Source organism: Taibaiella sp. KBW10 (genome assembly GCF_003852495.1).
In the GTDB taxonomy this organism is placed as follows: Bacteria; Bacteroidota; Bacteroidia; order Chitinophagales; family Chitinophagaceae; genus Edaphocola.
Map to the genome: position 1 here is coordinate 115344 of NZ_QAJI01000005.1, position 115343 is coordinate 230686.

General features: G+C 41.9%; 83 protein-coding genes, 1 tRNA gene and 1 pseudogene (2 of these 85 cut by a window edge). 41 read left to right on the forward strand and 44 right to left on the reverse strand.

All coding sequences use genetic code 11. The features are described 5' to 3' along the window. From DBR32_RS11065 to DBR32_RS11085, 5 genes are all read left to right on the forward strand, one after another. Nucleotides 1-5363, forward strand: partial view of a neuraminidase-like domain-containing protein gene (locus tag DBR32_RS11065; protein ID WP_124636401.1) — the 3' portion only. Its footprint begins 4657 nt before the window's first position; 5363 of the gene's 10020 nt are visible here — the last part of the coding sequence; its start codon lies beyond the left edge, outside the window; its stop codon occupies nt 5361-5363. 14 nt (nt 5364-5377) lie between these two features. Then, nucleotides 5378-12661 carry a SpvB/TcaC N-terminal domain-containing protein gene (locus DBR32_RS11070; protein ID WP_124636402.1) on the forward strand — a complete coding sequence of 2428 codons (7284 nt, stop codon included), beginning with the start codon at nt 5378-5380 and terminating at the stop codon, nt 12659-12661. A 19-nt stretch (nt 12662-12680) separates the two neighbouring features. After that, complete coding sequence (locus tag DBR32_RS11075) at nt 12681-13040, forward strand: hypothetical protein (protein WP_124636403.1); 360 nt, start codon at nt 12681-12683, stop codon at nt 13038-13040. Nucleotides 13041-13621: 581 nt separating this feature from the next. Further along, nucleotides 13622-16021 carry a hypothetical protein gene (locus tag DBR32_RS11080; RefSeq protein ID WP_124636404.1) on the forward strand — a complete coding sequence of 800 codons (2400 nt, stop codon included), beginning with the start codon at nt 13622-13624 and terminating at the stop codon, nt 16019-16021. Further along, the gene (locus DBR32_RS11085; RefSeq protein ID WP_124636405.1) at nt 15948-16664 is read left to right on the forward strand and encodes a hypothetical protein; all 717 of its coding nucleotides are present in this window, start codon (nt 15948-15950) and stop codon (nt 16662-16664) included. Before DBR32_RS11080 ends, DBR32_RS11085 begins: the two co-directional genes overlap by 74 nt. Nucleotides 16665-16725: 61 nt before the next feature. On the opposite strand, the gene DBR32_RS11090 is transcribed toward DBR32_RS11085, so the two are convergent. Both DBR32_RS11090 and DBR32_RS11095 read right to left on the reverse strand, forming a co-directional pair. Continuing rightward, nucleotides 16726-17541: a M15 family metallopeptidase gene (locus DBR32_RS11090; RefSeq protein ID WP_124636406.1), complete on the reverse strand. Its 816-nt coding sequence runs from the start codon at nt 17539-17541 to the stop codon at nt 16726-16728. A 31-nt stretch (nt 17542-17572) separates the two neighbouring features. Beyond that, nucleotides 17573-18475 (reverse strand): hypothetical protein, encoded by a 903-nt coding sequence (locus DBR32_RS11095; RefSeq protein ID WP_124636407.1) that lies wholly within the window; start codon nt 18473-18475, stop codon nt 17573-17575. 147 nt (nt 18476-18622) lie between these two features. Here DBR32_RS11095 and DBR32_RS15855 point away from each other — a divergent pair, with 147 nt between their 5' ends. From DBR32_RS15855 to DBR32_RS11110, 3 genes are all read left to right on the forward strand, one after another. Then, the gene (locus DBR32_RS15855; protein ID WP_370453701.1) at nt 18623-18961 is read left to right on the forward strand and encodes a DUF6660 family protein; all 339 of its coding nucleotides are present in this window, start codon (nt 18623-18625) and stop codon (nt 18959-18961) included. Nucleotides 18962-19129: 168 nt separating this feature from the next. Beyond that, a complete protein-coding gene (locus DBR32_RS11105; RefSeq protein ID WP_124636409.1) occupies nt 19130-23500 on the forward strand; it encodes a CusA/CzcA family heavy metal efflux RND transporter in 4371 nt (1456 codons plus the stop codon). 19 nt (nt 23501-23519) lie between these two features. Beyond that, nucleotides 23520-24827: an efflux RND transporter periplasmic adaptor subunit gene (locus tag DBR32_RS11110; RefSeq protein ID WP_233559722.1), complete on the forward strand. Its 1308-nt coding sequence runs from the start codon at nt 23520-23522 to the stop codon at nt 24825-24827. Nucleotides 24828-24950: 123 nt separating this feature from the next. Here DBR32_RS11110 and DBR32_RS11115 read toward each other — a convergent pair whose 3' ends face one another. The 4 genes from DBR32_RS11115 to DBR32_RS11130 form a co-directional block, all read right to left on the reverse strand. Next, nucleotides 24951-26090, reverse strand: coding sequence for a hypothetical protein (locus DBR32_RS11115; protein WP_124636410.1), 1140 nt, complete (start codon nt 26088-26090; stop codon nt 24951-24953). Between the two features lie 103 nt (nt 26091-26193). Next, a complete protein-coding gene (gene ppsA / locus DBR32_RS11120) occupies nt 26194-28803 on the reverse strand; it encodes a phosphoenolpyruvate synthase (RefSeq protein ID WP_124636411.1) in 2610 nt (869 codons plus the stop codon). 224 nt (nt 28804-29027) lie between these two features. Next, nucleotides 29028-29459 (reverse strand): hypothetical protein, encoded by a 432-nt coding sequence (locus DBR32_RS11125; RefSeq protein WP_124636412.1) that lies wholly within the window; start codon nt 29457-29459, stop codon nt 29028-29030. A 1-nt stretch (nt 29460) separates the two neighbouring features. Further along, the gene (locus tag DBR32_RS11130; protein WP_124636413.1) at nt 29461-29976 is read right to left on the reverse strand and encodes a GNAT family N-acetyltransferase; all 516 of its coding nucleotides are present in this window, start codon (nt 29974-29976) and stop codon (nt 29461-29463) included. 305 nt (nt 29977-30281) lie between these two features. On the opposite strand from DBR32_RS11130, the gene DBR32_RS11135 reads away from it, so the two are divergent. The 11 genes from DBR32_RS11135 (at nt 30282) to DBR32_RS11185 (ending at nt 40419) form a co-directional block, all read left to right on the forward strand. Next, entirely contained in the window at nt 30282-32180 is a 1899-nt protein-coding gene (locus tag DBR32_RS11135) for a histidine kinase (protein ID WP_124636414.1), read from the forward strand. A gap of 4 nt (nt 32181-32184) precedes the next feature. Then, nucleotides 32185-32931, forward strand: a complete 747-nt coding sequence (locus DBR32_RS11140; RefSeq protein WP_124636415.1) for a LytTR family DNA-binding domain-containing protein — start codon at nt 32185-32187, stop codon at nt 32929-32931. A 129-nt stretch (nt 32932-33060) separates the two neighbouring features. Further along, a complete protein-coding gene (locus tag DBR32_RS11145) occupies nt 33061-33447 on the forward strand; it encodes a hypothetical protein (RefSeq protein ID WP_124636416.1) in 387 nt (128 codons plus the stop codon). 77 nt (nt 33448-33524) lie between these two features. Next, complete coding sequence (locus DBR32_RS11150) at nt 33525-34166, forward strand: hypothetical protein (RefSeq protein WP_124636417.1); 642 nt, start codon at nt 33525-33527, stop codon at nt 34164-34166. 64 nt (nt 34167-34230) lie between these two features. After that, on the forward strand, nt 34231-34728 hold the full coding sequence (locus DBR32_RS11155; RefSeq protein WP_124636418.1) for a hypothetical protein: 498 nt from the start codon (nt 34231-34233) through the stop codon (nt 34726-34728). 111 nt (nt 34729-34839) lie between these two features. Then, a complete protein-coding gene (locus DBR32_RS11160; protein ID WP_124636419.1) occupies nt 34840-35976 on the forward strand; it encodes a hypothetical protein in 1137 nt (378 codons plus the stop codon). 103 nt (nt 35977-36079) lie between these two features. After that, nucleotides 36080-38164 carry a hypothetical protein gene (locus DBR32_RS11165; protein ID WP_124636420.1) on the forward strand — a complete coding sequence of 695 codons (2085 nt, stop codon included), beginning with the start codon at nt 36080-36082 and terminating at the stop codon, nt 38162-38164. 40 nt (nt 38165-38204) lie between these two features. Next, on the forward strand, nt 38205-38612 hold the full coding sequence (locus tag DBR32_RS11170; RefSeq protein WP_124636421.1) for a 5-fold beta-flower protein: 408 nt from the start codon (nt 38205-38207) through the stop codon (nt 38610-38612). A gap of 60 nt (nt 38613-38672) precedes the next feature. Next, nucleotides 38673-39077, forward strand: coding sequence for a hypothetical protein (locus DBR32_RS11175; RefSeq protein WP_124636422.1), 405 nt, complete (start codon nt 38673-38675; stop codon nt 39075-39077). Nucleotides 39078-39174: 97 nt separating this feature from the next. Continuing rightward, a complete protein-coding gene (locus DBR32_RS11180; RefSeq protein ID WP_124636423.1) occupies nt 39175-39720 on the forward strand; it encodes a hypothetical protein in 546 nt (181 codons plus the stop codon). Between the two features lie 150 nt (nt 39721-39870). After that, entirely contained in the window at nt 39871-40419 is a 549-nt protein-coding gene (locus DBR32_RS11185) for a hypothetical protein (RefSeq protein WP_124636424.1), read from the forward strand. 149 nt (nt 40420-40568) lie between these two features. Here the strand turns inward: DBR32_RS11185 and DBR32_RS11190 are convergent, their stop codons facing one another. Beyond that, the gene (locus DBR32_RS11190; protein ID WP_124636425.1) at nt 40569-41717 is read right to left on the reverse strand and encodes a WG repeat-containing protein; all 1149 of its coding nucleotides are present in this window, start codon (nt 41715-41717) and stop codon (nt 40569-40571) included. A gap of 204 nt (nt 41718-41921) precedes the next feature. Beyond that, a tRNA-Ser gene (locus DBR32_RS11195) sits at nt 41922-42009 on the reverse strand. 189 nt (nt 42010-42198) lie between these two features. Between DBR32_RS11195 and msrA the strand changes: the two genes are divergently transcribed. The 6 genes from msrA to DBR32_RS11225 all read left to right on the forward strand — a co-directional run bounded on the left by msrA (nt 42199) and on the right by DBR32_RS11225 (nt 50899). Beyond that, nucleotides 42199-42879, forward strand: a complete 681-nt coding sequence (gene msrA, locus DBR32_RS11200) for a peptide-methionine (S)-S-oxide reductase MsrA (RefSeq protein ID WP_124636426.1) — start codon at nt 42199-42201, stop codon at nt 42877-42879. A 179-nt stretch (nt 42880-43058) separates the two neighbouring features. Continuing rightward, complete coding sequence (locus DBR32_RS11205) at nt 43059-45089, forward strand: adenylate/guanylate cyclase domain-containing protein (protein ID WP_124636427.1); 2031 nt, start codon at nt 43059-43061, stop codon at nt 45087-45089. Nucleotides 45090-45096: 7 nt separating this feature from the next. Continuing rightward, nucleotides 45097-47082, forward strand: a complete 1986-nt coding sequence (locus tag DBR32_RS11210; RefSeq protein WP_158605967.1) for an adenylate/guanylate cyclase domain-containing protein — start codon at nt 45097-45099, stop codon at nt 47080-47082. After that, a complete protein-coding gene (locus DBR32_RS11215) occupies nt 47072-49396 on the forward strand; it encodes an adenylate/guanylate cyclase domain-containing protein (protein ID WP_124636429.1) in 2325 nt (774 codons plus the stop codon). The genes DBR32_RS11210 and DBR32_RS11215 overlap by 11 nt, the downstream gene beginning before the upstream one ends. Before the next feature lie 40 nt (nt 49397-49436). Beyond that, entirely contained in the window at nt 49437-50012 is a 576-nt protein-coding gene (locus DBR32_RS11220; protein ID WP_124636430.1) for an HD domain-containing protein, read from the forward strand. A gap of 5 nt (nt 50013-50017) precedes the next feature. Continuing rightward, nucleotides 50018-50899 (forward strand): YitT family protein, encoded by an 882-nt coding sequence (locus tag DBR32_RS11225; protein WP_124636431.1) that lies wholly within the window; start codon nt 50018-50020, stop codon nt 50897-50899. A gap of 434 nt (nt 50900-51333) precedes the next feature. On the opposite strand, the gene DBR32_RS11230 is transcribed toward DBR32_RS11225, so the two are convergent. The 15 genes from DBR32_RS11230 to DBR32_RS11300 all read right to left on the reverse strand — a co-directional run bounded on the left by DBR32_RS11230 (nt 51334) and on the right by DBR32_RS11300 (nt 75403). Next, nucleotides 51334-52380, reverse strand: coding sequence for a T9SS type A sorting domain-containing protein (locus DBR32_RS11230; protein WP_158605968.1), 1047 nt, complete (start codon nt 52378-52380; stop codon nt 51334-51336). A 39-nt stretch (nt 52381-52419) separates the two neighbouring features. Further along, complete coding sequence (locus DBR32_RS11235; RefSeq protein WP_124636433.1) at nt 52420-56874, reverse strand: Ig-like domain-containing protein; 4455 nt, start codon at nt 56872-56874, stop codon at nt 52420-52422. A gap of 644 nt (nt 56875-57518) precedes the next feature. Then, nucleotides 57519-58250 (reverse strand): Crp/Fnr family transcriptional regulator, encoded by a 732-nt coding sequence (locus tag DBR32_RS11240; protein WP_233559723.1) that lies wholly within the window; start codon nt 58248-58250, stop codon nt 57519-57521. Between the two features lie 93 nt (nt 58251-58343). Beyond that, on the reverse strand, nt 58344-60152 hold the full coding sequence (locus tag DBR32_RS11245) for a cbb3-type cytochrome c oxidase subunit I (RefSeq protein WP_124636434.1): 1809 nt from the start codon (nt 60150-60152) through the stop codon (nt 58344-58346). A 62-nt stretch (nt 60153-60214) separates the two neighbouring features. Further along, nucleotides 60215-61282, reverse strand: coding sequence for a cytochrome c oxidase subunit II (locus tag DBR32_RS11250; RefSeq protein WP_124636435.1), 1068 nt, complete (start codon nt 61280-61282; stop codon nt 60215-60217). Nucleotides 61283-61362: 80 nt separating this feature from the next. Then, nucleotides 61363-62580 (reverse strand): quinol:cytochrome C oxidoreductase, encoded by a 1218-nt coding sequence (locus DBR32_RS11255; RefSeq protein WP_124636436.1) that lies wholly within the window; start codon nt 62578-62580, stop codon nt 61363-61365. 44 nt (nt 62581-62624) lie between these two features. Next, nucleotides 62625-63314: a cytochrome c gene (locus tag DBR32_RS11260; RefSeq protein WP_124636437.1), complete on the reverse strand. Its 690-nt coding sequence runs from the start codon at nt 63312-63314 to the stop codon at nt 62625-62627. Between the two features lie 39 nt (nt 63315-63353). After that, nucleotides 63354-63956, reverse strand: coding sequence for a DUF3341 domain-containing protein (locus DBR32_RS11265; RefSeq protein ID WP_233559724.1), 603 nt, complete (start codon nt 63954-63956; stop codon nt 63354-63356). A 37-nt stretch (nt 63957-63993) separates the two neighbouring features. Next, nucleotides 63994-65427 (reverse strand): NrfD/PsrC family molybdoenzyme membrane anchor subunit, encoded by a 1434-nt coding sequence (gene nrfD, locus DBR32_RS11270; RefSeq protein WP_124636438.1) that lies wholly within the window; start codon nt 65425-65427, stop codon nt 63994-63996. A 103-nt stretch (nt 65428-65530) separates the two neighbouring features. Then, nucleotides 65531-68689 carry a TAT-variant-translocated molybdopterin oxidoreductase gene (locus DBR32_RS11275; protein WP_124636439.1) on the reverse strand — a complete coding sequence of 1053 codons (3159 nt, stop codon included), beginning with the start codon at nt 68687-68689 and terminating at the stop codon, nt 65531-65533. A 57-nt stretch (nt 68690-68746) separates the two neighbouring features. Then, the gene (locus DBR32_RS11280) at nt 68747-69988 is read right to left on the reverse strand and encodes a c-type cytochrome (protein WP_124636440.1); all 1242 of its coding nucleotides are present in this window, start codon (nt 69986-69988) and stop codon (nt 68747-68749) included. Between the two features lie 299 nt (nt 69989-70287). Then, nucleotides 70288-71619 (reverse strand): dihydroorotase, encoded by a 1332-nt coding sequence (locus tag DBR32_RS11285; RefSeq protein ID WP_124636441.1) that lies wholly within the window; start codon nt 71617-71619, stop codon nt 70288-70290. 15 nt (nt 71620-71634) lie between these two features. Continuing rightward, nucleotides 71635-72945 (reverse strand): Fic family protein, encoded by a 1311-nt coding sequence (locus DBR32_RS11290; protein ID WP_124636442.1) that lies wholly within the window; start codon nt 72943-72945, stop codon nt 71635-71637. Between the two features lie 88 nt (nt 72946-73033). Further along, a complete protein-coding gene (der, locus tag DBR32_RS11295) occupies nt 73034-74407 on the reverse strand; it encodes a ribosome biogenesis GTPase Der (RefSeq protein ID WP_124636443.1) in 1374 nt (457 codons plus the stop codon). A gap of 141 nt (nt 74408-74548) precedes the next feature. Further along, nucleotides 74549-75403, reverse strand: a complete 855-nt coding sequence (locus DBR32_RS11300; RefSeq protein ID WP_124636444.1) for a choice-of-anchor V domain-containing protein — start codon at nt 75401-75403, stop codon at nt 74549-74551. Between the two features lie 159 nt (nt 75404-75562). Here DBR32_RS11300 and DBR32_RS11305 point away from each other — a divergent pair, with 159 nt between their 5' ends. Further along, nucleotides 75563-77581 carry a peptide-N-glycosidase F-related protein gene (locus tag DBR32_RS11305; protein WP_124636445.1) on the forward strand — a complete coding sequence of 673 codons (2019 nt, stop codon included), beginning with the start codon at nt 75563-75565 and terminating at the stop codon, nt 77579-77581. A gap of 103 nt (nt 77582-77684) precedes the next feature. Here the strand turns inward: DBR32_RS11305 and ung are convergent, their stop codons facing one another. The 5 genes from ung to DBR32_RS11330 form a co-directional block, all read right to left on the reverse strand. Continuing rightward, entirely contained in the window at nt 77685-78359 is a 675-nt protein-coding gene (gene ung / locus DBR32_RS11310) for a uracil-DNA glycosylase (RefSeq protein WP_124636446.1), read from the reverse strand. Nucleotides 78360-78373: 14 nt separating this feature from the next. After that, nucleotides 78374-80101, reverse strand: coding sequence for a single-stranded-DNA-specific exonuclease RecJ (recJ, locus tag DBR32_RS11315; RefSeq protein WP_124636447.1), 1728 nt, complete (start codon nt 80099-80101; stop codon nt 78374-78376). A gap of 55 nt (nt 80102-80156) precedes the next feature. Further along, the gene (locus tag DBR32_RS11320; RefSeq protein ID WP_124636448.1) at nt 80157-81041 is read right to left on the reverse strand and encodes a hypothetical protein; all 885 of its coding nucleotides are present in this window, start codon (nt 81039-81041) and stop codon (nt 80157-80159) included. 68 nt (nt 81042-81109) lie between these two features. Further along, nucleotides 81110-81874: a nucleoside triphosphate pyrophosphohydrolase gene (gene mazG, locus DBR32_RS11325; protein WP_124636449.1), complete on the reverse strand. Its 765-nt coding sequence runs from the start codon at nt 81872-81874 to the stop codon at nt 81110-81112. An 8-nt stretch (nt 81875-81882) separates the two neighbouring features. Then, nucleotides 81883-82335: a hypothetical protein gene (locus DBR32_RS11330; protein ID WP_124636450.1), complete on the reverse strand. Its 453-nt coding sequence runs from the start codon at nt 82333-82335 to the stop codon at nt 81883-81885. A gap of 86 nt (nt 82336-82421) precedes the next feature. Between DBR32_RS11330 and arfB the strand changes: the two genes are divergently transcribed. Continuing rightward, on the forward strand, nt 82422-82817 hold the full coding sequence (gene arfB / locus DBR32_RS11335) for an alternative ribosome rescue aminoacyl-tRNA hydrolase ArfB (RefSeq protein WP_124636451.1): 396 nt from the start codon (nt 82422-82424) through the stop codon (nt 82815-82817). 62 nt (nt 82818-82879) lie between these two features. Here arfB and rocD read toward each other — a convergent pair whose 3' ends face one another. Continuing rightward, nucleotides 82880-84103 (reverse strand): ornithine--oxo-acid transaminase, encoded by a 1224-nt coding sequence (gene rocD / locus DBR32_RS11340; RefSeq protein ID WP_124636852.1) that lies wholly within the window; start codon nt 84101-84103, stop codon nt 82880-82882. A gap of 126 nt (nt 84104-84229) precedes the next feature. Between rocD and DBR32_RS11345 the strand changes: the two genes are divergently transcribed. The 4 genes from DBR32_RS11345 to DBR32_RS11360 all read left to right on the forward strand — a co-directional run bounded on the left by DBR32_RS11345 (nt 84230) and on the right by DBR32_RS11360 (nt 88865). Then, nucleotides 84230-85003: an enoyl-CoA hydratase/isomerase family protein gene (locus tag DBR32_RS11345; protein ID WP_199724466.1), complete on the forward strand. Its 774-nt coding sequence runs from the start codon at nt 84230-84232 to the stop codon at nt 85001-85003. Between the two features lie 139 nt (nt 85004-85142). Further along, the gene (gene infC, locus DBR32_RS11350) at nt 85143-85694 is read left to right on the forward strand and encodes a translation initiation factor IF-3 (protein WP_124636452.1); all 552 of its coding nucleotides are present in this window, start codon (nt 85143-85145) and stop codon (nt 85692-85694) included. 124 nt (nt 85695-85818) lie between these two features. Next, nucleotides 85819-88161 carry an RND family transporter gene (locus DBR32_RS11355; protein ID WP_124636453.1) on the forward strand — a complete coding sequence of 781 codons (2343 nt, stop codon included), beginning with the start codon at nt 85819-85821 and terminating at the stop codon, nt 88159-88161. Between the two features lie 335 nt (nt 88162-88496). After that, the gene (locus tag DBR32_RS11360; RefSeq protein ID WP_124636454.1) at nt 88497-88865 is read left to right on the forward strand and encodes a hypothetical protein; all 369 of its coding nucleotides are present in this window, start codon (nt 88497-88499) and stop codon (nt 88863-88865) included. Between the two features lie 90 nt (nt 88866-88955). Here DBR32_RS11360 and DBR32_RS11365 read toward each other — a convergent pair whose 3' ends face one another. The 4 genes from DBR32_RS11365 to DBR32_RS11380 form a co-directional block, all read right to left on the reverse strand. Beyond that, nucleotides 88956-89720, reverse strand: a complete 765-nt coding sequence (locus DBR32_RS11365) for an exodeoxyribonuclease III (protein WP_124636455.1) — start codon at nt 89718-89720, stop codon at nt 88956-88958. Nucleotides 89721-89727: 7 nt separating this feature from the next. Then, nucleotides 89728-90456: a 2-phosphosulfolactate phosphatase gene (locus DBR32_RS11370; protein ID WP_124636456.1), complete on the reverse strand. Its 729-nt coding sequence runs from the start codon at nt 90454-90456 to the stop codon at nt 89728-89730. A gap of 27 nt (nt 90457-90483) precedes the next feature. After that, nucleotides 90484-91653, reverse strand: coding sequence for a T9SS type A sorting domain-containing protein (locus tag DBR32_RS11375; protein ID WP_158605969.1), 1170 nt, complete (start codon nt 91651-91653; stop codon nt 90484-90486). Nucleotides 91654-91778: 125 nt separating this feature from the next. Beyond that, entirely contained in the window at nt 91779-92789 is a 1011-nt protein-coding gene (locus tag DBR32_RS11380) for an NAD(P)/FAD-dependent oxidoreductase (protein WP_124636458.1), read from the reverse strand. A 275-nt stretch (nt 92790-93064) separates the two neighbouring features. Here DBR32_RS11380 and DBR32_RS11385 point away from each other — a divergent pair, with 275 nt between their 5' ends. The 3 genes from DBR32_RS11385 (at nt 93065) to DBR32_RS11395 (ending at nt 95715) form a co-directional block, all read left to right on the forward strand. Beyond that, nucleotides 93065-94087, forward strand: a complete 1023-nt coding sequence (locus DBR32_RS11385) for a rod shape-determining protein (protein WP_124636459.1) — start codon at nt 93065-93067, stop codon at nt 94085-94087. Between the two features lie 86 nt (nt 94088-94173). Continuing rightward, a complete protein-coding gene (gene mreC, locus DBR32_RS11390) occupies nt 94174-95154 on the forward strand; it encodes a rod shape-determining protein MreC (protein ID WP_124636460.1) in 981 nt (326 codons plus the stop codon). Between the two features lie 9 nt (nt 95155-95163). Continuing rightward, the gene (locus DBR32_RS11395; protein WP_124636461.1) at nt 95164-95715 is read left to right on the forward strand and encodes a rod shape-determining protein MreD; all 552 of its coding nucleotides are present in this window, start codon (nt 95164-95166) and stop codon (nt 95713-95715) included. Between the two features lie 84 nt (nt 95716-95799). On the opposite strand, the gene sucC is transcribed toward DBR32_RS11395, so the two are convergent. From sucC to DBR32_RS11415, 4 genes are all read right to left on the reverse strand, one after another. Continuing rightward, a complete protein-coding gene (gene sucC / locus DBR32_RS11400) occupies nt 95800-97023 on the reverse strand; it encodes an ADP-forming succinate--CoA ligase subunit beta (protein WP_124636462.1) in 1224 nt (407 codons plus the stop codon). 155 nt (nt 97024-97178) lie between these two features. Continuing rightward, nucleotides 97179-97859: a LytTR family DNA-binding domain-containing protein gene (locus tag DBR32_RS11405; RefSeq protein ID WP_124636463.1), complete on the reverse strand. Its 681-nt coding sequence runs from the start codon at nt 97857-97859 to the stop codon at nt 97179-97181. Further along, nucleotides 97856-98902, reverse strand: a complete 1047-nt coding sequence (locus DBR32_RS11410) for a sensor histidine kinase (protein ID WP_124636464.1) — start codon at nt 98900-98902, stop codon at nt 97856-97858. Before DBR32_RS11410 ends, DBR32_RS11405 begins: the two co-directional genes overlap by 4 nt. Nucleotides 98903-99196: 294 nt before the next feature. After that, on the reverse strand, nt 99197-99886 hold the full coding sequence (locus DBR32_RS11415; RefSeq protein ID WP_124636465.1) for a hypothetical protein: 690 nt from the start codon (nt 99884-99886) through the stop codon (nt 99197-99199). Nucleotides 99887-99921: 35 nt separating this feature from the next. On the opposite strand from DBR32_RS11415, the gene DBR32_RS11420 reads away from it, so the two are divergent. Continuing rightward, nucleotides 99922-100590: a DUF1287 domain-containing protein gene (locus tag DBR32_RS11420; RefSeq protein ID WP_124636466.1), complete on the forward strand. Its 669-nt coding sequence runs from the start codon at nt 99922-99924 to the stop codon at nt 100588-100590. An 80-nt stretch (nt 100591-100670) separates the two neighbouring features. On the opposite strand, the gene DBR32_RS11425 is transcribed toward DBR32_RS11420, so the two are convergent. The 3 genes from DBR32_RS11425 to DBR32_RS11435 form a co-directional block, all read right to left on the reverse strand. Then, nucleotides 100671-101486 carry a M48 family metallopeptidase gene (locus DBR32_RS11425; protein ID WP_124636467.1) on the reverse strand — a complete coding sequence of 272 codons (816 nt, stop codon included), beginning with the start codon at nt 101484-101486 and terminating at the stop codon, nt 100671-100673. Between the two features lie 17 nt (nt 101487-101503). After that, nucleotides 101504-102778, reverse strand: coding sequence for a phosphoribosylamine--glycine ligase (gene purD / locus DBR32_RS11430; RefSeq protein WP_124636468.1), 1275 nt, complete (start codon nt 102776-102778; stop codon nt 101504-101506). A 148-nt stretch (nt 102779-102926) separates the two neighbouring features. Further along, entirely contained in the window at nt 102927-103568 is a 642-nt protein-coding gene (locus tag DBR32_RS11435; RefSeq protein ID WP_124636469.1) for a hypothetical protein, read from the reverse strand. A gap of 119 nt (nt 103569-103687) precedes the next feature. On the opposite strand from DBR32_RS11435, the gene DBR32_RS11440 reads away from it, so the two are divergent. The 4 genes from DBR32_RS11440 (at nt 103688) to lolA (ending at nt 109005) form a co-directional block, all read left to right on the forward strand. Continuing rightward, nucleotides 103688-104095, forward strand: a complete 408-nt coding sequence (locus DBR32_RS11440) for a hotdog fold thioesterase (RefSeq protein ID WP_124636470.1) — start codon at nt 103688-103690, stop codon at nt 104093-104095. A gap of 87 nt (nt 104096-104182) precedes the next feature. Then, a complete protein-coding gene (locus DBR32_RS11445) occupies nt 104183-106156 on the forward strand; it encodes a gliding motility-associated C-terminal domain-containing protein (RefSeq protein WP_158605970.1) in 1974 nt (657 codons plus the stop codon). A 190-nt stretch (nt 106157-106346) separates the two neighbouring features. Further along, nucleotides 106347-108284, forward strand: a complete 1938-nt coding sequence (gene dxs, locus DBR32_RS11450) for a 1-deoxy-D-xylulose-5-phosphate synthase (RefSeq protein ID WP_124636472.1) — start codon at nt 106347-106349, stop codon at nt 108282-108284. A 79-nt stretch (nt 108285-108363) separates the two neighbouring features. After that, on the forward strand, nt 108364-109005 hold the full coding sequence (lolA, locus tag DBR32_RS11455) for an outer membrane lipoprotein chaperone LolA (protein WP_124636473.1): 642 nt from the start codon (nt 108364-108366) through the stop codon (nt 109003-109005). Between the two features lie 58 nt (nt 109006-109063). On the opposite strand, the gene DBR32_RS11460 is transcribed toward lolA, so the two are convergent. Beyond that, complete coding sequence (locus DBR32_RS11460; RefSeq protein ID WP_124636474.1) at nt 109064-109618, reverse strand: hypothetical protein; 555 nt, start codon at nt 109616-109618, stop codon at nt 109064-109066. A 155-nt stretch (nt 109619-109773) separates the two neighbouring features. On the opposite strand from DBR32_RS11460, the pseudogene DBR32_RS15860 reads away from it, so the two are divergent. Together DBR32_RS15860 and DBR32_RS11465 are read left to right on the forward strand one after the other, a co-directional pair. Next, a pseudogene (locus DBR32_RS15860) lies at nt 109774-110415 on the forward strand (carboxypeptidase-like regulatory domain-containing protein); the annotation flags it as partial. Nucleotides 110416-110514: 99 nt separating this feature from the next. Then, entirely contained in the window at nt 110515-112161 is a 1647-nt protein-coding gene (locus tag DBR32_RS11465; RefSeq protein WP_370453704.1) for an outer membrane beta-barrel family protein, read from the forward strand. Nucleotides 112162-112233: 72 nt separating this feature from the next. Here DBR32_RS11465 and DBR32_RS11470 read toward each other — a convergent pair whose 3' ends face one another. The 3 genes in view from DBR32_RS11470 to DBR32_RS11480 are tightly spaced (at most 60 nt apart) and all read right to left on the reverse strand, a layout consistent with a single transcriptional unit that may run on beyond the window. After that, complete coding sequence (locus DBR32_RS11470) at nt 112234-113433, reverse strand: aminotransferase class V-fold PLP-dependent enzyme (protein ID WP_124636476.1); 1200 nt, start codon at nt 113431-113433, stop codon at nt 112234-112236. Between the two features lie 43 nt (nt 113434-113476). Then, nucleotides 113477-115198, reverse strand: coding sequence for a hypothetical protein (locus DBR32_RS11475; RefSeq protein ID WP_124636477.1), 1722 nt, complete (start codon nt 115196-115198; stop codon nt 113477-113479). 60 nt (nt 115199-115258) lie between these two features. Next, nucleotides 115259-115343, reverse strand: partial view of a phosphoglycerate dehydrogenase gene (locus tag DBR32_RS11480; RefSeq protein ID WP_124636478.1) — the end only. The gene runs 1103 nt beyond the window's last position; only the last 85 of its 1188 coding nucleotides appear in the window; the start codon falls outside the window, past its right edge; its stop codon occupies nt 115259-115261.

Below are 115343 nucleotides of genomic sequence, written 5' to 3' on the forward strand. Positions count from 1 at the left end.
ACCTCTTAATTGATGTGGAAATGGAATCCTGTATGAAGACTTCCCGTTTAAAACAAGGCATCAGTTCCTTACAGCTCTTCATGGATCGGATCATCTTAAATTTAGAATCCTATTTCAATGGCAGCACCAATACGGCTATCCAAATGAGCGAAGATGCTGCAGTACAATGGCACTCCTGGCGCAAATGGTACCGTATCTGGGAAGCAAACCGCAAGGTATTCCTATATCCCGAAAACTGGATCGAACCGGAATTGAGGGACAAAAAAACGAGTCTGTTTAAAGAACTGGAATCTCATTTATTGCAAGATGAAATCACGGACAATCGTGTAGAAGAAGGGTTCAAAAACTACCTGGAAGGTCTGGATGCGATTGCAAGACTGGAGCCGGTTTCGGCCTATCACCAAACCAGTCATGGAAAAGATATCTTACATGTATTCGCCAGGACGGATAGTGACCCGCAGCGCTATTTCTATCGTACCCGGGAAGATAATGAATGGTCTGAATGGCAGCGTGTAGCAGTTGATATTAAAAGCCAGCATATCGCTCCGGTAATGTGGAATAATAAGCTCTATTTATTCTGGCTCACGTTCCAGAAGAAAAAACTAAATGTAGAAGAAGCCAAACCAAGCATGCGTGGTTACACCGGCCGTAAATGGAGCGAATTGTTAACCTTACCCGGTGCCGTATCGGGCAATGGGTCAAGCCTTGTAAACGATCCGGAAAAGGATAAAAATACGATTTGGAATGTTACGCTCAACTGGAGTCAGTACCAGGATCAGAAATGGTTAAGCCACGACTTATCTAAAGATGTTATGGAGCTTGACCTCAGTAAGATTGAGGTGAATGACAACGCGGTGAACTCCTTAAACACACCGGATGCAGCACAGACGCTACGCAAATTGACCAACAATGGCATGCAATCTATAGATGAATTCTTTAAGAAAAGAATTTTCTTGTATACCCCTTATGACTTTACTGTAGACACTAAAGATGGTGTAATCTTTAATTTGTTGTTTGCACCGGGCTTAAATGAAGTCGCAACGGGTTTGCATACCTTTTTGTGGAAAGGCGACAATAGCCGTGATCCTTATGTATTGAGAGATTCAGACAGAGGTCACCAGACCTTAGCACCTACCGGTACACGATTCAATAATATGAAATTCGTACAGGATACCAGTATGGGTGTGGGCTTGAAAAAAGACACGGCTTATGCTAATAACAGAACAGGCTATTATACACATTCTACGTTTTATTACTGGCCTTCAGGGGTTTCCATGATCAGAACAAACGGTGCTGCAACAATTTTAGGCAAGTCACCGACGCCATTCCGCTTAACTGCTGCTGCGACAACCGGAACTGATACCATGTTTGATCCGATCAAGCAAAGATTCTTCTTCGAAGATGAAGTGAATAGCTTCTTAGTGGAAGATGTTGCCAACAAAACGATGGCACAGGCTACCATAAGCAGTATCAAGGACAAGAGCAAGATCAGCCTGGATGTGGCAAGATTATTTTCGGAAGCACAGCTTTACTCGGGTCAACCACTTATTGCAACAAACGCGACAGCGCTAGGATCAATCCCTAAAGCTACCGCTGTGACCAATCCCAATGGATATAAATTCCAGACTTTTTACCATGCGCAGTCTTCCAAGCTGATTTCTTCTTTAAACAGGGGTGGCATTCCGGAATTACTAACCTTGGCCAACCAGTCTCAGACAGACACAATGAATTTTGCCGGCACTTATCAGCCCAGCAATTTAGTCAATAGTTTGTATCCAAAAAACAACATGCAGTTCGGCTTCAGTGATCCCTATAGCATGTATAACTGGGAACTGTTTTTTCATGCGCCGATGATGATCGCACAGGGACTAAGCAATAACCAACAATTTGCCGAAGCGCAAAAGTGGTATCACTATATCTTTAATCCGACCAGTACCGCAGGGCCCAATACCAATCAGCGTTTCTGGAAGTTCCAGCCTTTCTTTGAAAAGTCGGGTATGGCAGTCCAAACATTAAACGACCTGCTGTTAAGCATTCACAACAATAATGCTGAGGCGGTCGCACAGGTAAAGAAATGGGAGAAAGACCCGTTCAATCCACACTTAATTGCACGCATGAGGATCTTGTCTTACATGAAAAATGTATTGATGAAATACCTGGACAATCTTATCGCCTGGGCAGATAACCTGTTCCAACGCGATACGATAGAATCCATAAATGAGGCGACCCAATTATATGTACTGGCTGCAAACCTTTTAGGTGAGCGTCCAAGACAAATACCGGCCAGGGTAAAACGGAATGATTATACATTCAAAGAATTAAGTGCTTTCGGTTTAGATCAGTTATCGAATGCTATGGTAACAATTGAATCGTTCTTTGCACCAAATGACGCTCCGGGAGTAGCCATTTATAATACGGGATCGCAACAACCTGGTCTTCGTCAGAAAGAAGAAGCACCGGTACATTTACAAACCCTGTATTTCTGCTTGCCGAACAACGATAAATTAATGCAATATTGGGACAACATTGCCGATCGTTTATTTAAGATCCGCAACTGTATGAATATTGATGGTGCTACACGTCAACTGGCGCTGTATGAACCCCCAATAGATCCGGCATTATTGGTGCGCGCCAAAGCCATGGGCTTAAGTATGGAAAGTGTATTGAATGAATTGTACGGCAGTGGCAAACCATTTTACCGTTTCGGGTACATGGTACAGAAAGCCAATGAAATACTCGGAGATGTAAAATCTTTAGGCGGCGCTATTTTGAGCGCTCTTGAGAAAAAAGATGCAGAAGCTTTATCACTCTTGCGTTCGGTACACGAACTGGATTTATTGGATAAGATCAAAGAAATCAAAACCCAGCAAATAGAAGAAGCGACGCGTACATTGGATGGCCTTCGCCTGACAAAGACCAATACACAGATTCGTTACGACTTCTATTCGTCCAGGCCTTTCAAAAATGCCAATGAACAGAAGCATTTGGATAAGATACAATCAGCAATGACGTTCCAGGTAATACAGGGAGCATTGCAGACAACAGCAGGAGTACTTTCTGCAATTCCAACCTTCCATTTACAGGCAATTGCATCAGGTCTCAGTTCAGGAGGACTACAGTGGGCCAATATCATGCAGGCTGCCAGTGCCGCAACCGGTATAAAAGTAGCCGTAGATAATGCCAAAGGATCTATGGCCGTGACAAGCGGTGGCTATGAACGCAGAAGAGATGACTGGCAGTTCCAGGCAAAGACTGCTGCAAAAGAACTCGAAACATTGGAGCAACAGATCTTGGCCGCGGAGATCCGATTGGACATTACCCGCAAGGAATTGCGCAACCATGAAATACAGATCGAAAACAGCACGGCAGTAGATACCTATATGCGCAATAAGTTTACCAATGTAGCCTTGTACAACTGGATGACCACGCAATTGGCCTCCACTTATTTCCAAAGCTATCAACTGGCCTATGAATTGTCCAAGCAAGCCGATACTTGCTTCCAGAGCGAATTGCCGGCAGGTAAATACCCGGCAGGTGGCTTTATCAAGTACGGTTATTGGGATAGTTTGAAAAAAGGACTGCTCAGCGGAGAGAAATTACAACTGGATATCCGCAGAATGGAAACCGCTTATATGGAAGCGAATGAAAGAGAGCTCGAGTTAACGAAACACATTTCTTTAGCTGTTTTCAGCCCCGAGTCGATTATTCAATTGCGCCAAACCGGTACCTGTACCGTATCCATACCCGAAGTATTGTTTGACCTGGATTATCCGGGACACTATATGCGCCGTATTAAATCAGTCAGTCTTTCAGTACCCTGTGTGGCCGGGCCATACACCACCATTAATGCACAACTGACGCAAGAAAGCAGCAAGTTCAGAAAGTCTCCTATTGTTAGTGGTCTTTATGATGCAGACCTGAACTATACACAGGTCAACAACAGCAACAGGATTGCCACCAGCAGTGCACAAAACGATAGTGGTGTGTTTGAATTAAACTTCAGAGATGAACGTTACTTGCCATTCGAAGGGACGGGTGCCATTGCTACATGGACCATCAGCTTCCCGAAAGAATACCGCCAGTTTGACTATAACAGCATTAATGACATCATCCTGCATCTTAAATACACCGCGCGTTATGATGGCGTATTGCAGCAACAAGCACAGGATAACATTAATACGGTATTGTCCACATTAAATGAAGAAAATATCCTGCACCGTTATTTCAGTGCAAAACATGAGTTCAGCAATAATTGGTTTGCCTACGCAAAGAATTTTGAAAGCAATTCTTATGCAAGATTAGTGATGGAATTTGATCGCAGTACCTTCCCGTTCTTCTGCAAGGACAAAAAGATTAGCATTGAAACCATAAATCTAAGCTTAAATGCCAAAGAAGGACTATCCGGAACATACACAGCAAGAGTCACCTATACCGCAAGCTCCGGTTATAAAACCGTCAGCACCTTGCTGAACAGTGCCAATAGTTATACAGGAGCGCTTGATCTGCAAAGCTTCCCGATTGAGGTATTGAAGAATAAGAAACTGATCCAACTCAGCTTGGAAGACAGTTCGGGCAATCCGGTTGATGCCACTGCTCTGTTAGACGATCTGTTTGTGGTGTTTGATTATCGTTTAAACGGTACCGTAACAGCAGCAGGCACAAATGATATAGCTCAGGAAGATATTGTAAATAATGGATTAGCCGGCTGGTGGCATGCTACTGGAAAAGGAAATATAGTCTCAGATTCATCAGGGGAGGTTAGCCTCCTAAAAGATCTGAGTGGCAAAAACAGAGATTTTATTTACTTAGCAGGTAGCAGTACGATGCCAATTTTATTTTCTCCAAATGGCATTCAGACCATTTCATTTTCAAACAATATGTTTTGTAACGGCGCGAACGGAGATACTATTGGAAGAGCAGAATCGTTTACAGCATTTTTCATCGGTAGTTGCGGATTCGGAAGAGGGATAAACTATTTCGGAGGTAATAATAACTTTAATTACTTCAGCCATTACTATAATGATGGAGGATTCTCCATCATTTTACAGCAACCTGCTCCAGAAGAAGGTTACGGCATAACAAACGAATTCTTTACTCGGGATTTCTTGGCTATTTCTTTAGATCAGAATAATACCTCAACCTTAAAGGTATATGACCTTTCAGGAAATGTACATGATAGTTTAAGCATTAGTAAATCTGTTTTGAGGCCTTCTAATATTGGTTTGACTTTAGGAGCCGGAGCAGAATTTGGTTACATAAATGGTCATTTTTATGAACTCTTAGTATATAACCGCACTTTATCTCAAACAGAAATCAAATCGGTGTTAGCTTACCTGAAGTCAAAATACCCTTTTCTTAATTAATTAATCCCGGAACCATGAATCCTAATCAGCAAGAACAACAAAAACAAAATAGCAACGGAAGTCAGGCCTCTAAAGCCTCACCGCTGGAGCAATACAGCGTCCAACCAAAGAAGGATGAAGACAGCAGCCCCTATTATAAAAGTGCTGCACCCAGTATCGCCCTCCCCAAAGGGGGGGGAGCGATCAAAGGGATAGATGAAAAGTTTACCGTTAACGCGGTTAACGGAACTGCATCTGTAGAAATCCCTCTACCCCTCACGGGGGGCAGAGGTGGTTTCACCCCTGCCTTATCCATCAGCTATAATAGTGGTGGTGGCAATAGTGAATTCGGTCTCGGATGGGGTTTAAGCCTGCCGGCCATTCAACGCAAAACAGATAAAAAATTACCCAGATACAATGACGCGCAGGAGAGTGATGTATTCCTGCTCGCAGGAGCAGAAGACCTGATCCCGGAACTCGATGCTTCGGGTCAACGCCTGATCGTAACCGATGGTCTTTATACCATCAGGCGGTACATACCCCGTATTGAAGGGCTTTTCGCCCGCATCGAATACATCTGCAAAGGCAATAATGCCTGGTGGCGCGTCACTACCAAAGATAATATCACCACCTATTATGGCATGCAACAGAGCAGCCGCATTGCCGATCCTTCAGATACTAGCCGCATTTTTAAATGGTTTCCGGATATGGTGGTTGATCATAAAGGAAATGTACAATGCTTTGCCTATGTAACGGAAAACTTTGAACAAGTCCCGCAAAGTATCTATGAAAAAAACCGGCTGAATGGGACGGCCCTTTGTACCAATACCTATCTTAAAAAGGTAGTTTATGGAAACAAGACACCCTATTTTATCGGAGACAACCAGGTATGGCAACCCTCCTTACCGGATACGACATGGTTGTTTGAAAGTATTATGGACTACGGCGACCATGTTGGGGAAAGCTACACCGCAAATCAGCCATGGGCCTGCCGGAAAGACCCTTTCTCCGGCTTTCATGCGGGCTTCGAGATTCGTACCTATCGCAAAGCGGAAAGAGTGCTGATGTTCCACCGTTTTACAGAACTAAATGGAGGAAAGCCCACACTGGTGCGCAGCCTCGAACTCCAGTACCAAAGCGATCTTCGACCCGATGCAGAAACCTTGGAAACAGATTATATCATAAAAGCAACGGCGAAAGGATATCGTTTACAAACGGATGAGACGTACACCAGCAAAGCCCTACCGGCCATGACGATGGAATATAATGCGCTGCAATGGCATACCGATATTCACAAAGTAGCCGCCGAAGATTTCTGCGGAGCGCCGCAAGGACTCAGCGGACCTTATCAGTGGATCGACTTTGAAGGAGAAGGCTTAAGCGGTATATTGACAGAACAGGCTGATGGCTGGTTCTATAAAAACAACCTGGGTGATGCCCGGTTTGACAGCCCCAAACCGATCGCCGAAAAACCTTCCTTTACGGGGTTGGGCAATAGCTTGCAATGGCAGGATCTAGACGGTGACGGACAACGTCAAATCGTGGAACAAGGCCAGGTTAAAGGCTTCTGGCAATTAGATGGCCCGGATGCCCATACGGAATATAAAAATAATTGGGCGCCTTTCTGTCCTTTCGAAAAGGTGATCAATATTGACTGGAACAGTCCTTTTACGAAAATGCTCGACCTCGATGGCGATGGTCGTGCCGACATACTGATTACTGAAGATCGGGCGTGGACCTGGTGGGCCAATGAAGGCAAGAAAGGCTTTGACCGGGGTGGTAGTGCGCTTGTAGATAGCGATGAAGAAAGGGGGCCGGTATTGCTCCTGCGCGATGCGCTACAAAGCATTTTTCTGGCTGACATGAGCGGCGATGGTATGACCGATCTGGTGCGCATTCAAAATGGTGAAGTGTGCTACTGGCCGAATAAAGGTTATGGACAGTTTGGTGCTAAGGTCAGTATGGCTAATGCGCCCTTCTTCGAAACACCCTCTTCTTTCAACCCGCAATACATCAGCCTCGCCGATATCAGTGGTACCGGCGCTGCCGATATTATTTATACCGGCCGGAATGCGTGTATTGCCTACCTCAACCATTCCGGAAATAGCTTTTCAGACGCCATTTATATCAATCCCCTACCGGCTACGGATGCCTATTGCAAACTGGCCGTGCTGGACTTCCTGGGCAATGGCACCGGCTGCCTGGTATGGAGTTCTCCACTTCCGGCGCATGCCGATGCGCCTATACAGTATATCGACCTGATGGGCGGTATTAAACCATATCTCCTGAAGCAATACCATAACGGTACCGGTAAGACGGTAAGTGTGTCCTATAAAAGCTCCACGCAATTCTACCTAGAAGATAAACAAGAGGGTATTCGTTGGGCCACCAGGCTACCTTTTCCCCTGCATTGTATTCATACCGTAAGTACTTACGATAGTGTGAGCGACAGCCGCTTCAGTCAGACTTATCGCTACCGGCATGGCTATTACGATCATGCCGAACGGGAGTTCCGCGGTTTTGGCTATGTGGAAACCGTAGACATCGACAGCGTAGATCACAGTACACACAGCTTAGATCAGGAACCTGTTCTAAGCAAAAGCTGGTACCATACCGGCGCCTGGATCAAAGAAGCCTCCTTGCACGAAACCTTTGCAGCGGAATACCTGCCGATTGAAGGCTGGGATAGCCCCCTGTCCGACAACAAGGGTACGCCCATAATCAAGTTGCCTAACGGAATGAACGCCTTCGAGCAACGCGAAGCCTGCCGAGCCTTAAAAGGCAGTCCGCTAAGACAGGAAGTCTATGCACTTAAAGCAGGACAGCTACCGTATATCTATACCGTAACGGCTTTCGCCTATACCGTAAAAAAGATCCAGGCCGTACCGGAAGCCCCAGATCATTGGCTCGCTCCAAAACATGCCAGCTTCCTGAACCTGAATCAGCAAAAAATTGCATTTAGCTGCGAAGGAGACTTAAAGGATGCACGCATACAGCAGGAGTTCACTTTAGCAACAGATAAATACGGGAATGTTCTGCAACAAGCACAGGTTGCTTATGCCCGCAGACACGCCGATACCGGTCTTCCACAGGAGGTACAGGATGCTCAAGCACTTACTCATATTACCTGCACTGAAACCAATTATACTGTGGATGCGATAAATAATATGCATTACCGCCTACGGGTTCCTTTTGAAAACAGGTCTTTTGAATTGCGCACCACTCCTCCAGCGTCAGGCATTCTATATAATCCGGAGTCGCTCCGCACTGCGATCGGACAGGCCACAGAAATCGCGTATCATGAAACATCTGTTGCCGGTACGAAAAGGTTACTCAGCCACAGCAAAACAAAATTCTTAAGTAACGATACGCTTACTCCATTGGGCTTCGGCATCATAGATACCTTAGGCCTACCCTATCAAAGTTACCAGAAAGCCTGTACCGAAAACGGCTTGTACCATTGTTATGCGCACCGTGTAGATGGCAGCTTACTGGAAGAAGCGGGTTTTAAAACACTTGATACGACAACAGATTATTGGCTGCCTTCCGGTACCGCCACTTACGAAACACCCGAACTTCGGTTCTATACCCCTGATACATTTATGGATCCATGGGGCAATAAGACTATAGTGGATTTTTGGAATGAAGATTACCTGCTACCCCTTAGTGTGACTGATGCATTAGGCAATCGCAACGAAGTCTTGCGCTATAATTGGTACACCCTGCAACCCGAGCGCATGCGCGATGCGAATCTGAATATCAATGAGATGGTATATGATACCCTGGGATTACCCGTAGCGATGGCCGTAAAAGGTAAGGATGAAGGTACTGAAGGGGATACGCTGGATCTGCTGGAGATCGACAGCCTAACAGACCTTGCCCACCAGCAAAGCTTCTGGCAAGATCCGGACAGCATTGCAGAAGAACTACTACAAGGGGCCACCTGGCGCTGCGTGTACGATATGAATAGCCTCCCCGCCCGCGTAGGGATGATCGCCTGTACGGAACATAGCTTCGGATCGACGGTGAATGCACCTCAGCTCCTGATCCGTCTCAGCTACAGTGATGGTATGGGCCGGGTGCTGATGCATAAAGCCATTACCGGTGAACACCAGAATAAGCCCTGGCTGGGTACCGGCCGTACCGTTTATAACAACAAAGGCAATGCCGTGATGCAGTACGAGCCTTATTTCAGCAATACCCATCTCTGCGACACTACAGAACAGGCCGCCGCACAAGGGGTTACGGCAAAAGTATTTTATGATCCCCTGGGTCGGGTATATCGTTCGCAAATGCCCGATGGCAGTTTTAGCCGTACGGAATGGACCGCCTGGCAGCAGGAAGTATGGGACCAGAATGATACGATACTCGAAAGCTGGTGGTATACCGAGCGCATTGGTGGCGCTTTAGGCGCAGCCGAGCAGCATGCCGCACAAAAAGCCGCCTTGCATGCCAACACACCTACGATTGTCCATACGGATAGCTTGGCTCGTGGCTTTTATACCATACAACAGGATAGTCAAACCACCGATATCAAGAGTTATGAGCTCCTGGATATACAGGGACAAAGAATCAGTATGGTAGATGGACGCGGCTTACAGCCGCTTGCCTATCGCTATAATATGTTGCAGGCGCCTTGCCGCCAAGAAAGTATAGACAGCGGCACCGCCTATACCCTATTGGATGTAGCCGGGCAGCCACTCTATACCTGGGATGCCGAAGACCGTAAAACCCTTATGGTTTATGATGCGCTGCGCCGACCCATTGCCCGTTATATGGCGATGGAAGAAGAGACTAGTCTGGTGGAACGCTGGACCTATGGAGAAGACAGCACGGACGATACCGATCGCAACATGCGCGGACAGCTCCTGAAACATGAGGATGCCTCCGGCATACAGGAAATGATACAATATGATTTTAAAGGTGCTCCTTTGGAAAGTACCCAAACCCTACTGCAAAGCCCAACCCTGACTGAAGTGGACTGGAATACACCCCCTGCACTCAGCACTGAGGTCTTTACCAGCACCATGCAATATGATGCCTTGGGCAGGCCGGTAATCACGACCGACCCGGGTGGGCATGAGCACCATTTTATATATGAGCGCTCCGGTGCTTTATACCAGGTGTACCTAGATGAAGATCCTTATGTGGATGGTATCATTTATGATGCCAAAGGACAAAGACAAGCCATCTGGTATGCAAATGGCACCAAGACCAGCTATACTTATGATGAGTTGACCTTTAGCCTGCGCCGCCTGCTGACCGTAAGGCTAAGTACCAATGAGGTACTGCAAGATCTAAACTATGCCTACGATCCGGTAGGAAACATTACCCGTATCAGCGATGCGGCACAACAAACGCTGTTCTTCAACAACAGCGTCGTAGCACCGGTACAAGAATTTACTTACGATGCATTGTATCGCCTGATTGAAGCTAAAGGCCGGGAGCAGATCGGCAGCAATAGCTTTGGATCCGGTGACAATACCGATGATGCCCCTTGGCAGACCAATCATAAGGGTAATGGAAATGCCGTGCAGAACTACACCCAGCACTATACGTATGATAAAGCGGGTAATATCGAAACATTACAACACATCGCAGACACAAACAGCTATACCCGTTCTTATCAGAATGGTGCGAGCAATAACCGCTTGCTCAGTACAACGATAGGCAGCGATAATTATATGTGTCATTATGATGTACGGGGTAATATGATTGATATGCCGCATCTGGACCATATGCACTGGAACCATCATAATGAGCTGGCGCAGATCGATAGAGCCGGAGATAATACCTGGTACCAATACAGCGGCGGACAAAGAATACGCAAGTACACCCGAAAAGCCACTTTTTCTGAAGAGCGGATTTATTTGGGCAGTTATGAAATCTACCGTAAATTCGACAATAGTTCTTTGAGTATACCCGTAGTACAACGCGAAACCCTGCATATCAGCGATGATAGCGGACGTATCGCCATGCTGGAAAAACGGACTACAGGTACTGCTGCTGAAGATAATGGTACCGAAGCAATCCTGACGCGCTTTGTTTATTCCAATCATCTGCAATCTGCCTCATTAGAGTTAGACGAAAACGCGGCGATCATTTCTTATGAGGAATATCATCCTTACGGAACCAGCTCTTACCAGGCCATGAACGCAAGTATCAAGGCCAGTGCCAAACGCTATCGTTACACCGGCAAGGAAAGGGATGAAGAAAATGGTTTGTACTATCATGGCGCAAGGTATTATATTCCATGGCTAGCACGATGGACGGCAATTGACCCTATGGAAGCGAAATATGCGGGCATGAGTCCTTATAACTATGCTTTTAATAATCCGGTGATGTGGAATGATCCGAGTGGGGCGGATCCGGGGGATGGAGATGAAAAAAAGAACATTAGCTACGGAATGAGCCCAGAGCAGGTAAAGTTCTATGATGGAGAGGCAAGGACAAAGGAAAAATTTCAGTCAAAACTAAATGAGATTGCAAATAGTGGCGCTAATAAGGAATTTAAAAGTTGGGCTGCTAATATTGGCATAGATGGTTTAATGGATTTGAGAGACAAACTGTTCCACAATAAGGTAGATGCTTGGCAAAATAGTGCTATACAACGTGATTGGTATGGACGAGATCCTAATATTCCATCCAAAGCCTATTTGCCCGAAGAAACTAGAACTAAATTCTGGAACGAAGCTATATCGGAGACGATCCCGACCATGAAAGCGGCCTGGGCGGCACAAATGAGTGGAGATACCTCTGGAAATGGATACACCTATTATAAAAACCTCACTGTTAGTAATAAGGATGAGGGTTGGGCTGCAATTTCAGAAGCAGGAGTCAAAATTGGGATAGAGTGGGCTTTACATTTTGGATTTGGTGGTGCAAAAAATCTCGTCCAAACAAAAAACACCATCGAAAAAGGAATAAAATCTGTATATAAGTTTAATGGCTACACTATTGATACCAAAACGGCGCCAATTGAAATTCCTTTAAAAAATGTAACCGTAGATAAACAAATAAAAGCGGCAGGATATACGCAAGTAAAATATAAATGGACAGATAAATATGGTTACACCTATGAAGCAAGATGGCATACTCCAACTCCAAAAGCTCCCGAGAGTACTGTAAATAATTGGGTAGTAACTAGAAGTCTTGCAGGGAACGCTAATGGCTTAAGAAAACAAACTCAAGTACTTATTGGCCAAAACCGCTGGTTTGATTTTAATACTTGGCAAGCAGCAGTAAAAGCGTACCAAGGGGGTAATGCTACATATTTTCAACGTTTACTTTTACAATGGGGGCATTGGTCACCAAAATAATACATTCAAATATTATATTATGAAAAACATTCAATTTGACAATACAATCTTAGGAGAACCTGAAATAAAGTTTACTGTAGATAAGGAAAATTTCATTAATCTTTGGATTGGATCTTTTGATGAATTAATGGAATTAGGAAAGCCTATGGCAAATGGCAAATGGGATAATTTTTTGCTGCACTATCATATGAATGATGGGTTTTATAACGAGCCAAATTGGGTCATTCCGTCAATACAGGATTATTTAAATTCAATCACAAATATCCCAATTCCAGATAATACTGACAATTCAGAAGTAAAAATGGTAAAAGATAAATTGATAGATTTATTTACATCTGCTTTAATGAGCAATTCAGAAATCAAAATTAGTTATTTTTAAAAGAATAGCAGAATACTACTTATTAGAGAATTTAATAATTCTATTAACTAAAAAATTGCACACCTGATGTCGTAAAAGATCTTAACGAAAAAAGTTTAAAAATTATGCACATCTCTTGATGACATTGAAAGAGACAGAATTATTACTGTTTTAAAATTTATCAGAAAAACTACAAATAAAGAAGAAGTAGATGATGAACCCTCAAAGTGAGACAATGGTGATTGAATAGATATTAGAACCCTATTCAAATATTGAGCTAAATGAATTGAAGCAATCTAAATATTTAGATTAAGTTCTTGTCGATTAATAAGAGTAGGTATTTTTACCTACTCTTATTGCTATAAAGAAAGAAATCTAACCAAAGACCAACAATAGTTCTTAAATAGAACTAATGTGCAGACGGACATACCTGCATCTCAGTATATATTAATCTTTACCCCAAAATCATTTTCTTTACCTCAATTTTTCTTTCAAAAAATTTCAGGCTACCAAAACAGACCGCCACACTTTGGCGCAGGTAAGCATTTACTTTGTAGGTACAAAAACACCCTATAAACCCTAAACGCCAAAACCTGCATTCTATGTTATTTACCCAAAATGCGCGGCAATGCCAAGGCAGTTTTTTCCGAAGTACCACCCGGCTGTTACGCGTCTTGTTATGCTACAGCCCATCCCTTCTGCTCCTCTTTCTTTTCGCACTGGTATTGATCGCCCTACCCCAGGGCAGTGATCTCCTGCTCAGTACTTTGGAAAGCAGTCATTGGTATTCCGGAATCATGGTCTTAACGGCTCTTTTATTTTGGAGCTACATGCTTTGGTATTCCGGCCGGATTGTATCCTACTGTAAAGCCGGAATCTACCTTCAATCGTCCCGACTGATGTTTCATCTGCCGCGCATCCTGGGTTTTTATGTGTATGCAATTGTGATCTTAGGTTTTATCTGCAGTAGCGGATCTTACGCTTTGCTATGGATCAAGGAAAATAGTCTGCCGATACTCCTGATTAGTATACCTATTGCTTATAGCGTCCTTCATCGAGCCATCAGAAAGTTCTCTGATCAGTTTCAAAAGCAGTATGGCAGTAAAGGCCTAATCAACCTGTTCCATATTGTATTTATTCTCGATTTTGTATTCATCATCTCAACCGCTTTTTATAAAAACACGCCACTGACTATGACAGGCACGGTTGCAATTATGCAATTATGCTACCTCTTTCTGATTATTAACCGGAAACGGTTGCGTGCTAATTATCTCCCCAAAAAGTGGCAACAGCTTTCACAAAAGTTATTGGATATAATTTTCAGATCGGTGCAACAACCTATACCCCAAACCGAAAACCATACTTTCATCTTGCTACAGGTATTGGCGCTAGTCGCTTCTGCCATTTTCATTGCGGCCATCATACAGCCCTCGGTCGCAGCCGCTTTAGGTAGTATTGCTATACTCATGCTGGCCTTTGGATTTTATACCGGGCTCTGTAACCTTATCGCCGTTTTATCAACCATCTACAAAATCAATATTCTTTTTTTCCTATTGCTTTGTTTTCTGATTGGGGCACAACTCAATGATCCCCACAAGATAAATACAGTGAGCGTCGCCAATCTTGATTACAGTCAAAGACCCAGCTTCAGGCAATACCTGTATCAATGGCTCTCCAGGCACCAGCAGGAGCTAGACTGTGATACGATACAGCAAATACCCATGATTTTTATACACAGCGATGGAGGGGCTTCCCGTTCGGGCTACTGGGTCGCAGCCGTCCTGAACCGAATAGACAGCCTGAGTCATTACAAACTGGATCAAAACCTCTTCGCCCTATCCGGCGCATCCGGAGGAAGTTTGGGCAATGCCACTTTTTTTAGCCTTCTTTATTTACGCAAGTATAGCGCAATTTCCTGTAGTCCGGAACAAGCAAAGCTTTTCCTGGAAACCGATTTTCTGAGTTATCCTTTGGTTAGGATGCTGGGTACCGATGTAGTCAACTACATTTATCCCATATTACCCGATCGCTCTCGCGCTTTGGAGCAGGGCATTGAATACGGCGGTGGTAACAAAAATCCATTCGGCGCTTTCTTTGCAGCACCCATTTCTACAGCATTATCAGCGGACAAGGATCATTATTTATTACCTATCCTCTGCCTGAATACCACACGCATGCAGGATGCCCGACCGGGCATCATCGGCACGGTAAAGCTGGACAGCTTATCGTACGGCCAACGCCTGGATGTATTATCCTTGCTGCCCCCGGGGCAAGATATACGATGGAGCACGGCAGTCGTTTTAGGAGCCCGCTTTCCCTATATCAGTCCGGCCGGAGCTATAAGCGAAATGGGGGCGGGGCAAAATCAGGAGCATTATTTTGTGGATGGTGGTTATTTCGACAATTCGGGGGCAGGCATTATCCATGAAATGATTCTGGAACTGGAAGACCTCTTGGCCAATGATCCTTACTTGCAGCGCAGATATGGTACCCATTTATCAAAAATAAAGTATCAGGTGTTGCATATCAGTAATAGTCCGAAACGTCTGGCAACCTTTACGCCCGTTAATGCCTTACTGAATGATCTGGCGGCACCCTTAATTACGCTTATTGGTTCTTACAGTGCACAGACTTCGGCAAACGACTACCGCTTAAAAGCGTATATAGAACAGATAGAAAAGCAAAAGCATGGTGGCAATGCATCCGTATGCCCCGCTTATTTTGAGCTGAACCTTTATAGCCGCGACACCATCAGCCAAAACGAATATTATCCTATGAACTGGGTCATCTCTACCTCAAGCCTGAAGCGCATGCAACAGAGATTACAGCAACATCCCGGAATTCCGCTTTTTGCCGCGTACCTGGATAGCCTGATTCCTGCAACTAACAAATCAAATTTTATTCATAAACCCTTAAATCCTTATCTATATGGCCTTACAAATCTTTCATCCCAGACAAGCTTCTCCGGCTTACCTGATACCGGAGCACAGCCCCGTGATTAGTCCCGAACATGTGTACCAGCGCATTGCCCGCAGCAAGCAACTGAGCGGCATCGAGCTCCGTATCCGCTCAGTTTATGTCAAAGACAACAGAACCCTTCGGTTCTGGCCTTTTCCGGGATTGGCAAACCTATACCTCTTATTGTTTGTGGTAAGCGATATGCCCAACCAATCTATAAAACCGGTACAGATTATTACCTTTCCCGGTGTAGGCGATCAAGAAAGCCTGCCGACAGCAGAAACGATATTTTATTATGTGGATGATTCGGGTAAAGAAACACCCGGACAATTACACCTGGTTGCTTCCGTGATTAAAAGTAAAAAAGGCTTGCGGAACGCAGGCGCTATTATGGAAAGCCTGCAACAAGATGAAGCCTACAATAGTCTCTTACAACAATTGACCGGCATGGCCAGAAATGCGCTTACCGCCGGTGCCGTGATCGAAAGCATTAAAAACCTGAGTAATGTAGTAGGCCGTTACCTGGGTAAGGTAGAAGACCGCCCCCTGGCTACAATTATGAAAAGCTTCACCGCTTTATCGGGCGATTGGGATCTTGCCGGAACGCGAACGATCAGTATTCCCACGCGTAATGTCGATTTCCATTTCGATCTTACCGTGGCTAGAAAGGAAGATGCAGTCGCTTAGAATTAGTTTACTTATGTAAAATGCAGCGCTTAAAAGCGCTGCATTTTACATAAGTACTAAATCAGGAATTTATTTTTGCGGCCTGTATATGCATCCAGTCATAATTTCGGGATCGGCCCAGACTTACCCAACCCTCCGCCTCCCAGCAACGCCACCAGGCTTCATATTCTGGTCTGGCAAATGCCGCTTTACTCCTATCCCATTTCAACTGGTTATGCATGGGGTCAAAATCAAGTGCAATGCCCCAGGAATGTGTACTCAGGGTGCCCCCATTTCTTATTTTGCGGTAACTGAAACAACCTCCGTAATGATCCAGTCTTAATTCTTGAATAGTTTCTAAACCATAGTGCTTCAGCACCGCCTCCAGTACCCGAATAATGCTATCTTTTACTTTTTGATGTGCCGTGATCTGTGTTACTTCCTGTTCCAGATTCCAGGCGAGCTTTAAAGGATAAGGTACGGCAAAGGTTCTCAGGTTCGGATTGCCAACCGGGCTGGCTGTGCCGTAGAAATGCGTTAGGGCTTCCTGCGTTTGCAAAGGCCAATGATTGGGATTACTTAAGACAATATCCTCTGCACGCCAAGGGTTTTCAATACTCCCATAGAGCAACAAATGCCGTAAACGGCCATAAGCAGCTTGCGTATCGGGCCCCCAGTAACCATCAATCAGCCCCGGATCAATTCCTTCCCGTTTACAATACAATTGGATGCAGGCCACAATTTTCCGGCTGGTAATCCAGTCTGCAGGAATATCTTTAAGCTGTACCAATCCTGCTTTCGTTTGCTTTCCGGCAATACCGTCTATGGACCCAACAGGTATTTTGTTTTCTATTAAAAACCGCTGTGCGATCTTAATCATTTCTGTAGTCAATTTCATCTTTTATTTATGTTTGTAATGGGCAGCGCTACTAGAGATCTACCCATATGTTTTCGTATATATCCTTATAATCATCTACATCAATCACTTCAAAACCTACACGCTCCAGAAAGAATCGTTTACCTAAATCAATTTCATTATTATTACGTTTGTTGATATACCAGCCTTTGTGTTTCAGCTTTACATATTTTTTAAAATACTTCATGCGTTCGATTAACAACCATCGGAAAAAAGTCTCATTCTCCTCAAGTCCTAATCCAAAAATGAAAAGCGATTTATTGAAAACAATCTGCAACCAGGTTTTTACACCCTTCCAGTTATATAGATTTCTATCGGAGAAAATTTCATCTCCCTGTCCTTTATAGAGCAATCCCCGCGCCCTTTGTACGCTGCCCATATAATGACTCAGCCCCAACCGGATACTTCTGTGATAATTAATCATACCATTGATATACCAGATACCGAAACCATCGGTAGGCAGTACCAGTTGCTCCGTTCCATGATAGGTAGACCAGGGATAGAAATCGGTGAACCCTTCTTGCTCGGTTCTTAATAAAGTGCCCTCAACGGTCTTAACAAATGTTTCCTCAAAATTGGTCGTTAGCAGCGGTGCATTAATGGATTTTATTTTGTTGGTGATTAGTTGATGATGGTCTAAAGGTTCCCAATGCCGCATCAGATCGGCTACTTCTTTTTGCAAATAGATATCCTGTACTTTCTCCAACTCCAGGATATCATAAAACTCCGTTAGCGAAATGCCGTTAGGCCGCCTGGTGAGGGTTTGTAAAGACACCTTGTCCCAGAGTTGAATCAACAAGTCATCCCAGGACAAGGCATTGGGATTATTGGGATAGCGATTGATCCCATTGCCGATAATGAAGGCAATGTCCCGCTCGTTTTTACGGATGATCTGTTTAATTTCTGTGGGCGTCATTTTGATGATTAAAGGCGTTATGTGTTCTTACAAAGTAACCGTTTGCCTACGCCAAGGCATGTCCGCCAATGAGTTAATGTTAAAAATAATCATCATTTTATAAAGAATTATCGGGCACGAATCAATTATTCTTATATTTGTGCCCTGATGAAATACAGTACATTCTTTTTTGCACTATATCTGCTGGTACTCTCCCTTGTACCCTGCAGTGACATGTACAATGAATGCAACCGTAAAGTGGAAACAAAAGCAGCGATCAGCATAGCAGAAACCCACGACCACAATAATGATCAGGAAGATATCTGTAGCCCTTTTTGTGTCTGCAGTTGTTGCAGTATCGGCATTGTTTCCCATCATTTTACCCCTCCCGTCATCAGAATAACACATCCTTTTTTCGCACCGGCACCCAAAATTTCGGTTCGGAATAGTTTCTTTATTTCCAATTTCTACGGAAATATATGGCAACCGCCTAAGCTATTGGCTTAGTCTTTACCCTTAACCCGATTGATTTCCTGCACGTGCAATGATGTTTCATCATTGTTTACAGATCATGCATTTACGCTAATGTTATAGATCTTCCATAAATGTATGGTCAATTCCGACCTGCAGCAATCGGCATATTCATTTCCAGTCATCACCTTAATCATAAAGAACGTGTTAGACAACATCATCAAATTCTCTATAAAGAATAAACTCATTATTGGTTTAATGACTTTATTACTCATCATATGGGGTTGCTGGAGCGCTACAAAACTCCCGATAGATGCGCAACCCGACATTACTAACAATCAAGTACAGATCATCACGCTGTGTCCTACACTTGCAGGACAGGAAGTAGAACAATTAGTGACGTTTCCTATCGAGCAGAATATTGTAAACGTGCCTAAGGTCGAGGAGATCCGAAGCATTTCCCGCTTTGGACTCTCGGTTATTACTGTCGTCTTTCAGGACGAGGTCGATATTTATTTTGCCCGGCAACTGATCAATGAACGCTTAAAAGAAGTAAACGATAAAATTCCCAAAGGTATCGGCACACCGGAACTCGCGCCCGTCAGCACCGGCTTGGGAGAAGTATACCAATACATCTTACATCCGAAAAAAGGAAGTGAGCAGAAATATTCGGCTATGGACCTGCGCACCATGCAAGACTGGATCGTATCCAGGCAGCTATACGGCACACCCGGTATTGCTGAGATCAATAGTTTCGGAGGACGTTTAAAGCAATACGAGGTCGCGGTCAATCCTGATCGCTTAAAAGCTATGGAAGTGAGCATCCCCGATATATTCAATGCTTTGGAAAAGAACAACCAGAATACGGGAGGGGCTTATATCGACAAAAAGCCAAATGCCTATTTTATCAGAGGGATCGGTTTGGTCACCTCCTTGGAAGATGTAGGCAATATTGTCGTCAAAAGCCAGGCATCCGGCATCCCGATATTTATTAAAGATGTAGCCGAAGTACGTTTCGGAAGTGCCGTACGTTATGGTGCCATGACCTATAACGGACAGGTAGATGCCGTGGGCGGTGTGGTCATGATGCTGAAAGGGGAAAACAGCAATGAGGTCGTAAAGCGCATCAAAGAAAAGATTCCCACCATTCAAAAATCCCTGCCGGAAGATGTGATCATCGAAGCCTATCTGGATCGTACCGATTTAGTGGGTCGCGCCATGAGCACGGTAGAAAAAAACCTGATCGAAGGTGCGCTGATCGTGATTTTTGTCCTGGTTTTATTCCTTGGTAATTTCCGCGCCGGGCTTATTGTTGCTTCTGCCATCCCCTTATCCCTGCTCTTCGCTCTGGGCATGATGCATGTATTTGGCGTAAGTGCCAACCTGATGAGTTTGGGAGCCATTGACTTCGGCTTGATCGTAGACGGATCGGTGATTGTGGTCGAGGCTACGATGCACCATTTAGGTTTGCGAAAATCCATTACACGCCTCAGCCAACAGGAAATGGACGATGAAGTCTTTACTTCTGCCGCTAAAATTCGTACCAGTGCTGCTTTTGGAGAAATCATTATCCTGATTGTTTATATTCCGATACTTACCTTAACCGGCATCGAAGGGAAAATGTTTGGCCCTATGGCCAAGACGGTAGGCTTTGCAATCCTTGGTGCATTGATTCTTTCTTTTACCTACATCCCCATGATGTGTGCGTTATGCCTACCCAAAAAGCTAAGCGATAAAAAGAATTTTTCAGACCGGATGATGGATTTTCTGCAAAAGATATACCAACCCTTACTGGAAAAAGCCATCCGCATAAAACTCCTTTTAGTCGGTATTGCTGTTGCCGTTTTTGCATTCAGCATCTTCCTGTTTACCCGCATGGGTGGCGAGTTCCTGCCGACTTTGGGCGAAGGTGATTTTGCCTATCACTGTATCTTACCTCAAGGTACTTCGTTAAGTCAAAGCCTGGAAACCTCTATGCAGGCTTCCCGGATTATCAAACAATTTGATGAGGTCAAAATGGTAGTGGGCAAAACCGGCACGGCAGAGGTACCCACCGATCCAATGCCACCGGAAGCCACCGATCTGATCGTAATTTTAAAACCACAGAAAGATTGGAAAAAGAAAAAATCTTATGATGAACTCGCGGAGGAGATCAGCGAACAGCTGGCTGTGATTCCAGGTGTCTTTTTTGAAAAGAACCAACCTATCCAGATGCGTTTTAATGAGCTAATGACGGGGATCAGGCAAGATGTGGCGGTAAAAATATTCGGGGAGAACCTGGATTCTTTACTGAACTATGCCAATAAGGTAAACCAGGTGATTCAGACGGTGCCCGGGGCCACGGCGCCTCAGGTAGAGCGTATTGCCGGTTTGCCCCAAATCAATATTGAATATGACCGCACCCGTATTGCCAATTACGGACTTAGTGTTGAAGACATCAACAGTATTGTCAGCACCGCATTTGCCGGAAAAGCAGCCGGGGTGGTGTATGAGAATGAACGCCGGTTTGACCTGGTTGTGCGCCTAGACAGTACACACAGAAGTTCTATTGATGATGTGCGCAATCTCTTTATCCCGATGAAAGATGGCAACCAGATTCCCTTATCTCAAATCGCCACCATCGATTATAAACTGGGCCCGGCACAGATTAGCCGGGAAAACGGTAAACGCCGGATTGTGATTGGTTTTAATGTACAAGGCCGTGACGTAGCCAGTGTGGTGAAAGATATTCAGGCAAAACTAGGGCAGCAAATTCATTTACCTTCCGGCTATTACTTTACTTATGGCGGGCAGTTCGAAAACCTGGAAAAGGCTTCCGGCCGCCTGATGATCGCCGTACCCATATCGTTACTCCTCATTTTTGTATTGTTGTATTTTACATTCCGCTCCTTCAAAGAAGCGACACTGGTTTTTGCGGCCATTCCCATGAGCGCGATCGGTGGCGTGTTTGCCTTAGGTTTAAGAGGTATGCCCTTTAGCATCTCTGCCGGTGTTGGTTTTATTGCACTCTTCGGCATTGCGGTGCTAAACGGTATTGTATTGATCACGACCTTCAACCGTTTGGCCAAAGAGGGTTGGGATGATATTACATCCAGAGTGATAGAAGGAACCAAAACCAGGCTCCGGCCGGTACTGATGACAGCTACAGTAGCCAGCCTAGGTTTTTTACCGATGGCCATCAGCTCCAGTGCCGGTGCCGAAGTACAGAAGCCTTTAGCAACCGTGGTTATCGGCGGACTGATCAGTGCCACGCTACTCACTTTATTTATTCTTCCTTTATTGTATATGATGTTTAATCGTCCAATCCGCATCAATCCGATGCGTAAAAAAATAAGCCAGGGTATAACGACGCTGCTTCTACTACTATTCATCGTATCCGGAGGTGCGGCTAGTGCCCAAAACAATACCCTGAGTATAGAAGCGGTAGAAAGCATTGCCCTTCGCAACAACTTAACCATTAAAGCCCGGACCCTGGATATACAATCGACCCAAAGCCTAAAAGCCGCAGCCTTCGAATTGCCAAAGCTGGAATTGGGCACACAATTGGGACAGTATAACAGCCGTGCATTTGACAATTCATTCCAGATTGCCCAGAGCATTCCTTTCCCAAGTCTATTCACCGCCAAAAGAAACCTGACGGAAGCGCAAGTCAAAGGCAAGGAATGGCAAAAAGAGCTATCGGTCAATGAACTGAAAAGCCAGGTACGCAGTTATTATTATCAATTGCAATATTTACAACACAATGCTCAACAACTGCAGTATCTCGACAGCCTGTATCTTGACTTTAGCCGCATTGCTACGCTCCGTTATAACACGGGGGATACTAAAAAGATAGACATTAGTACGGCCGAGACCAAAAGAGGGGAAATTCATCTGCTATTCCAGCAGAATGAAACCTATATTCACAATGCTTACACAACGCTTAAGAACCTGATGCAGACCGAAGAGGACTTCACCATCATCAACCCGGGAAGCTATACCCCTTTATCGGTCAATAGCCTTTCGGACAGTGCGCTGATGGCCAATCATCCTGCGGTAAAAGCCTGGCAACAGGAAGCCGCTATCGCGGAGCAAAGCAAGAAAGTAGAACGTGCCGGTGCCCTCCCCGATTTTTCGGTAGGATACAGTAACCAATCGCTTATCGGTTTTCAGACGACCAATAACCAGGAGCAGCATTTCAACGGAGGAGACCGTTTTCATTTTGTGAATGTGGGTATAAGCATTCCGCTCACTTATGGTGCAACGAAGGCACGGGTTCAGGCTTTGGAATATCAGAAGCAAAGTGCCGCAACCGCTGCAGCCATGCAGCAAAAACAATTACTTGCAAACCTCCGCAATCTATTGCAACAATACGGACAACAGGTACAGCGCTATAACTACTACCAGGAGCAGGCTTTACCCAATGCTGAAGCTATTATAAAAGCCGCACAGCTCGGATATAAAACGGGAGACATTTCTTATGTGGAATACCTGTACGCGCTGGGCACGGCAACGGAGGTCACGTTAAAATACTTACAATCCATACAACAAATCAATCAGTCGGTTATAGAGATTAAAGCACTCATGAATGATTAATAATAAAAAACACGAAGCAATGAACAATCCATCAAAATATCGATTATATAAATTCCGTTTCGGATATGCGCTACTTCTGGGCAGTATCTTTATGAGTGCCTGTACAAACCATAAAGCGGATGACGGGCACCAACATGAGCAAAATAGCAAAACAGCAAAACCGGCTGAAGCGTCCCATGAAGAAGCCGCTCCGACCATTGCAACACTTACTGCAGCACAGATAAAATCTGTAGGCATCACTTATGGCACCGTGGAGCAAAAAGAGTTGACCGCAACGATCAAAGCTAACGGTAATCTGAAAGTACCGAACAATAACAAGGCTAATGCGACATCTCTTTACGGGGGCGTCATCCGCGCCATTAATGTACAAATCGGAAGTTATGTGCGTAAAGGGCAGGTCATCGCCACTATTGCGAACCCTCAGTTTATACAATTGCAGGAAGAATACCTGACCATCGGCAGTAAGATCACATTTGCCGCACAGGAGTTGACCCGTCAGCAGGAGCTGCATGAAGGAAATGCAGGTGCAAAAAAGAACCTGCAGAACGCAGATGCAGAATTAAAAGCCTTGCGTACGCGAAAAGCATCGCTGCAGCAACAAATACAGCTTATGGGTATTAACCCCGCCAGTATCAGCAATAGCAATCTTAAATCGGCATTGGTCGTAACCAGTCCGATCGATGGTACGATAAGCGATGTATTTGCAAAAATAGGCAGCTATGTAGATGTCTCTTCTCCGGTAGCAGAAATTGTTGACAACAGCCAGCTGCATTTAGATTTGAATGTTTTTGAAAAGGATCTTCCCCTGATCAAGGTCGGACAGATCATTCACTTTACGCTAACCAATAACCCGACGAAAGAATATGATGCCACGGTATTCAGCATTGGTACCGCTTTTGAGAACGATAGTAAAACCATCCCTATCCACTGCAAGGTGCAGGGCAATAAAAACGGGCTGATTGATGGCATGAATATTACGGGCATTGTAAGCCTGAATAATGCGACCGGCCCTGCGGTACCCGATGCTGCGCTCGTCAGCGCAGACGGCAAGGATTATATTTTTGTGATTACGGATAAAGCCGCAGAGGCACATAGTGAAGCCGAAGCAACAGAACATAAACATGAAGAGGGCGTGCAGCATGACCATGAGCAGGAAACTGCAGGGAATGTGAATTTTGAAAAAATAGAAATTGTGAAAGGCGTATCCAATATGGGCTATACAGCGATTACTTTTATCAACGATATTCCACCCAATGCTAAAATCGTGACCAAAGGTGCTTTTTTTATCAATGCTAAATTAAGCAATACCGGCGAACACGCGCACTAAGGCGGTTTGCTCCGTATTCAGAAAACCCTTTCAGGTCAAGGCCTGAAAGGGTTTTTTATAGGCTATATTTAAGGTAATAACAACGAAATGCATCCGCCGAGCAAGAGCAGGGCGAGGATTTGCTTATTTGACAATCAGCCCTAATACATCCCAATATTTTTGAGGCAAATACAAGGCTCCTGTCTCGGGATCAATACTGAATACACTGTCCTTATCTTTATCCTCAATCAGACGGATACTGTGTCTGTATTTATCAAACCGAAAAGATTTTCTTGTTTCGAAAATAATCTTTGTAATGGTCTCGCTTTCCTTTAAGACAAACTGATTCATGCCATTTTCCGCTTTCTGATCTGTAAAAAACGGATATACGATTTTTGGCGTGCCGGCATCGCGGCTCATCGCTACCATACCTACACTGGGTGGTGCTGCATGATCAACATCAAATGTCGATAAGGTTGTTTTCATAATAGCAGAGGCTTTGGCCGCCAGGTCTTCTGGCTCGGCATTTTTTAATTCAAATTTTTTGACCAATACTAAACGGCTATTGTAGACACTATGGGTATTGCCGGTACTGAAGACGAGAGTATAAAAATCAGATTTCTCCCAATTACCAGGCGCCAATTTTATGATTTCTACTTTTACGAGCTCGGTATCATCTTCCTCTTTTTTTACAGCATATAGGGGTATATACTTTTCAAAAACGCCTTTCAGCAAGGGTTTCATCGATTCGTTATTTTCCAACACCGCAAATCCTGTACTTCTCGCATCCGGCATCAAAATAGGTTTTGGTGGCATCAGGAACCCATTTTTATCTTTGACCGGCTTTTCAGGTGCCGGGAGTGGCGGCGTATATTTGGCTATGATATATTTTCCTTCATTGCTAAAGTCATAATAACTATCCTTCACTGGAATCACTTTATCGCTTTCTTCACTACGCAGGTATTTCTTGCCTTTATCGGTAATAAAGGTATAGCCTGTTTTTTGTATGTACACCGCATTGGGATCAATACTTTCAAATACCTGTTTGGTACCGGTAGACAGATTAAAGATGATATCTTTGATCTTGTCATCAAAATTATACAAGGCGAGCTCATTTCTTTCGGGAAAGGATTCCTCAAAAGCGTGCACCGGTTTGATAGCCTCGTTACCAAGCGTATCGGTGATCCCATATTTACCCTTTACATTAAAGATATGGTATTGACTCTGTGCCTGCGCTACCGATACTCCGATCATCAATAGCACCATGATCATTATTTTTTTCATATTCCGATTATTCCGTTCCGTACTGCAATGATACTTATTTTTCACCTTAGCTGGATGAATCTATATTTATGTGCTGAAATAACAAAACAGGGTGCCACACTGTTTACAGGAGTTCAACATAACCCTCAGTGCCGTTTAGCCGAATGCGCTGCCCGTCTTTGATCAACCGGGTCGCATTTTCTACGCCTACAACTGCCGGCAGGCCGTACTCCCTTGCAATCACGGCGCCATGGGTCATTAAGCCACCCACTTCTGTGACCAGACCGGTAACCGATACAAATAATGCGGTCCAGCCGGGGTCGGTAAAGCGGGTCACTAAGATATCACCTGCTTCCAGAACAGCGTCTTCCATGTGGAGCAGAATGCGTGCACACCCCTCTACGATACCGGAAGAAACAGCCAGACCTGCCATTGCCCCTGCCGGTACATGTTCCGTATTATACGCACCGGTAATGATCTCGCCATCAGAAGTCATTACCCTTGGCAGATTTCTTTTTTGGTCTCTGTTGTAGGCCTCTTTTCGTTCGTGGATGAGGGTTTGATCTTGCTTATGGCTGAGGACAGCTTCGGCTAGCTCCTCAAAAGTAAGGTAGTAAATATCTTCCGGAGCTTGAATAATCTTTGCGGCTACGAGTTGTTCGGCTTCTTGTAGCATCGCTTGCTTGTAGATAAAAAAACGATTGATCATACCGTATTTCGGGTACTCCCGATAACCGATAAAATTCCGAAGCAAGCCGATCATTCGCTTGGTCTCTGCTGCTTTTTCTGCTCCATCGGGCAGCCGTACTAGTGCATCCAATAGCATCTGCTCTTTTTGAAAGGCTTCCTGTTGCCCTTTTGCAAATTTCTGTTGGCCGGCATTTGGCGTATGATTTTTGATATGGCCGAGTAGTATGGGCAGCAACAAACTCGGCTGTTCCCGCCAACGGTTTTTTGTAATATCAATTTCTCCGGCGCAGCGCATTCCGTATTGATTGAGAAAATGATCTATAGCATCATAGACTTCTTTTCCACCCTTAAATAGAAGCAAGCGCTCCAAAAAAGGATCTGTTGTTACCTCTTGTAAATAGGTAATGATAGCCGGATAAGGACGAATCACATCTGCAAGCGCCAGTAATGCCAGCCCCATTTCCGAAGTAATATTATTAGGTACTGATTGCGAAAGAACGTCTGCTGCATTCTTTTCACCCAACCATTCATACATTTTTTCATTGATCCATGAAGATGCATACAGCGCAACTTTAATGACTGCCCAGCTTTGCGGATTGAACAATAGGCTCTTTAATTCCAGAATATCTTCCCGGATAAATGCAAATAAGGCGGCTCCGGATTTCGCGCGGATATTTTGTCTTAACGTGGCTATTGAGTTTTGATTCTGTTGTATCAAATCAGTCACAATTCCCGGATTGTTTTCGAAAGGGGCGAGATCGCTCCAGGACATTGTCTTATCAATATAGCCTGCCGGCTGCGTGGTCGCTTCCGGTGATGGTTTAATAAACCCTTTTCTTGATGCAATCTTCTTGAGCGCATCTTTTATAAGCAAATCGGATTGCCCAAAGGTCTCTATCAACTGCGCGCGCCGCACCGGTGACGCCAATTGAGCGGTGACATCAACAAACAATCTGCTGCCCGCTACAAGCATGGAGGCAGGGGTCGTCAACCGGAAAAAAGACAATCCCAGTGGTTTCAGGGCATCGGTCATCATTTGATTATGTCCAACCGATACATATACCCGGTTTTCATCGTCGGGCGCTTTGGGAATGGGGTATAAAGTAGTAATGGGGCGGCTTTGCACAATATAAAATGTATCCTCTTCCAAACACCATTCAATATCCTGAGGACCGTCGAAATGTGCTTCGATTATTCTTCCGAGCACTTCCAATGCCAGAAGCTGATCCTCCCTTAGCACCTGTTTTTGCTGTTGTTCGGTTGCAAGCTCCTGCACGGTTGTCCCCCCTTCTCTTAAAGAGTATATCCCCGATTTTTTAAGAGCAATCTGCTGTTCGATAAGCTTGCCTTTATACAGTTTGTACTGGTCAACATTGACGAGCCCGGAGACCATGGCTTCTCCCAATCCAAAGCCGGCATCAATCGTGCATACCTTCCGGTTGCCTGTAAGCGGATCAGCAGTAAACATAATGCCTGCGGCATCCGGAAAAACCATTTCCTGAACGATAACAGATAACTGCACTTTACGATGATCCCATCCATTGTGTACGCGGTACAGGATGGCTCTTTCTGTAAACAGGGAGGCCCAGCACTTTCGGATATGTTGCCCTATTGCTTCCTTTCCGATAATGTTTAAATAGGTATCCTGCTGACCGGCAAAAGAGGCAGTGGGCAAATCCTCCGCTGTGGCACTGGAGCGTATAGCGTAGGCTTTTTCTATGCCCGATTCAGAGAGGCCGCGGAAGATGGCTTCTTGTATATCCTGGGGGATGCCAGTCTCTTCAATGAGCTTGCGCAGCGCAGCGCTTAATACCCGGATCTGATTGGTGTCATGCCTTTTGAGTGAGGATAATGAGTCCAGCAATTCGTTAATTGCCGGATTTAGCACTATGATCTTTCGAAAGGCATCCGTTGTGATACAGAATCCATCCGGTACCAGAATGCCTTTAATCCGGCTGAGTTCTCCGAGGTTTGCTCCTTTACCGCCTACGCTCGCAAGCATTGTTTTATTGAGTGCCCGAAAACCGATTACATAAGTATCCATACTTTCCCCCCTTTATAGTGTTTTTGGATGTGTTAATCAATGCAATAAAATGCCCTTTTCAGCACGATACAAACCAAAAATATTGGTTCTTTCGGATCAAAACACCGTTTTTAAACTATATTTTTTTGTGCATAATAATGAGTTGTGCTGGGGCGTTATCCATAGATAAGGGGTTTCTTTGGAGCGGATTTACACACGGGGGTCTATGGCCTTTTTTCCGACATTTACGGCAGGGAGCGGTCATCATGATGCCGGGCGCGCGAAACATAGAGCTCAAAGAAAGCTAGTCCCAATATCAGGATCATTTCCAATAGAAAATACATGAATCCTAAAACAGTCAGCCGCGCATCATAATAAAGGACAAGCCCTAATGTTACACAAACATAAAGCAGGTTAGCGATACTGATCACTTGAAGAAAGGGCCGCCAATTGTTTTTCACGAAGAAGAAGCAGGTTATCCCATAAATACAAAAAGCAAGTGCTATTAGGGAAAGCATCGTTAGTGTTGCTTGAGGCATTCCAAAATGTGCTTCAAAAGGCCGCAAAATCACAAATAAAAGGAATGCAGTTAATAGGGCTCCCAAACCGTCCATAAGGAAAAGCCTTTTTATATTCAATGTACTTTTGCGAAATATCTGCGGTGCCTTTTTATTCATTTTAAGATCCTTTTGGTAATAATTTTTCAAATGCTTTTCGGGCACTTCCTCTAAAATAGACCTCCCCACAGTAGGTGTAGCCTAGTTTTTCAAAAATATTCAGCATGGCTGTGTTATCATAATTGGTATCTGCCTTCACACTAAAAATGTTATGGTCGCGGGCGAATGCTTCAATACCCGTTATCATCTTTTTAGCCAGGCCTTTGCCCAGATAGTTTTCCGAAATCGCTACCCGGTGAAAAACCACAAAATCCTCGTTTGACAACCAATGGCCTTTTATGTTTGCATACTCCGGCTCGTCATTGATCAACACCGCGCTGTAACCAATAATTACGGCACCGTCGGTCAACACAAATCCGTGTCCTGATGCGATATCTTCTGTTATAATCTCCGGATTGGGATAACCGTCTTGCCATTGATTACTACCATCCTCTTTTCTACGTATGATTGCCTGCTCCAGGATAGCCCATATTTGAGGAACTTCAGACATGCTTGCTTTTCTAAAAGAATAATTCATGTTACAAATTTATCGCATTAGGTGCAATTAAGCGCAGCTGTTTACCATAACGGGATGTCGTTTCGTTGGCTGGATAGGCTACTGTTTAAACGTAAAAACCGGGCAGTATAGCCCGATACGATAAATTTTAAAAACCTATTGCTGAAATATTAATTTCAATAGTAATGTTATGGTGTGGTCTGTTATCTTTTGATTAACGAACAAGGCGGATTGCGTCTAAGTGTTATTAATATTTTTTAAAGGGCTGGTTAGTTATATATATTTGCAGTTTAACGAAAAGCTAACGTTATATTACTGAGTCCATTATGTTACAATATCAATTTATAAAATCCATTATTTTATTTTTCCTTTTAAGCTTCTTTTCCGGAAATGTATCTGCGCAAACAACGCTCGATACTAATGCGATTAAAACAAACATTAAATCTATTACGGATAGTATCACCATCAATCCTGTTTTTGCCAAAGACCTTGCCAACCGCACTTTAAAAGCCTCCCAACAGATCAATTATCCCTGGGGTATTTTTATGAATACGCTGGCATTAGGATCGATAGCCTATAACGATGGCGAACGGGAACAGGCAATCAAACTGCATGAAGCGGCACTGGTCTATGGACGTGCACATGGTTTCAGGCACAAAGAAGCAATCGTACTGAGCAATCTGGCAAAGGATTATGGCGGTTCGGGCAATACCAAAAAAGCAATTAACCTCTACCATGAAGCGATAAAAGTAGCACAGGAAATAAATGACACTTTGCAGGTCGGGATATCGCTGCAGGGTCTGGGCCAGACTTACAGTGCGATCGGTTATTCCGAAGAAACCATTAAATACTGCAGCCAGGCTGCTGAAATATTTATAAAAAAGAAAAAATACAATTCATTAAGATTTTCCTATAATCATATTGCCGCCGCTTATATGCAACGCTCCAGGTATGATAGCGCCTATCATTATATCTGGCTATCGAAGCGGGCCTATGATGCAACCGGAGTAGGAGTACCCCAGTTAGACTTTTATATGAATATGGCTATATGTTGTGATTCATTAAACATGAAGGACTCTGCGGCTTATTATTTTGAAAAAACGATGATCGTTGCCCGGGAGGTGAATGATGAAATTGCGCTGCAACCCGCCTTATCTTATCTGGCGGCAAAAGAGGAAGCAGCCGGCCATTCTACAAAAGCTATTAAATACTATAAAGAAGCATTACAACTTACCGAGAAATACAATAACCTAGAAGGCAGCATCAGTATAACCGGTAGTCTTTCCGAATTATATGCCAAAACCGGTGATTTCCGGAATGCGTATAATTATGCCGTAAAAGAGGCTGCATTCCGGGAGGAGTATATTAACCAGGAAAAAATAAATGCTGTTACCGCATTAAATGCAAAGTTTGAAAAACAGCAATTACAAAATGAGTTCGATAAGAAGACAGCGGCTACGACCTTGACCAATGAAAAGAAAATAGCTAAAAGAAATATGCTGCTGTACGGTTTTGTTGCACTGGCACTGCTCTTAGGAGTAGTCATTATTTTCGTGGTTAAATCTTTCAGACAGAAAGCAATCATAACGGCCAATAAGAATGAACAACTGAAGCAACGATTATTGCTTACACAGATGAACCCGCATTTCATCTTTAATTCGGTAGACAACATCCAAAGCCTGATCTACAGCAATAAAGACGAAGAGGCAATCAATTACTTAACTAAGTTTTCCAAACTCACGAGACAGATCCTGGAAAACTCAAGGGAGAACTATATCAGCTTGGATGAAGAGTTGAATATGCTGGATAACTACATGAATATTCAAAAGCTGTTGCATAATAATAATTTTACGCATACGGTAAGCATAGACGACGGAATAGATCCGGAAAACATTTTACTGCCGCCGATGCTTACCCAGCCTTTTATTGAAAATGCCATCAGGCACGGTTTAAAAAACAAAAAGGAAGGAGGAATGATTCATGTTCGTTTTTACCGGATAGAAGAGCAGTTGTTTTTCGAAGTAACCGATAACGGAACAGGGCTTGTCGCAAAAGAAACAGAAGACGGGCAACGCTCCTTATCAACGCAAATTACCAAAGAAAGGCTGGAGAGTATTTCGTCTAAAAAGAAGATCATTATACAGACCTTGAATATCACCGGCGAGCATGATACCGTACAAGGTGTAAAGACCTTTTTTGAAATCCCATACGTTTATAATAACTAAGAATATGCTTAGAGCAATCATAATAGATGATATGAATAATATCCGCCAGAAAAACATGGCGATAATAAAACAGTATTGCCCCGATGTCGCCATTATTGCGGAAGCAGATAGTGTCGCATCCGGAGTTGCTGCTATCAAAAAATATTTGCCTGACCTGGTTTTCCTGGATGTTGAAATGGATGACGGTACAGGGTTCGATCTGTTGCAACAACTAAAGCCCATTAATTTTAAAGTAATATTCATTACCGCCTTTCAGGAGTTTGCCATCAAAGCTTTTCGTTTCAGCGCTATTGATTTCTTATTGAAACCCATAGATCCTTCAGACCTTATTGAGGCTGTAAAAAAAGCGCAGGAAACCTTAAGTAAAGAAATGCTGGAACTGCAATTCAGTACGCTGTTTTCAAATATTGAACGCCCGAGAAACCTGCAGAAGATCATTTTAAAAACAGCGGAAAAAGTTTATTCTATCCATGTGCAGGATATTATCCGTTGCGAGTCCGAAAAAAATTATACTACTTTTTATATGCTGAACGGTCAGAAACTACTTGTTTCCGCTACCCTGAAAGAGTACGAAACCATGCTACTCCCTATGGGCTTTTTCCGTACACACCAGTCGCATCTCATTAATATGCTTTATTTTGATCATTATGTAAAAACAGATTCAGGAAGCATCATTATGAAAGATAAAACGGCTATACCCCTGTCTGTTAGAAAGAAGGAAGAGTTTCTTAGCTCCCTCAACTCTCTATAGCATTACGTATATCCTTCTGGCAGCGACGAATTTTCAAAAAGTACCGACGAATTTTCATTTGCTTGAGATAGTATAACCAAGCATGCTATTTTGCGTATGCAAATTATTTCAAACCAAATTTAAATTAACATGATTTCAAGATTGACAATGATCATAGCCGGTATTCTTTCCATCATCTCTGCCTGGCTGCCATGGGTTACCTTATTAGGTGTTTCACACAATGGTTTTATGGGAGACCTCGGCGGAAACCCCGGGATATTTTTTATAGTGTTAGGTATTCTCATTTTGGGTATGGGGGCCATTAATAAAAAATGGAGCGCCATTGTGGCTATTCTCATCTCCTTGTTCGTTTGTATGCTCGGTTTAAAGTATTATAACGACTCTACTACAGGAGATGCCCTAACGGTTGGCGCATCTGTAGGCAATGGTGTATACTGCATGATTTTCGCAGGGCTCATCGGTATTGTAGGAGGCATTATGCGCTTTTTTGTAAAGAAAAAAGTTGTCGCTGCATAGTTTATTTTGCCTGTTCAAAATACAGTACAGATACTACATAAAACATAATTAATAAACCATTATTTCTGATCAAGAATATGAAAAAATTAATCTACGTATCGGCTATTCTTATGTCGATGTCAGCACTTATTTCATGTGGAGGAAACGAAGCAAAAAATGAAGCCAAAGGCGAAACGGCAAGTAAAGAAAAACCGTCATCAGCGGGAGTGAATGAAGCGGACTGGGAATTAAAAGAGGTTTCCGGCATTGTGAAAGAACTTGAAATACCGGCTTTTTCGGTAAAGCTTCCCAAAGATGCCAAAATCGAAAAAGATACAAGCAGTCTCACGCCGGGTCTATTGGTAACCTTTCCTAATAAATATGAACTCCGCATACAATTTAAAGAGCATGCCTTAATGAGCCAGAACATGGCAAAAGTTATTGCAAATTCAAAAGAAACGGATATAGATACCGATACAACAGAGCGCAAATCAAAAATACTGCTTGAAAATGCAAATGGGTATATATACACAACAACCGTCATTGACGGAAGCACAGGGGAAAACCTGGGAGATCCTGTCTGTCATTTTTCTTATTACATAAAAGATAAAGGAGATAGCTATATCGTTATTGATGACAGCAGATACTCGGGAATTGTCAATAACGAAGGGGAAGTCTTTTCAGAAGCCAATACCAAAAAGATTTGGGAAATCATTGCCGGTTCTGCAACATTTAAATAATAATTTGAAAGCGTTTATCCAAAAAAGTAAACAGTAATACATTTAACATCAACAAAGTAAAAACATGAAAAAGATCTTTTTGCAATTAACCGCTATTGCCGTGTTATTGCTTCAGGCTTGCGGACAGTCTAAGCCATTAGAAGAAAAAAAACTGGAGAAGTATGATCTTACGATCACTATGCCCAAAACCGATGAAGTCCCGGAATTCCAGGATTTTAAGGCTTCCGAAACGGATACGGAATTATCCGATTATGATTTCCATATCAGTGATGCAAGGGTAAGCCTTACCGAAATATCTGCATCTTCTTATCCAACAGATACCACTATGCTGAAAAAAGCGGTAACCGGAAGTGCAGATTTTATGGAACTGATCGAAACAAAACAATTGAAGAATGGCGCTTTCGGGACTATCTTCAAAATGAAGGGCTCAAGCGGAGCTCCAGTCAAAAATTATCTGTTCTACTTTAAAAAAGGGAACCGCTTCTTTAAGATGGAACCTATATTTAATAATGATTTAAAAGAACTGGATTTGCAACTCGCTGCATTTGAGAGTTTAAAATAGTTTTCAATTACAGATTCTTACCCTGCCGGCATTTGAAATCGCCGTCAGGGTTTAATGGTTTTCAAAGATCACCACAGCACAAAATTTTTTAATCAATAACATATCAATTATATGAAACCTGTTCGCTTTTTCCTGCTGGCAGCATTACTGTTTTCTAAGAGCTTATCCTATGCTCAGATCTCCGCCTTTATTAATGGTAAGCCTGTAAAAGCAGGCGCTACAATCAGTAAAAATGATCTGGCTTCCCTCGAAGTGAGTTTTAAAAATCCCAAAAATCCCTCTTTCATTTATGGGAGAACGGTTTTAGTAGTGGATCTTCTTAATGCTAAAAATTCCGGAGAAGGGTATTGGTACCTGAGAAAAGACGGTTCTGCCGCCGTAGAGGATTTTTTAAAACACACGCCGGCAACCAAGAAATTTAAAGTGTTTGAAAAAGGAGTTATGGAAGCAGGGGGCAATAACCTTGATTGGATATATAAGTTTGCCTCTGGAAAAGAAGAATGCAAAACCCTTCAGGTTAAAATTTCATTGAACTATCGGGAAAAAACCGGTTATGAAGAATATGCCCAGGCCATTAATTTATTAGAACCCCTTGTTTTCAATGTAACGATATGGGATAATAAAAACCTGTTTTTACCTTATTTAGATCTTAGTGTTGACAAAAGCAATATTGCCAGTGATTTTTCCTTAAATCAAAGTGGTCCTCTTACCTCATCCAGTACGATATGGGGATATGAGTTAAAAGATAAGAACAACTACCACTATAGCATTTATGCTATATCCAGTGATAAATTTCCGGGCATGAATACGAAAGAACTGGCAGATGATTTCATACATGCCGCAGCATATTACGCATCGCAGGATTTTGTGACCAAATTCAGTAATTATGATATTGAAAAATATACCATAGACTGGAATACGATCAATGGTCTGCTGACAGAACGCAGAAGGATACCAAGCCTGAGCTGGAAAAACAACAGGGAAATCAAGAAAATGGACCTGATGACTTTATATCAGCCTGTAGATATTAATGGTTTAAAAGGATACACTTTTAGCGCGAGCGAAGAGTCTAGAACAGATAGGAGTTCTAAATGGCAAGAAAACGGCAAGTTCGTGATCTATATTTTCGACCATCCTTCCAATCCTAATTTAACGCTGGTAGCATCAACTTCTGTATATAACGATGCTACAAACACAGACGAAATGGATGCCTTTTTAAAGAGTATCATTAAGAGTATTAAACATTAGGGAGCGGAATGTGTTCAGACTTGGTTCGGTGTTTCACTAAACCGAACCAAGTCTGTTTGAAAAAGAATAATAAAACATAAACCAAGACAATAAGTAATTTACCATGATGACTCATTACTGCACCGCTTACAGAAAGCCGGTATTTAGTATGCTCTTTTTCTTATTTCCTATCTTTTCATTTGCACAATTAAAAAAGACGGATCTGCAATCGGGACTTTTAAAAGGAAAGGTAAAATCAATAACGCAAAAAAGAGGTTATTTTGATATTGGGACTAATAACCGGCTTTGGGACAGTACAATTACTTATTATAATAAGAAGGGCAACATAGACAGTATAGCATATTTTGATGTTAAAAAAAGTTATTCTGTAACCGAAAGAACAAACTATAATTACGATGATCCGGGAAAGATCAGATGGACAGAAGAACGTATTTACAAATATAAATATAGTGATACCGCCGAAGTTAGTTATAGAAACGGCGATAAGATCTGGCTTACGGACAGCACATTTTCTTTCGCTACCTATAAAGGGAAAAATAAAAAAAGGTCAGAAAGCCTTTCTGTCGTAAATATAGATGGGAGTCCTAAAAAGACGACAACCAAAGTTTATGACGACAGCATGGTTATTGAAGAGCACTATGAAAATACCTATATAACAAATGAGGCCGAAACCCTCATAAAACGGCTTACCACTGATTTGCTGGACGAAAAATCCGGGCGGGATACTTTATTTATTTTTTACGCCAAAAGAGACGCTTTGGGCAATCCGACGGAAATAAAATACCTCGGCGAAAAAACCAATCAGATTATTTGCAGAAACTATAGCTACTACGATCCCGTTTTGCCTACGGAAAAAGGCCTCTTGCAGGAAGGTAAATTGAAAAACAATGATCTGGCACATGCGCGTTTAAAAGGAAATGTAAAAGAGATGAATGCCGTTACTTATAGTGATTATAAAGAACTGGACGGAAGATATTGGGTGCAAAAAAGCGATATAAAAGAGTTGCAAAAACGAACTTATAATGAGGCCGGAAACCTGCTTATCGAGAAATATGAAGAATGGATACCCCGTTATAAACAGGCACCCTTACATTATTATAACAATACCAGGTATACCTATACGGGCGATATAAAAGCGGGATATAAAACACTGGATTCTGCCAATAACATTAAAGATGAGATTCCACAAACAATTGAATATACTAACGATAGTACTTACAGTATAAAATATAAGGACAGGAATGGTGCCAAAACACTCCTTGAATACCATTTAAATAGCAATTATGCCCTCAAAAAAATAATAACCAAAGCTTACGGAGCAAAAGATACCTTGGATTTTTACAGAGAACTGACCTTTAACTATACAAAAAAAGATGAAATACAAACTTTAATTACCGATAAAAAAGCAAAAAAAGTATACGGGCCTTTTATAGAAGAAATGAAACAACGGGATGAATACGGAAACCCTACCGTAAAGGTACATTCCCAAAAAGGAGTTGGGGGCTCCCGCAATTTAGAAGTAATTAATTATTCGTATTACGATGGAAAACCAAAAGAAGAGGGCATACAAAATATTGTTTTGCTTGATAAGCCGGGCAATCCTGAAAACTATAGTGAAGTAAAAAACAATGAATACTACAACCCGTTTTTCAATTTTAAAATAAGCATTCCGAAGCATTGGTTTTCGCAAACGGAGGAAGTAATAGATTCCGTATTTAAGAAGGTAGAAAATCAGTTGACATTCAGCCAGGATGATCAAGCTCCCGCTAAAGCCGTAAACGACGGCTGGACAGATAAAACATTGCTTTTATTGTCAAAATATAAAACCACAAGCGATACAATTGTTAATCCTAACATTACCATCGGGTATGAAGATGTAGCATACCAGTTTGACAACGGTTACGGATATTTAAGTAATGCATTGACATTTTTAAAAAGATCAAACCTGAATGTGACATTAGATGGTGATATTCATTATCACCATATTAACTGGTATTGCTTTGCAAGCCAGCAATTAAGTAAAGAAGTACAGATACGCAAAAACGAATCAATAACCGTTCATCAAACCATGTACAGCATATTTCTACAAAACAAATACGCTTTCTCGATAATAATCTCCTATAATACCGATGCCGAAAAACAGGAATTGGAAGCAATATTGAAAACGATACAGTGGGAATATAAATAGTAAAAGCACAAACTGAAATAAAAGTTCAAAATAAAAGAAAATGAAAAAAGCATTACTAACCATCATCACACTTGGGAGCATAACACTCTGTAAGGCACAAAGTATCGAATCGGGTAGCCACAGCACAACAGGCTATATTAAAAGCGATGGCACTATTGAAAACAGCAGCCATAGCACTGTAGGATATATCAAGAGCGACGGTACCATCGAAAACCGAAGCCACAGCACCATTGGATACATTAAAAGCAATGGTACGATCGAAAACAGCAGTCATTCCACAGTCGGTTATGTAAAAAGCGACGGCACCGTGGAGAATAGCAGCCATAGCACGATCGGGTATATCAAAAGCAACGGTACCGTTGAAAACAGTAGCCACAGCACCATCGGCTATGCTAATGGTGTGAAAAAAGAATGGGCTGCGGTTGTTTATTTCTTCTTTAAGTTTTAAGGAAGTCAATAAAAATTTCAGTAGGAAACAACAATTTTTAATCCCCTTTTATTTAAAAAAATGAAAACCGTACTTACAGTAACCACATTAACCGTAGCAATCTTTATCGCATCATGCGGCGGCGCGGACGCCAAATCGACGGGAACTATCGCGGCAGACAAGACGCCAAAAGCGGCGGCAGTAAAGAACCCGGGCAAAATGAAGGAGTTTATGGCAATGCTTGATGGCACCGATGGAAGCGCAAAAAAAGCAGCCGACACTTATTTCAGTGAAGAACTGAAAAACAGCCTGGCAGAATCGAACAAGCTTACTTTTAACGATTTTAATCTGCAGGATGCAAAGGTGGTATCGGTAGCAGGCGACTGTTGTACCATGGAGGCAAAAGCAGGGGTTACCACCCGCAGTTTCAAACTTTGCTGGCAGGGAGATAAAGTAACCAGCATCGAAGATTTAGGTGTAAAATAAGCCACATCGTTTATCAGATCAAGAAACAATACTTACGGAACAGGTGACATTTTAATGTTGCCTGTTTATTAGTTAACAAAAAAAGTAAAATAATACAATGAAATATTTACTGAAAGTAGTATTTACCCTTATTGCTGCAGCTTTATTTACCGCAGCTTCCGCACAAAATACCGGTGCCTATTTAAAGTTTGACATAAACGGAAAAACGATATCTATAGAAGATGAAGACCTGGCCGGCTACAATAATTTTATAGCGGGCGATAAAGATAAAAAAACAAATAATGAGCATGCATTTTATGTAGCAGCTGCTGCAAATCATTCTTATAAGATGGACATCATGATCCATACACCGCCCCACACCAATCCCGTAGCAGGTAAGCTCCCTTATGTGCCCACAACGTATAAGCCCGGTAACCCTACTCCTGGAGTATATATAGGGTTGAACAAGACAATGGGAGATGATTTCGAATTCTATGGTTCCAAAAAAGGCAGTGTCGGGTATTTTGAAATTACAAAAGTGGCTGACGGCTGGGTAGAAGGTAAATTTGAGATAAAAATATCCGATCTATTCGACGATGCTAAGGTGCTTCATCTTACCAACGGCACTTTTCGCTTTGAGATAGGGGAAGAAGTGCAGTATTAATACCGCAGCGGTTTTTAAAACAGGAAACCTATATCGCTCATTTTTGGACGAGCGTTTCCCCAAGCCGAAGATAAATAACAACCCCCCCCCGACAGGCAGCATCGTAATATTACCTGTTCAATTAATTAACATAAACAAATAAACAATACAATGAAACATTTACTGAAACTCACGTTTATCCTTCTTGCGGTAGCTTTATTTACTGCCGCCTCAGCACAAAGTACCGGTGTATTTTTAAAATTCGATATTAATGGAAAAACAATATCTGTTAAGAGCAATGAAATGGGCGGTTACAATAATTTTGAACCGGGCGACGAAGAAGTAAGACCAAACAATGAGCATGCATTCTATGTAGCTACTTTGGCAAAGCAAATGTACCATCTGGGTATTACGATTCACACGCCTCCTCATACCGCTCCGGTAGTGGGTAAACTGCCTTATGTACAAACGGTGTACAATTCGGATGCCCCTTGTCCCGGGGCACACATATCGTTAACCATAATGGGAACTAATTACGATATGTTTGCTTCTACGGCTGACAATGTCGGGCATTTTGAAATTACAAAAGTGGCCGCAGGCTGGGTAGAAGGTAAATTTGAGATAGACATCCCCAAACTATTCGCTACTAACGATGATGAGGTCCTTCATATTACAAACGGATCCTTTCGCTTTAAAATAGAAAAGGAAAAGCAACTCTAATATCGGTCGATTAAAAAAACGGGGAATNNATTCCCCGTTTTTTTAATCGACTTTTTGTCTCATCCTGAAATATCGATACAATTCCCCTACGCTGCTTTTATTGCTTTTATCCGAGTAACAATCTAAGGCTCTATTGCTGCTACTATCTATTAAAATAATCGTTTCCCCTGCTTATCGATGAAAAACCAGATGCCGTTTTGTTTTACCCTTGCTGCCCCGTCACTAAATGGGAATACTTCCTGGTACACTTCTTTAAACAGCACATTTCCCTTTAAGTCTAAGTAATATCCCTGTCCGCCTTTCATCACTGCGAGCATGCCTTCCCCTTGGATCATCTCATCATAAATCGGCGGAATAACGACATCCCCTTTTTTATCAATGCAGCTGTACTTACCAGCCATCTTAATGATTGCCAAACCATCATAAAAACTATGAGCATCAGCATCCGGGTATTTTAAGGGAATAAGCTCCTTCCCATTTGTATCTACAAAGCCACATAGACCATTGGTACATACCAATGCCAGGCCTTCACTAAAATAGGGGTAGCCGTCGTAGCGAAAGGGAACGACCTCCTCCCCTTTCTTATTGACAAAACCTTTTTTGCCGTTGAATTCCACTGCAGCCAAACCCTTATCAAAATAGGAAACATCCTGATATCTGGCTTGAATGGCAATCTTGCCTTCGCGGTCTAGGTATCCTTTATCCGATTGTCCACGAATTCTGAAAGATGCCCTTCCTTCGTAGAAAGACCCAAGCTCAGCCAGATCATATTTAACCCGCTTCCTGTTATTTAGAGTATCGATGATAAACCATTGATCGTTTTGCTGCACGGTACTCAGTTCATCCATAAAATAATTGGCCTTATCATAAATAAGGGGAATGATCTCTTTCCCTTTTTTGTCGATATAACCCCATTTTTCACCTGATTTTACCATGGCCCTTTCACTATCTTCAAAACCGCTAATATAATCGTATTTCAGGGGTACTATTTCCCTACCGGTAGTATCTATAAGTCCCTGCTTCTTGTCCCGTTCCACAACGGCAAGACCATCATGAAATTCATATACATGACTGTATTTGCAGGGTACGACATTGCGTCCCTTTTTGTCAATGAACCCGTATTGGTTGTTGATGGATACTGCCGCAAACCCATTCTCAAAAGGATCGACCCCTTTATAAATCGCCAGTGGGTCCAGTGAATCCAGTGGATCATCCTGAACGGAATTGCCATGCTGCCCACAGCCTAAGAGCGGGATGAAGGCCCACAATACTATCGTTATTTTTCTAATAAAGTGCATATCTGCTTATCGCTTTTGTCGTTTGAATTTTGGGGATAAGTCGCCCGGTATGTAGTGTCTGCTTTCGGGTATTTGGGAGAAAGTACGCTTAAAACACATTGCTGCTCTACGCGGGAGAACACCGCTTTGCTCATTCGCTACTCGCCTGAAGCCTTCCGTTTTTTTTAAACGAAAATTGCCCCATAAGGGGCAACGTATATTCGGTGGCGGAGAAAGAGGGATTCGAACCCCCGGACCTGTAACAGTCAACGGTTTTCAAGACCGCCGCATTCGACCACTCTGCCATCTCTCCGCGTGCAAAATAAGCGTATTCAGCTTTTATTACCAAATATTTTTAGAAAAAAACATAATACTGCATCCGACATCTGCCTAAAACACAGTACCATACAGGATTACAAGGATTTAAATCTGCCCGGTTTTAGTTTTATTTTAGCAATTTAATCAGAACCAAAGGAGCATATAAGTCGTATATTTAGGTATTATGATCAGAAACTATTTCTTATTTATTACTTTGGTACTCCTTACATTTGCTTCTGTCTCCTGCGGACAGGGTACCAGTACCTATACTCAATCTAATACATTTAAAAAAATGAATGAATTTCAGGAAAACCCCGACGCCATCGCCCATAAGAAAGACAGTGCCATTTTTGCGGCCGGTTGTTTCTGGTGTGTCGAAGGACAGTTCCAGAACCTTAAGGGGGTGATCAGCGTTAAAAGCGGGTATATCGGTGGCACGGTAGCCCAACCTACTTATGAACAAGTCTGTACCGGCACAACAGGACATGCCGAAGCGGTCAAAGTCGTTTATGACCCTTCAGTAGTGAGCTATGACGAACTACTGGCGGCCTTTTTCGTATCACATGACCCTACGCAGCTCAACCGCCAGGGTAATGATATCGGCACGCAATACAGAAGTGCCATTTTTCCTCAAAATGAGTCGCAAAAGGAAAAAGCAAACTACTATATTGCGCAACTAAACGAGGAAAAGGCATATACACATCCGATTGTAACGACCATAGAAGGTCAGGGGCCTTTTTATGATGCGGAAGCATATCATGATGACTATTTCAACCGTAACCCGGAAAATAGCTATTGCCAGTTAGTCGTAAAACCGAAAATTGAGAAATTTAAAAAGGTATTTGCCAATAAGCTAAAACCTTAAGGAAGTATATTCTATATATCAGGACCCCCAAAGAGCGATTATCTATTCAAGATAATCGCTCTTTTTTTAGATTAAACCTGTGCCATTTTTAAGGAAAAAAATGGAGATTCTCTATATTTATAATTATTTTGTACCCATATTGCCTGTTTCGGACAGTACTAAACGATAAAAGCTCCACAATGAAAATATTTTTGTACGCTCTTTTTCTATTATTCCCTTTGGCCTTGTTTGCCCGGAACCAACAGCCGGCCGATACTTTATATCTTAAGGACATCTCTCTAGAGAAGATTAATAATGAAGTCGAATTTGGTTTTGCCAGTGGTATGAATGGGGAATATTTATGGCAATTTCAGGATAAAGATAGTAGTGTATTTTCCTCACAAGATTATATTGATACTCACTGGAAAAAACGACCTTCTTCGTTTACTGCTCAGGAAATAGCTGCGGGAGCAATAACACAGGGTGCCGCCTGGTTTAGATTATATCTCGTCGCAGACTCCTCTAATTTGGCACAACCTTACGTGCTGACCTTTAAAGGTACCGGTATAGCAGAAGTATATCTGGATGGACAAAGCATCTGCAGCTTCGGAAACTTTTCAGAAAATGCACCAGAGGCCTATGAAAGCCTTACGGCCCGACCAGCCTTTTTTGCGGTAAAAACGCCCGGATTACACGTTCTTTCTGTACGATACAGAAATGACGAGGCTTTGAAAGAGAAGGATACATGGGGATTTTCTATGTCCGTAAGTAATCCCGACACTTTTATCGCGTTGATGAAAAATAACCAGATCCTGATTTCCATTTTCCTTATTGGCACCGGGACATTATTTTTTACTTTATTTTTCGTGCATTTTTTGCTCTTCTTATTCTACCATAAAGAGATTTCCAACCTATATTTTGCCTTGTTCAACCTCAGCATATCGATACTCCTGTACCTCTGCTATTATGTTATTCATTCCAACAGAGATATTTCCTACGGATATGCCAATGTACTTATTTTAGCGCTCGGTTGCATCGTAGTTTGTTTCTCCATGTGCGCTTTTACCACCACGCTGTTCAGCAAAAGAAAGACTGTCTTACGGATCGTTGCCCTGCTCAGCCTGCTTACCTTTGTTTTCTCTATTATAGATATTTACTTTAATACTAATCTTTCGAATTATGCTATGCCGGTACTATTGCTGGTTTCTATCGGTTATACCATTATTCGGATGATCATTGCCATTGTCCATAAAACGCCCGGATCCATTATACTGGGTTTTGGTATCTTGTTTTGTACCGCTTTTGTGTTTTCCCTTTTACTGACCGTTATCTTTAACGGAACGATTAACCTCAAAGGCCCTTTTATAATCTTTTTCATTTTAGCACTATTCAGTATCCCTGTATCTATTTCCTCTTTCCTGGCCTGGCGTTCAGCGGCAACCAATAGAAATTTAAGTAAACAATTAGCAACGGTAGAAAATCTTTCGCAGGAAAAGCAAAGCATTCTGGAGAATCAGAAAGAAGAACTGGAAAAAGAGGTTACCATCCGTACCCATGAAGTGATGCAGCAGAAAAAAGAGATTGAAGAAGAAAAGAAAAAATCGGATACATTATTACTCAATATTCTACCGCAAGAAATAGCGGAGGAACTGAAACAAAAAGGGGCTTCAAAAGCGCAGCAGTATGCCGAGGTATCTGTGCTCTTCACCGATTTTGTCAACTTTACCCAAATCTCGGAACAACTGGGCGTAGACGAACTGGTCAACGAACTGAATATTAACTTCACCGCCTTCGACCAGATCATGGAAAAATACGGGCTGGAAAAGATCAAAACCATTGGAGATGCCTATCTAGCCGTGAGTGGATTGCCGCTGGTTAATGCACAACACGCCCAAAATGCTGTACTGGCGGCATTGGATATTCTCGATTTCGTTTCCGAAAGAAAGCAGAAAGCACCTTACGGATTGGATATCCGGATCGGCATCAATTCCGGGGCATTAATTGCCGGGATTATAGGCGTTAAAAAATTTGCTTATGATATATGGGGAGATACGGTTAATATTGCCGCCCGTATGGAGCAAAACAGCCTGCCGGGCAAGGTAAATATATCTGCCCATACCTTTGCGCTGGTTAAGGACAATTTTAATTGTACTGCCAGAGGCAAGATACAAGCAAAAGGAAAGGGCGAGATGGAGATGTATTTTGTAAATGCGCCAAATCCAAAAATCTAATCAAGACATGACGAAACAAAAGTGGCAGTACCTTATCGGATTCATTTTTTTATGGCTCTGTGTGGTACAAACGAACGCACAAAAAAACAATATTGGCAATAAGGATTCCTTATTGGTTGCACTATCCAAATCAAATAACGAAGCAGCAAGAGCCAATATCAATTTTGAACTTGGCCGTACGGCTTTATTTGAACAAAATTCCAGAGAAGCCCTGGGTTATTTAAACAAGAGTCTGGAATTTTACAGTGAATCAAAGGATCAGAAAAAAGTAGGAAGAATATACCTAGGCATAGGCATTGCTTATATTAACGGGCTACAACAAAGTGATAGTGGATTAGCGGCACTCAATAAGGCGGAATTGATCGCGAAACAGGTTCATTCTGACTCGCTGCTAAAATCAGTATACCGAGTCCTGATTTATACACATTCCAGTCTGGGCAATATCAAAGAATCTTTAAGTTATTCCAGGATTTATTTGGCGATGGGCCAGCGTACCCAGGATAATGAAATGCTCGCAGAGTCCTATCATTATATTGGTATTGCTTATGCCACCATGGGCGAGATGAACAATGCGCTGGACAATTACCAAAATGCAATTGCTTATTATCGGAAATCAGGAAATAAAATAGGATTGTCGGACGTGATGTTAAATATGGGTGAGCGCTATTATAATATGCAAAAGTATGATACTGCAAAAAAATACCTGAATGAAGCCTTGAAGATCGCAGAAGACCTGGATTATAAGGGAAAGCAAAGCACTATTCTAACGATGCTCGCTAATCTTTACATGACCCAAAAAGATACGGCAAATCTTAAAAAGGCTTTAGAAAAAGGCACCGCGGTATCGAAAGCTTCGGGAGACCCAAGATATATCTCTTCTTTCGCAGTATTGAACGGTTTTATAGACCTTCAGCGATTAATTCAGCAAGACAGCTCGGGGAAGTACATTATTGCACCCGGGCATAAACAGGAATTTGAAAAAACGGTACAAACTATTACTGCACAATTGGATGTGTACAAACAGTCTTCCATAGATATTTCAAGATGGAAGGAGATTCATCTTTTACTAGCCATAGCCAATAATATCTTGGAGAAACCTCAACTTGCCTATGATAACATGATTGCTTATAACCGTTATAAAGATAGCTTTGCGAATCTGGAGAAGTCGAAACAGTTTTCAGAAATGGAACGGAAACTGGTTTCGGATGTGGCGGAGACCAAGGTAAATAGTGCGAATACGACCCGTAATCTATCCTTAGCCGGTTTATTATTATTGCTCCTGCTTTCCGGCGGTGTCTTTTATGCCTATCGGCAGAAGCGCAAGGATAACCGTCTCATCGCTTCCGAAAAGGAGAAATCAGAACATTTATTACTTAACATCCTACCACAGGAAGTCGCCGAAGAACTCAAACAAAACGGGACATCCAAGGCAAAATATTTTAATGAGGTCACAGTACTCTTTACCGATTTTGTAAACTTTACCACAATGTCCGAAAAGTTAGGGGCCGAAGAATTACTGGAAGAGCTCAATGAGAATTTTACGGCATTTGACCGGATCATGGAACGGCATGGCCTCGAAAAAATAAAAACGATCGGCGACGCTTATTTAGCGGCAAGTGGCCTGCCGGTAAACCAAGCCCGGCATGCCCAGAATGCTGTCGCTGCGGCATTGGATATCCTGGACTATGTAGAAGACCGGAAAAACAAAGTGCCTTATGGATTGAGTATCCGTATCGGCATTAATTCCGGATCCTTAATTGCCGGCATCATCGGGGTAAAAAAGTTTGCTTACGACATATGGGGAGATACGGTTAATACAGCGGCAAGAATGGAGCAAAACAGCACACCGGGCAATATCAATATTTCTGAAAATACCTATCGCCTCATCGAAAAAGAGTTCTCCTGTACTTATAGGGGGAAAATTGAAGCAAAAAACAAGGGAGCTATTGATATGTATTTTGTCAATAAACATAATTCTGAACATGCCATATAAAATCATCCGATGTTTTCTGGCTTTAGCCTTATGTCTCTTCGCGCGAGCAAGCTGGTCGCAAAAGGAAACGATCGATTCTTTAAAAAACAAGCTTCTGAACACTACTACCGGTGCTGTTCAGGCGGGATTGCTGTATGATCTCGCTTATGCCTTTTTTAAGACGGAACAATTGGATAGTACTATTTATTACAGCCAAAAATCAATAGATGCTTACGAAAGGAGCAAGGATGCAAAAATGGCTGCTGTAATCAGGGCAAGAATGGCCTCCGTTTATGCGATACAAAAGAAATATGACGAAGCCATCCCTTTATATAAAAATGCGAAACAGGTGTTGATTGAAAGCAAAGAATACAATACAGCTGCCTTACTGAACAACGAACTCGCAAATATATACAAATACAAAGGTGATCTTAAAACGGCCGTCGATTATCTACAGGAAAATGTACGTGCTGCAAGGCAAAGAAATGATGAGGATGGCGTATTCCATGCGCTCTCCAATCTACAGAGCTTTTACAACAATAATTATGATGCGACACAAGCACTCCAAACGGGTATGGAGCTGGTAGAGCTGGCTAAAAAGAAAGATAACAAAAAGATCCTGGCTCATGCTTACCTTGATTTAGGTAATACCTATCTTGACAAAGATAATTATGATGCCAGCATTAGCTATTATAAGCAATCGCTTACCTTATTTAAATTGGTAAATGATACTTTAGGCGTTGCCATGCTAGAACGAAATATAGGTTCTATTTATTTCTCTATGAAACAATATGATTCGGCCAGTATACACCTGAGGAATGCGCAGAATATCTATAAAGCCGTAAATAATACTGCAGGCATGGCCGATGTACTCAATAGCCTTGCCGGAAGCTATTATGCACAGAATCAATATAGCAATGGAAAGGCGGCAGCCAGCGAAGCGATACAACTGACCAAAGACAAAGAACTGCAATTGTTTTATCGATTGAACTTATACCACATGATCGCGCGGGAAATTGATGAGGAAAAAGACCGGCAGGGATTTCTAAACCCGGCAAACCAGGATAGTATACACCGCTTAAACCAGGACTTCTCTATCGCCTTAAAAGAATATGAGCAACTGTTCCCGGATAAAGCCTCCGTATATTCTTTTTACAGTATCCTTGCCGATATCAAAAAACTTGACAAAGACCATGAAGGAGCCTTCGACTATTACAAACGGGCAGTAGGCTTAAGGGACAGTCTGAATTCGGAACAGAAGGTCGTTGACTTTGCCACAATGGAAGCAAAGTTTAAATATGAGGCCATACAAGATTCGATCAAACGCTCGCAAGAACAACAAAGGCTCGAATTGCAAAAACAAATCGAACTAAAGGCGCTACGCTATGAGTATGAAAAGAAACAGGCCGCAGCGAAGTCAGATGAAGAAAGAAAAAAATTGTTGCTGGAAGAGGAATTGAAAAGACAACAAATAGAAGCGGAATACGCACAAAAGCAAACAGCGGTCAAAGCTCGTTTTGATAAGGAGAAGGCACTTGCAAATGCGGAACAGGAAAAGAAATCTGCCCTGGCAGCACTAGAATTAAAACGGGCCAACAATATCCGTAATATGTCTTTACTGGGTGCACTTTTACTATTATTATTAGCCGGAGGTGCCGCCTGGGCTTATATTCAGAAAAGAAAGGACAATAAAATTATTGCCGAAGAAAAAAATAAAAGTGAAGCATTACTTCTTAATATTTTGCCGGCCGAAATTGCAGAAGAGCTTAAGACCAAGGGAGAATCAAAAGCCCAGCAATATGAAGAAGTATCGGTGCTTTTCACCGATTTCGTCAATTTCACACGAATATCGGAACAGATTGGTGTGGACGAGTTATTGAACGAATTGAATATTAATTTTACGGCCTTTGACCGGATTATGGAAAAGCATGGACTGGAGAAGATCAAAACGATCGGTGATGCTTACCTTGCGGTAAGCGGGCTGCCCGCCGCCAATCCCAAACATGCACAAAATGCGGTCAACGCCGCGCTGGATATCCTGAATTTTGTGGAGGAACGAAAAAACAAAGTTCCCTATGGCCTCGATATCCGGATTGGTATTAATTCGGGAGCACTGATTGCGGGCATCATAGGCGTTAAAAAGTTTGCTTATGATATATGGGGAGATACGGTTAATATTGCCGCACGTATGGAGCAAAGCGGAGCGGCAGGTAAGGTTAATATCTCTGCCAACACGTATACCTTTGTTAAAGACGATTTTAAATGTACCCACAGGGGCAAGATACAGGCAAAAGGAAAGGGCGAAATGGATATGTATTTTGTAGCACATCAATAAAAATATTTATAATTTTAATCCTGAATTCTATATTTGAACTATGAATTACGAGCAAATAGAAATCCTCATTTTGGACAAATTACAAAATGAGCTGCCGCAACATCTTTCTTATCATAGTGTATCTCATGTGAAAGATGTTATTGCCGCAACGATGTTTCTCGCGGCCGAAGAGGGTGTTTCTGATGAGGCATTTATCTTGCTGAAAACAGCTGCGCTTTTTCATGATACCGGATTCCTGCATGGTGCCCAGGAGCATGAACGGAAATCCTGCGAAATCGCAAGGCAATATCTTCCGGAATATGGTTATGAGCAGGAGCAGATTGAGCAAATCTGCGGAATGATTATGGCGACTAAAATTCCGCAAGACCCTAAAAACCACCTGGAAGAAATCCTGGCTGATGCCGACCTGGACTATTTGGGCAGAGACGACTTTTTCACCATCGGGGATCGTCTGTACGAAGAACTGTCGATGTTTGGTATCGTTAATACGGAAGAAGACTGGAACCGTTTACAGGAGCGGTTTTTGGAAAGACACCATTATTTTACCGCTACCTCAATCCGGCTTCGAAAAGACAAAAAACAAGAACATCTTAATAAAATTAAAGCAAAATTATAAACTCCATGTCCGCCAAAATTCAGCATCAAGGCCCTTTATTCACCTCTTCGGATATCATCTATTTAATCTTAGGTGTGTTATCGGCTAGTTTTGCCCTGAAAAGTTTCTTAGTACCCAATCATTTCCTGGATGGTGGGGTAACGGGTATTTCCCTGCTGATCCATGAGGTCTTTCATGTAAACCTGGCCATGGTCCTGCTTTTACTGAATATTCCTTTCGTTATTCTTTCCGTGTATCTGGTCGGAAAAAACTTTGCCGTCAGGAGCGGTTTGACCATTACCTTAATAGCAGTCATGCTTCAATTTGTGCCTTTCCCGGAATTGACCCACGATAAGTTCCTGGTATCGATGTTTGGCGGCTTTTTCCTGGGGGTCGGGATCGGTTTGTCGATGCGCGGCGGTGGTATGTTTGACGGGATGGAGGTATTGGCTGTCTTCACTTTTAAGAAAAGCAGCTTTTCGATCACGGAGATCATCCTGGCGATGAATATTATCATCTTTGTGATCGCTGCTTTATTCATGAAGGTTGAAACGGCTTTATATGCGATGCTGACGTATTATATAGCCAGCCAAACAACAAAGTACATTATTGAGGGTATTGAGGCCTATACAGGTGTAACCATCATTTCTGCAAATAGTGAGGAGATAAAAAAGGCGCTGGTCTTATCTTTAAACAGGGGAATAACGGTGTACAAAGGGGAGCGTGGTTTTATGAAAGACAGTTTCGAACACAGTACCGATGTTGATATTGTCTTTACCATCGTAACCCGTTTAGAAGTACGTAAAATACAAAACATTGTACGTGCCATAGACCCTAAAGCCTTTATTTTTGTACAAACCGTACGGGAACCACAGGGTGGTATTGTAAAAGAGATTGTAAAACACTAGTTGTTTTAATAATATTATATGAAATCGCCTTGATGAAAACAATAAGCAATCCATACAGAACAGATCGCTTAGAATAGGCCCTATAAATCCGGTGTTAAGAAAATCATTGGCTCGGTCGATAAAGGCGCAAACCATTGTCTGAGCGCAGCGAGTTTGGTTTGTGACCGACCGACACATTGATTTTTAGCCATGGATTTATTTAGCCTTGATTTTTTGGCGGTACCTTTTCCATCAAGGCAAAAGGTAGCAATCGCAATAAATGGAAACCAAAAGGATAAAAAACTCCTTTTTTCCCAAAAGTGAATACCCAATTAATATTATTTTAAAAAGAAAAGGGGAAGACTTCCGATTGGAATCTTCCCCTTTTAGTATAAAGAGCCAGCCTAAGAATAGCGCCGGCCCTTTCTTTTACTATTAAAAATGAAACGAATTGATTATTGTTTCACTACTTTACCAGCAAAAACATTTTCAGCACCTCTTACCACGATTACATGGTACAGACCTGCCGCAAAAGCACTTAAATCAATAGTTGCTTCTGTGCCTTTTACTTGCTGGTTGGTAACGATCTGTCCCAAGTTGTTGATGACCTTAACGGTCTCTGTACCGGACAAACCATATACCTTAGTCAAACCATTTGTTACTGTAGGCGCCAATTGAATGTTGCTACAGGCGACGTTTACTTTCTTAACATTACTGTATTCAAAAGACCCATCTCTGTCGATCATTTTCAAACGATAATAGTTGGCACCTTCTGCTGCATTAACTTGTGTATAGGCATAAGTGCTGTTATCTCCTTTAGGAGCCACAGTACCGATGGTTCTATACTCACGGCCATCCTGGCTGTTTTGTATTTCATAACGGGCAAATTCTTTTTCTGTTTTACTTACCCAATTTAAAATAGTGTTGCAACCATTTGTTTTAGCTGAAAAATCGGCCAAGGTTACGGGTAGCGGTGCTGCAACAGTAGTCAGCACTTCACTTTTTGTATTATTTGCAGGTGAAGCATCAAGGTCACCGACACAAGAAGCAGAAAGTCTGTTTACCGTTACACTATACGGTTGTGTCTGGCCACCTGTCAAGGCCTTTACATAGAAGTTGATATCGCAGGCGCTGCCATCAGCCGCTGCGCCACCTGTATTTCTCAAGATAATATAATCTGTTGCGGCATCAAAAACGGTCCAGATACCACAGGTCGAAGTAGGATCAAGGTAAGGCGGTTCAAATTGCATGTTGGTTGCAGACGCGATGGAAACGATCAATTCCAGGGTATTGGCCGGAGCTTCATCATCTCCGCTGTTGGCGAAGCGGAAGGAGACCGGTGTCGAAACGTTCACAACCAAATTTGTATTTGGGTTTGCAGAGGTAATTTGTGGGTTTGCATTTTGATTAATAGCCGGTCCACAAACTGGTATTTGTGCATTGGCCTGACTGCTTAATAAGATGCTTCCACTTAAGCTTAGGAAATAGACGATTTTTTTCATGTTTTTCATTTTTAATATTTGAGTAAATGTTATCTTTTTTTAGTTGCCACTGGAGATTGTAGTTCCTACTGTATTATTCGGTGTGAATACTTCTCCTCCGGCATTTGTTCTGATGGCGGCGGTTACCGATATGGTTGTAGACGTTGGTGGTGTCGTGGTTCTGGATACGGTAAATCCTAGTTTTTGTACGGTTCCTGCCGGTATGGCTTCTGTCGTTTTCAAAACAAAAGTCAGGTTAGAACCATCTTCCGTAAAGTCCCATTTGGCATTATCGACCAATTGTGTTCCGAAGATTGTAATGGAGGTCATCGTACCATTAGAGGTCAACGTATATCCGGAGGTCGGGCTTGGTTTTGCAATACGTACCCTGATCATGCTATTGGCAGGCATTGCTCCGCCATCGCCGATATTGAATACATTACACACGCCGTTTGTACTTTGTCCCAGATCCAGTACCGTTCTTCTGAATTCGAAGGTCGGTGTAAGGTCGGGGAAGCGCTCTTTTACCAGTATATGCAGACTCGCTTTGGCACAAACACTTGGGCTGCCATTATCACATACAGTATACGGAACGTCTACCGTACCGATAAATCCGGCTACCGGTGTAAACGTGAAAGAACCATTTGTATTTAAGACCAGGCTTCCTTTACCGGGAATCGTCATATTTTGAGTCGTCGCGATCAGGCTGTTTCCTTGTGCATCTACATCATTGGTCACCACATTTCCATTTACGGGAGCTGATTCTAAGGTGCTCACATAGTCATCGGCAGCAGTAAGGGTATTGTAATTATTAGGTGCTAAAACCGTAATAATTTCTTTAGCCGTACCACATTGACCACTTGGTGTTTCGCATACCTGATACTCCAGGGTGTCTGTTCCCACAAATCCGCCGGCTGGGGTATAGGTAATCGTACCATCTGCATTTACATTAGCCGTGCCATGCACGGGATGTGTTGCGATTGTCGGTTTGCCCAAGGTATTCGTATAGTTTACGGCGGCATCATTTTGTCTTACATTGTAAGTAATGGCCGTATTATTTGCAGTGCTTACGATATCCGGATTTACAATCGGTTTGTTGCTAAACACTTTTTGATTCACGAGGTTAATTGTCAGTCTTTGCGTAGGACAAGGCAGCGGCATATCCGGAATACAAACCGGTATATCATATTGATAAATACCTTCTACTGCACCCTGGAAGCTATAGCTACCATCAGCATTAACAGTCATCGTCGGCGTACTGCCTGCAGGACCCGCACTTAAGACTGCGGTACCATAGGTCGTTCCAGCCGGTACGATATCATTTGTACTAACATTACCCGGCACCGGTTGATTGATCAATCCCGCATTTGCATCAGGGTTGGTTACCGGTTTCGGCGTTACTAATACATACATCGTTGCTTTGGCGCAAGCACTTGGTGTGCCATTATCACAAGTAGAATAGGCTAACTCTGCTCTTCCAATAAAGCCTGCTACCGGTGTAAATGTATAGCTACCATCTGTATTGAGTACAAAAGTACCTTTACCTGGTATGGTTACATTTTGTGCGGCTACAGTTTGGGTATTTCCTTCCGGATCGCTATCGTTGGTTTTAACATTGCCGCTTACCGCTTTGTTGCTATACGTTTGGATATAATCATCCGCAGCGATAGTTATGTTGCTGCTGTATGTTGCGGGCAATACCGTAATGATCTGATAAGCGCTGCCACATTGTGATGGTGTTTGGTTATCACACACCGTATACCTGATGGTATCTGTTCCGATAAATCCGTCGGCCGGCACATAAGTAACATCTCCGGTAGTCATATTTATGGTAGCGGTTCCTCCCCATCTGGTATTACCGGGATTGGCACCATTAAGATCGGTAAGGGTCATTGAAGCGGGCACTAAGGCACTCGCACCGGTACCGGCATAGTCATTTGCCAAAGCGTGGATCACCAGGCTTTGATTTGATTTAACCGTGGCGATATCCATGTTCACAACCGGAGCGGAAGAGGACAGTGCCGGATCTTTTACGGTAATGGTTAGTAACTGGTTTACACAAATAGCATTTTCACATAGCGGAATATTGAATTGGTATACACCCGCTACTGTAGGCGTAAAGGTATAGCTGCCATCTGCATTGACTACAGGAACATCTGAACTTGGGTTTACACCGACAGGTACAGCCGCTGCATAGGTAGTACCGGCACTTACTACATCATTTGTTTTTACATTTCCGCTAATGGGGGTATTCAAATAACCGACATTGATATCCGGATTGCTCATATTACAAGCCATGCCCGCAGTACCCGCCGGGATAAAGCGTGTATCTACAAAGGCGCCATATACATCGATGTACTGATCTAAAGCAGTCACCAGGGTATTCATGGAAATTTTGATTTCATCAAATGGCATTGTTGTTACAAAACCGGCATTATATACATTGGTATCGGTACCAATGAGGTTAAGTAATACTGTAAGATTTAAGAGATTAGATCCTGTTTTGCTTTCCTGCAATGCCCCATCCTTATACGTGGATATGGTAATACTGGGCAACAAGGAAGCTGCGATCAGGAAGTTGTTTCTTTTGATCACAAAACCGGCAAAGGTTCCTGCAGGATATTCATACTGAGGCACCGCTACACCTAAAGATGTAGTAGACAAAGCATTTACCGTATTATACAGGCGGCTGAAATCGGTTGTACTGGTAGAAACAACGTTCCACGGATCATCTACCTTACAAGCAGCACATACGCCACCGCTAATACCGGTATTGGCACCATTAATTACCGCGCCATGTTGCGCTTGCGTCAGTACTTCTGAGGTCTGACAAGGTACACTGCGGGCGCAAGAGGTTTCCACATACGCCTCATATACCTTGATCGTTCCTAATACGTTGGCGGCGATCAAGTTGCTGACTTCCATTTGTACTTCGTCGAAAGCGACGCTACTGATCACACCCACGATTTGTCTCGGGCTGCTGCCACCAGTAAGGATATCGGTACCGACACCTGCCAGTAAAGCCTGTCCTGTACCGTCTTGTACCAAGGTATCATTCCGGTATAATTTAAATTTAATATTGCCCAGAACATTCGCAGACAAGAGGGTTGTGCTTTCGATTTCAAAACCGGCATAAGAACCCGCAGGATAACGCTGCAATTGGTTTTTCACTGAAATACTACCGGTAGATAATACGCCGGCGGTAAGGTCTATGGTCGCAAATGTGCTGCTGTTACCATCAATAAGATTATTGGTATTGTTGATTGCACATGCCACGCAACCGACACCGGTAACACCGGTACGTCTCGCATTCACATATACCGGGAAGGTGGGATTAGCCGTGTTTTTCAATCCTACAGGCTGTGCACAGGTAATATCACTGCTACAGAACTGTTTCAGTACTAATCCGTAAATACGGGTAGTTCCTAAGGTAATGGCCAGGGTTTGGTTAAAAGAGATGCGCACGCTATTAAAAGATCCGTTGGGTACAAATCCGACGATCTGGCGACCACTTCCGGCCAATAAGCCGGTGTTCAGCGCCAACAGATTGTTACCGGTTGCCGAAGCGACCAGCGTATCATTTCTATAGGCAGAAACGGTAATATTACTCAACAGCCCCAGATTCAACAGGTTGGGATTTTCTATATCGAATCCTGCAAACGTATTATTATAGGTGGTTACCGCATCGGAAATTTCAAACTCCGCATTAGCCGCAAGACCCACGGTCTGTACTACAGTAGCATAGTTTGTCTGATCGGTATCAACAGCAAAACCGGGATTGGTAATATTGGAATTAACCGCTACCAATGCATTCGTACCCGCTTCGGTAAATACCGGGTAAACAGGAGTGGTTACGGCTACATTAGTATTGCAAGCTAAAGCCGGGCCGGCACAATAACGTTCTACCACCGCGCCATATACCCGTAAGCCACCTAACAGGTTCAATACAGCACTCTGCTCGATCATAATACGGTTGAAATTTTGCGTTGTTTTAAAACCCAACCTTTGTCTGCCAGATCCGGTATTCAGGAGCGTAACACCCGCAAGGCCACCACTGAGTGTTTTGGTTTCTTTAAGCGTATCGCCCATATATGTTTTAACGACGATCTGCCCTAACAGATCCACGCCTAGTAAACCTGCATTGGGAGCAATGTCGAAACCGGCAAATGTGCCTGCAGCATAATAACCACCGGTATTTTGTACCGTTATACGTGCGGTACCGCCCAGGGCAAGAGGAGACAGGACTGCATAGTTATTAGGATCGGCATCAACAGTATTGCCCTCATTAGAAAGGCTGGCTAATATTATTGTGGCGCCGGTCCAGGTCATCCCACTACCGGTTACAACTGTCGCCGCAACGCTATTAGTGCCCGTAACAGATAATAAAGTGGGGGTATTACAATTGGTCAATGGTGCCGTGCTTTGGGCAAAGCCGGGGGCGATATAAAATACCGCTGAGACTAGGATAAAAAGCCGCAGCCAATTTAGCCTATGATTAAAATAAAAATAGCGCATAAAATATTTTTTAGATGATTATATAATAAATATTTTTTCCAATACTTAACCGCATAACACGGCCCTATCCATAATGAATAGCCTATCGGAAAGCAATTAATGGCGCAATTTTTTTGACAAAAAAGCGCACGAAGCCGATAGCATAAATGCTATACAATGAATACAGTTAAAAGAAGGCATCCAGCCTTAGAAAAAAGAAAAAGAAACGCGCTTAGGAACAAGGCACGCCGTTAGACAGATTACTGCCGAAGTAAATAATAGTTCATAGCTTTCATTTTTAAATGTGAAAAAGTACCATATCTTCCCTTTTTGGAAAGACACATTTAATACAGCTCATATTCTTTTTTTTAAATAGGTATAATATTTCAGTACATTTAAAAAATGTAAAGCAAAGATGTGTAGTACCGCATAAAACTTCATCCACATGTAGGCGGTGTGGGAAGAAAAAAACGGTAACTTTTTTTTAAATAGGAAAAAGGTAGTTAGTGACAACTATTACCAGGAAACGCAAGACTGTTTTGGATATTATACATTAAAAAAATGATATTATACTCCATAACTACATCATACATAGCTACTAATAAACTGTTAATGTAAAGTTAGTCAAATTAACTAACAAAAGTTCAAAGTTGCGAAATATTTTTTTAGTCTTGTAAATTCGCTGTTTTCAGGAGTTTATTATAGTCGAGAAGGCGTATACTTTTGCCATTTAATTCGATGATTCCATCTTTTTTAAATTCGGAAAGTAGCCTTATTGCAGACTCCGTGGCGGTACCCACAATATTGGCGAGTTCATCTCTGGTAAGCCTTACATTAAGGGTAATCCCATCCTCATCAAAACCATAGGTTTCTTTGATAAATAGCAGTGCTTCTGCAAGTCTTTCCCTAACGGGTTTTTGGGCTAAATGTGCGACTTTTTGCTCTGCTCTTCCTAATTCCTGACCCATTAATTTCATAAAATCAAGCGATAGGTTCGCATCTTGAGACAGGACTTTTAAAAAGCGTTCTTTGGGGATAAAACAAACAGTAGTTTCTTCTAAAACGATAGCAGAAGCGGAATAGACTGCATCGCTCAAGAGGGCCTTATACCCTATTAAATCGCCGGGTTTGGCTAATCGGTAGATATGCTCTTTACCATCATCTCCATTTTTGGAGATCTTGATCTTTCCAGAGCTGATACAATATAAACCATAGGCACGGGTACCCTCGTGGAAGATAACCTGCCCTTTTTTGTAGGTGGTACAAACCTTTTCCTTATTAATGAAATCAAGGCTTTCATTGCTGGTATTACAAAAGACGCTGCTGTTCTTATGCGCACAACGCACGCAATTATCATCGTTACAGTCGTTCATATTATTCATTTCGATGTCGATCATAGCAAATAATATTTTCTACCCAAGGCGGTGTATAAAGCTATATAAAAAATAAATGAGGCAAAAGCTTTGCCTCATTTAAAATATCATTATTGATTAATGCTCTTCTTCACCAGGACGAAGGGGTACATTTTGAGGTACATAATCATTACCATTACCATCATCCTTATAATCATATGGCCAACGGTGTACTTCAGGAATAGGACCTTCCCAGTTACCGTGTCCCGGATGGATTGGCGTAGTCCACTCTAATGTGGTGGCCTTCCATGGATTTTCAGAAGTTACTTTTCTACCGCGGAACATGCTTACAAAGAAGTTGAATACAAACAACAACTGTGCAAAGAATACAACCACTACAACAATCGTAATGAAGGCGTTCATCGGTTGATAATCTTTATACGAAACCCAGGCGCTATAATCGTAATAACGACGTGGCATACCCGCAAGACCCGCATAGTGCATCGGCCAGAAGATAAGATAAGCACCAATTAAGGTAATAAAGAAGTGAATATAACCTAAGGTATTATTCAGGAATCTTCCAAACATTTTAGGGAACCAGTGATATACCCCGGCAAACATCCCAAAGAAGGCAGATACACCCATTACTAAGTGGAAGTGCGCAATTACGAAGTAAGTATCGTGCAAGTGGATATCTAAAGCTGAGTTACCTAACCAGATACCGGTCAAACCACCGGAAATAAAGATGGATACGAAACCAATAGCGAATAACATCGGCACATTGAAACGTAAGCTACCTCTCCAGATTGTCGTAATCCAGTTAAATACTTTAATAGCAGACGGTATCGCGATCAATAGGGTTAATAATACGAATACAGAACCTAAGAACGGACTCATACCGGATACGAACATATGGTGTGCCCATACGACCAAGGCCAAGGCGGTAATACCAATTAAGGATATAATCATGGCCAGGTAACCAAAGATCGGTTTACGGCTGTTTGTCGATAAGATTTCTGAAGCCATACCCATACCCGGTAACATTACGATGTATACCTCAGGGTGACCTAAGAACCAAAACAAGTGTTGGTATAAGATTGCAGAACCACCGATATGTGACAAGGCTTTACCACCGATAAAGATTTCAGATAAGTAGAAGCTCGTACCCATGTGACGGTCAAAGATCAATAAGACAACACCGGAAACCAATACAGGGAAAGACAATACACCTAAGATAGCGGTAAAGAAGAAAGACCAAATGGTTAAAGGCATGCGGGTCATCTTCATCCCGTTTGTTCTCATATTAAGTATCGTAGAGATATAGTTCAAACCACCCAATAACTGAGATACCACAAACAATACCATACTGATCAACCATAAATCCATACCTAAACCAGAACCTAAAGACGCTTCTTTAAGGGCACTCAAAGGCGGATAAGTTGTCCATCCTCCCGCAGCAGGTCCTGTTTGCACAAATAGGGAAGCAAACATAATAATACTGGATACGAAGAAGAACCAATAAGAAAGCATATTCATGAATGGAGAAGCCATATCACGTGCACCTAATTGCAATGGAATCAAGAAATTACTAAACGTTCCACTCAAACCGGCTGTTAATACAAAGAATACCAGAATGGTACCATGCATTGTAACCAAGGCATAATAAAACTCAGGTGTTAATTTTCCACCTTTAGCCCAGTGACCCAAAAACTGTTCCATAACCGGAAAAGAAGATTCAGGAAAACCTAATTGCAAGCGAAAAAATACAGAAAATAATGCACCAATTACGGCCCAGATCATACCTGTTACCAGGTATTGCTTTCCAATCATTTTATGATCCTGGCTAAATATGTACTTCGTAATAAAGTGCTGTTTAGGATGATCATGATGACCTTCGTGATGTTCGTGCGCACCGTGTGCATGTGCTAAAGTAGCGTCGTTACCCATTTTTATATTCAATTTACAAACCTTGCGATAAGGCAGAAAATAATTTAATGTTTAATGTTAGTTTATTTAGATGCAACTGTCTTTACAGTATCCTTAGCTGCAGCAGGAGCTGCGGTACTGTCTTTAGCAGCCGTTGTTGCTACAGGAGCTGCCGGTGGGTTTTGGATATCATAATATGACTTCTGCTCCCCGATCCATTTTTTAAAATCAGCTTCTGTCTCTACCACAACGGTACCTCTCATAGAGTAGTGACCCTTACCACACATTTGGTCACAAGTGATCTCATAAACGAAATCTTTGTTTCCTGTAATTGTTTTCATCTCTGCTGTCGTCAACCTTGGGGTAAACCATAAAGTGGTTGTAATACCAGGAACGGCATCCATTTTCATTCTGAAGTGCGGTAAACCCACATCATGAATTACATCACGGGAATTGATGATAAACTGTACATGTCGTTTATTAATAATATGCGCTTCACCATTTTCGATAATGATATCATCTTTAGAAGCCGGATCGTTCCAGTCTAAACCCATAATATTATTCGCATCGTTGATCAATCGGAAATTCGTTTTACCAAATACCCCATCTTTACCAGGATAGCGGATCACCCAGTTAAACTGCTTGCCCATTACCTGTACTTTCAGGGAATCAGCCGGCGCTTTATCGGTAATCGTAACCCAGTTTTTCAATCCGATAGCTACTAATACCATCAGGGTTAAAGCTGGAATAGTTGTCCAAAGGATCTCTAACTTATTGTTATGAGAATAGAAGAATGGCTTTCTATCATCTCTCGCCTGGTATTTCCAGGAAAACCAAAACAATACCGCTTGTGTAACAAAGAAAACAGCACCGGTAATCCAAAGGGTTACCTTCATCATGAATTCATACTCCAAACCTTGCTCAGAAGCAGATTCAGGCAGATATAATGGTGCTAAATACATATGGCATTTATAAATACCATAGATGCCCAAAACAAAGAACGCCACTAACAACCCTGCCATAAGTTTGTTGGTACTCTTGGCTACCATTTCTTCGCCTCGTATGATATTAGCGTATTCGCTGGCTTTTGCAATCTGGTAAATAATGATAAAAACCAGAATAACTAAGGCGGTTAATATTAATCCCGACATTATTGAATGTTAATTATTAAATTATTAAATGCTGGTGTATGGTACACCTCAATTTCGTTCCTATTATAAATTAATGACTATTAACTTAAGTGTACTACTGCTTCTTTAAGCAAAATATTATTATGTGGTATCAGATCCGATTTCGTCAATGTTTTAGACACAACCAAAACCATCACCCCTGCAAATCCTGCAAAAATACCCATTTCATACCAACTGATATGCCAATCGTGACCGGAAGGACCAGGATAAGTTAATAAATATAAGTTTAACCACTGACCAAAGATAATAATTAATGCCATGAACACTACAGTGAAGTAGTTACGTTTACTTGGACGAGACATTAAGATCAGGATTGGTCCAACAAAGTTTACTACAATATTCAAATAGAATAAGAAACTGTACGGTCCGTTCTGACGCTTGTTATAATAGGTTGTTTCCTCAGGAATGTTACCATACCAGATCAACATATACTGTGCAAACCAGGTATAGGTCCAGAAAATGGAAAACGCAAACATAAATTTACCCAAATCATGGATGTGCTCTTTGTTTACCAAAACCAGGTTACCTTGATTTTTAAGGTATACAGTCCATAACAGGATCAAAGCCATACCCGATACAAATGCTCCGGCAAATACGTGCCAGCTGAACAAAGTTGAGTACCAGTGTGCATCAATACTCATTACCCAGAACCATGGTGTAGTACTCATCATGGTCAGACCATATACTACCATGAAACCACCGGCAAGGGAAACGTTTCTCCAATAAAGTTTAGTAGAATTTTTCGGCGCAGATTGTTGTGCAATGGAAATAGATCTGAATTTTCTGCCGAAGAAGCTCCATAAAGCCACCGCAACTACCGAAAATCCTACAAACATTTTAGAATTCAGGAAAGAAGATTTTCCTTCTAATACTTTATCGCCTTCCGGATGTACCCAGTGGAAGATAGGATTATGATGTCCTAAACCAAACACGATACAAAAAAGGATTACTAATACTATCAGACCAAAAACCCAAACGTTTGCACCAATCGCTTCCGGAACTCTTTTATAAGCTACGATCCAACCCCCTTGTGCCAAAGCAGCAGCAGCTTGGATGAAAATAGAAGAAAGCGCCATAAATAAGAAGAAGATACTATTTTGCATCAACCCAAGCCAAAAGCGGGTTACCCCGGCAACGCCTGCTTCATCATGCTTTCCTAAAAAGCAAATAGCGCCTGCGACTACAGTTATTATACCAATTAGTAATAATACCAAACCTGTTTTCTTTAAACCCGAAGGGACTTCAAAACGATCGGTCATAATATAGTTATTTTTTTATGCTAATTAATTGTTTATGTTTATGCTTATTTTTTTGCAACAGCAGAATCTGTTTTCATTGCAGGCTTAGCAGCAGCAGTATCTTTAGCAGTATTTGCAGTGGCAGTTGTAGCCCCGGCTTCAGCATCTAAAGTAAAAGGTGCACCACCGTTTTTAGATTGTACCTTTTTAATATAAGCCAATACTTGCCAACGTTGTTTTACGTTCAACTGGCTTGCATAAGAACCCATTACATTCTTACCATATACCACTGCATAGTACATTTTACCGATCGTCATGTTCAGGTAAGCCGCACCACCTTTAAGATTAGCAGGAGCTGCTGCAAACGGACCGGCACCATCTTTATATAAAGGACCGTTACCGTCTAGTTTATCTCCGTGACAAATACCACAATAGATATTGTATAAGCGTGTACCTTCCGTCATTTCGGCTTCGGTAAACTTATAAGGAGATTGCAATGCATAATAAGCAGAAGTGTCTGCCGCAGTAAGGTGTAATGGCAAGGCATGGCCTCTTGCAATGGTACCCGGAACTGGTTCCTGGCTAGTTAAGCCATTGGCGGTTACTGGGTTTTCCGTATAGGCATCGTATGCACGGGAATAAGTCATGTCCGGGGCATAGATTTTGCCCGGGTTACGACGTATACCACCGCTGTTACAAGAAGCGGCCAGCATAGCACTACCTACCAAAAATGTTACAAAAAAACGTTTATTCATAAAATTCTGTATAAAAATGGCTTCAGAAGCCAAATATTATTATGCTAATTGTTTTTGATACTCTTCTTCTTTATCAAATCTACCGTACCACCAGCCTTCTTCTGCAATCTGTACATCTGTTTCTACAGGCTTGGTTGTGTTTAAGAAATTCATCAGCTCGGCTTCATCAGTTCCTTCGGTTATTTCTATCGCTACCACAAACAGATCGTCTGACTGGCGCGGATGGAAAACATGCTTCTTAACACCCGGCATGATTTGATTCAAATAGCAATAAGTCAATACCATACCCACTGCCGCAAACATTACGGTAAGCTCAAAAGTGATCGGAATCATTGCTGGTAAAGAGAAGAATGGTTTACCACCGTAGTTGATAGGCCAGTCTGAGGTAAAAATCCATGACATAAAGCCTAATGCCGTACTCGTACCGGTAATACCAAAGATAAAACCTGCTACGTGCAAATCGGTTTCTTTAAGTCCCATAGCCTGGTCTAAACCATGCACAGGGAATGGAGTATACACATCGTGCAATTTGTACCCACTATGACGTACTTTGTGAACGGCATCAAACAATGGTGCCTCATCATCGTAACAAGCTATTGCAAATTTTTTAATTGCCATGATTTGTGTTCTTATATTTATCAATCCGTTTTACAACCGATCTTAAAATTCTTTATAATTATTAATGTGCGTGTTCCGCAAGATGAATAAATTCTTCTAAAGATTTTTCTTCTAATGCCATATTCTCTTCATGGGCTTTCGATCCAGTTGTTTTCAATACGAACTTAACCTCTGCGATTGCGATTACCGGGAAGTATTTAGAGAATAACAAGAAGCAAGTAAAGAACAAGCCAAAAGTACCTAAATAGAATCCGAGCTCAGGCCATGTCGGAGAATAGTAAGACCAGTTAGAAGGAATATAATCACGATACAAGGTTGTTGCAATGATTACAAAACGCTCAAACCACATCCCGATATTCACCACGATAGACAAGATGAAGGAGAATACAATGTTACGACGTAATTTTTTGAACCAGAAGAACTGCGGGGAAATTACGTTACAGGTCATCATCGCCCAATAACTCCACCAGTAAGGCCCTAATACACGCCATTTAAATGCTTCCTGCTCGTAAACCACTTGGCTATACCAGGCCATAAATAACTCTGTAATATAGGCGATACCTACAATAGACCCCGTCAATACGATTACTTTATTCATCGCCTCAATGTGTCCCATTGTAATATACTCTTCTAAACGATATATTTTTCTAACTAAGATCAACAAGGTATTTACCATCGCAAATCCGGAGAAAATCGCACCGGCAACGAAGTAAGGAGGGAAGATGGTCGCATGCCATCCCGGAATTACGGAAGTGGCAAAGTCAAAAGATACAATCGTGTGTACCGAAAGTACTAATGGTGTAGACAAACCAGCCAGTACTAAAGACAAGGCTTCAAAACGCTGCCAGTTTTTTGCAGTACCGGTCCAGCCAAAAGAAGCGATACCATATAAACGCTTGCGCAATTTAGTTTTTGCTCTGTCCCGAACGGTAGCAAAGTCAGGAATCAAACCGGAATACCAGAATAATAAGGAAACGGTAAAATAAGTTGAAATCGCGAATACATCCCAAAGTAAAGCCGAGTTAAAGTTAGGCCATAAAGGACCACGGGTATTCGGCAAAGGCAATACATACATCGCATCCCATACACGACCCATGTGGAAAATCGGGAACTGACCCGCACACATTACGGCAAAGATGGTCATCGCTTCTGCTGCACGGTTTACACCGGTACGCCAGTGTTGACGGAACAGTAACAGGATGGCGGAGATCAATGTACCGGCGTGACCAATACCTACCCACCATACGAAGTTGGTAATATCCCAACCCCAACCGATGGTGTGGTTAATACCCCAAACACCGATACCCCAATATACTTCCCAGAATACGGAGAATGCTCCGAAACCTAAGAATAATAAAGAGACTACTAAACCAAAGTACCAAAGCTTTGTAGGCTTTTGTTCAATGGGGCGACAGATATCAGCTGTTACATCCTTGTAGGTCTTGTTGCCATCTACTAATGGCTCTCTAATGAACGATTCGTATTTTAAATGCATAATTGATTTATTAATGCTGTATGGCTAAGCGTACCTAGCAATACAAATCTAATGTCAATTTTTTTATTCCTGAGACCAGCCCAAGGGCAGGTCTCATTTATGATTAAATATGTTGTTTGTAAACTTCGTCTTTCTCGCTACCGTTCATTACTTCATCCGTATTACGGATTTTAGACAAATAACTAACATTTGGCAATACGTGGATTGACTCCAGCATATAGAACAGACGCTCTTTATTGTTTACATAACGATCCTGGAACACGGCACTTTCTTTATCATTCACGTTACCGAAGGTAATACATCCACCACCACAAGCTGACTGACAAGCAGTAGATACATGATGATCTTTTAATGGTGTACCTTCTTTCTTCGCTTTTAATTTACCGTCTTGTAAACGTTGTACACAGAAAGAACATTTCTCCATTACCCCGCGGGAACGTACCGTTACATCCGGATTCAATACCATTCTGGTCAAATCATCATTGATATCATCACGACGACCATCAGAATATAAGTTGTCTTCGAAGCAGTCAGCATCATTCCAGTCAAACCAGTTGAAACGACGTACTTTGAACGGACAGTTATTAGCACAATACTTAGTACCGATACAACGGTTATAAGCCATTTGGTTCAAACCTTCCGAACTGTGGTTGGTTGCAGATACCGGACATACATTCTCACAAGGAGCGTTATCACAGTGTTGACACAACATTGGTTGGAATACAGTTTGGATTGTATCCGGATCGTTAGGATCACCAGAGAAATAACGGTCAATTTTCAACCAGCTCATTTCCTGTACTTTGATCACTCTGTCTTTACCTACTACAGAAACGTTATTTTCTGCATGACAAGCAATAACACAAGCACCACAACCGGTACAGCTATTCAAATCGATAGACATTGCCCAGTGCAATCCCATAGATTCATGTACAGGATAGTGGGTACCGTTTTTACGGAAGTCTTCTTCGAATTTTTTCGCGTCAAATTTATCTCCCTTACCGTAAGCGTCATGACCTTCATGATGCTCTTCATTCGGCGCGATCAGATAGTGCTCAATGGCTTCTCTGCGCTCGTCGATTAATTCGTAAGGATTTTTCTTAAATTCTTCTAAGCTATATTCATAGATAATAGGACGATTCTCTGCACTATTATGTGTTTGTGTTACGGCAACAGGATAGAAGTCTGCAGTTTTTTCAACTTTAGCATCTGCGCTATAAACAAAGGTTTGCCCGTTATAACCAACTAAAGGATATACGTTTTTACCTAAGTCAGCTGCAGCCATACCCACACCTTTATCTCTACCATAACCAACTGCAATCGCAATTACATTATGGTGCATACCTGGCGTTACGATAACAGGAAGCATTACTTCTTTCTTACCAACAGTAACTTTTAAAACACGTTTCTTAGGATCTACCTGATTGATTGAAGTCAATTCAGCATCAAATTTCTCTTTTGCTGTTTTCGGAGACATCATTACGTAGTTGTCCCAGGCCACTTTTGTGATTGGATCAGGTAACTCTTGTAACCATGGGTTATTACTCCATGCACCACCGGCACCTAAAGAAGCCGTTTGGAAAATTTCTACTTCATATTCTGTAGCACCTTTTATAGCGGTAGCTTTTGCAATGGCGTCGTTTACATTACCAGAGAAAGATGCTCCGGAGATGCTTGGCGTTGCCGGCTCAATGATACCGTCCTGTAAAGCCTGGTCAAAAGTAGCTTGTCCTAATTTACCTACCCAATATGCATTAAACATATCGTGGTAAGAGGTTGTAGCACCGCTCCATTTTAATAAGCTGTCCTGGAATGCTCTTGTTTTGAATAATGGTGCAATAGTCGGCTGGATAAAGCTGATATGATTAGCTTTTGCCTCCGTATCGCCCCAGCTCTCTAACCAATGGTGGTCAGAAACAACATATTTACATTTTTGTGCGGTTTCATCCAAGCGATCGCTGAAAGATACCGTAGTTTTTACTTTTGCTAAACCTGCAGCGAATTTTTCTCCCTCAAAATATTCATAAATCGGGTTCACTCCGTGCATTAATAAAGCCCCTACCTGACCGGCATTCATGGCGTTTACTAAAGCAACCATGTCTGCATCAATACCTTTTTTGTTTTTCGCTACATTGGAAAAATCAATCGTTGTACCGTTTGCGCCAATGGCACTGTTAATTGCATTGATGATGATCTGAACATTCACATCATTACTACCAGAAACCACTAAACCGTTTCCTTTCTTCAGATCAGCCGCCGCTTTTGTAATTAATTTATCTAAGTTTTTAGATCCTGTATTTGGTGCAGCACCGGTAACTACTGCAGCATGTAAAGCTGCGGCTACTTTACCATATTCAGAAGGTCTGCAAGTGGCACGCTCATCGGCATTAGCACCGGTCATGCTCAACATACCTTCTACTTGGTAGTGCTTGTTCATTTCGAAAGTTTTAATGTCTTTCGAAACGATTTTTCTTGATTTAGTATACCCTTTACTATATTCTACAGGAGAAATCCAGGTACCCAGGAAATCTGCCCCTAAGCTAAATACTGTTTTAGCTTTGTCAAACATATAGTTTGGTATCATTCTTGAGCCATAAGAAGCCTCATTGGCCAACAAGATACCGGTATAAGAAATTGGATCGTATGTAACGTGCTTCGCTGATGGATACTTAGCTAAGAACTGAGCGATTACCTGCTCTGTTGTAGGGCTAATGATGGTACCGGTCAACAAATAAGCAGCACCGTTTCCTGCACTCAGGCCATTGATAACCGCCTGGTCAATCGCATCAAAAGTATCTACAGGCTTACCATCTACATGTGGCTGGCGCAATCTTGTTTTGTCATAAAGACTCAAAGTAGCGGCAATCATACGGGCAGAAGTACCCCCTTCGGTAACTTTAGAAAGCGTATTTCCCTCAATCATGATCGGACGACCGTCGCGGGTTTTAACCACAGCAGGTACACACTCTCCGTTATCTACAAATGTAGAAGCATAATAGTTGGGCACACCGGGAGTAATATCCTCCGGTTTAATCGCATAAGGAATGGCTTTTCTTACCGGCATTTCACAACTCGCAGCAACGGTTGCCGCTAAAGTGCTAAATCCTAAAAATTTAAGAAAATCACGACGTGGTGTAGTGGCATTCAATAAATTATCACTTAAGTTAAGCGGCAATTCTTCATTGAACTCGTTGGCAACACTTTGTTGATACTCGGGTGTATTCTCCAACTCTTCTATACCTTTCCAATATCTTTTTTGACTCATAAGTCTGCTTTATATTGTAATATACTCGTTAAACGATGTACTGATTTTTAAATAATATTAATAGTGACATTTTTGACATTCCAAACCACCCAACTCTGCTTCCGTAACACCGTCTCTTTTACCGTCTTTAATTTCCTGATGGTATTTTTCGAAAATGCTATAGTAGTTATTGTTTTTGAAGTCAACTTTTGTTTCTCTGTGACAGTTAATACACCATCCCATAGATAAAGATTCAAATTGTTTTACCTCATCCATTTCCTGAATAGGACCATGACAAGTCTGACATTGTACTTTACCTACGTTTACGTGCTGACTGTGATTGAAGTAAACGAAATCTGCAAGGTTGTGGATTTTTGTCCATTTAATCGGCGTAGCCTGGATTTTACCTTGAGCATCACGTTTGTAATCTTTCTTGGCAGCATCCCATCCGGCGTATTTGTATAACTCCTGAATTTGTGCGGTACCATCTACTTTATTTCCTTCATGGTCAAATAACTGCTCTCCGGTGTATTCGCTGATCTGTTTGTGACAGTTCATACATACATTCGTAGAAGGAATCATGGCCTGACGGCTATCGTTAACCCCTGCGTGACAATATTGACAGTTGATCTGGTTAACGCCCGCATGTACTTTGTGAGAATAGAAAATCGGTTGTTTCGGCATGTAGTTTTGCTGACGACCCATTTCCACACCACCATTCACCATCCAGTAACCGGCAAGGATAAGTACCAAAATACCTGTAATCGCGATAAATACTTTATTTCTTTTTAAAGGAACATCTTTTGTATTAGGGATACCTTGTTCTGTGTTGGCAACTTTGTGTAAGCCTTTGTTGATGCGAATAAGGATCAAAGCTAAAATAGCCAGAATGATCGTAACCAATACATAAATCCATGTATTGTCTGCTTCTTTAGTTGTACCACCAGCTTCAGGTTTTGCTTCTACCGGTACTTTATACTCTTCTACATATTTAACGATAGCATCAATTTCCTCATCTTTCAGACTAGGAAATGCAGTCATTGCGGTCTTATTCCACTTATTATAAATTTCGTTGGCATGCTTGTCACCACTGGCAATTAATGCTGCAGAATTTCTAACCCATTTATGGATCCATTCAGTACTTGGAGCACGACCGGTAATACCTTGTAATGCAGGGCCGGTAGCATCCTTAACAGGGTTGTGACAAGATGCACAGTTAGCCTGGAAAAGAGCTTTCCCGTCTTGTGCATTAGCTTGTGTAAAGCCACTGAATACCATTAATACAGCAAACAGGGCTATTATACTAACACGTTTAAACATAAAATTTAACTTTAAATATGCAGACACTAGAATTGTTTTTAGTTTTTTAACTTAAAATTTACACATTCGCGCTTGCAAAAGTACAACACGAAATCCAATTTTTGTTCACATTTGTTAAAAATTTTTTTTCAATGCTGGCAAGGGTTTCAGCCGATTAATTGTCATTTTGAATATATGTTTGTCAAAATTGTGTCATTACATTCGTCTGCCATTTGTAAAAAATATTATAAAATCCCCGCCCGCCCTTTATAAACAGGCGGGGTATACATTTTAACAAAATTTATATTTTAATTTTTCTGCTAGCGCTCAAAAGTTAAACGCTGCCCTTTAATCGCATCGAATACCTGGCCATTTTCAAAAACAAGGTTGCCATTCACATACGTTTTTTCTATACTATATTTAAAAGTAGTACCTTCTATAGGACTCCAGGCACAATGGTATAATATATTGGACTTGTTTACCTCGTACGATTTTTGGGCCACCAGCACCAAATCAGCAGCGTAACCCTCCCGGATATACCCTCGTTTGGCAATTTGGAAACATACCGCGGGAGCGTGACACATTTTTTCCACAACTTTTTCGATTGTGATCTTTCCTTCAGCCACATATTGCAGCATTAATTGCAAAGAATGCTGTACCAAAGGCAGACCGGCGGGTGCCTGCGCATAAGGTTGTTGTTTTTCCTCCCAGGTATGAGGGGCATGATCTGTAGCGATAATATCCAGGCGATCATCCAACAGCGCTTCCCAAAGGGCGGCTTTGTTTTCCGGAGCTTTAATGGCCGGATTACATTTGATCAGGTTCCCTTTGCTTGCATAATCATCTGCCGTAAAGTGCAAATGGTGTACACATACCTCATTGGTAATGCGCTTATCCTGTAGCGGGAGCATATTGCTGAACAACTGTAATTCCTTGGCTGTCGTAATATGGAGAATATGGAGCCGGGTATCGTATTTCTTAGCCAATTGTATGGCCGTAAAGCTGGATTCAAAACAGGCTTCTGCATTCCTGATTAAAGGATGGAAAGAAGCATCCGTAGGATCGGGGTATAATTTTTTATTTTCAGCAATGATGCGTTCATCCTCACAATGGGTCGCAATCAGATGGCCGGTTTCGGAGAATATGGTATTTAATGTTACAAAATTATCCACTAGCATATCACCGGTGCTGCTGCCCATAAAAATCTTGATGCCACATACATTATGTAGTTTTTCATTGGCTTTCAGCACTTCCGCCACATTATTGTTGGCTACGCCCATAAAGAAGGAATAGTTTGCAACGGAGGTATTGGCGCCGATGTCATATTTCTGTTCCAACAATTCCTGCGTCGTAGCCGGCGGATTCGTATTGGGCATCTCCATAAAACTGGTGACCCCTCCCGCAACGGCAGCGCGCGCTTCCGAACCGATAGTCGCTTTATAAGTCAAACCCGGCTCTCTGAAGTGCACCTGATCATCAATCACTCCGGGAAGGAGCCATTTTCCACGCGCATCCACTTCCGTTACCTTTTCCTTAAGGGTAATTTGTGGGGCAATTTTCTGTATCATTCCATCCTTAACCCAAAGGTCCGCTATAATTGTTTTGCCTTCATTAACGATAAAAGCATTCTTAAAAAGTACATTGTTTTGCATTGCGCTTATATTATTTTAGTTCGCTATAAAATTGTCAATTACCTGCTTTCCTAACAGATAAAAACTAAAGGGCTTTGTTTTTTTATTTTCTCCGATCAATCCAAGCCGTATCAATTCGTTCAGATCTTTGCTGGCTGTTTGTCGCACGACGCTGTATTGCTCAGCATAGTCCTTTAGTGTCATTGTATTTTTACTTTTTAAATACAAAAATCCAATCAGGTCTGCCTGTCTTTTATTTAATCCTTTTTGTAAAAGTTCATAGGCTACAAAATTGGCCTTCTTCCGGTCATTAAGTTTTTGATCTCTGTACTTAGTTAGTTGTTCAAAAGCCATTTTAAGATTCTTTACAGAATAATGAATAAAATAATTCAGATCATTTTCATCATATTCTGTTTTCAAAAATGCTTTATCGTACTGTGTTCTAGAAGCCAGTATCGCTTTTGATATGGATATATCTTTAATTAGTCCATAGCCCTTTTTGATTAAAAACCAATAAAACAAAGCCCTTGCCGTTCTGCCATTACCATCCATAAACGGATGAATATATCCCACCATAAAGTGGATAATTGATGCCTTTACAATAGGATGAATAAAATGCTCCTCATCATTGATAAAGTCACATAGATCCGACATTAAGGGTTCTACTTCCTGCCATTCCGGAGGTGTATAAGCGATTTCGCCTTCTACATGGTTACTTACATATACTTTTCCTTGTCGAAATGACCCTGAATACTTTTCTGCCTGTGTCTGAGCAGTCATAATACTGTGTAAATCAATAATTAGTTTAAAGCTAATCGGTCGATTTACATATTCATTAATAAATGATATCGCTTTCAGATTATTAAAGATCATCTGCTCAGACTCATTCTGCGGCATTCTTCCCGACTGAAGCATTGCTTTGGCGACTTCAGTCGTTGTGGCTGCCCCCTCTACCTGCGAAGAGGCTACTGCCTCTTCCATTAATGAATTGCTGAAATATTCAATCTTATCTGTCGAAGATACAGGGTTTTGCCTTAGATCTCCTATCAATTTTAAGTCAAACTCATGTATACTTTGTTGTATGAAAGAGGATAAATAATACTTGAAATGATCATTTAAGAATCTAATGGATTCATACTTTGACTGCCTGTACTTTTTAAGAAATGTCCAGTTTTCTAATGCGGTATCAAACGGGCCATCCTTTTTATATTTCAATTCGTCCCAATAATAGTAATCAATTTCACACTTATAAAAAAACGATTCACGATCGTGAAAAATATCATTGGCCAACAACCTTGATAAGTATTTGGGATTATTATCTAATTCGGGCGGACGCTCTAATTTCATATAACATTGTTACATTGTCGTTCAAAATTAACAATGTTTCCATAAAAAACAAAAACTGCAGTAAATCATTACTGCAGTTCCGAAAAAATTATTTATTTCTAAAGAAGATCTTGATCGGCACCCCTTTAAATCCAAAGTGATGGCGCAGTTTGTTCTCCAGGAAATTCTGATACGGCCTTTTGATCTCATCCGGATGATTACTGTAGAAAGCAAAAGAAGGCACCATGGTTGGAATTTGCATCACAAACTTGATCCGCACATTATGACCACGCATCATTGGCGGTTTGAATATTTCCACCTCTTTCAACATCACATCATTTAAAACAGATGTCGGGATTTTCTTCTGACGGTTTTCATACACTTCCAGTGTTTGCTCCATCGCCTGGAAAATACGTTGTTTTTCCTGAGCGGAGACAAATACCACGGGTACATCACAGAACGGTTGCAAACGCTCTTTCAATTGTTTTTCGTAATCACGCGCCGTATTGGTTTGTTTCCCGTCTATCTTATCCCATTTATTCACCAGTACAGTAATCCCTTTACCTTTACGAGCCGCCAAACTGTATATATTTACATCTTGAGCGGTAATACCTACCTCGGCATCAATCAGTAACATACATACATCCGCCTCGTCCATCGCATTAATAGCACGGATTACGGAATAGAACTCCAGGTCTTCATTTACATTTTTCTTTTTACGGATCCCCGCCGTATCGATCAGGATAAATTCTTTCCCGAACATATTATAATGGGTATGGATTGAGTCCCTTGTTGTTCCCGCGATATCGGAAACAATAGTGCGGTGCTTACCTGTCAAGGCATTCAGCAAAGTGGACTTACCGGCATTCGGCTGACCAATAATGGCGATCTTTGGAATAGGATTTTTAGGATAGGCTACTTTAACCATTTGTCCGTAATCATCTTCCTCCTCTACCCAGATCACATCTTCATCATTCACATAATCTTCCGGAACGAATGAAGTGACCATATCCAGCATATCGCCGGTACCGCTACCCGAAGCAGAGGCAATCATAATGGTATTTTCAAAACCATAGGAATAAAACTCTGTAGCATCCAGCTGACGGGCCGAATTATCTACTTTGTTCACTACCAATATAACCGGTTTTTGAGAGCGGCGCAATACCATGGCCATTTCATTATCCAACACCGTAGTACCGGCACCGGCATCTACAATGAACAAGACTACATTAGATTCTTCTATGGCAATATGTACCTGAGTACGAATTTCTTTTTCAAAAACATCTTCTGAATCGGATACAAACCCACCGGTGTCTATTACATTAAACACCTTTCCATTCCATTCGCAAATACCGTATTGGCGATCACGTGTAACCCCACTAAAATCATCTACAATGGCCTTTCTTTGTTCCACCAAACGATTGAACAAAGTTGATTTTCCTACATTGGGTCTTCCTACGATAGCTACCGTAAATCCTGGCATAATATTATTTTTATAACGCTAATAAGCCTGCAAAGATACAACAAAGGAAACGGAACTGCACGCTCAATTGTTATTTTGTCTTTATATATACCACAATGCACGCNNGCGTGCATTGTGGTATATATAATCTTTTATCTGAGTTTATTGTTTGTAAAACTTCATTACTTTTTCCTGAGTACCATTTGTTACTTTCATCAGGTATAAACCGGCATCTAAAGCAGCTGTATTGGCCTTAAATACATTTGTACCGTTTCCGAATGATTTTTCATTGGTTTGTAATACTCTTCCGGTCATATCAGTAAGCTGGAACTGGTATGTTCCGGCAACTGCATTTTCGAAATGTACTGATACAGAACCCGCAGACGGATTCGGATACAGGCTGATCCCACTCAATTCATTCATCTCTTTTACACTGGTCCCTGTTTGTTCGGTAATGGTTGAGCTGGTACCAAAATTCCACTGATCACCTGCATCACTGCTACCATTTGCATTCACACCGTTAATCACCGTGAAAAATTTCACAGAACCGGTACCTGCTGCAGGAGCGGTCCATTGAAACTGTGCTCCATATATATAATTTCCGGCATTTACGATTCCGGAAAGCGGCATATTATGTTCTAACAAGGTATTGTTTGCCCGTGCAGACACACCAGCAACACCATTAGCAGAAAGTGTTCCCGCTGCAGCACCGGCTGTAGTGGCGCAAGTCAGCTGAAAACCATATTTAGAATGGCCGGTACCCGTATTGGAACCGCCAAGAACCAAAGTGTATGTTCTACCCGGTACATATGCTGTAACAGGGGTTGTACCATCAAGCAGGATTACTGTTGCAGTAGTGGCACTGTTTTGATTACCGTGGCAGCTTACACATCCTGTTGTGTTTCCATCACTACCAGTTCTGTTACCTAAAGTACCATGAGTACCCGTTTGGTATGAGGATAAGACAATCGCCGAAAAGACTCCAACGGAGGCAAACATTAAAAACTTCTTTTTCATATGATATAAATTTTAAGTAAATATCCCCAATATTACAAAAAATTACTTATATGTCATAGTATTGTCATTAATTATTATTATTAAAAAATTATTAAATTTTGTTAATTTCACAACGCAATTTTATGAACCTTTTAATTTATTAACCCCTTTTCAACAAACATGAAAAAAATTCTATGTACCCTTATGGCCCTTATTGGTTTGAACCTGGCTTCGCAAGCAGCTGTTGGTGATACGACTACGGTATTGGCTCACAACGAAACGAAGCTGCAAACATATACCAGCTACGATACGGTGATCACATTCCCTAGTGGCACCACCCCCTACCAAAAGATCATTATGGATTTCACTTTAGGTAAGTATGATTGCGGCGGTAGTTATAATCCGGCAACAGCAGGAGAAGGCGCAGGCCGTAGCGGTTGGTGTTCCGATTGGGATTATGATCTGCACATCATTGTCATGACCGCAGCAGGCGATACTATCGAACTTGGTGAGGTCATTACCCCTTATGCAAATACCACTTTACCTATGTTTCCCTGGACCTGGAAACGGAACTATCGTTATGATGTGACGGATTTCTATCCTATACTGAAAAATGGCGCGACCATACGCATATTTTATGCAGGATGGTCCGGCGGTTTTACCGGTACTACTAAATTCCGATTTATTGAAGGGACACCCCCAAGAAATGTTTTAGCGGTAAAGAGTTTGTGGAAATCGGGCAATGATGGTTATGCTTATGGCGAAACCATTTCCATTGATTCCCAAATTGTCAAAAGAACAGTAACGCCACCCGCCGGAACAACGGCTGCCTCTGTACGTACGATCATCTCCGGCCACGGATTTGGAAATCAGGCGTATTGCTCTGAATTCTGTTCAAAATGGTACCGCCTGATGATCAACAATCAAAATGTGGAACAAAAATCTATCTGGAAACCCGATTGTGGTTACAATCAGGCTTATCCTCAGTCCGGAACATGGGTATACGACCGAGCCAACTGGTGCCCGGGCGAGCATGTAGAACCTTATGTACAATCAGTACCGGTAGCTGCATTATCGGCTCCGTTTACGGTGGATCTGGATTTTCAACCTTATACTAATGTAGGCACTACGGGCAATCCGGGTGCTTGGTATAAATTATCTTCTGCCGTTATTTTCTACGGCACTTACAACCGCCAGAAAGATATTGGTGTAGAGCATATTATCAGCCCTACTACAGATGCAAATGAATACAGAAATAACCCGATTTGTGGTTCTCCGAAGATTGTTGTCAAAAACTATGGCTCGGAAACGGCAACCAGCATTAAATTTGAATATGGCGTTGAAGGGGGTACTTTAAGCACCTATACCTACACGACAAATCTGGCGGCTAATGCAAGCGCAGAAGTTAATTTACCTTCTTTGGCTTCCCTTCAAACCGCAGCAGCAAACAGTATTTTCGTCGTTCGCGTACTTTCGGTAAACAATGCTACAGATGAGAATGCCGATAATAATGTTTTAAAATCAAGCTTCGTGCCTTCACCGGAGTGGACCGGAGGAAATTTTGCTATTCAGCTCAAAACATCCGGAGCAGTATCGGGTCAGCAAAACCGTACAGACTGGAAAATAACCAATATCAGTACCGGCGCAGTAGTATCTTCCAGAAATGGTACCGCAAATGCGACGACTTATAATGATACGATCACGCTGCCTAATGGTTGTTATAAACTGGAATTAGATTGCAGCACCTTAGGTGCAGGGTTGAGAAATCCATACCTGATTAGTGCAGCCGGTAGCTTTATTGTAAGAAACCTGTCTACTAATCTGAGAATTACTTTAGACAAAAACAGAGACGGCTTAACTTCTGCTTACCAAGGCAATCTGGAAGGCTGGATGGGTAGTGGCTTTACGCAGTACTTTACCGTTATCGGTTCTACCAGTGTATTGAAAGTGGAGAATAATATCAATCTGAATATTTACCCTAATCCGACAACTGATGTGTTACACATACGTGTAGATGGCTTAGGCATTCAGAAAGGAACCCTGACCCTGACCAATTCCATAGGTGCAAGCCTGTACACTGCGGTAATGACGGGTAACGATCATAAAATCAATACCGCTGAATTCCCTTCAGGTGTATATACCTTAAACTACAGCTCTGACAAAGGCAATAGAGTAGAAAAAGTAGTGATCAGACATTAATTTAAATAGTTTACATAATCACAAAGGAGGCNNGCCTCCTTTGTGATTATGTAAATATATTGCTAAGCATTATTCGATTCTTTTCGCTTAGAAAAGGTTTATGCTACACCTGCCATTCAATAGGTGCCAAATGATGTTCTGCTAAATACGTATTGGTCTTGCTAAATGGCCGGCTGCCAAAGAAGCCATTATAGGCCGAAAGCGGTGAAGGATGTGCCGATTCAAGAATAAGATGTTTCGTACCATCGATCAGACTTTTCTTCGACTGGGCATTTCTACCCCAAAGAATAAAGACAACATGTTCTTTTTCCTCCGATACTTTCTGGATAACCGCGTTGGTAAAGGTTTCCCAGCCAATTTTCCCATGAGAGTTGGCCAGGCCTGCCTGTACGGTCAGGCTGGTATTGAGCATCAAGACCCCTTGCTTGGCCCAGGATTCTAAGAAACCATGATCAGGGATGACGAAACCGGGAATATCTGTTTGTAATTCTTTATAAATGTTCTGAAGCGAGGGTGGGGACTTTACGCCTTTGAGTACCGAAAAGCAAAGCCCATGTGCCTGACCGAATCCATGGTAAGGATCCTGACCTAGTAAGACAATCTTTACCTGATCAAAAGGACATAATTCAAATGCCCGGAAGATATCCGCACCGGAAGGGAATAAGGTAATCCCCTGTTGGCGGTCATGCTTTACCCTTTCCACGACTTGCTTAAAATAAGGTTTCTCAAATTCTTCTTTTAAAACCTGCTTCCAGCTTTGTTCAATCTGAACTTCCATATAGTATTGCTTTTTTAGGCAGATGCTCTGATGTCTAAAATTTTTAGTTGCAGCGACGTTTCATTATTCCACTCGTTTTCCTCAACGGTATAAACAATATCAAAAAGATCATTCTGAGTGATCAGGTCAAATTTATACGCCAGGTTAAACCCGATGCCGCTAATAGGTGCACTTCCCTGCTGGCAAAGCGTAAATTTGATATGCTGATCTTTGACCACACGACAGGATTGACGATAATTTTTAACACCACGGGAGCAGAAAACCGGTCGCATATTATCGGGGCCAAAGGGTTCGAATTGTTGCAGAATATTGTAAAATTTATAATTAATACAGGAAAGATCTATTTCGGTATCTACAATAATTTCAGGGCTTTGTGAATCGGTGGAAATGGTGTTTTTAACCACATCCTCAAAGCGTTGCCGGAAGGGTTCAAAATTTTCTTTTGCCATCGTAAGGCCTGCTGCAAAATAGTGCCCTCCGAAATTCTCCAAAAGATCACTACAGGAAGCAATGGCATCGTGAATATTAAAACCGGTTACAGAACGGGCCGAGCCGGTGATCTTATTATTTGATTCGGTCAGCACAATGGTCGGTTTATAATAATGATCCACCAGGCGGGAAGCCACAATGCCCACAACACCTTTATGCCAGTGCGGGCGGAATAATACGGTGCTGAAATAGTTTTTATACGCCCCGTCTTCTTCGAGGATCATCAGCGCCTCATCGGAAATACTTTTATCCACCACTCTTCGGTCGCTATTGTCTTCGTGTAACTGTGCTGCCATTTTCTGTGCCTGCACATGATCTCTTTCTATAAATAAAGCCACCGCTTTATTACCATCGTCCATCCGGCCGGCCGCATTAATCCTCGGCGCAATTACAAACACAAGATCAGATACTTTTAGTACTTTTTTGGTATCCACCAATTCCCGGATCACCTGAATCGCCAAACAAGGATTCTCATTTACCTTCTGTACGCCAAAATAAGCCAGAATCCGGTTCTCTCCATATATAGGTACAATATCCGCGGCTATAGAAGTGGCCACCAGATCGAGATAGTTATAAACTAGAGCGGTATCAAGGTTCCAGTGTTCTGCCAATCCGGAAATAAGCTTAAAGCCAATCCCACAGCCACTCAGTTCTTTAAACGGATAAGGACAGTCTTCTTGTTTGGGATTGAGTATAGCCAATGCCTCCGGCAAATTGCCCGTTTCCGGAAGGTGGTGATCACACACAATTACGGTTATACCATTCGCTTTGGCATAGGCAATTTTCTCGACCGATTTAATGCCACAGTCCAGTGTAATAATAAGTTCAATATGCTGTGCGATACAATGATCGATTGCTTTGATTGAAAGGCCATAGCCTTCATTATACCGGTGTGGGATATAATAACATAATTGGTTTTCGGATACTTTGGGCGCATGGTGGTTCAAAAAATCATAAACAACGGCTACGGCTGTTGTACCATCCACATCATAATCGCCAAACACCATTATTTTAGTATCCTTTTGCAATACTTCATCGATATATGAAACGGCTTCCCGCATGCCCTTCATTAAAAAAGGGTCATGCAGTTGGGTTAGTTCCGGCCTGAAAAAAGCCTTGGCAGAATTATAATCCTTTATGCCCCTCTGTTCTAAAAGACTGCATAAAGAAGCACTGATATTTAAATCTTTTTGAATTTGGGCTATAACCGGTTCGTTCCTGGGCTTAAAGGTCCATCTTTTTTCTAATCGCATCGTGTTGGGGTTTAGGGTGGTAATCGTATCAGAAAACTAGCTTGGCCAGCGATACCTATTGATTGGGTATCACTCCGTTTACCGGAGCCTGACCATTCTTTAATTTCATAATCGGAACAACATCCTCTACCGTTTGCCATTGAAAATTAACCCACCTTAAGCCATCGACCTGGCCGGAAGGAACCAGCGTATTTCTTCTTTGCGGTTGATTGACTTCAGAGATCAGGCGATCATAGATAATCATATTTTTTGCGGAATCAAGATTCAGGGAAACCTGCGATCCTTTTTGATATTCCAGCATAAAACGCTGTGCCTGTCTGTTGTTAGTGTTAAAGTAATTGCCACCAAAAGTGACTTGATTACCACTAAAGCCCAACAAATCCATCGTTTTTACACTATATCCATTTCCATTATGGTTAGACCCGAAGACAAAATAAAGTGGTTGCCCGTTAGCACCCTTTTGGGTAAGGATGCGATAGTATTCGCAGCCAAACCAATTCTTGTTCGACAGAGGTTTGTATAGGAGATTGTCTTCCATTTTTTCGGACATATCCAGCAAAGGAAATACCGGCCCTTCGGACTTTTGCACGGCTCCATAATATCGGAAGCCTGCAATTTTATACTCAACAGTCCAGTTAAAGATGCGAAAACTTTTATCTTCCGGGTAAAGAATATGAATCTTCTTCCCTAAACGCTCAAAGGGGTAAGAAAAGGAGTTTTCTCTTTTGAGTAATGCGCTCAGCTGCTTCACAAATTTATGACAGTAGTCAATCCGCTCTTCATACATATAAGCTCTATACATAGAATCGGCTGAAATAATCAGGGAATCTTCTGTTTTTTGAAATTGCTGCAGCTCACTGCCAGACAATTTCTGTGCGGCAGCCTGTTGGGGTGCCCAAAGGGCAAAACAACATACTAATAAGTTCAATATCTTTTTCATTGCTATTTCTTTCAATTGCGGGGGTAACAATAGGGCATTAAGGTAGGCTAAAATACGTAATTTTTAGCTTATTCCGATTTTTTCACTTCATTCCAAAGCGCGTCCATTTCCAGCAAACTGAGCTCCGTGAAGTTTAAATCCCTTTGAGCCGCAAGATTTTCCATCTGTTCAAACCGGTATTTAAATTTCTTATTCGTTTTTTCCAGCGCGTTTTCAGCATCCACTTTTAAGAAACGTGCATAGTTCACCAATGAGAAAAGAACATCTCCAAACTCTTCTTCAACATGCTGCTGATGCCCGCTGTCAATAGCCTCCTGCAATTCGTTCATTTCTTCCCTTACCTTTTCCAGCACTTCCGCAGCCGTATCCCATTCAAAACCCACTTGTTTCGCCTTATCCTGAAGCCGGGTTGCCTTAACGACTGCCGGTAAAGACTGAGGCACCCCTCCCAAAACAGATTTTTTGCCCTCTTTCAATTTTAGCTTTTCCCAATTCTTTTTCACGTCTTCTTCTCCTTCTACAAGGGTATTGGAATAGATATGCGGATGGCGGAAGACCAGTTTATTAGCGACCCCTTCAATAACGTCGTCTAAGGTAAATTGATTTTGCTCGGCGCCTATTTTACTGTAAAAGACGATATGTAACAACAAGTCTCCCAGTTCTTCTCTAATACCTTTCCAGTCTTCTTCCGTAATCGCATCCGTCAATTCGTACAGTTCTTCTATGGTTTGTGTACGCAAGGAATGAATGGTTTGTTTCTTATCCCAGGGGCATTGCTCCCTAAGATCGTTCATAATATTGACCAGGCGTTGCAGGGAATTATGATAATTCATGGTTTCGTTTAATTTTTATAATGCAAAATATACTGGTCTTTAAAAGCGCCGTTATATACCGTTTTTGCGTCGCTTAATTTACGCACGCTGTTAGACTGATATCTATAGTATTCGGTTTTTATCCCATTAGGGTTGCTTACTGTAATCAAACATTGATCATCTATCGTCCAGGTACCGGCCACAGTCATTTGCGTCGTGCTGCTCCTTTGCACTTTAACCACCGTTTTGTTCTCATAAAATTGTATCGTAGTCATCGGCGCCCCATGCTCGCCACAGTCATTGCCAAAGCAAGGAAGTTTTCCTTCAAAAACTGCGGCTTTAAAGCCACAGGCAAAAACCTGAGGTGCCGGTGGAACCGTCGGTTCAGGCAATTGATGCGGATGCACTACCCGCTTGCTGGTCTTACATGCGGCAAAAGCAAGAATGCCGCCCAGGAGTGTATAACAAAGTATATTTTTCAAGCAGATCATTTCAAACAAAAGTACAATTTATTATCCTCTATCTTTATACCCGCCCTATAAACAGATTAAATCTTATTTTTGCATTCATGATTGATTTCAGTTCAGAAATAAAATACAAAACAGCACGCAGCGGTGGCAAGGGTGGCCAGAATGTAAACAAAGTCGAAACCATGGTGGAGGCCCGGTGGAATATTATTGACAGCCGCTTGTTTCCCGATGAGGCTAAGGCTAAGCTTTTTGAATCTTTAGCCAATCATATCAATGGAGAAGGCATTTTGGTTGTAAAATCTTCCGAAAGCCGCTCACAGCTAGAAAATAAAGAAATTGTCACCAAGAAAATATTACAGATCGTACATAAATGTTTGGTTCCAAAGAAAAAACGCGTAGCAACCAAGCCTTCAAAAGCCACGGTAGAAAAACGACTGGACCATAAAAAGCAACAAGCAGAACGGAAGCAAAGCCGAAAAAAAGACTGGGAATAAAAATAGCGAAAGGGTATTGCAATGCAATACCCTTTCGCTATTTCTTTATATAAACACTAGTTTTATAACTGCTCTAATGATTTTTTGATTATTTGGATACACTCCTCAATTTGCGCCTGGGTAATCACCAATGGTGGCGCAAAACGAATTTTATCTCCATGTGTCGGTTTGGCCAGCAACCCGTTTTCTTTTAAGAGTAAGCATAGGTTCCAGGCTGCATCAGGATCATCATGTTTGATGATGATGGCATTTAATAAGCCTTTCCCCCTTACCAAAGCAATGTTCGGATGATTCAGGTTCCGGATGCCTTCACGGAAAAGGTTACCCAATTGTTCCGCATTTTCTGCTAAGTTTTCCTGCTTCAATACTTCCAGAGCAGCAATCGCCACTTTACAGGCCAAAGGATTACCGCCATAAGTTGACCCATGTTCTCCCGGCTTGATATTGAGCATAATCTCATCATCTGCCAACACCGCAGAAATAGGTAAGGTTCCTCCCGAAAGTGCTTTTCCTAAAATCAGGATATCAGGACGTACATTTTCATGATCACAGGCCAGCATTTTGCCCGTACGGGCTAAACCGGTTTGTATCTCATCTCCGATGAACAGTACATTTGCTGCTTTACAAAGCTCGTATGCTTTGGACAGATATCCTTCGTCCGGTACATACACACCCGCTTCACCCTGAATAGGCTCTACCAGGAATGCAGCAACGTTTTTATTCTGTAAGGCTTTTTCCAAAGCCGGAAGATCATTATAAGAAACCACATCATAACCCGGCATAAACGGACCAAATCCAGCTTTTGCACTAGGGTCTGTGCTGAAGGAAATAACGTTTAAAGTTCTGCCATGGAAGTTATCTTTTGCGGTGATCACGAGCGCTTCATCCTGAGGCACGCCTTTTTTCACATAAGCCCAACGCCTGGCCAGCTTGATGGCTGTTTCCACCGCTTCTACACCGCTGTTCATCGGCAATACTTTTTCGTAACCGAACAGCTTAGTAATGTATTCAGAATATTCGCCCAAAAGATCACTGTGAAAAGCACGTGAAGTCAGGGTTAATACCTGTGCCTGATCACATAAGGCTTTTACAATTGCCGGATGGCAGTGGCCTTGGTTTACGGCAGAATAACCGCTCAAAAAATCATAATATTTTTTACCGTCTACATCCCATACATATACGCCTTCTCCTTTGTTCAGTACAACGGGTAAGGGATGGTAATTATGTGCACCATACTGTTCTTCTTTCTCTATATACGCGCGCGTTTGTTCGCTCAAATTGCTCATATGTTCCATAATACTGCGAAAGTAGATAATTTAATTCGTAGCAAAAAATGTAGGAACGATGACAATATTTTGGTTTTATAATGCAGTCTAATGTATATCTTTGCTTCAGCAAGCATTTAAAAAACTATGATTGAAAATAAAGACGGATATGTATCGTATGCTATTACAGACAACGGTATTGCCACTATAACATTTCAACATCCGATGAGCAACAGCCTGCCGGGTGCTATTTTACGTAAACTGGCGCAGACCGTTACCGATTTGGGTAATGATGATGCCGTAAAAGTGATTATTTTAACCAGTGCCGGCGAAAAAGCATTTTGTGCAGGGGCTTCTTTTGATGAATTGATCTCGATTACGAATAAGGAAGATGGCCATACCTTTTTTAGCGGTTTTGCCATGGTGATTAATGCAATGCGTAAATGTCCTAAATTTGTAATTGCCCGTATCCAGGGTAAAGCAGTTGGTGGTGGTGTAGGCCTGGCCTCCGCAGCCGACTATGCGATTGCACTAAGGGGTTCAGCGGTAAAATTAAGTGAACTGGCTGTGGGTATCGGACCATTCGTTGTAGGGCCGGCCGTAGAACGAAAAATCGGTTTGGCGGCTTTTTCAGAATTATCGATTGATGCGGCTAACTGGAGAACCTGCGCCTGGGCTCAGGAAAAAGGTTTATACGCTTCGGTACATGATACCATTGCTGAAGTAGATGAAGCGGTGCTTAGCTTGGCAACAACTTTGTCCAAATCAAGCCCCGAAGCCATGAAAGACCTTAAAGAGGTATTATGGCAGGGTACAGAACACTGGGATGAATTGCTGGCGAGCAGGGCGGGCATCAGTGGGCGCCTGGTTTTAAGCGATTTTGCCGTGAATGCGATCAGTACGTTTAAAGCCAAGGCTTAAGGCAATAATTAATGAAACAAACGATCGATGCAACACTATTATTTTGTGATATATTAAAATAAACTAAAAATAATACCGCATATATCTTTTTTTCAATATCTTTGTACATCAAACACATAATTTATACTAATTTCAATTAATGCAGAAAAGAGGGAAACCCCAAATTCCAAATAGATTCAAGGAACCGGAGCACAAGATCAACAACCTAATCAGAGCGACCCAGGTACGCGTAGTAGGTGAGAATATAGATGGCGGCGTAATGTCGATAGAAGATGCGAGAAAGTTAGCAGCAGAATTAGAGGTAGACTTAGTAGAAATATCTCCGAATGCGGATCCTCCCGTTTGCAGATTAGTTGATTATAATAAATTTCTTTACGAAAAGAAAAAGAAAGAAAAAGAACAAAAAGCGAAAGCAAAACAGTCTGAAGTAAAGGAGATTAGATTTACTCCGAATACGGATGACCATGATTTTGAGTTTAAATCAAAACATGCTCAAAAGTTTTTGCAGGATGGTGATAAAGTAAAATGTTTTGTTCAGTTTAAAGGTAGATCTATTTTGTTCCAGGATAGAGGCCAGTTATTACTGCTTAAATTTGCAGAAAAATTAGCCGAGTATGGTTCTTTAGAGTCGATGCCAAAAATGGAAGGCCGCAGAATGCTGGCAATGTTTACGCCTAAAAAGAAAAAATAGGCGACCAACAACTTCCTCCCAACTGTAAAAAGTTGGTATTAATTTGTTTTCATGGTGATAGGGTTTATAGGGCTGGCTCGTTCTCGAGCTAGCCTCTTTTTTTTAATAAAAACAGGTCAATAATATGTGGCAAAAAATTGCGGACTTTGTACTGCGCTTTAGGGTATTATTAATTATCGTTATCCTTGCGATAACGGGTGTAATGGGCTATTATACCACAAAGGTTCGTATGAGTTACGACTCTACCGGAGCCATTCCGACAACGAATCCGAAATATAAAGTTTACAGAGATTTTCAGAATAAGTTTGGCAACAACGGAAATTCCATTGTTCTGGGGGTTAAAACAGATAAACTGTTTGAACCGGCGATGTTTAAAGCCTACCTCGATCTGGTAGATCAAATTAAGAAAGTACCTTCTGTAGAAGGCGTTTTATCTATCGCAGATGCCGTCTCCCTTGGAAAGGATAGTAGTGGAAAACTCACCGGTACCCCTATTTTCAACAAACAACAGTTACAAAACCTGGACAGCAGTAAAACGGTATTCCAAAGCTTACCGATTTATAATGGCCTTTTATACAATAAGGATAGCAATGCCTACCTTATGATGGTAACGATCAATAAAGAAGATTTGGGTACCAAAGAACGGGTACGCATCATCAACGATATTGTATCCGTTGGCGATGATTTCCAACTAAAACAAAAAACGGATGTGCATTATAGTGGCCTGCCTTTCATCCGTACGCAAATGGCCGAAAAGATCAAAAAAGAACTGAACCTGTTCCTGGCTCTGTCTCTTGGCCTGACGGCACTCATTCTGCTCATCATCTTCCGCTCCTTTACTGCAATGCTGGTCTCTATGCTGATCGTTTCGATTGGTGTAATCTGGTCTTTCGGTGCCTTAGCCATATTCGGGTATAAAATTTCTATTCTTACCGGTGTAATCCCTCCTCTTGTTGTGGTGATTGGTATTCCGAACTGTATCTATTTCCTGAATAAATACCATACTGAATACAACCTCACGGGCGATAAAATGACCGCGCTGCGCAATATGGTGGGCAAAATGGGTATTGTTACGCTATTTACCAATCTTACAGCGGCTATCGGCTTTGGTGTATTTTCCTTTACAGATAGCGTAGTACTAAAAGAATTCGGACTGGTAGCAGGCTTAAACATCATGGCACTGTTCTTTGTATCCCTGATCCTGATCCCTGCTGTATTCAGTTTCTTACCTGCGCCGCATACCAACCAGACAAAATACACGGAAAGCAAAGTAATGAATGGTTTGCTGAACAAAATCACCACATGGGTATTTGACCACAAGAAAACGATTTTTGCCGGAACCCTGGTGCTTTGTGCTGCCGGCCTTTTCGGAATATTCCGCTTGAAATCTGTAGGCCATATGGTGGATGATCTTCCTTCTAAAGATGTAATCCTGACGGATCTTAAGTTTTTTGAACATAATTTCAAAGGGATTATGCCTTTGGATATAAGTATAGATACAAAGAAGAAATATGGCGCACTGACTTCCCTGGAAACCTGGGAGAAAGTAGATGCCTTAACAAACTTCCTGGAGGCGCAGCCGGAAATCGGCGGGGGCATCACCTTAATCAAAGGGGTGAAGTTTGTGAAACAGGGCTTTTCCGGTGGGGGAGCAGAAAATTATGCTTTACCGAGTGCTACTGAATTCAGTGGTATTCGCCCACAGTTGCTCAGCACTTTTAATAAACAAAAACATCCTCAGTCCGATACCGCTAAAAGTGGGGATCAATTGAACAAAATGCTGTACTCTTTTGTGGACAGTAATGCCCAAACAATCCGGGTAAGTGTGAATGTAGCCGATATAGGTTCTGTAGAGATGCCTAAACTTATCGATACAAGGATCAAACCACTTATCGATAGTCTTTTTGAAAAAGATAAATATGATGTGCACATCACAGGCGCCAGTATTATCTATTTAGAGGGCAGTAATTTCATCATCAATAGTTTAAAGGAAAGCCTTTTATGGGCTTTTGCCATGATCCTGGTGTGTATCATCATCCTGTTCCGATCGGGCAAGATCGTCTTCATGGCTTTGCTTACCAATATTGTACCTTTAATGATTACTGCAGGGGTGATGGGTTGGCTGAACATTCCGCTAAAACCTTCTACCGTACTGGTATTCAGTGTCGCTTTAGGAATTACCGTAGATGTGACCATACGATTTTTGGTTAACTATAAACAAGAATTACCGAAGCATAATTCGGTAGCGGATACCGTACGCTATACCATAAAGGATACCGGTTTGAGCATCATTTTCACCAGTATTATTTTGGTGGTTGGCTTTGGTGTATTTGCCGTATCAGAATTTGGTGGTACTCAGGCGCTCGGATACCTGACCTCTTTAACCTTATTCCTGGCGATGGTCTTTAACCTGACTTTATTACCCGCCTTGCTATTGGTCATGGACAGGAAGAAAACGAAAAAATAAGTATAACTGATAAAGACAAAACGCCAAAGGCCTTGATACTTCATGAAGTATCAAGGCCTTTGGCGTTTGAGTTCCCTTAAGTTTCTCTTATACCATTATGTGAAAAAAGCTTAAGGGCTCGCCTGTATCCATTATAGGCTTACTTATGGCCCGCAAAAAGGTGAAATCATGCCCCATTTTATTTTACAAATCACCCTTATAGTTGTGTCGTTTACAAAGTTTGCAAAAAGATATTTTATTTATTCCTAATTAATAAAATATTCATTTACTGGCAATTTTGTGAAATATTATATATATTTACGATAGTTTTAACCAATTAAAAACAAATTTGTATTATGAAAAAAATCATGCTTTCTACCCTTGCAGTACTCGGATTTATGCTGACGGCTAATGCCAACACCTTAACCGTGTACAATTACACCCCTTGTTTCTATGGAATAAGCACACAAGGCGGCTATCTTTTTATTAATCCCGGAGCAACCAACGTTGTCTTTACCAGTGCTGCAAGTAATCCTTATACCTCAGCAAAGGTAATGGATGGTGCTACTTCTCCTTCAGGCCCATGGGCGGGACAACAAGTTAATGTTGGACCGGGTGCCTCATCCGGCACAAGCGCCGCAGGCGTTGCTTGTAATAGTGGTAATCCATTTACTGTATTTTGGTCTCCAAATGGCCTGGGTAATATAACCATGATGATAAACTAATATCCTATTAAGGAGTTTATTTATCTCAACATAACAAATGGGGGCTGCTTTTTGAAAGCAGCCCCCATTGTATAATATATTTATTAAAAATTATAGTTCAATTTCCGCAACCACCGGACAGTGATCGCTGTGATTCGCTTCCGGTAAAATGGTCGCACTTTTAACCTTCGATTGTAGGTCTGCCGTTACACTGATATAATCGATACGCCAGCCTTTATTATTGGCTCTTGCATTGGCTCTGTAACTCCACCAGCTGTAGTGATGCGGATCTTGGTTATATATCCTGAAGGTATCGATCAGGCCATTATCAAACCACTTATCCATCCAGGCACGCTCTTCGGGTAGAAAGCCGGAACTATTTTTATTACTCACCGGATTGTGGATATCAATCGGTTTATGGCAGATATTATAGTCGCCGCAAACGATAACGGAATGACCTACTTTTTTCAGTGCTTCAATATAGTCAAAGAACTCGGCCAACCATTGATATTTATACGTTTGGCGCTCGTCTCCGGAAGTGCCGGAGGGAAAATAAGCGGAAATAACCTTCGTATTACCAAAGGTCAGGGTCAGCGCCCTGCCTTCAAAGTCACTTTGCTCAAAGCCGCTGCCGTACGTAACGGCATCAGGTTTTCTTTTGGAAAATATAGCGACACCACTATATCCCTTTTTCTGTGCAGGGTACCAAAAGGTTTCGTAGCCCAGGTCTTCAAATTGCTTAAAGTCAACATTTTCTTTATGCGCCTTTATTTCCTGAAAACAGATCACATCGGGGTTTTCTTCCTGAAGCCAGGTGACTAAACCCTTATTCATGGCGCTTCTTAAGCCATTTACATTATAGGATATAATTTTCATTGTATTTCTATTTTTCTAAAACCAAAACATTTTCTTTTAATACCGGCACTACAGGATGCAAGTCTACCATAGTACAATATTCCAGGTCCTTAATCAGACCGTACTTCGACAAGCGGTCATAATGAGACCCTACTTGCAGATAAGATAAAAGACTTGGTTTTGTCAAGGCATCGTCATACATAGACAAGGCAATATGAGCACTGTCACAATTGATCTCAAAGTGCGCACCGATTTTTTTAACGACTGCTCCGGCAAATAAGTTGTCTTCCATATTCGGGCGGTCTTTCCAGGACGCGCAACCCAACAATACATCTTTACCCTGTGCCAGCAAATAGTCACAAACCGCTGTAAGATTAAGAAAAGAACCAATAATGATGGTATCCGCATCTTTTACCTGATGTAATAAGCGCGTACCATTTGTGGTGGTCAGGTTCAGGGTTTTTCCGGATATAAATGTTGCGGGATATTCTAAAGGAGAGTTCCCGTATGCTAAACCCGGAGCCACCTGCCCGTTACGCTCACCGGCGGTAATACTATTGGGAACAGATTGACCCAATGCAATACACTCTTCTACCGATGCCACAGGGATTATTTTTTCCGCACCGTTGGCCAAGGCAGTTGTAATGGTTGATGTTGCTCTGAAAATGTCGATGATTACGACTACTCTTCCTTTGGTCTCGTAAAGGTGTAATAAAGCCGGCGAAAAGCAGACCTCTAAGCTTCTTTTTGTTGTCATGTACTATAAATACTAGCTATTAAATCACTATTGTTTTACAAATTTTGATACGGCATTCAGGCCATTTTTATCAAATATCTTCAGGATAAAAACACCTTTAGGAAGTGCCGAAATAGAAATATCCCTGCGGAAGGTTTGCTCCTTAATGATACGACCGGTAAGGTCTGTAATCATATACCGGGTATGATCCTTTCCCTCTACTTCTATGTGGATATTTTCCGTTGCAGGATTGGGAAACAATTTAATATTACGATAAGCAGTTAATCCTTCATTCAAGCTTACAGGGCTGGCGCCTTGTTTGTTAAAGAATTTCCAGGTTTCATTAGCCAGGTCAAAGCTATTGTTTGTAGTATTGTAATTATACCAGGTATGGGTGCCGTTATGTATTTTGAATAGCTCAACTTTATCACTGCCGGCTGCCGTCTTGTAGGTATAATGTGTGATGTATTGTGCATTTGCGCTGCTCCCAATAGTTGCAGAATCTACCATAAGGGTATTGTTGCGTAACTGCCAGTAGCGCACCAGGCTGTCTACCGAAATGCCCGCTTGTGCGGTCAATCCTCCGGAAGTAAAGGCACCATTCCAGGAAACGGTGGCATCTGTCGTGCCATGAAAATGGGCAATGGGCAATGTTTTGGCATTGCTGCAAGTGGCTAAAGGGAGTGCTTTTGTTCCGGAATGGGAAGCTGCAGCACGAAATTTTTGCGGGCTCTCACAAGCCAGGCGCTGGGTCATAAAACCGCCATTAGAAAATCCGGTCACAAAAATCCGGCTTGCATCAATCGCATAATGTTGTTGTATGGTATCGATCAGGGCATTTAAAAACCCGACATCATTTACGGTAGGGTTTAGGGTAATATCACCTAAAGGTGTGTTCGTAAGTACAATACCGCTATTCCATGTGGGTCCGAGGCTTCCGGCCAAGGGAATACTGTAATCGAGCGCCTGTGGCGAGACCAACAGCAAATTGGCCGTATCGGCAATGGCTTTCCAGTTGGTTAAATCTACATCATTCATGGTACCACCCAAACCATGCAACATCAATACGACTTTCATATTTTGCTGACCGGCGCTTTGGTGGTATGTTTTGTATTGGCGTACTTTAGTTTCAAAAGTGAACTGGGTGGAAACCCATTGCTGTGCCTGGCTTAACACCGAGCAAAACAGCAGTGCTGTAAGTATACTTATCCTTTTCATTAGAAATATTTGGTTTGAAATGATGCTGTTATTTTCTAAAAATACGATATTCTGCGACAAAAAGCGCATAGGTCAAGAAAGGCTGCATAGTGCAGCCTTTCTGATATTCATCACAATTTTACAGATTAAAATTCATTTACCCCATTTACAGTCGTATACTTCATGGTATATTTTACACCCGGATTGATGTATTTGTACACACTATGGCTCATCAATGCCGCTTCATGGAAGCCGCAAAGAATCAATTTCAGTTTATTTGTGTAGGTATTGATATCGCCAATGGCCCAAATTCCTTCTACACCGGTGGAGTAGTCATCGGTATTCACCACAATAGCGCTCTTATCAATATTCAGGTTCCAGTTATCAATTGGGCCTAACTTAGGGCTCAATCCAAATAAAGGAATCAGATGGTCAGTATCAATGCTGGAGCTTTCTTTGGTCTTTGCATCTTCCATCGCAACACTTTCCAGTTTACCATTACCGGATACAGAGGTCAGGTTGGTATTTAAGATCAGGTTGATTTTTTTCTTTTCGGCCAGTTCCATTACTTTAGAAACAGAATCGGGTGCACCTCTGAAGCTTTCGCTACGGTGTACCAAAGTCAGTTCCGAAGCAATATCCGCCAAAAAGATCGTCCAGTCCAGGGCAGAGTCTCCACCGCCGGCCAATACTACTTTTTGTCCTCTGAATTTTTCCGGATCAAGGATCATATAGTTTACGCCCTTGCCATTCTCAAATTTTTCCAAATCGGCTACGGCGGGCTTCCGCGGTTCGAAACAACCCAATCCTCCGGCGATAACGATCGCCTTGGCTTCGATTTGCGTACCCAGGTTGGTCGTTAACAGAAAATCGGCAGGACCTCTTTGTTCTAATCCTTCTACTCTTTCTCCTAAGGTAAAGGTGGGATTAAAGGGTTTGGCCTGCTCCATCAGGTTATCAACCAGTTCCTGCGCCCCAACAGAAGGGAATCCGGGAATATCGTATATCGGTTTTTTAGGATATATTTCGGAGAGCTGCCCCCCCACTTGTGGTAAGTAATCGATTAAATGACAACGCATTTTTAGTAACCCTGCTTCAAAGATGGCGAATAACCCTACGGGCCCGGCACCTATGATTGCTATATCTGTCTGAATCATTAATGAAATTTGGGCGCAAAATTACAATATTATTCGGCATTATATAAAACCTAATATAATTTAAAACAAAAGATTTACATAAATTTTACACTATTTGCAAAAACAAATTGTTATTTATATATAAAAAAATTAGCTTTGCTTTTCTTTATCTTTCCATGTTGTAAATTGCACCAAAAAGATACTTTTCACTATAAACTAACCGTAATTTTTTCTCGTAAAATATTTTCAAGATACTTTGCCAGTAAGGGATTACTTGTAATGATATAAAATTTAAAATGGGTTTATTTAACTTTTTAACGCAAGAAATCGCAATAGATTTAGGTACTGCGAATACCTTAATTATTCACAACGACCAGGTGGTAGTAGACGAACCATCTATCGTAGCCAAAGAACGTAGTACAAACAAGATTGTCGCCGTGGGTAAGAAGGCCATGATGATGCACGAAAAGACCCATGAGGAGTTAAAAACCATTCGCCCGATGAAAGACGGTGTGATTGCCGATTTTGATGCTGCTGAAGGAATGTTGCGTGAGATGATCAAAATGGTCTATCCAAAGAAACCTTTGTTTCCACCAAGCTGGAGAATGGTGATTTGTATCCCATCCAGCATTACGGAAGTAGAAAAACGTGCGGTACGGGATAGTGCAGAACAAGCCGGTGCTAAAGAAGTATATATGATCCACGAGCCGATGGCAGCTGCCTTAGGTATCGGTATTGATGTGGAAGAGCCTACGGGTAATATGATCATTGATATCGGGGGAGGAACTACCGGTATTTCTGTGATTTCTCTTGCGGGTATCGTTTGCGACCAGAGTATCCGTATTGCCGGTGATGAGTTTACCGCTGATATTCTGGAAGCGATGCGTCGTTACCATAGCCTGAACATCGGGGAGCGTACTGCAGAACAAATTAAAATTCACGTGGGTTCTGCTTTGAAAGAATTAGATAACCCGCCGGATGATATCGCCGTTAATGGTCGTGATCTGGTAACGGGTATTCCGAAACAAATCCAGGTATCATACCAGGAAATTGCGGAAGCCCTGGATAAATCTATTTTCAAAATCGAAGAAGCAATCCTTAAAGCGCTGGAAAGTACTCCTCCGGAATTGGCATCGGATATTTACAGAAGAGGCCTTTACCTTACCGGTGGCGGTGCCTTGCTGAGAGGTCTGGACAAAAGGATTTCTAATAAAATCAAATTGCCGGTGCATGTAGCAGAAGATCCGCTTCGTGCAGTAGTTCGGGGTACCGGAATGGCTTTGAAAAACATCGATCGTTTCACCTTCCTGATGAAATAATCTTTTTATAAAGAAAATTTTTAATGGCTCAATTATCGCAATTGCCTAATTGAGCCATTTTACAATAACAATATTTAGTCGCATTTGTGGTCAAATTAATACAGCTCATAAGGCAATACTGGAACATCATCCTGTTCTTTCTCTTAGAATTTATCTGCTTCAGACTTATCGTGAACAGCAATAACATTCAGGGATCGGATCTATTGAATTCGTCCAATGCGATTGCAGGTTTTTTCTATGAAAAGCAGAATGATGTGGTCGGCTATTTTCAGTTAAAAAGTGCTAATAAAGACCTTCTGGCAGAAAATACACGGCTGCACAATGAGTTGTCTCAGTTGAAATATACAGATACCTTGCAAAATGTTACCGCCAAAATACCTATTGTCGTTTTTGATTCTGTAAAAGCGCCCAAGGATACCACATTACTGGCCAAGGCAGATAGCCCTGCCGCTAAACCGGTTATTGTGCAGGATCTTCGGCCTTATGGTAATCCGAAAGTGGTGGGTTATGCTTCTTACAGCTATATTGCCGCCCGCGTGATCAACAACTCTGTGGTCGCCGATAGAAATAACTTTATCACGATTAACCGGGGAACCGCCGATGGCATTGAAAAGGATATGGCGGTCGTTTCAGGAGAAGGTATCGTAGGCAGGGTAGCTTATGTATCCAAACACTACGCCTCTGTGATTTCGGTATTGAGCTCCCGTAATGTGAGTACCCAAATTGCCGGAGGTAATATCGGGATCACCAACTGGTCTAATAACTCTCCGGATTTTGTGACGATGTCTCAAGTGGACATCCGCACCAAGGTCAGGAAAGGGGATACTGCTTATACAACCTCTTATTCCGTATATCCGGAAAATATCCCGGTAGGGGTTGTGGTGAGTGTGGATACCTATAAGGTCAACAACTCGCTTAACCTGAGGTTGCGCCTATCTAATAATTTCCGCAACCTGAAATATGTGTATGTGGTTAAAAACTTATTGGGTAGTGAAAAAAGAGATTTAGAAAAGGCTACGGCAGCCAAGGAAAAAGCGGCATTAGAGGCCAGCAAAAAACCCAAATAATTACCTGTAATGAGTATATATTTAAGAAATTTTTTACGCTTTCTTGCGTTAGTCGGGATTCAGGTATTACTGCTCAACAAGTTATCCTTACGTTGGTGGACAAGCCCAAGCGGTTTCCCCACCTTCACACCCTTTGTATATCCTTTATTTATCTTATTGCTCCCGATTTCTACCCCGATCTGGTTTGTCCTCATCTCGGGCTTTGGCTTAGGGCTTACGGTAGATATGTTTATGAACACGGGTGGGATTCATGCGGCGGCCTGCGTGTTTATGGCTTTTGCCCGTATGGCTGTTTTAAAGCCCATTTTGCCCCGGAAAATATATGAGTACAAGAACTTATCCCCTTCTGTAAAAACAATGAACTGGACGCCTTTTATGACGTATGCAACCATTTTATTGTTCCTGCATCATTTGGCCTACCTTTTGCTGGATATCTGGAGCCTTAAAGCGCCTTTATATTTGGTGATAAAGCTTTTGGCCTCTTTGGTCACCAGCCTGTTATTTGTGGCTTTATATTCTTTACTTTTCTCTAATTCTATTAATACGCAATACAAGGATTAAGATCCTGCGGTTTTATCTATTTTTATATAACAATAAGGGCTGTCTGAATATTCAGACAGCCCTTATTGTTATATATGCTTTTGATTATGCTGTAACAGCAACGGCTTTTTGTACCAGTTCTGCTGCTTCGCTTAATAAGATTGCAGATTGTACTTTCAATCCTGATTCTTCGATTAATTTTTTAGCTTCACCGGCATTAGTACCTTGTAAACGTACAATGATCGGAATATGAATATCGCCTAAGTTTTTGTAGGCTTCAATAACACCTGCCGCTACACGGTCACAACGAACAATACCACCAAAGATATTGATCAGGATCGCTTTTACATTAGGATCTTTCAAGATAATACGGAAACCCGCTTCTACCGTTTGTGCATTTGCAGAACCCCCTACATCCAGGAAGTTTGCAGGCTCACCACCAGCCAATTTGATCATATCCATAGTTGCCATTGCTAAACCGGCACCATTTACCATACAACCAACATTACCGTCTAATTTTACATAGTTCAGGTTAAACTCACCCGCTTCAACTTCTGTAGGATCTTCTTCAGATTTATCTCTTAAGGCTTCTACATCTTTATGACGGATCAGGGCATTATCATCAATGTTCATTTTACAATCTACTGCGATAATTCTATCATCTGCAGATTTAAACAATGGGTTGATTTCTAACATAGCACAATCCAAACCTACGTATGCATTGTATAAATTCGTTACGAATTTAATCATATTTTTTTGTGCTTCACCCGTTACACCTAAGTTGAAGGCGATATTACGTGCCTGAAACCCTTGTAAAGTATAACCCGGTTTTACAAACTCTTTATATATTTTTTCAGGAGTGCTGTGGGCTACTTCTTCAATATCCATACCACCTTCAGTAGAATACATGATTACGTTTTGCTTAGTGGCACGATCCAATAAAATGGATAAATAAAATTCCTTACGATCGCTAGGGCCATCGTAATACATATCTTTAGCTAATAAAATTTTGCTTACCACTTTTCCTGCTTCGCCGGTTTGGATGGTAACCAATGTATTTCCTAAAATGTTAGTCGCTACTGATTTTACATCTTCAGCGCTTTTCACCACTTGTACACCATGTTGAGTAGGCACTTCTTTCATGGTACCTTTACCACGACCACCCGCGTGAATCTGCGCTTTCAAAACCGCAAACTTGCTATTCGTTTCCGCAGCAATTTTTTCATATGCAGCTACTGCTTCTTCCGGGGTAGAGCAAGCAACACCTTCCTGAGTAGGAACGTCGTATCTTTTTAATAACTCTTTCGCTTGATATTCGTGTAAATTCATTTTTATGGATTTAAAAAAATTGATTTTGCAAATATAATAGTTTTAGGGATAAAATAGGAACAGAGATTCGAATTAGCGATAATATCATACGGTTCCACAAAGTGCGCTTCCTTTTGAGCACCCGGCACACCCATCCTTAAACCTTCCAGTATGTATTAGAAATATTTCTGTATGTCTTCTTTATAGGTTTCACCGATCGGAATGGTAGCCGTACCAATCTGCAAAGATTTATGTTGTACCGAGGCCACTCTTTTTACCGGAACAATAAACGAACGATGCACCCGTACAAAGAGCGCGTCGGGTAGTTGCTCCATAATGTTCTTCATCGAAAACCGGGCCACGATCTTGGGTTTATCGATCAAATGAATCTGAATATAATCATCCAAGCCTTCAATATATAGAATATCGCTATATTCAATGCGATAGAGCTTGTAATCGGCGCGGATCATTAAATGGCTTTGTACGGATTGGTTTTTCCGGTAATTAAACTCATTCCGGACCTTTTCCATGGCCTGTTCAAATCGTTCCTGTGAAAAGGGCTTGAGTAAATAGTCGGTTGCATTTACATTGAAGCCCTCTACGGCATATTCGCTAAAAGCTGTAGTAAACACCACGATAGGATCTGTTTCCAACATTTTATAGAAGTCTATCCCATTCTGTGCCGGCATCTGAATATCCAAAAAGATAAGGTCTATGGGGTATTTATTCAGGTATTTTATCGCTTCGGCCTGTTTGGTAAACGTCTTCTCTAAGGATACAAAATCTATGGCATCACAAAAATGCGTAATGATTTTTAAGGCAAGGGGTTCGTCATCAAGCGCAATTGCTTTTATCATGCTAAAAACATTTTTAAGTCTACAATATACAATTCATTATCTGTCATTGCAATATGTAGCTTGTGCTTATTCGGGTATAAAAAGGCCAACCGTTTTCGGGCATTTTCTATTCCTGTTTCCGTTTTGTCGCTTTCTTTTATATTGGTATTTACAATCTTATTCTCTACCCGAAGCTGCAGCTCCTGCACCCCACATTGCAGTTGTATGCTGATGATGGAGTCCACATCCGGGTTTACCCCATACTTAAAAGCATTTTCGATAAAGGGAATAAGCACCATCGGGCTAATACGCTTGTCCTCCAGGCTACCTTTTATGTCAAAATGTAACCGAACATTATCGGAGAGCCGCAACTGCTGTAACGCAATATAATCCTTTATATAATCTACTTCTTTTTTTAAAGATACATAATCATTCATGCTCTCACTCACCACATAGCGCATAATTCCGGACAGCTTCAAAACTGCTTCGGGTGCCTCATTAGATTTTTCGAGCGTTAGGGCATATAAACTATTCAGGGTATTGAACAGAAAATGCGGATTGATCTGCGCTTTTAGATAAGATAGCTCTGCGGTAACTTTCTCATGCCTGATAATATCAAGCCTGTTATTAATCTTTAACAGGAAAGAAGAAAAGTACAACAATAAAAACTGGACAATACCGCCTTCAAATAAGAGTATCATCATTCTGGGCAATCTACGGGATTGCCGCATAGGATTATTTGGCGGAGGCATCCCTCCAAAACGGCCGGAGCGGCCGTTCGAAAAAAACAAATCCGGTGCTTTAAAGATCACAATGAAACAAAGGGCACTGATCAGGAAGTAAAGCGCTTTTTTCTCATTAAAGAATAGCTTTGGCAAAAACCAGTAATAGTTAACATAGAAAAAGAGCAACAGTAAAAGCTGTCGTGAAAAAATATTCAGGAAGGGTTTTATGGTAAAGAGGTTCTGACCCGTGTTAAAATCAGGTGAGGAAAGAACGGGCATCAGCAGAAAACCTGCACAACCCAGTATGTGAAACAGAATAGTCCGGTATTGTTTGGCCATGTTGTGATAATTCTATGGCTCAAAAGTAGCTTTTATTGCGTGAGGCCGTCTATAATTGCGACTAATCCCATTTTTTTGTAGGTAAATATCTTTTCCGGTTTACCGACACAAATATAGGGTTTACCTATATTTTTTACTCGACGACAGTTTATACAATAACTTAGCGCACAACGTTTTAGTAAATTTAAAGTTGGTTTTTTTGTTTTTTTACAGATTATGATTCAAAGAGTATGTAAACAACAAAACGCAATGCCATGATCTGATAAGGATTGTGGCATTTGTGTTTATACCTCTTTATCGACTGCAATAAGCCTTAAACTCACATTCATAAGGCACGTCACATTGAGCACCCATTTTAATTTTTGGTGTTTTGTCCTGATGCAGGGTATCTAAAAAGCGGCTGATAGATTCCGATACTTCTTCTTCCCGCGCCTGCAGCAGCTCGGTAAGGTCTTTAATATAATATCCATTGTCGCCATCATTCAGTACAATATTAAATTGTATGGAACCGGGCAAAGCCGCTTTACACACAAAGTATTGAAGAGACAGATCCCAGAGAAAAACCTCTTTGAGTTCCTTGCTGTTTTTGATTTCGTAAATGGTATAAGTATGATCTTCATTTTGCAGTAACACATCAGTCATGACCAAAGTCTGCCGGTGTATAAAACAAGCTTCAAAAAGGGTAATTGGCCGCGGCTCCCGAAGTAAAGCTTCGGTGTAAGAAGCACCCATTGTGTATACATCCCTGCCCAAGGTTTGCGCTACATCTATACCTTGTGGAAAACCATGTTTGAATATCGCCTCGAAAGATTTACCCTCGCTGAATTTTTGTAAGGTCGCTGCAGAGCGGGGGCTTCTTTCCTTTGGTTTGTATTTATTCAGATAAAGGTACTTAGCACATTGCATCCCTTTTACAAAAGTGCTTTTAGACAATTGGAAGAATTGCGGTACTAAATATCGGATATCAACAGGAGTCAGGGGCATTTATGGAAAATAATCAAATTAACGTCTTCAAACTTATGACAAAGGTAAAGAAATCCAACACGCTGATCCTTTTCGGAACGCTTTTGCTCCTATTGAGTAGCTGCAGGGCAGAGGGTACCGCAAGACGCGATACGGAAATAAGCATTACCACTCCGCATAAAGACGATAAACTGATCCTGCCCAAAGCCTCCGCCAAGGGACAAAAGTTGGCTCAGGCGGCACGCGGCATTGTGAATGATCAGATTGTATATGATCCTGCTTACTTTGTGATTCCGTATCCCAACGGCGATGTGCCGGCAGACAGGGGCGTCTGTACGGATGTCGTCATCCGCACCTTCCGTAAAACAGGTATTGATTTACAAAAAGAAGTTTATGAAGACATGCAGGCGCATTTCGGCCTTTATCCCAAAATATGGGGCCGTAAAACGACCGACCGCAATATAGACCACCGTCGTGTACCGAATCTGATGACCTATTTTAGCCGCAAGGGGCATACCAAACAAATCACACAAAATGCGCAGGACTATCTGCCGGGCGATGTCGTGGCCTGGAGTCTGGACAAAGGGCTGACCCACATCGGGATCGTCAGTGATGTGCCCAATAAAGAAGGAACACAATATTTAATCGTGCATAATATCGGAAGAGGGCAGGTATTGGAAGATTGTTTATTCCGGTTCACCATTATTGGCCATTACCGGATGTAACCGAAATGAATATTTTTAACGAGCAAGCCGCGACATATTAATGTCGCGGCTTGCTCGTTAATCTCTTTTCTTTGTGTTGCTTATTTCTTTGTGCTATAAATCGCCAAAGCTTGTGGTAAGTGTTTTTGTATATTCTGAATACGGGTTGCATCGCTTGGATGTGTACTGAGCAGTTCCGGTTGTTTTGCTCCGGCACCGGAAGCCATTCTTTGCCAAAAACCGACCGCCTCACCGGGATTATAACCGGCCATAGCCATAAAATCTAAGCCCATCAGGTCTGCTTCCGTTTCATGTTTCCGCGAAAAGGGCAGCATAACCCCTACAGACGTACCCACGCCATAAGCAGTATTAAACAGGTTTCGGGTTTCTTCCGGTTTGCTGGACAGGGCAACATTCAAAGCCAAGCCGCCAAATTGCTGTAGCAAACCTTGGCTCATTCGTTCATTACCATGGCGTGCTATCGCATGTGCTATTTCATGGCTCATCACGACTGCCAGGCCTGTTTCATCTTTGGTCACAGGCAGGATACCGGTATAGATCACTACCTTGCCGCCAGGCATACAAAAAGCATTTTTCTGCACATCCTGTACTAAATTAAATTCCCATTTAAAGCCATTTAGAATGCTGCTTTGCCCTTTTTGCGCGTAGTACTGCACAATACCGGCAGCCAGCTTATTGCCCACCCGTTGCACCATCAGGGCATCGTTTGTGCCACTCAACCTTTTGTTTTGTGCTAAAAAGGTACTGTATTGCTCACCCGATAAAGAACTGAGTGTTCCTTCCGGCACAAGGTTTAAAGAACGCCTTCCGGTGGTTGGATTCTTAAAGCAACCGGTAGCCAAAAACATCAAAGACGCAACCAGTAAGGTTCCTATTGGTTTATACATTCCGTTCATAGCTATAAATTTAAGATTTATTTAAATTCGTAACCAATATCTTTTCTAAAATTCATGTTATCAAAATGAAGTGCCTTCAGGCTTTCATAAGATGTTTGCAGCGCCTCGTTAATGTCTGATCCATAAGAGGTGACTGCTAATACACGGCCGCCATTACTCAATACAGCCCCTTCCTTTGCAGTAGTTCCGGCATGAAACACGATACTGTTTTTCACATCCTCCAAACCCGATATGGCATCTCCTTTGCGATACGCTTCCGGATAGCCTCCGGCAACCAGCATTACGGTACAGGCCGCATTGGCACTATGCTGCACGGTAACCTCATCCAGTTTTCCCTCTTTCATCTTTTCAATCAGATCCAGAAGGTCATTTTCTAAACGCGGCATGACCACCTCTGTTTCCGGATCACCCATACGGCAATTGTACTCAATCACATAAGGATCACCGCCTACATTGATCAGGCCAAAGAATACGAATCCCTGATATATAATATTTTCTTCTTTTAATCCTTTAATGGTGGGATCGACGACCTGCTCGATCACCTTCTTCATAAAATCACCTTGTGCAAAGGGCACGGGAGAAATAGCCCCCATACCACCGGTATTCGGACCGCTATCGCCTTCGCCAATACGTTTGTAATCTTTTGCTTCGGGTAATAACACATAGTTTTCTCCATCAGTAAAGGCGAAAACGGAAAGCTCTATCCCGGTCAGGAATTGCTCTACGACCACTTTACTACCCGCGGCGCCGAATTGGGCTTTTTTGATCATCGAAGTAAAAACGCGCTTTGCCTCTTCTTTATCGGAGGTAATCACTACACCTTTACCGGCGGCAAGGCCATCTGCTTTCAACACAATTGGTGTTGTATGCTGGTCCAAATACCGCAATCCGTCTTCAAAATTTTGAGTATTGAAGGTTTCATAAGCCGCAGTAGGGATATGATGGCGCTTCATAAATTCTTTGGCAAAGTCTTTACTACCTTCCAGTGCTGCCCCTAATTTTGACGGGCCTACAATCGTGATATGCTGCAGTGCCGCATCTGCTTTAAAAAAATCATAAATACCATTTACCAAAGGGTCTTCAGAACCGGGAAATAAAGTGTCGATCTTGTGGTCTAAACAAAATGTTTTGATGGCCTCAAAATCGTTGATTCCAAGGGCAACATTTGTGCCATAAGCCGATGTACCGGCATTACCGGGTGCGATAAACAGGTTTTCGCATTTAGGCGATTGGCTCATTTTCCAGGACAATGCGGACTCTCTTCCTCCGGAACCCAATAGTAATATATTCATAATATCTTGATAATTGTGCGTGTGAATGAGCGCAAAGGTACACTCATTTTTAAAAACAAAAAGACACGGCAATGAATGCCGTGTCCTTAATTTAGCTTTTAAGAGGGTATCCTTTTCAGGAACGCTTAAAAAACATGTATATTATATTTTAATAATAGTTGGCTTGTATATAGTCTGCTTCTCCTCTGGTATTGCCCACGACCACAAAACCCACACTTCCCTTTACGATATACCGAGCCGAAACCGTAAAGGCCTTGTACCCATTGATATATCCAATCCAGGTGTTACCCACTTGTTCTATTTTTACTTCGTTCCAGTTACCATTGCCATTCACAAAACTAGCCGTTCTGGGGCTCACTATCTCGGTAATATCGGTGCTTCCGCCATTGCCCCCTTCATCCCAAAGGGCATAATAACCATCTGAACTTATGGTAAAGCTATAGCCATATGCACGAGAACCGGCATCATAACCAAACAAAAGCCCCATGTTATTATCAGAACCGATCCTCGTCTGAATCACGAAATTACGATCAGGATTGAACTGAATGTTCTTTGCAATATAAGAAGCCGTTCCGTTTGGGTCGAGATAGTTGAACGAGAACGTCCCGTTAGCAATCACCCCATAGGCATCAGCCAGGTTATCTGCAAAATTCCAGTCATTCCGGTTGTCAACAAACTCGTCAACAAACTCATAAGTATTATCTGTAGGATTGGGATTTATATATTCCTTACGACAACTGGCTAAAAATGTAGTAGCCGCAACGATTGTCCATAATAGTATTTTTTTCATTTTAAACTTTTTAGTGCATTTAAGACTTACAAAGGTACGCTTGGTTTAATATTTACGAAAACTTTTCATTCGCTTGCTAAAATGTTTATATAGATTTGTACACACAAAAATTAATAAAGATGACACCGGAACAGGCAAAAGAGGCGCTTATGAAAAATGATGCTTTTTCGAAATGGTTAGACATTCGTATCGAAAAGGTGGACTCGGGCTACTGTAAACTACAGTATACCATCCGTCCGGAAATGCTTAATGGCTTCGGATCGGTACACGGAGGTATTCTTTTTTCGGCCTCGGATTCTGCATTGGCCTTTGCCTGTAATTCACATGGCATCCTGAGTGTCGCCATGGAAGTGTCTATTTCCTACACCCGACCAGCCTTTGAGGGACAGGTATTAACGGTAGAAGCACAAGAGATCAACCTTGGAAAGACGACCGGCTTATATGATATAAAAACTTATAACGAGGAAGGGAAGCTGATCTGTGTCTTTAAAGGGACGGTATACCGCACAGGAAAGGAGATCACATAAGTGTCAATATGAACTTATCGTTAAATGATATGGAAATATTATATAATAGGTGTAATTTGCGCTCGCATTTTAAAAACATGCATTCACATGAAACTTATTTTCAATATTTTATTAAGCATTGTTCTATGCGGCCTCACGCAAAACAGTTTTGCCCAGACGGTCATCATTAATCCCAATACTGATGGTGGTTTTGAAATGGGAAATACTTTTGCCGCCAATGGATGGACTTTAGTAAACAATGCTGCCAATGCCGGCAATAACTGGTTTTTGGGCACCACAACCTTATCTAATGCGGGAAGCTCCTTTGCCTCGACGGGCAGTAGGCTGGCCTATATATCGCAATCCAATAACGGGAGTAGCTGGAGTTACAATATTAATGAATATTCTACCACACACTTTTATAAAGATGTCGCATTTCCTGCCGGACAAACGATTATCAAATTAAAATTCCGCTGGAATGCCAAAGGGGAAGGAAATAATAACCAGGCCTATGATGTGCTCTATGTTTATGTAGCCCCTACCACATTGACTCCGGTCACCAATTCTCCATTCGGTACTTCAAATGCAACAACAGCCTGGACCGGCACAGGGGCCAGTACCTTATTAGGTTCTTTCCACTCCTGTACTGTAGCTGCGGGTACCACTGCCGACATCACGCTTCCAGCCAACCTTGCCGGAACAAACAGAAGATTGATCTTTACCTGGAAAAACGGGAATACGCTTGGCGTACAACCTCCGGCTGCAATAGACAGTATTGCCTTAACTTCTGACTGCCCTAAATCGACGATCAACATCAATAACCTTACTGCAAACTGTTCTAATCAGATCAACTTAAGTACAACCGTAACGAATAATGTAACCGGGGGTACTTATCAATGGTATCGCAATAATGCACTTATTCCTGCGGCAACCAATGCTTCTTATACGTCTAATACTTTATTGAACGGTGATCTGGTACAGTGTGTATACAGCACCAATAATGCCTGTGGGTATAAGGATACGGCTAACATTATCATCAATTATAATACTTCTGGACATAGCACAGAGCTGTTGGATCTTTGCGCAAGACAACTTCCGTACACCTGGCGTGGGGTAACCATCCCGACAAATGCGGTTACTAATCCCAATTATACAACAATTAATCTGCCGCAATCTACAGGATGTGATAGTGTGATTACCCTAAGCCTCACCGTTAGATCATCTCCCAATAAGACCGAAAGCATCAGTACTTGTAGAAACCTACTTGCGACAACCAGTTGGCGCGGGCATAGTCTTCCGGCCAATGCGGTGAGTAACAACCGGTTTGATTCTGTATTTGTTGTAAATCCCGGTGGTTGTGACAGTTTAATTTACCTGAGTTTGCAGGTTATTGACAGTGCGAAAACATTAAGCCAAACTCTGAGAGATTGTTATCGGGTGGTATACAAGGGCAACAATTATTATGGTTCGACCACAAAAATTGATACCCTTAAAAATGCGGCCGGCTGCGACAGTATTTATAACGTAGCTCATATTATTGTTGATAATTTTACCCTTAATGTCACCGCAGACCTGGCGAATCCGAATAAAGGAGAGCAGATTACGCTGAAAACAGGAGCCAGTGATCCCACTTATGAGGTTTTTTCCTGGTCTCCCAAAGAATTGTTCCCTAATCAGAATGCAACAACGCAGAAAATCCCGGCTCCTGAAAATCAGCTGATCCAGGTAGTAGGTAAAAATGATTTTGGCTGTACCGATACGGCTACGATCCTGATCAAAGGCACCGATTTCTCTAAAGATTTCTATATGCCGAATGCCTTTACTCCAAATGGTGATGGCAAGAATGACGTCTTTGCGCCTATTTTCAAGATGGACCGCAATTATAATGTGGTAAGCTTTGAAATCTTTAACCGTTGGGGCGCGATTGTTTTCGGCAGCTATAATTCTGGCGACAAAAAGGGATGGAATGGACTCATTAAAGGCGAAAAAGCACCTGCAGATGTTTATTACTACTATATCGTGGTCTATTTTAGCGATGGTAATAAAGTGATGAAGAAAGGGGATGTAACCATTATATACTAATCAGATTTACGACTTTCATATTTCTAAGATACCCGGGCAAATGGTCCGGGTATCTCATTTTAGATAAGACCATAGCTATCAGGCTGTTCCCGGAATGTTCGGGTACAAATCATCTTTTTTGTCAATATTATGTTTATGCGATCATTACTTTGTATACTTTTCTTATTTTTGCATAGCATAAAAATACATAATGGAAGAAATCTCAGCCGGCCCTTTATTAAGTACAATAGAATTCCCATCTGATTTACAAAAACTGGACAGACTTCAGTTGCAGCAAGTATGTAATGAATTAAGACAATTCATTATTGATTGCGTGAGTGTAAACGGAGGGCATTTCGGAGCAAGTCTCGGTGTAGTGGAACTCACGGTAGCCCTGCATTATGTATTGAAAACACCCTATGATAAATTGGTTTGGGATGTAGGACATCAGGCCTATGGCCATAAAATATTAACGGGTAGAAGAAAGGTATTTCATACCAACAGAAAGTATAAGGGCATTAGTGGTTTCCCCAATATCAGTGAAAGCGAATATGATGCTTTTGGTGTAGGCCACTCTTCCACCTCTATTTCTGCCGCTTTGGGTATGGCTATTGCCTCTAAAGTAAAGGGAGAAACAGATAGAAGACACGTTGCGGTGATCGGCGATGGTGCCATGACTGCCGGCCTTCCTTTTGAAGCCCTAAATCATGCCGGGGTTGCCAATGCCAACATTCTTGTGATTCTTAATGACAACAATATGAGCATTGATGCGAATGTAGGTGCACTGAAGGAATACCTGACCGATATTACTACCTCAAAAACATATAATAAACTCAGAGACGATTTTTGGCATTTATTAGGGAAGCTTCCTGCAGCCGGCTTTCAGCGCAGTATGGCCTCCAAAATAGAAGCCAGCCTTAAGGGGGTTGTTTCTAAAGCCAGTAATTTATTTGAAGCGTTGGGCTTCCGCTATTTCGGACCGGTTGACGGCCACAATGTGGTAAAACTTGCCGAGCAATTAAAAGATATTGCCGATCTGCCCGGGCCTAAATTATTGCACATTAAAACGGTAAAAGGTAAGGGATATGATTTGGCAGAAAAAGACCAAACGCTTTGGCATGCACCCGGCTTGTTCGATAAAGTGACCGGAGTAATCAATACCAAAATACCCACCACGCCACAAGCGCCCAAATATCAGGATGTATTTGGTAAAACGATTATAGAACTGGCGGAGCAGAATCCGAAAATTATGGGTATTACCCCAGCAATGCCATCGGGCTGTTCCTTGAAATATATGATGGAGGCTATGCCGGACCGAGCGCTGGACGTCGGTATTGCAGAACAGCATGCCGTAACCGTAAGTGCGGGCCTAGCAACACAGGGCATGAAAGTATTCTGTAATATTTACAGTTCTTTTATGCAGCGTGCTTATGATATGGTCATTCATGATGTAGCCATTCAAAATCTGCCGGTTATTTTCTGCCTGGATCGTGCCGGTGTCGTGGGCGACGATGGCGCTACCCATCATGGTGCATATGATATTGCTTTTATGCGCTGTATTCCCAATATGATTGTGAGTGCCCCGATGAATGAATCGGAATTGCGTAACCTGATGTATACTGCTCAGCTGGATGAAAATACCCATCCATTTGTGATTCGCTACCCACGCGGACAAGGTGTATTGCCGGAATGGCAAACTCCTATGGAGAAAATCACGGTAGGTACCGGTAGAAAAATAAAAGAAGGGAATGAGCTCGCGATTATTACTATAGGCCACTGCGGTAATTTCGCGGTAGATGCCTGTAAGGAGCTAACCACACTCGGTATTGATGCCGCTCATTATGACCTTCGTTTTGTAAAGCCTTTGGATGAGCAAATGCTCCATGAAATCGGCAAAAAATTCAACAAAATCATTACGGTTGAAGATGGTTGTGTCGTAGGTGGTATGGGCAGTGCGGTACTGGAATTCTTTAACCAGCACGGCTACAAACCTTCGGTAACAATTTTGGGCATACCGGATGAAATCGTAGAACATGGCAAACCCGAAGAACTGCATCGCCAATGCGGATATGACAAAATAGCCATTGTCGCCGCGGCAAAAGATTTTTCCAATGTAGTCACCAGCACAACCACTGTTTTACAACATTAATTCACATAAACTTAGCTTTTAATCCTTAAACCCCTGTTCTATCTTTACATTCTAAAGATTCAACCAAAAGACAAAATATATGAAAAAAGCACTTGCATTGATCGTGGCTATTGTAACATTAAGTACCTCGATGACTTTTGCACAAGATGCCAAAGCAAAGGCCGTTTTGGATAAATTAAGCGGTAAAATCAAAGGGATGTCCAGCCTTAAAGCTAATTTTACTTTTATAGCTAAAGATGCAAAAGGAAAAACACAATTAAACCAGAAAGGAACCTTGATGATGAAAGGGGAAAAATACCATGTAACGGTACCCGCTCAGGAAATGATCTCCGATGGTAAGACGATGTGGACGTATATGAAGAAAAACAAAGAAGTACAGATTGCCAATTATAGTCCTGCTGATGTAACTATGTCTCCAACTAAATTGTTCTCTGGTTCTTATGCTAATGACTTCAATTATGCTTATGCCGGTCAGCAAACGATTAACGGAAAAGTAGTAGATATTGTATATCTAACGCCAAAAGCAACCAAAACATTTAAAAGTGTTACGATTTTAGTAGATCAAAGCGGAATGGTGATGAGCGGAAGTGTAGAAGAGAAAAACGGTAGTTATTACACCTATTCTTTATCTAGCGTACAAGCCAACGCGGCTGCTTCTGATGCTTTATATACCTTCGATAAGAAGGCCTATCCTGGTGTAGAAGTAATTGATTTAAGATAAAATTGATCATATTTATTTCAAAACAGCCTTTCCACTTGGAAAGGCTGTTTTTTTTGCTTTATTTTTTTCGTTTGAAGTAATAATACATTTTCTCGTTCTCATAATCGCTTCTTCGCATAACTAAAGAATCTGCCGTTAAATATTCTAAGGTAAACTGTGTTACATCGCCCTCTTTCCCGATCCGGGAAGGATCGTATACCACAACATCGTCATTTTGTTTGGTATACCAGTAAGAAGTATCCCGCGTACCCGACAAGACATTGATCACCTGGTTTTTATCACTAAGGATCATCGTATATTTTCCGATCAGCGTTTCATTATAGCGCTCTTGCCCGTTTTTCAGGGTTTCGTAGAGTTCTTTCTTTAAGTAATTACGATACGAAGCCGCGCTACTGTATAACCTGGAGTCTCCCGGAACATAATCTATTCTGTCAATCTCCTCAATCTGTGCTTTGCATTCATTACAGGTACGGTAATAGTCTTCCGATACTTTAATATCGGTCAGCAGCCAGGTGCCTACTAATTGATTTTGAACCTTACTCGATTTATTGAAGGCCATCAAAGCCAAAACAGCGGTGGCAAGTATTAAAGATGTATATTTTCCTTTAAGCATAAATAATTGAAATAAAATTGGTTTTGCTTCTTTTTTTCTTCGTTATAAAGTTAGGATTGTGTAAAATATTTCTAAATTAAAATATAAATCAAATAAAAGCGCAATTATTTAAATAATTTTGAGGTCCTTTCAGAAAATACCCTCAAATGTTTATAATGAAACGATTATATACCTTTATCACCCTCGTATACCTGAGTACTGTCTCGGTATATGCACAGCAAAGTACCCTGCAGATTTCCGGAAAAGTATATGACGAAGTGAAAGCACCGGCACCCTATGCCAACGTCAGGCTGTTTAAAACTACGGACTCTTCTTTTGTACATGGTATCGCTACTCAGGAAGACGGTACCTTCACCATGAGTAGTCCGGAAGACCGCTATTATATTATAGTCGATCTTTTTGGCCTGGCGCAAAAGACATTGCCGATTACCCAAACATCAGGCAGTATAGATTTGGGTGCCATCTATCTTAAATCCGAATCGGTTAAGCTGAATGAAGTGTTGGTAACAGCCGACAAAAATCAAATGTCTTTAAAAATAGACAAACGTGTGTTTAATGTAGCGGCAGATCTGAGCAACCAAGGAGCAAATGCCTCGGAAGTACTGCAAAATATTCCGTCTATCACGGTAGATGCAGAAGGAAATGTAAGTTTAAGGGGCAGCCAGAATGTGCGCATTCTGATAGACGGTAAGTTTTCGGGTATTGTTTCTTCTGCCGAAGCCCTGCAACAACTACAGTCTGATATGATCGATAAGGTAGAAGTGATTACAAATGCTTCTGCCCGATATGACGCACAGGGAGAGTCGGGTATTATCAATATCATCCTTAAAAAAACGGATAAAGCCGGGTTTAACGGTTCCGCTACATTAAGAACAGGATATTATCCGGATAACGGGATTGGCTTTAATGCCAATTACCGGAAAAAGAAATTAAACCTTTTTGCTTCTTATACCATAAGCCGGAGAACATTTCCAGGCAGCAGTACCACCTATCAAAGGCTGCAAAATGCCGATACCGCCTTTGCTTATCGCCAGGATTACCGGCATGAGCGCCGCAAATGGGGTAACAATGCCTCTTTGGGTTTAGATTATAGCTTTAATGATAAAAATATCGTTTCGGCCATGTTCTCGATCCGTTCAGGATTGGGGAATAACAGCTATTACAGAACTTATGAAAACCTGGATCTGAACAACAACCTTCTGAGTACGGACCGCCGGGATGAGGCGAATAAGGAAATGGAAGATATGCTGGAAGGAAGCTTATCCTATACCAAAAAGTTCAAAAAGCCAGGTGCTGAATGGAAAACGGAGCTAAAATGGTTCCGGGATCAGGATTTTGAGAAGTCCGATTATACGGAAACATCTACAACTTACAGCCAAACGGTTTTTGAGAACTCAAAGGCTTATGTAACGGAAGAAAATTTCCTGGTGCAGTCTGACCTGGTTATTCCTTTTAGTACCGAAGGCAAAATAGAAACGGGGATACGCAGTCAGAACAGACATTTTAATAATGAGTTTCGTTTTGGTCACCTTAATGGTGCCAACTGGGAAGCACCCAGTAACTTTAATGATGACTTTACTTATGAGGAACGTGTGCATGCCGCCTATATAATGGGCTCTAATACCTATGGTAAATTAGGTATACAAGCCGGTTTACGTGGCGAATATTCTGATGTCACTACCTTACAACGTTCTTTGAACAATGCTAATAACAAACAGTATTTCAACTGGTTTCCCAGTTTGGCCATGTCGTATAAATACAATGAGCACAATACCTTCCAGTTAAGTTATAGCCGCCGCATTAACCGTCCGGGGCAATGGGAATTAATGCCTTTTATGAAGTTTGGCGATAACAGAGAAATGCGGGTAGGTAATGCCAACCTGAATCCTGAATATACCAATGCCTTTGAATTAGGGATGATGCAAAACTGGCGTTCCGGTTCCTTGTTATCTTCTCTTTATTATAGAAAAACGACCGATAAGATCGAGCGGATGGCCAGCTATGGCTCCGATGGAATTATCTATCGTATTCCCCTGAATATTGCCGATCGGGATGCTTATGGTTTGGAACTTAATCTGAATTACAGCGCCACCACCTGGCTGAGATTTACTTCGGGATTTAATTTTTTCAGAGAATCGATCTTCGGTACCTATAATAACGCGCATTTTAAAGTCGATAATTTTAGCTGGACCAACCGGACGGCGGTAAATTTTGTGCTGCCCCAAAGATGGAGAATGCAGCTTTCCGCCAACTATGAGGCACCGGAGGTAAATCCGCAAGGAAAAACCCTGAGTATCTTCTTTGCAGACTTCGGGATGTCTAAAGACTTTATGAAAAATAAAGCCACGATCGGATTTAATGTGAATGACATTTTTAATTCCAGAAAATGGAGAAACGTTACTGAGACCGCCGAAATTTATTCTGAAACAACCTTTCAGTGGCGCCCAAGAACTGTTCGCTTAGTGCTTACTTATCGCTTTAACCAACAGGCAAAGGACAATGGTAAAGTCTACGATGCTTCGGAAAACAGAGGTGAAGGATAAATAATATTTTAATAAAAGGTGAGGGCCGGAAGCNNGCTTCCGGCCCTCACCTTTTATATATTTGGCTATACTTTAGAGCACGCCTACTTCCTGCATGCAGGTTTTCATCATCTGGAAAGTACGTTCAATATCATTGTCTAAACCAATGGAGAAGCGGATCAGGCCATCGCTTAAACCCATAGCTTCCTGCTCTTCTACCGGAATCTCGCTTGAAGTCGAACTCCCCGGAGCGCTAAATAAAGTTTTATAGAATCCAAGGCTTACCGCCAGGTAACCAATATTGCGGTGCTGCATCAGCTCCATCAATTCGTTCGCCTTATCCAGGCTGCCCACATCAATCGTCATCATACCGCCAAAGCCGTATTCCTCATTATACATTTTTTTGTATAGCTCATGCCCACTATGACTCGGTAATCCATTATACACTACTTTTAAGCCTTCCTTTTCAAAATTCGTGGCCAGGTATAAGGCATTCTTGCTATGCTGTTGGATACGAATATGAAGGGTACGCAGGTTTTTCAGGATACTAGCCGAGCGATTGCTATCCATTGTAGGACCTAAAAGCATCGCCGCACCGTCATTTACATTTCTTAGATCATCAATAAATTGTTGGGTACCACAAACCACACCGCCCACAGTATCGCTGCTTCCGTTGATAAACTTGGTCAAACTATGGACCACCACATCTGCACCCAAAGATTTTGGTGCAATCGCCAGTGGCGAAAACGTATTATCCACCACCAATTTTAAGTTATACTTTTGGGCAAGCGCCGCCATGCCGGAAATATCAGTAATCTCCAGTAAGGGATTACTGACCGTTTCACAATACAAAACTTTTGTATTCGTAGTAATGGCCCGCTCAACAACTTCCAGTTTCGTACTGTCCACAAAAGTGGTATGGATATTCAATTTCGGCAGAAAATTTTTCATGAACGCATAAGTACCGCCATAAATAGTCCTGCTCGACACGATATGATCCCCTGCGCCACATAATTGAAGCAATACAGAAGTAATGGCACCCATACCGGAAGCCGCAACATTGGCCGCTTCTGTATTTTCCATAGCCGCGAGGGCTTGTCCTAAATAAAGATTGCTTGGTGAGGAGTGACGAGAGTATAGGTAACACCCTTCTGCATTGCCTTCGAAGGTATCGAACATCTTTTTTGCAGAAAGAAAGGTATACGTAGAAGAGTCAGATATAGAGGGGTTTACGCCTCCGAATTCGCCGAAGTACTGAAGATCCTGAATTTTGTCTGCCGGATTAAAGCTCATGTATATAATTTTTGGTTAATAAATGTTGATACGACACTTTTCCTTAGTAGATATCGTATTCTCTACGGCTGATGTTCCACCGCAGGCCACCATAGAGGTATATTGCCGTGGGCTGTGCCACATCTGCACTGTTTTTCTTAAAATAGGATCCACCCGCTTCAAAAAAGATATTGGGTTTAATTTCATAGGCAATGTTCAGGTTGCCATATAATCCTTTTTCTTTCTTGCCTACAAACATAGGATAGCCTTTCTCTCCAGCAGTTCTATTCGCTGCCAATCCGAAAATGCCATTGCCGATATTATCGGTACTGTTGGAATCGACACCTCTTTTCGATAAAATTACTTTACCGGTAAGGGTGAGCCTAGGCATCGGCTGATAGCGCAACAGACCGATGAGTTCTGCAAAGTTATTCCCTAAAGGATGCGCCAATGGCTGATTGTAGTGTGTATAACTGGTGAGGCTGTCGTTTTGTGCGGTATAGGTAAAAGGACGCACCACATTAAGTTCTATCTGGCCATCCAGGTTAGCGACTTTAGCCACATTAAAATATTTTAATCCTAATTGTACCGCATATTGGTTTTTCCAGGACCCTTCGCCAATTTCAGCAAAGTCCAGGCGATCGGCATATAGTTGTCCGTATAATTGAACCCCGTTGATCGGTAAGGCCTTAAACTGGAAACCCCAGGCATTATTGTTATTGTTTCCGGTAAGTTGCTTTAAACCGCTCTGTAATCCAATCACCGGCAACAACATCTCAACGGGTATCCCTGTTTTCTTAGCAAATACGGTACTTTCAAAAATACCCACACTCAACCAATGATTAGGCGTAAAATTGAGTTGATGAATGCTTGCATATTTTCTGGGTAATAAACCATCTCCATTTTGTAGTATGGTATTGTTGGCCACCAGCTCTGTGTACAGGTTTTCGTATGAAAACCTGCCCCATTGGCTGCGCAACCTTAAGAAGGTCGCAGGCGCGCTGCTATTCGCAATGGCGAGGCTGCGTATCCCATAGCCCATCTGATTTCTATCATAGCCAAAAGTAACGCCGATATGGTTTCTGATCATCGAAAAATCGACATATCCTCTGGCCAGAAAAAGGTCATAATTATTCCCGTTTTTTACAGCATAATGCTCTCCCGGAAATTGCCCCCGATGACGGGCCACCCAATCTTCTGCATATGTCGGTATTTTTTCTTGGTTATCGGCGAGCATCGTATAGAAACCAATTTTATCGGCAATGCGGCCTCTGAATTCCAGACCTCTTGTATTTGTTGTCTTTAAACCCACATTACGTTCATAGCCTGCCTGAGCATATATGATGGGGTTGACCGCCAGGAAGAAATCGTCATTGTGTACCTGCAGCAGGTCTGCTTGTTTTTTATAAAAATATTTGAGTACTGGTCTTTTGGAATCTATAGAACCACTTTCCCCGGAAGCATTCTCATACCATTCTCCGCTGATTGAGATCGCTCTGTCTATATTAAATTTATCAATATCGCTCACCTGGAAGCCCCTGGTGCGTACCGAGCGCACGACCTGACTCAGGAACCATACCGCATCTTTTCTGGAAACAGGTTTCTGTGCCATACTGAATTCTGAGATCAGCTGACCCGAATTGGTTTCTAACCGATCCAGCAGATGGTACTCATCTGAACCATAATTCAGATACGTATTTTGTGCCTGCACATACTGGTTGAACCCGGTTAAACATAAAGCAGTCAGCGATATGCGTACAATATGTTTAGCGTATAGTTTGGTCATAGATGGAGCTTGATGCTTTTTATAGGAACACAAATGTATTTAAAATATATCGAATCGATTTTATGGAAGGGAATGCGGTACGACACCACGCAGATGTCTTCTTTTAATCACACCCTCTATCTGATCTATTTGCTGTAACACCTTT

Excerpts from the sequence above, each read along its gene's own strand:
- DBR32_RS11070 (WP_124636402.1), top strand. The coding sequence starts at position 5,378 with ATGAATCCTAATCAGCAAGAACAACAAAAACAAAATAGCAACGGAAGT.
- DBR32_RS11075 (WP_124636403.1), top strand. The coding sequence starts at position 12,681 with ATGAAAAACATTCAATTTGACAATACAATCTTAGGAGAACCTGAAATA.
- DBR32_RS11080 (WP_124636404.1), top strand. The coding sequence starts at position 13,622 with ATGTTATTTACCCAAAATGCGCGGCAATGCCAAGGCAGTTTTTTCCGA.
- DBR32_RS11085 (WP_124636405.1), top strand. The coding sequence starts at position 15,948 with ATGGCCTTACAAATCTTTCATCCCAGACAAGCTTCTCCGGCTTACCTG.
- DBR32_RS11090 (WP_124636406.1), bottom strand. The coding sequence starts at position 17,541 with ATGAAATTGACTACAGAAATGATTAAGATCGCACAGCGGTTTTTAATA.
- DBR32_RS11095 (WP_124636407.1), bottom strand. The coding sequence starts at position 18,475 with ATGACGCCCACAGAAATTAAACAGATCATCCGTAAAAACGAGCGGGAC.
- DBR32_RS15855 (WP_370453701.1), top strand. The coding sequence starts at position 18,623 with ATGAAATACAGTACATTCTTTTTTGCACTATATCTGCTGGTACTCTCC.
- DBR32_RS11110 (WP_233559722.1), top strand. The coding sequence starts at position 23,520 with ATGAACAATCCATCAAAATATCGATTATATAAATTCCGTTTCGGATAT.
- DBR32_RS11115 (WP_124636410.1), bottom strand. The coding sequence starts at position 26,090 with ATGAAAAAAATAATGATCATGGTGCTATTGATGATCGGAGTATCGGTA.
- ppsA (WP_124636411.1), bottom strand. The coding sequence starts at position 28,803 with ATGGATACTTATGTAATCGGTTTTCGGGCACTCAATAAAACAATGCTT.
- DBR32_RS11125 (WP_124636412.1), bottom strand. The coding sequence starts at position 29,459 with ATGAATAAAAAGGCACCGCAGATATTTCGCAAAAGTACATTGAATATA.
- DBR32_RS11130 (WP_124636413.1), bottom strand. The coding sequence starts at position 29,976 with ATGAATTATTCTTTTAGAAAAGCAAGCATGTCTGAAGTTCCTCAAATA.
- DBR32_RS11135 (WP_124636414.1), top strand. The coding sequence starts at position 30,282 with ATGTTACAATATCAATTTATAAAATCCATTATTTTATTTTTCCTTTTA.
- DBR32_RS11140 (WP_124636415.1), top strand. The coding sequence starts at position 32,185 with ATGCTTAGAGCAATCATAATAGATGATATGAATAATATCCGCCAGAAA.
- DBR32_RS11145 (WP_124636416.1), top strand. The coding sequence starts at position 33,061 with ATGATTTCAAGATTGACAATGATCATAGCCGGTATTCTTTCCATCATC.
- DBR32_RS11150 (WP_124636417.1), top strand. The coding sequence starts at position 33,525 with ATGAAAAAATTAATCTACGTATCGGCTATTCTTATGTCGATGTCAGCA.
- DBR32_RS11155 (WP_124636418.1), top strand. The coding sequence starts at position 34,231 with ATGAAAAAGATCTTTTTGCAATTAACCGCTATTGCCGTGTTATTGCTT.
- DBR32_RS11160 (WP_124636419.1), top strand. The coding sequence starts at position 34,840 with ATGAAACCTGTTCGCTTTTTCCTGCTGGCAGCATTACTGTTTTCTAAG.
- DBR32_RS11165 (WP_124636420.1), top strand. The coding sequence starts at position 36,080 with ATGATGACTCATTACTGCACCGCTTACAGAAAGCCGGTATTTAGTATG.
- DBR32_RS11170 (WP_124636421.1), top strand. The coding sequence starts at position 38,205 with ATGAAAAAAGCATTACTAACCATCATCACACTTGGGAGCATAACACTC.
- DBR32_RS11175 (WP_124636422.1), top strand. The coding sequence starts at position 38,673 with ATGAAAACCGTACTTACAGTAACCACATTAACCGTAGCAATCTTTATC.
- DBR32_RS11180 (WP_124636423.1), top strand. The coding sequence starts at position 39,175 with ATGAAATATTTACTGAAAGTAGTATTTACCCTTATTGCTGCAGCTTTA.
- DBR32_RS11185 (WP_124636424.1), top strand. The coding sequence starts at position 39,871 with ATGAAACATTTACTGAAACTCACGTTTATCCTTCTTGCGGTAGCTTTA.
- DBR32_RS11190 (WP_124636425.1), bottom strand. The coding sequence starts at position 41,717 with ATGCACTTTATTAGAAAAATAACGATAGTATTGTGGGCCTTCATCCCG.
- msrA (WP_124636426.1), top strand. The coding sequence starts at position 42,199 with ATGATCAGAAACTATTTCTTATTTATTACTTTGGTACTCCTTACATTT.
- DBR32_RS11205 (WP_124636427.1), top strand. The coding sequence starts at position 43,059 with ATGAAAATATTTTTGTACGCTCTTTTTCTATTATTCCCTTTGGCCTTG.
- DBR32_RS11210 (WP_158605967.1), top strand. The coding sequence starts at position 45,097 with ATGACGAAACAAAAGTGGCAGTACCTTATCGGATTCATTTTTTTATGG.
- DBR32_RS11215 (WP_124636429.1), top strand. The coding sequence starts at position 47,072 with ATGCCATATAAAATCATCCGATGTTTTCTGGCTTTAGCCTTATGTCTC.
- DBR32_RS11220 (WP_124636430.1), top strand. The coding sequence starts at position 49,437 with ATGAATTACGAGCAAATAGAAATCCTCATTTTGGACAAATTACAAAAT.
- DBR32_RS11225 (WP_124636431.1), top strand. The coding sequence starts at position 50,018 with ATGTCCGCCAAAATTCAGCATCAAGGCCCTTTATTCACCTCTTCGGAT.
- DBR32_RS11230 (WP_158605968.1), bottom strand. The coding sequence starts at position 52,380 with ATGAAAAAAATCGTCTATTTCCTAAGCTTAAGTGGAAGCATCTTATTA.
- DBR32_RS11235 (WP_124636433.1), bottom strand. The coding sequence starts at position 56,874 with ATGCGCTATTTTTATTTTAATCATAGGCTAAATTGGCTGCGGCTTTTT.
- DBR32_RS11240 (WP_233559723.1), bottom strand. The coding sequence starts at position 58,250 with ATGATCGACATCGAAATGAATAATATGAACGACTGTAACGATGATAAT.
- DBR32_RS11245 (WP_124636434.1), bottom strand. The coding sequence starts at position 60,152 with ATGGGTAACGACGCTACTTTAGCACATGCACACGGTGCGCACGAACAT.
- DBR32_RS11250 (WP_124636435.1), bottom strand. The coding sequence starts at position 61,282 with ATGTCGGGATTAATATTAACCGCCTTAGTTATTCTGGTTTTTATCATT.
- DBR32_RS11255 (WP_124636436.1), bottom strand. The coding sequence starts at position 62,580 with ATGACCGATCGTTTTGAAGTCCCTTCGGGTTTAAAGAAAACAGGTTTG.
- DBR32_RS11260 (WP_124636437.1), bottom strand. The coding sequence starts at position 63,314 with ATGAATAAACGTTTTTTTGTAACATTTTTGGTAGGTAGTGCTATGCTG.
- nrfD (WP_124636438.1), bottom strand. The coding sequence starts at position 65,427 with ATGCATTTAAAATACGAATCGTTCATTAGAGAGCCATTAGTAGATGGC.
- DBR32_RS11275 (WP_124636439.1), bottom strand. The coding sequence starts at position 68,689 with ATGAGTCAAAAAAGATATTGGAAAGGTATAGAAGAGTTGGAGAATACA.
- DBR32_RS11280 (WP_124636440.1), bottom strand. The coding sequence starts at position 69,988 with ATGTTTAAACGTGTTAGTATAATAGCCCTGTTTGCTGTATTAATGGTA.
- DBR32_RS11285 (WP_124636441.1), bottom strand. The coding sequence starts at position 71,619 with ATGCAAAACAATGTACTTTTTAAGAATGCTTTTATCGTTAATGAAGGC.
- DBR32_RS11290 (WP_124636442.1), bottom strand. The coding sequence starts at position 72,945 with ATGAAATTAGAGCGTCCGCCCGAATTAGATAATAATCCCAAATACTTA.
- der (WP_124636443.1), bottom strand. The coding sequence starts at position 74,407 with ATGCCAGGATTTACGGTAGCTATCGTAGGAAGACCCAATGTAGGAAAA.
- DBR32_RS11300 (WP_124636444.1), bottom strand. The coding sequence starts at position 75,403 with ATGAAAAAGAAGTTTTTAATGTTTGCCTCCGTTGGAGTCTTTTCGGCG.
- DBR32_RS11305 (WP_124636445.1), top strand. The coding sequence starts at position 75,563 with ATGAAAAAAATTCTATGTACCCTTATGGCCCTTATTGGTTTGAACCTG.
- ung (WP_124636446.1), bottom strand. The coding sequence starts at position 78,359 with ATGGAAGTTCAGATTGAACAAAGCTGGAAGCAGGTTTTAAAAGAAGAA.
- recJ (WP_124636447.1), bottom strand. The coding sequence starts at position 80,101 with ATGCGATTAGAAAAAAGATGGACCTTTAAGCCCAGGAACGAACCGGTT.
- DBR32_RS11320 (WP_124636448.1), bottom strand. The coding sequence starts at position 81,041 with ATGAAAAAGATATTGAACTTATTAGTATGTTGTTTTGCCCTTTGGGCA.
- mazG (WP_124636449.1), bottom strand. The coding sequence starts at position 81,874 with ATGAATTATCATAATTCCCTGCAACGCCTGGTCAATATTATGAACGAT.
- arfB (WP_124636451.1), top strand. The coding sequence starts at position 82,422 with ATGATTGATTTCAGTTCAGAAATAAAATACAAAACAGCACGCAGCGGT.
- rocD (WP_124636852.1), bottom strand. The coding sequence starts at position 84,103 with ATGAGCAATTTGAGCGAACAAACGCGCGCGTATATAGAGAAAGAAGAA.
- DBR32_RS11345 (WP_199724466.1), top strand. The coding sequence starts at position 84,230 with ATGATTGAAAATAAAGACGGATATGTATCGTATGCTATTACAGACAAC.
- infC (WP_124636452.1), top strand. The coding sequence starts at position 85,143 with ATGCAGAAAAGAGGGAAACCCCAAATTCCAAATAGATTCAAGGAACCG.
- DBR32_RS11355 (WP_124636453.1), top strand. The coding sequence starts at position 85,819 with ATGTGGCAAAAAATTGCGGACTTTGTACTGCGCTTTAGGGTATTATTA.
- DBR32_RS11360 (WP_124636454.1), top strand. The coding sequence starts at position 88,497 with ATGAAAAAAATCATGCTTTCTACCCTTGCAGTACTCGGATTTATGCTG.
- DBR32_RS11365 (WP_124636455.1), bottom strand. The coding sequence starts at position 89,720 with ATGAAAATTATATCCTATAATGTAAATGGCTTAAGAAGCGCCATGAAT.
- DBR32_RS11370 (WP_124636456.1), bottom strand. The coding sequence starts at position 90,456 with ATGACAACAAAAAGAAGCTTAGAGGTCTGCTTTTCGCCGGCTTTATTA.
- DBR32_RS11375 (WP_158605969.1), bottom strand. The coding sequence starts at position 91,653 with ATGAAAAGGATAAGTATACTTACAGCACTGCTGTTTTGCTCGGTGTTA.
- DBR32_RS11380 (WP_124636458.1), bottom strand. The coding sequence starts at position 92,789 with ATGATTCAGACAGATATAGCAATCATAGGTGCCGGGCCCGTAGGGTTA.
- DBR32_RS11385 (WP_124636459.1), top strand. The coding sequence starts at position 93,065 with ATGGGTTTATTTAACTTTTTAACGCAAGAAATCGCAATAGATTTAGGT.
- DBR32_RS11395 (WP_124636461.1), top strand. The coding sequence starts at position 95,164 with ATGAGTATATATTTAAGAAATTTTTTACGCTTTCTTGCGTTAGTCGGG.
- sucC (WP_124636462.1), bottom strand. The coding sequence starts at position 97,023 with ATGAATTTACACGAATATCAAGCGAAAGAGTTATTAAAAAGATACGAC.
- DBR32_RS11405 (WP_124636463.1), bottom strand. The coding sequence starts at position 97,859 with ATGATAAAAGCAATTGCGCTTGATGACGAACCCCTTGCCTTAAAAATC.
- DBR32_RS11410 (WP_124636464.1), bottom strand. The coding sequence starts at position 98,902 with ATGGCCAAACAATACCGGACTATTCTGTTTCACATACTGGGTTGTGCA.
- DBR32_RS11415 (WP_124636465.1), bottom strand. The coding sequence starts at position 99,886 with ATGCCCCTGACTCCTGTTGATATCCGATATTTAGTACCGCAATTCTTC.
- DBR32_RS11420 (WP_124636466.1), top strand. The coding sequence starts at position 99,922 with ATGACAAAGGTAAAGAAATCCAACACGCTGATCCTTTTCGGAACGCTT.
- DBR32_RS11425 (WP_124636467.1), bottom strand. The coding sequence starts at position 101,486 with ATGAACGGAATGTATAAACCAATAGGAACCTTACTGGTTGCGTCTTTG.
- purD (WP_124636468.1), bottom strand. The coding sequence starts at position 102,778 with ATGAATATATTACTATTGGGTTCCGGAGGAAGAGAGTCCGCATTGTCC.
- DBR32_RS11435 (WP_124636469.1), bottom strand. The coding sequence starts at position 103,568 with ATGAAAAAAATACTATTATGGACAATCGTTGCGGCTACTACATTTTTA.
- DBR32_RS11440 (WP_124636470.1), top strand. The coding sequence starts at position 103,688 with ATGACACCGGAACAGGCAAAAGAGGCGCTTATGAAAAATGATGCTTTT.
- DBR32_RS11445 (WP_158605970.1), top strand. The coding sequence starts at position 104,183 with ATGAAACTTATTTTCAATATTTTATTAAGCATTGTTCTATGCGGCCTC.
- dxs (WP_124636472.1), top strand. The coding sequence starts at position 106,347 with ATGGAAGAAATCTCAGCCGGCCCTTTATTAAGTACAATAGAATTCCCA.
- lolA (WP_124636473.1), top strand. The coding sequence starts at position 108,364 with ATGAAAAAAGCACTTGCATTGATCGTGGCTATTGTAACATTAAGTACC.
- DBR32_RS11460 (WP_124636474.1), bottom strand. The coding sequence starts at position 109,618 with ATGCTTAAAGGAAAATATACATCTTTAATACTTGCCACCGCTGTTTTG.
- DBR32_RS11470 (WP_124636476.1), bottom strand. The coding sequence starts at position 113,433 with ATGAGCTTTAATCCGGCAGACAAAATTCAGGATCTTCAGTACTTCGGC.
- DBR32_RS11475 (WP_124636477.1), bottom strand. The coding sequence starts at position 115,198 with ATGACCAAACTATACGCTAAACATATTGTACGCATATCGCTGACTGCT.